90 protein-coding genes, 3 tRNA genes and 1 other RNA gene are annotated in these 115,343 nt (G+C 43.8%); 42 read left to right on the forward strand and 52 right to left on the reverse strand.

What is annotated here, in order from left to right; translation table 11 throughout:
• Window positions 1-912 precede the first annotated feature (912 nt).
• An RNA gene (ffs, locus tag FN961_RS09805) (signal recognition particle sRNA small type) lies at window positions 913-1,009 on the reverse strand.
• A 154-nt stretch (window positions 1,010-1,163) separates the two neighbouring features.
• Window positions 1,164-1,484 carry a ComEA family DNA-binding protein gene (locus FN961_RS09810; protein ID WP_144040008.1) on the reverse strand — a complete coding sequence of 107 codons (321 nt, stop codon included), beginning with the start codon at window positions 1,482-1,484 and terminating at the stop codon, window positions 1,164-1,166.
• Between the two features lie 389 nt (window positions 1,485-1,873).
• On the opposite strand from FN961_RS09810, the gene FN961_RS09815 reads away from it, so the two are divergent.
• Window positions 1,874-3,268: an SLC13 family permease gene (locus tag FN961_RS09815; RefSeq protein ID WP_144040009.1), complete on the forward strand. Its 1,395-nt coding sequence runs from the start codon at window positions 1,874-1,876 to the stop codon at window positions 3,266-3,268.
• A 69-nt stretch (window positions 3,269-3,337) separates the two neighbouring features.
• Here the strand turns inward: FN961_RS09815 and FN961_RS09820 are convergent, their stop codons facing one another.
• The 6 genes from FN961_RS09820 to pspA all read right to left on the reverse strand — a co-directional run bounded on the left by FN961_RS09820 (window position 3,338) and on the right by pspA (window position 8,662).
• On the reverse strand, window positions 3,338-4,516 hold the full coding sequence (locus FN961_RS09820) for a trans-sulfuration enzyme family protein (protein ID WP_144040010.1): 1,179 nt from the start codon (window positions 4,514-4,516) through the stop codon (window positions 3,338-3,340).
• A gap of 107 nt (window positions 4,517-4,623) precedes the next feature.
• The gene (locus FN961_RS09825; protein WP_144040011.1) at window positions 4,624-5,721 is read right to left on the reverse strand and encodes a TIGR01620 family protein; all 1,098 of its coding nucleotides are present in this window, start codon (window positions 5,719-5,721) and stop codon (window positions 4,624-4,626) included.
• Window positions 5,722-5,761: 40 nt separating this feature from the next.
• A complete protein-coding gene (locus tag FN961_RS09830; RefSeq protein WP_144040012.1) occupies window positions 5,762-7,216 on the reverse strand; it encodes a YcjX family GTP-binding protein in 1,455 nt (484 codons plus the stop codon).
• A 49-nt stretch (window positions 7,217-7,265) separates the two neighbouring features.
• Window positions 7,266-7,664, reverse strand: coding sequence for an envelope stress response membrane protein PspC (pspC, locus tag FN961_RS09835; protein WP_144040013.1), 399 nt, complete (start codon window positions 7,662-7,664; stop codon window positions 7,266-7,268).
• 54 nt (window positions 7,665-7,718) lie between these two features.
• Window positions 7,719-7,949: an envelope stress response membrane protein PspB gene (gene pspB / locus FN961_RS09840; RefSeq protein WP_185972768.1), complete on the reverse strand. Its 231-nt coding sequence runs from the start codon at window positions 7,947-7,949 to the stop codon at window positions 7,719-7,721.
• A gap of 20 nt (window positions 7,950-7,969) precedes the next feature.
• Window positions 7,970-8,662 (reverse strand): phage shock protein PspA, encoded by a 693-nt coding sequence (pspA, locus tag FN961_RS09845; RefSeq protein ID WP_144040014.1) that lies wholly within the window; start codon window positions 8,660-8,662, stop codon window positions 7,970-7,972.
• A 178-nt stretch (window positions 8,663-8,840) separates the two neighbouring features.
• Here pspA and pspF point away from each other — a divergent pair, with 178 nt between their 5' ends.
• The 8 genes from pspF to FN961_RS09885 all read left to right on the forward strand — a co-directional run bounded on the left by pspF (window position 8,841) and on the right by FN961_RS09885 (window position 17,016).
• The gene (gene pspF / locus FN961_RS09850; RefSeq protein WP_144040015.1) at window positions 8,841-9,920 is read left to right on the forward strand and encodes a phage shock protein operon transcriptional activator; all 1,080 of its coding nucleotides are present in this window, start codon (window positions 8,841-8,843) and stop codon (window positions 9,918-9,920) included.
• An 85-nt stretch (window positions 9,921-10,005) separates the two neighbouring features.
• Complete coding sequence (locus FN961_RS09855) at window positions 10,006-11,649, forward strand: ABC transporter substrate-binding protein (protein WP_144040016.1); 1,644 nt, start codon at window positions 10,006-10,008, stop codon at window positions 11,647-11,649.
• Entirely contained in the window at window positions 11,649-12,680 is a 1,032-nt protein-coding gene (locus FN961_RS09860) for an ABC transporter permease (RefSeq protein ID WP_144040017.1), read from the forward strand. The genes FN961_RS09855 and FN961_RS09860 overlap by 1 nt, the downstream gene beginning before the upstream one ends.
• Window positions 12,667-13,557 carry an ABC transporter permease subunit gene (locus tag FN961_RS09865; protein ID WP_144040018.1) on the forward strand — a complete coding sequence of 297 codons (891 nt, stop codon included), beginning with the start codon at window positions 12,667-12,669 and terminating at the stop codon, window positions 13,555-13,557. Before FN961_RS09860 ends, FN961_RS09865 begins: the two co-directional genes overlap by 14 nt.
• Window positions 13,558-13,573: 16 nt before the next feature.
• Window positions 13,574-14,587 carry a peptide ABC transporter ATP-binding protein gene (locus FN961_RS09870; protein WP_144040019.1) on the forward strand — a complete coding sequence of 338 codons (1,014 nt, stop codon included), beginning with the start codon at window positions 13,574-13,576 and terminating at the stop codon, window positions 14,585-14,587.
• Window positions 14,562-15,350: a peptide ABC transporter ATP-binding protein gene (locus FN961_RS09875; protein ID WP_144040020.1), complete on the forward strand. Its 789-nt coding sequence runs from the start codon at window positions 14,562-14,564 to the stop codon at window positions 15,348-15,350. Before FN961_RS09870 ends, FN961_RS09875 begins: the two co-directional genes overlap by 26 nt.
• Before the next feature lie 111 nt (window positions 15,351-15,461).
• Window positions 15,462-16,664 carry an enoyl-ACP reductase FabV gene (fabV, locus tag FN961_RS09880; RefSeq protein WP_144040021.1) on the forward strand — a complete coding sequence of 401 codons (1,203 nt, stop codon included), beginning with the start codon at window positions 15,462-15,464 and terminating at the stop codon, window positions 16,662-16,664.
• A 142-nt stretch (window positions 16,665-16,806) separates the two neighbouring features.
• A complete protein-coding gene (locus FN961_RS09885; protein WP_144040022.1) occupies window positions 16,807-17,016 on the forward strand; it encodes a TOBE domain-containing protein in 210 nt (69 codons plus the stop codon).
• A 380-nt stretch (window positions 17,017-17,396) separates the two neighbouring features.
• Here the strand turns inward: FN961_RS09885 and FN961_RS09890 are convergent, their stop codons facing one another.
• The 9 genes from FN961_RS09890 to FN961_RS09930 form a co-directional block, all read right to left on the reverse strand.
• Entirely contained in the window at window positions 17,397-19,256 is a 1,860-nt protein-coding gene (locus FN961_RS09890; RefSeq protein WP_144040023.1) for a SurA N-terminal domain-containing protein, read from the reverse strand.
• Window positions 19,257-19,470: 214 nt separating this feature from the next.
• Window positions 19,471-19,743 carry an HU family DNA-binding protein gene (locus FN961_RS09895; RefSeq protein WP_144040137.1) on the reverse strand — a complete coding sequence of 91 codons (273 nt, stop codon included), beginning with the start codon at window positions 19,741-19,743 and terminating at the stop codon, window positions 19,471-19,473.
• Window positions 19,744-20,001: 258 nt separating this feature from the next.
• Window positions 20,002-22,359, reverse strand: coding sequence for an endopeptidase La (gene lon / locus FN961_RS09900; RefSeq protein ID WP_144040024.1), 2,358 nt, complete (start codon window positions 22,357-22,359; stop codon window positions 20,002-20,004).
• Between the two features lie 146 nt (window positions 22,360-22,505).
• Window positions 22,506-23,786 (reverse strand): ATP-dependent protease ATP-binding subunit ClpX, encoded by a 1,281-nt coding sequence (gene clpX / locus FN961_RS09905; protein ID WP_144040025.1) that lies wholly within the window; start codon window positions 23,784-23,786, stop codon window positions 22,506-22,508.
• Window positions 23,787-23,868: 82 nt separating this feature from the next.
• Window positions 23,869-24,480 carry an ATP-dependent Clp endopeptidase proteolytic subunit ClpP gene (gene clpP, locus FN961_RS09910; protein WP_144040026.1) on the reverse strand — a complete coding sequence of 204 codons (612 nt, stop codon included), beginning with the start codon at window positions 24,478-24,480 and terminating at the stop codon, window positions 23,869-23,871.
• Window positions 24,481-24,570: 90 nt separating this feature from the next.
• Window positions 24,571-25,875: a trigger factor gene (gene tig / locus FN961_RS09915; RefSeq protein WP_144040027.1), complete on the reverse strand. Its 1,305-nt coding sequence runs from the start codon at window positions 25,873-25,875 to the stop codon at window positions 24,571-24,573.
• Between the two features lie 518 nt (window positions 25,876-26,393).
• A tRNA-His gene (locus FN961_RS09920) sits at window positions 26,394-26,469 on the reverse strand.
• 10 nt (window positions 26,470-26,479) lie between these two features.
• A tRNA-Arg gene (locus tag FN961_RS09925) sits at window positions 26,480-26,556 on the reverse strand.
• Window positions 26,557-26,647: 91 nt separating this feature from the next.
• Window positions 26,648-26,724 (reverse strand) — tRNA-Pro (locus FN961_RS09930).
• A 572-nt stretch (window positions 26,725-27,296) separates the two neighbouring features.
• On the opposite strand from FN961_RS09930, the gene folD reads away from it, so the two are divergent.
• Window positions 27,297-28,151: a bifunctional methylenetetrahydrofolate dehydrogenase/methenyltetrahydrofolate cyclohydrolase FolD gene (folD, locus tag FN961_RS09935; RefSeq protein ID WP_144040028.1), complete on the forward strand. Its 855-nt coding sequence runs from the start codon at window positions 27,297-27,299 to the stop codon at window positions 28,149-28,151.
• 239 nt (window positions 28,152-28,390) lie between these two features.
• Here the strand turns inward: folD and cysS are convergent, their stop codons facing one another.
• Entirely contained in the window at window positions 28,391-29,770 is a 1,380-nt protein-coding gene (gene cysS / locus FN961_RS09940) for a cysteine--tRNA ligase (RefSeq protein ID WP_144040029.1), read from the reverse strand.
• Window positions 29,771-30,023: 253 nt separating this feature from the next.
• Here cysS and FN961_RS09945 point away from each other — a divergent pair, with 253 nt between their 5' ends.
• Both FN961_RS09945 and FN961_RS09950 read left to right on the forward strand, forming a co-directional pair.
• Entirely contained in the window at window positions 30,024-30,524 is a 501-nt protein-coding gene (locus FN961_RS09945; protein ID WP_144040030.1) for a peptidylprolyl isomerase, read from the forward strand.
• Between the two features lie 9 nt (window positions 30,525-30,533).
• Complete coding sequence (locus FN961_RS09950; protein WP_144040031.1) at window positions 30,534-31,274, forward strand: UDP-2,3-diacylglucosamine diphosphatase; 741 nt, start codon at window positions 30,534-30,536, stop codon at window positions 31,272-31,274.
• A gap of 52 nt (window positions 31,275-31,326) precedes the next feature.
• Here the strand turns inward: FN961_RS09950 and miaE are convergent, their stop codons facing one another.
• Window positions 31,327-32,091, reverse strand: coding sequence for a tRNA isopentenyl-2-thiomethyl-A-37 hydroxylase MiaE (gene miaE, locus FN961_RS09955; protein WP_144040032.1), 765 nt, complete (start codon window positions 32,089-32,091; stop codon window positions 31,327-31,329).
• Window positions 32,092-32,491: 400 nt separating this feature from the next.
• Here miaE and FN961_RS09960 point away from each other — a divergent pair, with 400 nt between their 5' ends.
• A complete protein-coding gene (locus FN961_RS09960) occupies window positions 32,492-33,088 on the forward strand; it encodes a Yip1 family protein (protein WP_144040033.1) in 597 nt (198 codons plus the stop codon).
• Window positions 33,089-33,174: 86 nt separating this feature from the next.
• On the opposite strand, the gene glnS is transcribed toward FN961_RS09960, so the two are convergent.
• The 3 genes from glnS to FN961_RS09975 form a co-directional block, all read right to left on the reverse strand.
• Complete coding sequence (gene glnS / locus FN961_RS09965) at window positions 33,175-34,845, reverse strand: glutamine--tRNA ligase (RefSeq protein ID WP_144040034.1); 1,671 nt, start codon at window positions 34,843-34,845, stop codon at window positions 33,175-33,177.
• Window positions 34,846-35,001: 156 nt separating this feature from the next.
• A complete protein-coding gene (gene feoB / locus FN961_RS09970) occupies window positions 35,002-37,296 on the reverse strand; it encodes a Fe(2+) transporter permease subunit FeoB (RefSeq protein ID WP_144040035.1) in 2,295 nt (764 codons plus the stop codon).
• 1 nt (window position 37,297) lies between these two features.
• The gene (locus tag FN961_RS09975; protein WP_144040036.1) at window positions 37,298-37,558 is read right to left on the reverse strand and encodes a FeoA family protein; all 261 of its coding nucleotides are present in this window, start codon (window positions 37,556-37,558) and stop codon (window positions 37,298-37,300) included.
• Between the two features lie 721 nt (window positions 37,559-38,279).
• On the opposite strand from FN961_RS09975, the gene FN961_RS09980 reads away from it, so the two are divergent.
• From FN961_RS09980 to FN961_RS10010, 7 genes are all read left to right on the forward strand, one after another.
• The gene (locus FN961_RS09980; protein ID WP_144040037.1) at window positions 38,280-40,526 is read left to right on the forward strand and encodes an OmcA/MtrC family decaheme c-type cytochrome; all 2,247 of its coding nucleotides are present in this window, start codon (window positions 38,280-38,282) and stop codon (window positions 40,524-40,526) included.
• Between the two features lie 390 nt (window positions 40,527-40,916).
• On the forward strand, window positions 40,917-42,917 hold the full coding sequence (locus FN961_RS09985) for an OmcA/MtrC family decaheme c-type cytochrome (protein ID WP_144040038.1): 2,001 nt from the start codon (window positions 40,917-40,919) through the stop codon (window positions 42,915-42,917).
• 80 nt (window positions 42,918-42,997) lie between these two features.
• Window positions 42,998-43,999, forward strand: a complete 1,002-nt coding sequence (locus FN961_RS09990) for a DmsE family decaheme c-type cytochrome (protein ID WP_144040039.1) — start codon at window positions 42,998-43,000, stop codon at window positions 43,997-43,999.
• Between the two features lie 14 nt (window positions 44,000-44,013).
• Window positions 44,014-46,110, forward strand: coding sequence for an MtrB/PioB family decaheme-associated outer membrane protein (locus FN961_RS09995; RefSeq protein ID WP_144040040.1), 2,097 nt, complete (start codon window positions 44,014-44,016; stop codon window positions 46,108-46,110).
• Between the two features lie 215 nt (window positions 46,111-46,325).
• On the forward strand, window positions 46,326-46,964 hold the full coding sequence (locus FN961_RS10000) for a uracil-DNA glycosylase family protein (RefSeq protein ID WP_144040041.1): 639 nt from the start codon (window positions 46,326-46,328) through the stop codon (window positions 46,962-46,964).
• Between the two features lie 87 nt (window positions 46,965-47,051).
• The gene (locus tag FN961_RS10005; protein WP_144040042.1) at window positions 47,052-48,197 is read left to right on the forward strand and encodes a sugar diacid recognition domain-containing protein; all 1,146 of its coding nucleotides are present in this window, start codon (window positions 47,052-47,054) and stop codon (window positions 48,195-48,197) included.
• A 107-nt stretch (window positions 48,198-48,304) separates the two neighbouring features.
• Complete coding sequence (locus FN961_RS10010) at window positions 48,305-49,528, forward strand: glycosyltransferase family 4 protein (RefSeq protein ID WP_144040043.1); 1,224 nt, start codon at window positions 48,305-48,307, stop codon at window positions 49,526-49,528.
• A 70-nt stretch (window positions 49,529-49,598) separates the two neighbouring features.
• Here the strand turns inward: FN961_RS10010 and FN961_RS10015 are convergent, their stop codons facing one another.
• Window positions 49,599-50,663, reverse strand: coding sequence for a murein transglycosylase domain-containing protein (locus FN961_RS10015; RefSeq protein ID WP_144040044.1), 1,065 nt, complete (start codon window positions 50,661-50,663; stop codon window positions 49,599-49,601).
• A 432-nt stretch (window positions 50,664-51,095) separates the two neighbouring features.
• Between FN961_RS10015 and FN961_RS10020 the strand changes: the two genes are divergently transcribed.
• The 3 genes from FN961_RS10020 to panP all read left to right on the forward strand — a co-directional run bounded on the left by FN961_RS10020 (window position 51,096) and on the right by panP (window position 55,594).
• Window positions 51,096-52,454 (forward strand): GntP family permease, encoded by a 1,359-nt coding sequence (locus FN961_RS10020; RefSeq protein ID WP_144040045.1) that lies wholly within the window; start codon window positions 51,096-51,098, stop codon window positions 52,452-52,454.
• 105 nt (window positions 52,455-52,559) lie between these two features.
• Window positions 52,560-53,720, forward strand: a complete 1,161-nt coding sequence (locus FN961_RS10025) for a glycerate kinase (protein WP_144040046.1) — start codon at window positions 52,560-52,562, stop codon at window positions 53,718-53,720.
• Between the two features lie 227 nt (window positions 53,721-53,947).
• Complete coding sequence (gene panP / locus FN961_RS10030; protein WP_144040047.1) at window positions 53,948-55,594, forward strand: pyridoxal-dependent aspartate 1-decarboxylase PanP; 1,647 nt, start codon at window positions 53,948-53,950, stop codon at window positions 55,592-55,594.
• A 78-nt stretch (window positions 55,595-55,672) separates the two neighbouring features.
• Here the strand turns inward: panP and FN961_RS10035 are convergent, their stop codons facing one another.
• Complete coding sequence (locus FN961_RS10035; RefSeq protein WP_144040048.1) at window positions 55,673-56,275, reverse strand: GNAT family N-acetyltransferase; 603 nt, start codon at window positions 56,273-56,275, stop codon at window positions 55,673-55,675.
• 43 nt (window positions 56,276-56,318) lie between these two features.
• Entirely contained in the window at window positions 56,319-56,720 is a 402-nt protein-coding gene (locus FN961_RS10040) for a thiol-disulfide oxidoreductase DCC family protein (RefSeq protein WP_144040049.1), read from the reverse strand.
• Between the two features lie 214 nt (window positions 56,721-56,934).
• Here FN961_RS10040 and FN961_RS10045 point away from each other — a divergent pair, with 214 nt between their 5' ends.
• The 3 genes from FN961_RS10045 to FN961_RS10055 are packed head-to-tail and all read left to right on the forward strand — an operon-like array spanning window position 56,935 to window position 58,847.
• Window positions 56,935-57,783 (forward strand): AraC family transcriptional regulator, encoded by an 849-nt coding sequence (locus FN961_RS10045; protein ID WP_373293387.1) that lies wholly within the window; start codon window positions 56,935-56,937, stop codon window positions 57,781-57,783.
• 48 nt (window positions 57,784-57,831) lie between these two features.
• Window positions 57,832-58,548: an AzlC family ABC transporter permease gene (locus tag FN961_RS10050; protein ID WP_144040051.1), complete on the forward strand. Its 717-nt coding sequence runs from the start codon at window positions 57,832-57,834 to the stop codon at window positions 58,546-58,548.
• Window positions 58,545-58,847: an AzlD domain-containing protein gene (locus FN961_RS10055; protein WP_144040052.1), complete on the forward strand. Its 303-nt coding sequence runs from the start codon at window positions 58,545-58,547 to the stop codon at window positions 58,845-58,847. The genes FN961_RS10050 and FN961_RS10055 overlap by 4 nt, the downstream gene beginning before the upstream one ends.
• A 36-nt stretch (window positions 58,848-58,883) precedes the next feature.
• Here FN961_RS10055 and FN961_RS10060 read toward each other — a convergent pair whose 3' ends face one another.
• From FN961_RS10060 to hflX, 7 genes are all read right to left on the reverse strand, one after another.
• Window positions 58,884-59,570, reverse strand: coding sequence for a helix-turn-helix transcriptional regulator (locus FN961_RS10060; RefSeq protein WP_144040053.1), 687 nt, complete (start codon window positions 59,568-59,570; stop codon window positions 58,884-58,886).
• A gap of 93 nt (window positions 59,571-59,663) precedes the next feature.
• A complete protein-coding gene (locus FN961_RS10065; RefSeq protein ID WP_144040054.1) occupies window positions 59,664-60,134 on the reverse strand; it encodes a GyrI-like domain-containing protein in 471 nt (156 codons plus the stop codon).
• Window positions 60,135-60,266: 132 nt separating this feature from the next.
• Window positions 60,267-60,650: a VOC family protein gene (locus FN961_RS10070; RefSeq protein ID WP_144040055.1), complete on the reverse strand. Its 384-nt coding sequence runs from the start codon at window positions 60,648-60,650 to the stop codon at window positions 60,267-60,269.
• 159 nt (window positions 60,651-60,809) lie between these two features.
• Window positions 60,810-61,586 (reverse strand): DUF2927 domain-containing protein, encoded by a 777-nt coding sequence (locus FN961_RS10075; protein ID WP_144040056.1) that lies wholly within the window; start codon window positions 61,584-61,586, stop codon window positions 60,810-60,812.
• A 110-nt stretch (window positions 61,587-61,696) separates the two neighbouring features.
• Window positions 61,697-70,276, reverse strand: coding sequence for a BspA family leucine-rich repeat surface protein (locus tag FN961_RS10080; RefSeq protein ID WP_144040057.1), 8,580 nt, complete (start codon window positions 70,274-70,276; stop codon window positions 61,697-61,699).
• Window positions 70,277-70,456: 180 nt separating this feature from the next.
• Window positions 70,457-72,211 (reverse strand): phospho-sugar mutase, encoded by a 1,755-nt coding sequence (locus FN961_RS10085; RefSeq protein ID WP_144040058.1) that lies wholly within the window; start codon window positions 72,209-72,211, stop codon window positions 70,457-70,459.
• Between the two features lie 373 nt (window positions 72,212-72,584).
• Complete coding sequence (gene hflX, locus FN961_RS10095; protein ID WP_144040059.1) at window positions 72,585-73,919, reverse strand: GTPase HflX; 1,335 nt, start codon at window positions 73,917-73,919, stop codon at window positions 72,585-72,587.
• A gap of 376 nt (window positions 73,920-74,295) precedes the next feature.
• Here hflX and FN961_RS10100 point away from each other — a divergent pair, with 376 nt between their 5' ends.
• Window positions 74,296-76,266 (forward strand): methyl-accepting chemotaxis protein, encoded by a 1,971-nt coding sequence (locus FN961_RS10100; protein WP_144040060.1) that lies wholly within the window; start codon window positions 74,296-74,298, stop codon window positions 76,264-76,266.
• A 63-nt stretch (window positions 76,267-76,329) separates the two neighbouring features.
• Here FN961_RS10100 and FN961_RS10105 read toward each other — a convergent pair whose 3' ends face one another.
• From FN961_RS10105 to FN961_RS10115, 3 genes are all read right to left on the reverse strand, one after another.
• Window positions 76,330-76,695 (reverse strand): cupin domain-containing protein, encoded by a 366-nt coding sequence (locus tag FN961_RS10105; RefSeq protein ID WP_144040061.1) that lies wholly within the window; start codon window positions 76,693-76,695, stop codon window positions 76,330-76,332.
• Between the two features lie 22 nt (window positions 76,696-76,717).
• Complete coding sequence (locus tag FN961_RS10110) at window positions 76,718-77,266, reverse strand: DUF998 domain-containing protein (RefSeq protein WP_229814660.1); 549 nt, start codon at window positions 77,264-77,266, stop codon at window positions 76,718-76,720.
• Window positions 77,267-77,642: 376 nt separating this feature from the next.
• Complete coding sequence (locus tag FN961_RS10115) at window positions 77,643-78,029, reverse strand: class I SAM-dependent methyltransferase (RefSeq protein ID WP_221936113.1); 387 nt, start codon at window positions 78,027-78,029, stop codon at window positions 77,643-77,645.
• Between the two features lie 244 nt (window positions 78,030-78,273).
• On the opposite strand from FN961_RS10115, the gene FN961_RS10120 reads away from it, so the two are divergent.
• Window positions 78,274-79,146 carry an RluA family pseudouridine synthase gene (locus FN961_RS10120; protein ID WP_144040063.1) on the forward strand — a complete coding sequence of 291 codons (873 nt, stop codon included), beginning with the start codon at window positions 78,274-78,276 and terminating at the stop codon, window positions 79,144-79,146.
• Between the two features lie 83 nt (window positions 79,147-79,229).
• Here FN961_RS10120 and FN961_RS10125 read toward each other — a convergent pair whose 3' ends face one another.
• A complete protein-coding gene (locus tag FN961_RS10125; RefSeq protein ID WP_144040064.1) occupies window positions 79,230-80,036 on the reverse strand; it encodes an IclR family transcriptional regulator in 807 nt (268 codons plus the stop codon).
• 250 nt (window positions 80,037-80,286) lie between these two features.
• Here FN961_RS10125 and pta point away from each other — a divergent pair, with 250 nt between their 5' ends.
• Together pta and FN961_RS10135 are read left to right on the forward strand one after the other, a co-directional pair.
• Window positions 80,287-81,342: a phosphate acetyltransferase gene (gene pta / locus FN961_RS10130; protein ID WP_144040065.1), complete on the forward strand. Its 1,056-nt coding sequence runs from the start codon at window positions 80,287-80,289 to the stop codon at window positions 81,340-81,342.
• Window positions 81,343-81,357: 15 nt separating this feature from the next.
• On the forward strand, window positions 81,358-82,119 hold the full coding sequence (locus FN961_RS10135; protein ID WP_144040066.1) for a sulfite exporter TauE/SafE family protein: 762 nt from the start codon (window positions 81,358-81,360) through the stop codon (window positions 82,117-82,119).
• Window positions 82,120-82,134: 15 nt separating this feature from the next.
• Here FN961_RS10135 and FN961_RS10140 read toward each other — a convergent pair whose 3' ends face one another.
• The gene (locus FN961_RS10140) at window positions 82,135-83,913 is read right to left on the reverse strand and encodes a cobaltochelatase CobT-related protein (protein ID WP_144040067.1); all 1,779 of its coding nucleotides are present in this window, start codon (window positions 83,911-83,913) and stop codon (window positions 82,135-82,137) included.
• 8 nt (window positions 83,914-83,921) lie between these two features.
• On the reverse strand, window positions 83,922-84,893 hold the full coding sequence (locus FN961_RS10145; protein WP_144040068.1) for an AAA family ATPase: 972 nt from the start codon (window positions 84,891-84,893) through the stop codon (window positions 83,922-83,924).
• 266 nt (window positions 84,894-85,159) lie between these two features.
• Here FN961_RS10145 and xsc point away from each other — a divergent pair, with 266 nt between their 5' ends.
• The 9 genes from xsc to FN961_RS10190 all read left to right on the forward strand — a co-directional run bounded on the left by xsc (window position 85,160) and on the right by FN961_RS10190 (window position 95,455).
• Window positions 85,160-86,971, forward strand: coding sequence for a sulfoacetaldehyde acetyltransferase (gene xsc / locus FN961_RS10150; RefSeq protein ID WP_185972769.1), 1,812 nt, complete (start codon window positions 85,160-85,162; stop codon window positions 86,969-86,971).
• 66 nt (window positions 86,972-87,037) lie between these two features.
• A complete protein-coding gene (locus FN961_RS10155) occupies window positions 87,038-88,078 on the forward strand; it encodes a YeiH family protein (protein WP_144040069.1) in 1,041 nt (346 codons plus the stop codon).
• 221 nt (window positions 88,079-88,299) lie between these two features.
• On the forward strand, window positions 88,300-88,692 hold the full coding sequence (locus FN961_RS10160; RefSeq protein ID WP_144040070.1) for a nuclear transport factor 2 family protein: 393 nt from the start codon (window positions 88,300-88,302) through the stop codon (window positions 88,690-88,692).
• 39 nt (window positions 88,693-88,731) lie between these two features.
• Complete coding sequence (locus FN961_RS10165; RefSeq protein WP_144040071.1) at window positions 88,732-90,171, forward strand: NAD(P)/FAD-dependent oxidoreductase; 1,440 nt, start codon at window positions 88,732-88,734, stop codon at window positions 90,169-90,171.
• 59 nt (window positions 90,172-90,230) lie between these two features.
• Window positions 90,231-91,238, forward strand: a complete 1,008-nt coding sequence (locus FN961_RS10170; RefSeq protein ID WP_144040072.1) for a TRAP transporter substrate-binding protein — start codon at window positions 90,231-90,233, stop codon at window positions 91,236-91,238.
• A gap of 129 nt (window positions 91,239-91,367) precedes the next feature.
• A complete protein-coding gene (locus FN961_RS10175) occupies window positions 91,368-91,913 on the forward strand; it encodes a TRAP transporter small permease (protein ID WP_144040073.1) in 546 nt (181 codons plus the stop codon).
• 2 nt (window positions 91,914-91,915) lie between these two features.
• Window positions 91,916-93,256, forward strand: coding sequence for a TRAP transporter large permease (locus FN961_RS10180; RefSeq protein WP_144040074.1), 1,341 nt, complete (start codon window positions 91,916-91,918; stop codon window positions 93,254-93,256).
• 55 nt (window positions 93,257-93,311) lie between these two features.
• Complete coding sequence (locus FN961_RS10185) at window positions 93,312-94,193, forward strand: cache domain-containing protein (RefSeq protein ID WP_144040075.1); 882 nt, start codon at window positions 93,312-93,314, stop codon at window positions 94,191-94,193.
• Window positions 94,194-94,369: 176 nt separating this feature from the next.
• On the forward strand, window positions 94,370-95,455 hold the full coding sequence (locus FN961_RS10190; protein ID WP_342353807.1) for a porin: 1,086 nt from the start codon (window positions 94,370-94,372) through the stop codon (window positions 95,453-95,455).
• 82 nt (window positions 95,456-95,537) lie between these two features.
• On the opposite strand, the gene FN961_RS10195 is transcribed toward FN961_RS10190, so the two are convergent.
• From FN961_RS10195 to FN961_RS10230, 8 genes are all read right to left on the reverse strand, one after another.
• Window positions 95,538-95,900 carry a nuclear transport factor 2 family protein gene (locus FN961_RS10195; RefSeq protein ID WP_144040076.1) on the reverse strand — a complete coding sequence of 121 codons (363 nt, stop codon included), beginning with the start codon at window positions 95,898-95,900 and terminating at the stop codon, window positions 95,538-95,540.
• A gap of 95 nt (window positions 95,901-95,995) precedes the next feature.
• A complete protein-coding gene (locus FN961_RS10200) occupies window positions 95,996-96,565 on the reverse strand; it encodes a hypothetical protein (protein WP_229814657.1) in 570 nt (189 codons plus the stop codon).
• Window positions 96,566-96,621: 56 nt separating this feature from the next.
• Entirely contained in the window at window positions 96,622-97,701 is a 1,080-nt protein-coding gene (oleD, locus tag FN961_RS10205) for a 2-alkyl-3-oxoalkanoate reductase (protein WP_144040077.1), read from the reverse strand.
• Between the two features lie 6 nt (window positions 97,702-97,707).
• Window positions 97,708-99,444 carry an olefin beta-lactone synthetase gene (gene oleC / locus FN961_RS10210; RefSeq protein WP_144040078.1) on the reverse strand — a complete coding sequence of 579 codons (1,737 nt, stop codon included), beginning with the start codon at window positions 99,442-99,444 and terminating at the stop codon, window positions 97,708-97,710.
• Between the two features lie 74 nt (window positions 99,445-99,518).
• Complete coding sequence (locus tag FN961_RS10215) at window positions 99,519-100,412, reverse strand: alpha/beta fold hydrolase (RefSeq protein ID WP_144040079.1); 894 nt, start codon at window positions 100,410-100,412, stop codon at window positions 99,519-99,521.
• Between the two features lie 135 nt (window positions 100,413-100,547).
• Window positions 100,548-101,597 (reverse strand): 3-oxoacyl-ACP synthase III, encoded by a 1,050-nt coding sequence (locus tag FN961_RS10220; protein ID WP_144040080.1) that lies wholly within the window; start codon window positions 101,595-101,597, stop codon window positions 100,548-100,550.
• A gap of 257 nt (window positions 101,598-101,854) precedes the next feature.
• Entirely contained in the window at window positions 101,855-103,078 is a 1,224-nt protein-coding gene (locus tag FN961_RS10225) for a methyltransferase (RefSeq protein ID WP_144040081.1), read from the reverse strand.
• Window positions 103,079-104,260, reverse strand: coding sequence for a chemotaxis protein (locus FN961_RS10230; RefSeq protein ID WP_144040082.1), 1,182 nt, complete (start codon window positions 104,258-104,260; stop codon window positions 103,079-103,081). It lies immediately after the preceding gene.
• Window positions 104,261-104,506: 246 nt separating this feature from the next.
• On the opposite strand from FN961_RS10230, the gene FN961_RS10235 reads away from it, so the two are divergent.
• Window positions 104,507-104,752: a DUF1289 domain-containing protein gene (locus FN961_RS10235; RefSeq protein ID WP_144040083.1), complete on the forward strand. Its 246-nt coding sequence runs from the start codon at window positions 104,507-104,509 to the stop codon at window positions 104,750-104,752.
• A 52-nt stretch (window positions 104,753-104,804) separates the two neighbouring features.
• Here the strand turns inward: FN961_RS10235 and FN961_RS10240 are convergent, their stop codons facing one another.
• The 6 genes from FN961_RS10240 to FN961_RS10265 all read right to left on the reverse strand — a co-directional run bounded on the left by FN961_RS10240 (window position 104,805) and on the right by FN961_RS10265 (window position 113,559).
• A complete protein-coding gene (locus FN961_RS10240) occupies window positions 104,805-105,167 on the reverse strand; it encodes a YajD family HNH nuclease (RefSeq protein WP_144040084.1) in 363 nt (120 codons plus the stop codon).
• A 146-nt stretch (window positions 105,168-105,313) separates the two neighbouring features.
• Complete coding sequence (locus tag FN961_RS10245) at window positions 105,314-107,290, reverse strand: BCCT family transporter (protein WP_144040085.1); 1,977 nt, start codon at window positions 107,288-107,290, stop codon at window positions 105,314-105,316.
• 501 nt (window positions 107,291-107,791) lie between these two features.
• Window positions 107,792-108,502, reverse strand: a complete 711-nt coding sequence (gene phoU / locus FN961_RS10250) for a phosphate signaling complex protein PhoU (RefSeq protein WP_144040086.1) — start codon at window positions 108,500-108,502, stop codon at window positions 107,792-107,794.
• A 59-nt stretch (window positions 108,503-108,561) separates the two neighbouring features.
• Window positions 108,562-109,380 carry a phosphate ABC transporter ATP-binding protein PstB gene (gene pstB / locus FN961_RS10255; RefSeq protein ID WP_144040087.1) on the reverse strand — a complete coding sequence of 273 codons (819 nt, stop codon included), beginning with the start codon at window positions 109,378-109,380 and terminating at the stop codon, window positions 108,562-108,564.
• 129 nt (window positions 109,381-109,509) lie between these two features.
• A complete protein-coding gene (gene pstA, locus FN961_RS10260; protein ID WP_144040088.1) occupies window positions 109,510-111,168 on the reverse strand; it encodes a phosphate ABC transporter permease PstA in 1,659 nt (552 codons plus the stop codon).
• 132 nt (window positions 111,169-111,300) lie between these two features.
• The gene (locus tag FN961_RS10265; protein WP_144040089.1) at window positions 111,301-113,559 is read right to left on the reverse strand and encodes an ABC transporter permease subunit; all 2,259 of its coding nucleotides are present in this window, start codon (window positions 113,557-113,559) and stop codon (window positions 111,301-111,303) included.
• A 174-nt stretch (window positions 113,560-113,733) separates the two neighbouring features.
• Between FN961_RS10265 and FN961_RS10270 the strand changes: the two genes are divergently transcribed.
• Both FN961_RS10270 and FN961_RS10275 read left to right on the forward strand, forming a co-directional pair.
• Complete coding sequence (locus FN961_RS10270; RefSeq protein ID WP_144040090.1) at window positions 113,734-114,228, forward strand: glycine cleavage system transcriptional repressor; 495 nt, start codon at window positions 113,734-113,736, stop codon at window positions 114,226-114,228.
• Between the two features lie 244 nt (window positions 114,229-114,472).
• Window positions 114,473-115,288 (forward strand): DUF2797 domain-containing protein, encoded by an 816-nt coding sequence (locus FN961_RS10275; RefSeq protein ID WP_144040091.1) that lies wholly within the window; start codon window positions 114,473-114,475, stop codon window positions 115,286-115,288.
• Window positions 115,289-115,343: the final 55 nt, after the last annotated feature.

Consider the following 115,343-nt stretch of genomic DNA (forward strand, 5'->3'; position numbering starts at 1 on the left):
AGGTACAATATATCAATCAGTCACTCTACAATCAGAAATATCTGGGTAAGAGAAAAACTGAATACTAAGGTGTTACGGATCGAGCGTGCAGAGGGATTGGTGAAAACGCCGTAGTGAAAGTGATATGAATGGGCTAAACTCGATAATGCAAAACGACAAAGTCCCGCGGTAATTAACCCGTCAGTATCCCTCGGTAATCACAGCCCAAAACCTCAATCGAAGAGATAAACAACTAGGTGTGAACGCGGCTGTGACCTTCCGTGACATGGATGTCACGGCAGAGCCCACAGGGATTGTGCTTGCGGCGTGTCGCAGAAGTGTTTACACATTAAGCGAGCCGCAGGCTATAGATTAGAGATGAAGTCATGGTTGATCATAAGCCAACCAAACTGCAAACCTGTTCAATGAACCTAACCTAAAAGATATTTGAAATTTGCTATCAGGCAAGTCAGCAAACTTTTGTCCAAAAATAAGCAATAACCAAAATTTCAAATCGAAGAGATGAACAACAGGGTGTGAACACGGCTGTGACCTTCCGTGACATGGATGTCACGGCAGAGCCCACAGGGATTGTGCTCGAATGATATCCTATCTAAAGGCCAGTTCGACATCCGTGTCTCTCGTTCATTAAACTCAGAAACTGAAAGTTTCTATTCACCGTGTCACAGAAGTGTTTACACATTCAGCGAGCCGCAGGCTATAGACAACAATGAAATTATGCTTATTAGCAAAAAAATCAAATAACGAACCAGTCTAATGAAACCAACTTAAAGAATAGTAAGATGAATATATAAATTTGGGAATAGAGCAGAAGGTATTTAGCATATAACAGTGCAACCAAGTGTATCACTTGAGCTGATTTTGATTTAAATTGAGCTAATAAATTGGTGTGCTAGGAGGATTTTGGAGGTTCCCCTAGAGCCACACCCCGGCACATGAGTCGCCTGCTGCGGTTGCTCCCTTCCGGGTCTGGCCGAGTTCACAAGTTATCATTGCGGGGGGACCCTAAGGTCACCATTGCTTTCGCTAGGATTTCTCCTCTCGAACGCCGAGCATTATCTACTAAGCCCGCCCCGCAATCAAGTCCTTAAACGACCCATAGAGCAAGATAATGTTCAACTGCTGGTTCTATAAGCAAATTCATCTAATTATTGGCCTTTATCTTATAAAACAATGACTGACTTGTTTTTTTCAACCAACTTGGCACCAATGCCTTTGACCTGTTCCAGCTCAGTAATCGCCTTAAACTCACCATTCGCTTTCCTAAACTCCACAATGGCTTTTGCTTTCGACTCTCCAATGCCCTTTAAACGAGCAAGCTCTGACACACTTGCCGTATTAATATTCACACTGAGTAATTGTTGATTAAGTGACGATGTTGGCTGCTTAACTGCCTGCGAAACATCTTGCGGTTTCTGCCCCGCTTCAGCATTCAATGAGCAAACAGCTGTTAATAACAAACCGATAATGACGTGATATTTCATAGTGAAACTCCTTTATTAATCCATATGTATATAGCCGTTAATCCATTGATCCTTGGCTAAGTTACAAATGTAGACCAGAGTCTCAAATCCTGCCAATGTTTGAGCACAACCAATCAATAGCACCACGAACATTGACGAGTATCACGAATTTACACTTTGAGGTACTTTCATTTTTTTCAGTTAACGAGTCTAATGAGAGTGCTTTGAAATTTAATAAGATCGGTTTAAGACAACATTCCCGCACCAAGATCACAAAATTAAGATTTACGAGTAGTTAAGCGCGTTTTCGCCTTAAATTTTAGTCATTAATTCACCATCAAAAATATTTTATTGATGGTAAACATTCAGCTAATGTGACAAACATAATAATAACCACAAGGGACTGTTACATGTCGATTGAACAAACCGAAGGACCGTTAGCGACTCCTGCACCTGATAATACACAAAACAAGAAACGACTCATTCTACTCGCTGATATCGCACTGTTTTTACTGCTGTATAATTTTCTTCCATTCGAACAAGGGATCAATACTGGCTTTTCTGTATTGATTTTTATTGCAATTCTATGGCTCACAGAAGCGATCCACATCAGTATAACCGCCATACTGGTGCCAATTCTCGCGGTAACTTTAGGTATTTTTGAAACCAAATCGGCGATGAGCAATTTTGCTAACCCGATTATCTATCTCTTTTTTGGTGGATTTGTACTCGCTGCAGCACTCAATCATCAAGGCATCGACAGATTGATTGCCCAAAAGGTGTTAACGGCCTCAAAAGGGAAGCTCAGCCTAGCCTGTATGTTTCTATTCGGCATTACCGCTTTTCTCTCAATGTGGATAAGCAATACGGCAACAGCCGCGATGATGCTGCCACTTGCTTTGGGGATACTGAATCAACTCGACTTCAAGGAGCATAAGAATACCTACCTGTTTATGCTCTTAGGCATCGCTTATTCTGCCAATATAGGAGGAATAGGCACACTTGTCGGCAGTCCACCTAATGCGATTGCAGCTGCACAAGTAGGCCTGAGTTTCAGTGACTGGTTAGAGTTTGGATTAATTACGGTCGCCCTTATGCTACCCAGTATGTTAATCGCGCTTTACCTTTATCTAAAACCTGATTTAAGCGTTGTGTGTGAATTGACTCAGACACAAACCAAACTGAGTGGCCAGGCAAAGTTGACCCTATTTATTTTTACCGCAACCGTTTGTTGTTGGATATTTAGCAGGCCGCTTTCACAAGCGCTTGGCGGCATCGCACAATTCGACACGATTGTGGCTTTAGGAGCTGTCGTCTTACTGGCTGGCCTTGGACTCGTGGAGTGGAAAAAAATTGAACGTACCACGGATTGGGGAGTATTAATCTTATTTGGCGGCGGATTGACATTAAGTGCCATATTAAAGGCGACTGGAACCAGCGTTTTCTTAGCCCATTGGGTCACAGATATTTTTGGTAATACGCACATGGCGTTATTTATCTTCGCCGTCATCTTCTTTGTCATCATGCTAACTGAATTTGCCAGTAACACAGCAAGCGCGGCTCTTTTGGTTCCAGTTTTTGCAGCAATTGCCGAAGCCCTCGGTCTATCACCAGTGATGTTATCGGTATTAATCGGCATCGCAGCGTCGTGCGCCTTTATGCTGCCTGTAGCCACTCCGCCTAACGCCATTGTTTATGGTTCAGGGTTTATTAAACAATCGGAGATGATGCGTGCAGGTGTGATAATCAACTTTATCAGTATGATTGTGCTTTATATCATCGCCCATGTATTCTGGGAGTTCTGATACCAACCAGTATAAGATCTAAAAAATAAGGCTCAGTGCATTTAGTCACTGAGCCTTAAATTTAATTTGCTACACCAAACTTAGCGCTTTATCTAAATCAACAATCAAGTCTTCGACAGACTCAAGTCCTATCGATACACGTAGAAGGTTCTCGCTAATGCCCGCAAGCTCTCTTTCCTCCTCTGTATATGTCGCATGCGTCATCGAAGCTGGATGTTGTATCAGGGATTCTGCATCACCTAAGCTTACGGCAATCGAGAATAGCGTTAGACTGTTGATGAACGTCAGAGATTGATCCATTCCTCCTTGAAGTTCGAACGCTATCACCCCGCCAGCTCTTTTCATCTGTGTACCGAGTAAAGGATAACCGCTGTGTCCTTCAAGCCCTGGGTAATAAACCTTGGTCACCTTTTGATGCTTCAAAAGATAGTGAGCCACACGCTCAGCATTATCGCAATGACGCTCTAATCTAACATCTAAGGTTTTCAGACCTCTTAAAATCAACCAAGCATCATGGGGTGATAAAACGCCACCGAGATCTTTAAGAGTTTCATATTTAATCTTTTCTATTTGTTCGTGACTGCCACAAATAATGCCTGCAATAACATCGCCATGGCCATTGAGATATTTAGTCGCGCTGTGAACAACCAAATCGATTCCATGTGTTAACGGCTGCTGAAGCAACGGAGTCATAAAGGTATTATCGACAATACTGACCAAGTTATGATTTTTCGCTATGACCGCAATGGCGTCCAAGTCGAATACATCAAGATGAGGATTAACAGGAGTTTCACAGAACAGTACTTTTGTTGTCGGTTTGATTGCTGCCGAAATTGCAGACAGATCATTAAAGTCAACGAGAGAGACCTCAATGCCAAAGCGTAAGAATTGTGATGTCATTAGCGAAAACGTACAGCCATAAACGGCTTTGGAAGCAACAAGGTGATCGCCTTGTTGTAAATTAGCCAAAAGAGCAGATGAAACTGCAGCCATCCCCGACCCTGTCGCCGCGGCGGCTTCAGCGCCCTCCAGCTCTGCCATTTTACGTTCAAGCTCAGCCGTTGTCGGATTGCCTAAGCGGGTGTAAATATAGCCGGGTTGCTCTCCTGCAAACCTCTCTCCACCTTGCTCTGCAGTATCAAATACGAATGTGGCACTCTGGCATAAAGGGGATACAAGTGCGCCACAGCTGCTTCTGATATGTCCTGCGTGGATAACTTTTGTGGCTAACTTCCATTTATCTTGCATAAATCTCTCCGAGGTCAATCATTCACGGTTGGTTTTATAATTGATGTGAATGAATGACTAACCTTGAACCTTTATGACCTTCGGAGTAAACCAAACTGAAAAATTAATCAATCTCGACTTGTAAAATCTTTGTTACGAACAACTGTTTTTGTCATTATTTCTGATGAGAACTCCTTCAGCTCTAATAACAACTCTTTATGGATACCGGCAAGCTTTGGCCTTGTTCCCTCTTTAAATGAGATTGGCCGACAAAGCGCCATCGCTTGGTAACCCAACCTGGCCGTTAATAGACCTCCACCGAGTCCTTGACCTAACCTTGCAGATAACTTCCCGGTCATCTCTACTGACAGTAGTTGAGTCCCGAGATCCGTTGCGATTTCGCTGGCTCCAGCATAAACGATATTAACAATCACCCCTCTGATTAGCTTAACTCGACTCCAATAACCTAGCTCTATTCCATAACAATCGGCAATGTTATAAATCATGCGTTGATTGCGCCAAAGAATAATCGCCATGTCAACCACCGCCAGTGGACTTGCAGCTAATAATAACGCGGATTCCATAGCAAAACGCCGAACCATTTTCTTGGCTTTTAGATCTCTTTCAGACAAAACCAACTCATCAAATAATATGAGTTTTTCAGCATCATTTTGCTCATCTCTGACGACCGATAAGTAAGCTTCAAGTGGGACCTCACTTGGCAGTTTATTGATTATCTTATTGATAAACTTGTCCGCTTCCCCTGATTGCACACTTTGCGATAATCTATCGCCTATCTGCTGGCTCTCTTCTACTGATTTAAGCCTAACAAGCTTACGCCACTCACTGACACCAATACTCCCAGCCCATAACAACAGTGCCGAGATAACAAAGGAGTAGAGGCCAAATAACCATGGGCTTTCAACCCATGCATTTTTAAGGCCCAACAAGGTTTCTGTCGCTAAGAGTAAGCCTAATCCCAACACAGACAGTTTCGCTAATAAGGACCATTTTCTGCTGCGTTTAGATTTATGCTTCATCGACCCCATTTCAGCCTGTATAACGCGCGCGATCTCATCATCACTGACATGAGGTTCGGTGCTTACTTCTGGAATAAATCGCAGTTCATCCTCATCGAAATGCTGTGCACCACGCAATGGTGATTCAACCACATCTGGATCAGTATCAAAACGCTGTGATTGTCTTAAACGGGTATTATCTTCCATTTGCACTCTCAAATTTACGTAAACAGAACAGGTGTTCTGCTTACTTTAACTTATCGCCCAAAATATACTGTAGAAGGTGATCTAGGCGAATATGATCAAAGTTGGCCCCTTTGGATTCCGATCCCATTTGCGGAGGCGCGAACTGTGTAAAATCAAATCCTTGTGCATCCCAAAACTCATCTTTAGGTAAATGCTTTGGCACCTCTCCAGGATAAAGCGTCGCCATCTCACCGGTAGACAACTCCCGGCCATGAACCACTTCAATGTCGGCACTTCCAGATTTGACCATGGCATGCTTAGTCGCTTTGATGGCACTTATCGCCATAATTTCAACATCACAACCTTCAAATTTTGCTTGTTTCTGGCTCTGCTTTACCAATTGGGTCAGCAATGACAGTACATTGCCTTGTTGATCACGGGTGACATGATCCACTTTACTTGCCGCAAACAGTAACTTATCGATTCTTGGAGAAAACAAACGCTTTAACAAGTTAGATTGACCAAACTTGAAACTCTCCATAATGCCATTGAGTGCTTGAGTCATATCATCGAATTGCGCTTTACCTCTATTCAAAGGCGTAAAGCAGTCGACCAATAAAATTTGACGGTCAAACTTGGCAAAATATTCTTTATAAAAAGGGGTGATCACCCTAGATTTATATTCATTAAAGCGGGTTGTCAGTACATGGTATGCCGTGCCTGCATCATCTTTCTCACGCGCTGCTAATACTTCATCATTGATACCAAAAAGAGGAAAAAATGCCAGAACAGGTGCATCGACTAATTCACCCGGAAGTAACATCCGCCCAGGCTGAGCATAATAAAACCCATGTGTGTTAACGCTATCTAGCAATACTTGCTGATATAGAGCCGCCAGTTTCTTTAACTCAGCTTCATCCGCTTTGGCACTGAGATCTAGCGCCCCTAGGGCTTCAGAAAATGCGGGGTAGAATGTCGAACGCTTTAGTATTGATTCCCGTTGGCTTTGTACCATAGACCACTGCCGATAAGACTGTTTTAACATTGGCAGGTCTAGCAACCACTCACCAGGGTAATCCACGATATCGAGGTATAAAGTCGCGCTATCGGTTAATTTTGCCAAAATTCCCTTTTGGGGCTGATAACGGATGGCTAACCTAAGTTCACTGATACTTCGGGTGGACGCTGGCCACTGTGGTGGAGAAAGGCGCAATGCACTCATTGCTTGTTCGTAATCAAAACTCGCAACGGTTAAATCTGGCTGTAGATCTCGCTTCACACCGTATAAACGGTCTTCACGACTCACCTGCCACAGGGGTAATTTATTGTGTTCTCCTACCAGACCAGAATTGAGTAGTTGATCCACAAGCCCGGTAATAAAAGCCGTTTTACCCGCCCCTGAAAGTCCGGTGACAGCCAAACGTACATGTCTGTTTGAGGTGCGATGGGCAAGTGCTTTTGTGGTATGAGAGACTTGTTGAGTTAACTTAGATAAAGAGCGGTTTATACGACTCATAGACCATGCTTAAAAGTTATCTGGGCGGAGTGTCCGCCCATTGGAGTGATTAAAGATTATTGATTTCTTGTTTGAGATCGAAATTATCAGATGTGACGTGTCGTTCCAACTTTTGAAGTCTTGACTCAAGACCACTAAACTTTTCACTGACATCTCGAAGTGCCATCTTAGCAGACTCACCTGCTTGCCAAACTTTTTTCTTAACTTCAATATCTTTGTGTGCTTTAACATCCGACTTTTCAGTGCCAGGCTTCGCATCCAATATAACCCACAATAAGATGTAGATGAATAATACGGGTCCACCACCACCTAAAAGAAATATAGATGCAGCGGCAACACGCACCAGCCAAGTTTCAAAATTAAAGTAATCGGCTATTCCTGCACAGACACCGGCAACTTTACCTGACTGGGGGATACGATATAAAGTACGTCCATTTGCTTGACTCATATTAACTCCTCCAATATAAACGGGGCTTGCAATGATGTAATAACCAGATAATGGTTAATCATCACGCGTCCTCCACTGCGGTGCTTCTGTGTCTAAAATCGCTTCCAATGTATCGATACGCTGAGCCATTTTATCGGCTCTGGTAATGAGTTCATTTAGCTGTGCATACTCTTCTTCAGTAAGTCCCTGGCTCACTTGGCGCTTACTGCGGTAGTGAAGAATCAGCCATATGGGTGCAACGATTATTAGAAAAATAATAATTGGAGCCACTAAAATATCTATCATAACTCACCTCTGAATGGTTACTATTTTGTTGTTTTAGCTTTTGCCTTCGCCTTTTCAGCATTTAATTTAGATTTCAATGCTTCAAGTTCTGCTGACACTGAATCTTCAGCTTCTAGCGCTGCAAACTCATCACTCAAACTCTTCTGGTTACCTAAGTCATAGGCGTCTACCTGAGACTCTAAACCTTCAACACGACGCTCATATTGTTCAAACTTACTCATCGCGTTATCAATTTTGCTCGAATCTAACTGCTTCTTTACTTCTAAACGTGAACTTGCAGTCTGCTTGCGCATAATGATGGTCTTTTGACGAGCTTTGGCATCAGCCAATTTCTCTTGTAGCAGGTTCACTTCCTCTTTAAGGCGGGTGATTTGCTCTTCAACAACCACTAACTCTTGCGTTAACGTTGTGGCAAGTTCTGTTGCTTTCTGCTTTTCGATTAACGCTGCTTTAGCCAAGTCCTCACGATCTTTTGATAATGCTAACTCAGCTTTATTCTGCCAATCTTCAACCTGCTCCTGCACCTTAGCGATACGACGAAGTAGCTCTTTTTTCTCAGCGAGTACTTTAGCTGAAGTAGAACGAACCTCGACCAAAGTATCTTCCATTTCCTGAATAATCAGGCGTACCATTTTTTCTGGATCCTCAGCCTTATCAAGTAATGAACTGATATTTGAATTAATGATATCTGCAAAGCGAGAGAAAATTCCCATAATACTATCCTCAAAATTAATGTTGGTGTCGTAGAGTTTAATCCACTTTCCGTGCCAACTTTCAACAACTCATTAAATACAATAACTTAACCAATATATTAACTTTTTCTTTCTTTTATTAACAGAGGGGATTATTATAATTTTCACCAACTATTAGCGTTAAAGACTAAAACTTACTGTGGCAAATCAATTTCAGCAAGATAATCTTATCGGCCAGTCTAATGCCCTATTAGAAGTACTAGAGCATGTTTCTCAAATTGCGCCGCTTTCCAAGCCCGTACTTATCATCGGTGAGCGAGGAACCGGTAAAGAGCTGATCGCCGAACGACTTCACTTCTTATCAAAGCGTTGGGATCAAAACTTTATTAAGCTCAACTGCTCCTCATTAAGTGAGAACTTACTCGAAAGTGAACTATTTGGCCATGATGCTGGTGCATTTACTGGCGCAAATAAAAAACATGAAGGCCGTTTTGAGCGCGCTGATGGTGGCACACTTTTTCTCGATGAATTAGCCAATACTTCAGGTTTGATCCAAGAAAAACTGCTAAGAGTAATTGAATATGGTGAGTTTGAGCGTGTCGGGGGCAGTAAAACGGTTCAAACTAATGTCAGACTCGTCTGCGCCGCCAATGAAGATCTCCCCTCTTTAGCCGAAGCCGGAGAGTTTCGTGCTGATCTACTCGACCGTTTAGCTTTTGATGTGATCACCTTGCCTCCATTACGACACCGTAAAGAGGATATAAAGCCACTGGCAGAATACTTTGCCGTAGGCATGGCCAGACAATTGAAGATGGAATTGTTTGAAGGCTTCAGCCTTTCGGCTATGCAACAACTCATGGATCACCCTTGGCCAGGAAATATACGTGAGCTGAAAAACGTTGTAGAGCGCAGTGTCTACCGTAATGCTGAAAGTGAAGCAGCCATTGAAAACATCATTCTAGATCCATTTGCATCTCCATACCGTCCAACCACCAGAGTTAAAACGATTGAACGTCAACAATCACAAGCCAACGTTGAAACGAGTAGTGTACAAACATCAACCAATGCAGAGCCGACTCAAATGAGTAGCTCCTCTTCACTCCCACCTGCGTTCCCCATCGATTTTAAAGAGCATTGTGAAGGACTTGAAGTCATCTTACTCAAACAAGCGCTAGAGGCTGGCCAATACAATCAGAAGAAAACTGCGGAATTATTAGGACTAAGTTATCACCAACTACGAGGGATATTGAAAAAATACAACCTACTGGATAAAGCATGATTTGTTTTAATAACATAAGCACATTGCTCATCTGTCTGCTGCACTGTTAAAATGATTGCCTAAGTCCAGAAAAAATGAATATTTGATGAGCATGCTGATAAAGCGTCTATCTCGATACGCCATGGTCACTTGTCTAGGCGTGCTTGCTGTAGGGTGTGGTCCCCAACGCGTACCACCAGGTTTGGTGTATTGCTCTGAAGGGAATCCAGAATCTTTTAATCCCCAGTTAGTGACTTCCGGAACAACTGTCGATGCCACATCACAACAGCTCTATAATAGCTTGGTCGATTATGATGCTAAATCGGGAAGAATTACCCCATCTCTTGCCACTGATTGGCTGATTAGTGATGATGAACTCACCTATACATTTACCTTACGTAAAGGTGTCGACTTTCACCAATCCATTGATTTCACGCCGAGCAGACAGTTTAATGCTGATGACGTACTCTTTTCTTTTAATCGAGTCATCGATACAAATCACCCCTATCATTCCGTATCAAAGACAGGTTACCCCTTCTTTCAAAGTATCGGGTTTGACAAGCAGATCAACCTCATTGAAAAAATCTCAGATGATAAAGTCGCCTTCCATCTCAACGCTCGTGATGCTTCATTTCTCTCTAACCTAGCCTCAGGATTCGCCGTTATTCTATCCGAGGAATACGCAGATGGGTTGGCCATACGCGGTGAAAAAGAAAAAATCGATAGACTTCCCATTGGTACAGGTCCATTTCAACTCATTAAATATGTGAAAAACGAGTATATTCGTTACCACAGAAATGAGCATTATTGGCGCACTTTACCGAAATCTGAAATGCTGGTATTTGATATCACGCCAAAAAGTACTTCACGATTAGCAAAACTGATCACCGGAGATTGCAGTGTTTCTGCGCTTCCAAAAGCGGGTGAACTAGAGGTTATCTTGGCCCATGATGAGTTAGTCATAGACTCACAACCCGGGTTTAATGTCGCTTTTTGGGCTTTTAATACTCAAAAACCGCCTTTTGATGATGTCAGAGTAAGAAAAGCATTAGCCCATGCGGTCGATAGAGAAAACATACTCCGTGTGGTCTACCAAAAAACAGCCGTGAATGCGACGGGATTGTTACCGCCGATGTCATGGGCATATTCAGAAAATAAGCCGATTATCAATTATGATCCCGAGGAGGCTAAGCGTCTACTCAAAGAAGCAAATATCACCAAGTTAAGCATTGATATATGGGCCATGCCTGTTGCGCGCATTTACAATCCAAATGCCTTGAAAACCGCTGAATTGATCCAAGCTGATCTGGCTAATATCGACGTAAAAGTAAATATCGTCAGCTATGACTGGAGTGTGTTTAACCAAAAACTGAGTCAACATAGTTACGACTCGGTACTCATCGGTTGGACTGCAGATAATAGTGACCCAGATAATTTCTTTACCCCCATACTAAGCTGCTCATCAGTAACATCGAGCAGTAATCGCTCTCGTTGGTGTCACCCAGATTTGGATCTGATTTTAGCTCAAGCACGATCCACTACGAACATAGAGGAGCGGAAAAAATTCTATCAAGCAGCTGAGGCCATTTTTGCGTCACAGCTTCCTATGCTCCCACTCGCCCATGCAACAAAACTCGCATTTAAGCATAAGGGCGTCAGCGAAATGGAGTTAACACCCTTTGGGGGCATTTCATTCACGGGAACGGAAGAAAGTGCTAATCAGAATAAACCCAAAGAGGAGCTAAGATAATGGTCCGCTATCTGTTACGAAGGCTGAATCTGTTTTTAGCCACCTCATTAGTGCTATTTATTGTGTTATTTATTGTGACCAACCAGTTCCCTGTTGAACAACGATTCGCACTCACAGGCATACAGTCACCTAATGCCCAACAAATTGCCCAAATAGAGACTGATTTTAATTTAAATAGCGGCGTTTTTAATCAATTCATCGCCTATCTACAACAAAGACTCAGCGGTAACCTTGGTATTTCAGCCACCTCTCAGCGACCTGTCGCCGATGAGCTGGCGTCAGTGCTTCCAGCCACTTTTGAACTTGCTGCCGTATCAGGAACGCTCGCGCTAATGTTCGGTTTACCTCTCGGTATTCTCGCATCACTCAGTCGACATAAAGTGACCCAACACACCATCATGGCGATCACATTAACGGGTTACTCTATCCCAGTATTCTGGTTAGGATTAACCTTATCTCTTTGGTTCGGTGTTGAGCTGGGCTGGCTCCCCATCTCCGGACGACTCAATCTGCTCTATGAGATAGAACCCGTTACTGGTTTTATGTTAGTCGACACCTTATTATCCACATCGCCTTACAGTACCTCAGCATTTTTCGATGCAGTATTGCATATTATTTTGCCCGCTATCACTCTCGCTGTTTTACCTTTTACGGTTGTCGTCAGGATCACTCGTTCCGCGATGATGACCATCATGGATCAAACCTATATAAAGGCAGCTGAAGCAAGAGGTTTGCACACGTCCAGAATCGTATTGCGACATGCTTTACCAAACGCTGTGATCCCTGTGATAAAGAGTTTAGGCTTGATGTTAGGCTCGTTTGCGAGTTATGCCATGGTCGTGGAGGTCATTTTTGCTTGGCCAGGGATCGGGTCTTGGCTCGTCGCTGGAATATACCAGCGAGATTACACTGTTATTCAAGGTGGCGTACTCGCGGTAGCTCTGATCATCATCTTTCTCAGCATCATGATAGAAGTGTTACACACAAGCATTAACCCGCTTAGTAGGAAAGAACTTTATGCCTCAAATTAAGGTCTATCAGGGAGATGAAATTCCATCCCCAATGCGCAAAATCTGGCTCACCTTTGCTGACAATCCGTTTGCATTTGCAGGTTTATGGGCTGTTGCTGGATTTTTATTACTGGCAGTGTTTGGTCCTTTAATCGCCCCTTATAGCGCGGAACATCAAGATCCACAGGCGCTATTATTAGCACCATCTTGGGATCCGGCCGGCACGGTAGAACACTTTCTAGGAACTGATGATCTAGGAAGAGATATCTTTAGTCGACTACTCCATGGCGCCCATCTCACATTTGGCGTGGCATTAGGCATAGTATTAACCTCACTTGTACTTGGTTTTATCATTGGTTCAATTTCTGGCATGATGAAAGGGTTAAAGTCGAGTATTTTGAGCCATCTTCTTGATGCCTTGCTCTCTATTCCTTCCCTCTTGATGGCTATCTTAGTCGTCGCCGTAATGGGACCAGGACTGAATAATGTCTTTTGGGCCGTGGGCATTGCGCTCACTCCCCAATTCGTTCGTGCGATACATCAAGCTATACATGAAGAGCTGCAAAAAGAGTATGTCAAAGCGGCCAAGTTAGATGGCGCAAACCCAATACAAATATTCTGGTATGTGATCATGCCAAATGTGTGGGATACGGTTATTATTCAAACAACATTAGGGATCTCAGCAGCAATATTGGATATTGCAGCACTGGGGTTTCTGAACTTAGGGGCACAAGCACCGAGTCCGGAATGGGGTGCGATGGTCTCACAGGGAATGGATAACATTTTAACCGCCCCTTGGACAGTGACAATTCCTGGGGTTGCTATTTTGTGTAGTGTCCTCGCCATTAATTTAGTCGGTGACGGCTTAAGATCGGCGCTGTCGCCGATCAATAACTAAGTCTCTATTAGATATTATGCCTCTACTCGATATTCGTAATTTAACCATAGAGCTCGATACACCTCACGGGCGTGTCAAAGCACTCGAACGAGTCAGCCTGACCATTAATGCCGCTGAAATCCACGGACTAGTCGGTGAGTCTGGTTCTGGCCGTAGTTTGCTTGCTCGAGCCATACTGGGGATCCCTGGGCATAACTGGAGCATTACAGCTGATCGTATGATGTGGGATGGGCGTAACTTACTTGAGATGAGTTCAAAGCAACGGCGTAATTTGATGGGCAGCGAGATATCCATGATATTCCAAGACCCTTCAAGTAGCCTAGATCCTGTCATCAGTGTCGGCGCGCAGTTAATTGAATCAATGCCTGCACATAAGCAAACACCATTTTGGCGCAGAACCAAGAAGAAAAAACAAACCGCCGAAAAGTGGCTTCATAAAGTTGGGATTAAAAATACCGAACGAGTGATGTCGAGTTATGCGTGGGAATTGTCTGAAGGTGAATGTCAGAAAGTCATGATCGCAATGGCTGTTGCCAATCAACCTCGATTACTCATCGCCGATGAACCGACAAACTCCATGGAAATACAAACTCAAGCACAGATCTTCAGACTCTTGAGTAAACTGAACCAACTTCAAGGTGTATCAATACTGCTTATCAGCCATGAGTTAGAGACCTTGTCCATGTGGTGCGACCAACTGTCGGTTATGTACTGTGGCCAAATTATGGAGTCAGGACCAACGTCAGAGATCGTCGCTCAGCCCTATCACCCTTACACTAAAGCCTTACTAGATAACATTCCAAACTATTCAGGCGAGATGAACCATAAGAGTATCATGCCGACCTTGCGGGGATCTGCTCCAGCGTTGCAGCATCTTCCCATTGGTTGCCGATTAGGTCCCAGATGCCCCGAAGCGCAGAAAAAATGTGTGAATAAGCCCAACCTTTGCCACAAAAAGAATCGCTATTTCGCATGCCATTTTCCGTACCATGAAGAGCAATGTAATGACGAGTCCACTGCTTCAAGTTAATAAGTTAAGTAAACGTTTCGAGACGGGTTACAAGGGATTCAAGCGTACTTATAATCAAGCGCTACACCCGGTTTCATTTGTTTTGAACAGAGGTGAGACCTTAGCCATTGTCGGTGAAGCAGGCTCAGGTAAAAGTACGCTTGCCCGTATTTTGGTCGGCGCTGAAGTCAGAACAACCGGAGAAATCCTCTTTGAAGGTGAAGCCTTAGAGCTCAGAAACCTCAAACAAAGGTGTAGGTTGATTAGAATGATTTTCCAAGATCCTAATACCTCACTTAACCCCAGATTAACCATTGGGGAACTTCTCGATGAACCGTTAAAGTTCAATACTGATCTCGACGTTCAAGCACGAAAAGCACAAGTCATAGATACATTGAGAAAAGTTGGGTTATTACCTGAACATGCTGAGTTTTACCCTCACATGATTTCAGAAGGCATGAAACAGCGAGTCGCCGTTGCGCGTGCGTTAATGCTGAATCCAAAAATCATCATCGCAGATGAGGCCTTAACAGCACTCGATCTTTCGGTTCGTTCTCAAATTTTAAACCTGCTACTGAAATTGCAAAAAGAGATGGGACTTTCCTATATTTTTGTTTCCCACAACCTAAGTATTATTAGGCACTTCAGTGACAAAATAATGGTGTTACACAAGGGTGAAATGGTTGAAAAGGCCACAACAGAAAATCTGTTTAATTCACCTCAACATGAATACACACAAAGATTACTCCAACAACAAGACTTACTGAACCATAAGCGGGGATGATTGGTATCACTGCTCCAACCACTCACTATTTAGGGATATTTAATCAAAAAAAAGTGTCTTTTTCCCTTTGATTAATTATCCTATCGACACTTTTTAAAGAGAAGCAGAAAAATGATAATTAAACCTAAAACACGTGGCTTTATCTGTACCACCACTCATCCTGTCGGTTGTGAGGCCAATGTACTCGAACAAATCAATACAACTAAAGCTAAAGGTGCCATCAAAAATGGACCGAAAAAAGTATTAGTTATCGGTTCTTCTAGTGGCTATGGTCTATCTTCACGTATCGCTGCTGCATTTGGTAGTGGGGCTGCAACTCTAGGTGTCTTTTTTGAAAAGCCTGGAACAGGAAAAAAGCCAGGTACAGCAGGTTGGTATAACTCAGCAGCATTCGATAAGTTTGCAAAAGCTGAAGGTCTATATTCTAAAAGCATCAATGGTGATGCGTTTAGTCATGAAGCAAAACAGAAAGCGATAGACATCATCAAAGCTGATCTTGGTCAAATTGATATGGTGGTCTACTCACTCGCGTCTCCTGTGCGTAAACTGCCTGACTCTGGCGAGCTTATTCGCTCATCGCTTAAGCCTATCGGCACGACTTACACTGCAACGGCTGTTGACACCAATAAAGACTTAATCATCGCAACTAGCGTAGAGCCAGCAACAGAGCAAGAGATCCAAGATACTGTCACAGTGATGGGTGGAGAAGATTGGGAGCTTTGGTTAGCAGCCCTTTCCGACGCTGGTGTACTCGCTGATGGCTGTAAGACAGTGGCATACAGCTATATAGGCACTGAACTGACTTGGCCTATCTACTGGCATGGTGCTCTTGGCAAAGCCAAAATGGATTTAGACCGTGCAGCTAACGCATTAAATGACAAGCTATCTGTCACTGGCGGTAGTGCTAATGTTGCAGTGCTTAAAAGCGTTGTGACTCAGGCTAGCTCAGCCATTCCTGTCATGCCTCTTTACATCGCTATGGTCTTTAAAAAAATGCGCGAAGAGGGATTGCACGAAGGATGTATGGAACAGATTAATCGTATGTTTGCGGAACGTTTATACCGTGAAGACGGCCAAGCTCCAAAAGTCGACGATGCCAATCGCTTACGTTTAGATGACTGGGAACTGCGCGAAGAAATTCAGCAACATTGCCGCGACTTATGGCCATTAGTCACTACTGAGAACTTGAGTGAGTTAACTGATTATCGTGAATACAAAGATGAATTCTTAAAACTCTTCGGTTTTGGTATTGAATCTGTAGATTACGAAGTCGATGTTAACCCTGAAGTAAATTTTGATGTAGAACAGTTTTAAAAACAAACAGATACCTAGCTCAAAATAACGACTAAGATGCGTCACTTCAAAAAGTGGCGCATTTTTTTAAAAGTTAATTCCGTATTAACGCGTATTCCAATACAATTCTCGACTTAGGATTATATTAAGTAAGGTCAATAAAATGAGAATCAGCGCACGTAATTCTTTGAACGGTAAGATTATTTCAATCTCTGAAGGTTCAGTAAACAATGAAGTGGTTATCGAACTTGCACCTGGTGTTGAAATTACCTCTGTGGTAACAAAAGCATCATGTGAGAGTTTAGGTCTTGAAGTGGGTGGCAACGCTTATGCTATCATCAAGGCAAGTAATGTGATGGTTGCTGTAGATTAATAGCGACAACCAGATAGAACATTGTTCAATGCAATATACATAAAATATATTGCATTGTTTTTTCTCGTAGTACTCACACTCACTCCCCCCAAATATTAATCAGTATTTAAACCATCCCCCCTGAAAACACTCTTAACAATCTCTTCTTTAGCAATCTGAAATTAATTTAATAGCAGACATATACCTCACTATGTTGTCTCCCTCCCGACTTGTCGATCGCCTTCCCAGTGCTGGAGCGGGTTCATAGCTCTGACTGCAATGGATTGTGGAAATTTGCAATCAATATCAGGAATATCTGGCACCCTGCGATCACGGATAAATACATCGTATATAAAAAAGGCCAGCAAATGCTGGCCTTTAAATTCATACTTATTCAGATCTTATTGTATCGCTGAATAAACCACTTCACTGTTTGCTTTTAGTGTTGCTATTAGCGCACGATAGTTATCTTCACTGTACTGGGCGTTTAGCCTTTGCTTCAACGCACCTAGCATGTTGTCATCAACACCTTCGGCAGCATTCACTTTATCAAGTACAACAACAGCGTATCCAGAGGCAAGTGCAACAGTATCCACAATCGCGGTTCCATCAGGCTGCGCCATCTGGAATGCTTTGTTGATGATTGCGCCGTCAACATCTTGCTCAAAACGGCCTGCATTCACTTTAGTGATAAATTCAACATCTGTACTCGGGAATGCGGTCATGAGTGCCTGAGCTTTATCTCTGGCAACTTCATTGGCCTTTTCCTGTTGTAGGCGCTGAACGATGCTTGATTTAACCTTAGCAAAGTCAACGGTACCAGCAGCAGCGTGAGATTTGATACGAATAACCATTGCATGGTTAGCTTCAATATCAATCACATCACTGTTCATTCCGTCTAGTAAGACACTATTAGAAAATGCAGCTTTTAATACTTCAGGATTATCAAAAGGTGCAGGTGCATTGTTACGTGCAAAAACAGGCGTTGTTTTAACTTCAACACCAAGCTCTTTCGCCGCTTCGCTCAAAGTATCAGGCACTTCATAGCTGACATCAGCCAAAGTTTGTTGCAGACCAAAGTAAGTATCGATAGCCGCTTTTTCTTTTAAATCGGCAATGATTTTTGCTTTAACATCTTCAAAAGGTGCTTCTGAACCTGGCTGAACATCAATCAACTTGATGATGTGATAACCAAATGTAGTTTTAACAACAGCTGAATACTCACCATTCGACAGTGAATATAACACTTCGTCAAATGCAGGCTCCATTACACCTTGTTCAAACCAATCCAGCTGTCCACCTTGCTCACCGCTAAAGGTATCATCAGACTCTGTTTTAGCTAGTTCAGCAAAATCTTCACCCGCTTGAAGCTTGGCATAAATTGCATCAGCTTTTACTTTTGCAGCAGATTCATCATCACCTAAATTAACGAGAATATGTGCAGCTAAACGCTTTTCAGCTTTTAAATAATGCTGCTTGTTCTCATCATAGTAAGTTTTCGCATCTGCATCGCTGATAACAACATCTGTCGCCATGTCTTTAGCATTGAGTTCAATGTACTCAAGGCTAAGTGTTTCAGGGCTCATAAATTGTGCTAGGTTCGCATCGTAGAATGCTTTAGCTTCTTCATCGGTAACCACAGCTTCTGCGATAAATGGAGTCGCATCAACAGTATGGTAACGAATATCACGCGTTTGCCCCTGAATACCCGCAAGGTAATCAGCTTCTCCAGCGAGTACAAACTCAGAACCCACTAATGAAGCAACGAGTTGACGACGAGTCATATCGGTACGCATCATGTTTCTGAATGAATTTGCTTGGTAACCTAACTGACGCAAAATAGATTGATATCTGTCGTTATCAAACTGACCATCAGTTTGAAATGCAGGCTCAGTCATTATCGCTGTCTTAATCTGTTCGTCAGAAACACGTAAGCCAAGCTCTGTCGCGCTCTGATCTAATAATTTTTCAGCAACAAGACGTTCTAATACGCTTTGCTTAACACTGGCTAAGTAGGTGTCATCAGCCGCAAGTGCACCATACATCTCGCCAAGTTGTTGCTCTAAACGAGCACGTTCACTTTGATAGGCCTGTTCCAAAGCAGACTCACTGATCTCTTCACCATTAACAGTGGCTGCAGCAACCTCTGTCGATGAACCTAAATAGCTACTCACGCCAGTAAATGCAAAGGAAAGTATCACTAGAACCAGAATGCTTTTTGCAATCACGCCCTGTGAGCCTTCGCGAATCTTCTCTAACATTGGATATCTCGCTCGTTGCGATAAAAAATAAAAAGGCGCATCGCGGTGATCGAGATGCGCCTTATCGTAAACATTAGGGTCAGTAGAAATTAAAATCTAAAGCGCCCTATCATACTTAACTATTTATAAAAGCACTGTAGTAAACTGTGCTTTTGTCTCTATTTAAAAGCTCATTAAGAAAGTATGAAGCCTTACAAAAAAGGCTAAACTAATTTTAGTTTACAGCGTCTTTAAGAGCTTTACCTGCTTTGAATGCAGGAATGTTAGCTGCTGCAATCTTGATCTCAGCACCCGTTTGTGGGTTGCGACCAGTGCGCTCTGCACGTTGACGTACTTCAAAAGTACCAAAACCAACAAGAGAAATCTTCTCGCCATCTTTTAAGCCATCAGTTACAGCTTCAATGAAAGAATCCAATGCACGGCCAGCAGCGGCTTTAGAAATGTCAGCACCAGAAGCGATTTTCTCGATTAGTTCAGATTTGTTCATGTCATCCCCTTGAATGTAATTTTTGTTACGCATCCATTTCCTTCAGTGGAACGGTCTGCGGAGGCTTTTATAACAAGCTTGAAACTAAAGTTCAAGCTCTACAGAAAAAGCTAAGAAATATAATTAAAAATAGCTCAAAACCAGTTGCCCCAAGGGCTTGCGAGGTGTGAGCTTACCACAGACCTAGGCTACCACAGCTAGCGACTTTAAAAAGCCCCTTTTTGCACTTTTTTTGCAGCATTTCGCCATTTTCATGCGTTAACCCAAGTTTTTCACGATTTCAAAGCCTTCAATCGGACGTTCTAAAGCCAATTTCAGAACTTCGTCAACCCAACGTACCGGATAAATTTTAAGATCGGCAACAACATTTGCCGGAATTTCTTCCAAATCACGCTCATTTTCTTTTGGAATCAACACAATTTTAGTGCCACCACGATGAGCAGCAAGCAATTTTTCCTTCAATCCACCTATTGGTAGTACTTCACCACGTAGGGTAATTTCACCTGTCATGGCAACATCCGCTCGTACCGGGTTACCTGTCAAACTAGACACTAAAGCCGTACACATAGCAGCACCTGCAGATGGACCATCTTTCGGTGTTGCGCCTTCAGGTACGTGAACATGAATATCACGCTTTTCATAAAAGTCGGGGTTAATCCCTAATTGCTCAGCACGAGCACGAACCACTGTCATTGCAGCTTGAATCGACTCTTGCATCACATCACCCAGTGAACCGGTATAGCTAAGCTTGCCTTTACCTGGTACTGATGTCGCCTCAATGGTCAGCAGATCTCCACCCACTTCAGTCCAGGCAAGCCCTGTCACTTGACCGATTTGGTTGTTTGATTCAGCCTTGCCGTAATCGCAACGTTGTACACCCAAGAATGACTTAAGGTTATCTTGTGTCACTTCGATGTGCTTCACGCTCTTATCAAGCAAAATTTTCTTAACCACTTTACGACAGATTTTAGACAGTTCACGTTCAAGTGCACGCACACCGGCTTCACGAGTGTAATAACGAATAATGCCGATAATCGCACTATCGTGAACAGTCACCTCTTTCGGCTTTAGTCCATTACGCTCAATCTGTTTTTGCAGTAAATGCTGTTTAGCAATGTTTAACTTCTCATCTTCTGTGTAACCAGCAAGACGGATAACTTCCATACGATCCAACAATGGGCCCGGAATATTCATCGAGTTAGACGTAGCAACAAACATCACATCAGACAGATCGTAATCCACTTCTAAGTAGTGGTCACTGAATGTTGAATTCTGTTCTGGATCAAGGACTTCTAACAATGCTGATGCTGGGTCGCCGCGCATATCAGAACTCATCTTATCGATCTCATCGAGTAAGAAGAGTGGGTTCTTAACCCCAACTTTGGCCATCTTTTGAATGACCTTACCCGGCATAGAACCAATATATGTACGACGATGGCCACGGATCTCCGCTTCATCACGCACGCCACCTAAGGCAACACGTACATACTTACGGCCAGTAGCTTTAGCAATAGACTGACCTAGAGAGGTTTTACCCACACCCGGTGGTCCAACTAAACACAAAATAGGACCTTTAAGCTGTTTAACACGACTCTGAACTGCTAGATATTCTAAGATGCGCTCTTTGACTTTCTCAAGTCCAAAGTGGTCAGTATCAAGCACATCTTGTGCTTTAGCTAAGTCACGCTTGATTTTAGAACGCTGGTACCAAGGTACTGAAACCATCCAATCAACGTAACTGCGCACAACTGTTGCTTCCGCTGACATCGGCGACATCATTTTTAATTTGTTCAGCTCAGCAGTGGCTTTATCTTTAGCCTCTTCTGGCATTTTAGCGTCTTCGATCTTACGCGCTAAAGATTCAAATTCATCATGAGACTCGTCTATATCACCAAGTTCTTTTTGAATCGCCTTCATCTGCTCGTTAAGATAATACTCGCGCTGGCTCTTTTCCATCTGCTTCTTAACGCGTGAACGGATCCGTTTCTCAACCTGAAGTAGGTCAATTTCAGACTCCATCATCGCCATCAAGTATTCAAGACGCTCAGCAACATCCACCATCTCAAGTACAGCTTGCTTATCCTCAAGCTTAAGTGGCATGTGCGCAGCCATCGTATCAGCTAAACGAGGCGCTTCATCTATGCCAGATAGTGAAGTTAAGACTTCTGGTGGGATCTTCTTATTAAGCTTTATGTAGCCTTCAAATTGCCCGACAGCAGAACGTACAAGTACCTCCTCCTCTTTCTCAGCCATAGGCTCAGACTCGAGGTAGTGCGCAGTTGCAACGAAGAAAGATTCTTCATCGGTATACTTCTCGATACGCGCACGCTTGCCGCCTTCTACCAAGACCTTGACAGTCCCGTCAGGCAGTTTCAGTAATTGCAAAATTGAGGCGACTGTACCGACCTCAAAAATGTCATCGGTACTTGGGTCGTCGAGCTCAGCATCACGCTGGGCTACTAAAATGATCTGTTTATCTTGCTCCATCGCCGTTTCTAGGCAACGAATAGACTTTTCCCGTCCAACGAATAACGGAATTACCATATGGGGATAAACCACCACATCTCTTAGTGGTAGTACGGGTAGTTCGATTCGCGCTTCACTCTCTTGTGTCATAGCTCGATTCCGTTTGATGATAATACTTATCAGTATATTGGGATGAATTCATTAATTTCAATAGCTAATAGCTATTTAATAAGCTGAGAGTATAAAAAAGGAGCCATATAGGCTCCTGTTTTTCTGCTTGCGGTTGATCCGCTGAATTATTGTTCAGCGCCAGCAGCTTGAGACTCGCTATTTTCATAAATGAGTATAGGAGTTGATTCGCCCTTTACGACAGATTCATCTATGACAACTTTTGCCACATTATCCGCAGAAGGTAAATCATACATAATATCGAGTAAAATACCTTCAACGATAGAACGTAGACCACGAGCACCTGTTTTACGTGTTTTTGCTTTTATCGCAATAGCTCTAAGTGCATCTTCACGAAATTCAAGCTCAACCTCTTCCATTTCGAACAAGGCTGCAAATTGCTTTGTCAGTGCGTTCTTAGGCTCAGATAAAATCTGTACTAAGGCGTCATCGTCAAGCTCTGCAAGCGTTGCAAGTACTGGTAGTCGTCCGATAAATTCTGGTATCAAACCATATTTTACCAAATCTTCTGGTTCAACTTGCATCAAGGTTTCTGAAATCGTCGCCTTGTCATCCTCACCTTTGACTTGAGCACTGAAACCAATGCCTGTACCAGTGTGAGCACGCTGTTGAATCACTTTCTCTAATCCAGAGAATGCGCCACCACAGATAAAGAGGATCTTAGAGGTATCAACCTGTAAAAACTCTTGCTGTGGATGCTTACGTCCACCTTGTGGAGGTACAGCAGCAACAGTGCCTTCAATCAGCTTAAGCAATGCTTGCTGAACGCCTTCACCAGAAACATCACGTGTAATTGATGGATTGTCAGACTTACGGCTGATTTTATCGATTTCATCAATATAAACGATACCGCGCTGTGCCTTTTCAACATCATAGTCACACTTTTGCAGTAGCTTCTGAATGATATTTTCAACATCTTCACCCACATAACCCGCTTCAGTAAGCGTGGTTGCATCGGCCATGGTGAAAGGGACATTCAAGAATCGCGCAAGTGTCTCTGCTAGTAAAGTTTTACCGCTACCAGTAGGACCGATAAGTAAGATGTTACTCTTACCAAGCTCGACACCGTCTTTCGGAGTGGCATTCTTTAAACGCTTATAATGATTATATACTGCAACTGAAAGGACCTTTTTAGCCTTCTCTTGTCCAATAACATAATCATCTAGATGCGCTCGTAACTCATGTGGAGTCGGCAGCTTATCTTGATCTTGTTTAGGTAAGATCTCTTTAATCTCTTCCCTGATGATATCGTTGCAGAGCTCTACGCACTCATCGCAAACATATACTGAAGGGCCAGCAATGAGTTTTCTTACCTCATGTTGGCTCTTTCCACAAAAAGAGCAGTAGAGTAGTTTCCCACTATCACCTGTACTTTTGTTATCGCTCATTACTCTACCTCTTGAACAGTCTGCACTACGTGTCTAAATCACCTACAGCTTAAACTCATAATAGCTCAGCCGTAGACAAAAATCAGCCCCGTTGATTAAACACTGTGTCGACCAAGCCATATTCAGCAGCTTGAGTTGCACTCATGAAGTTATCGCGGTCTGTATCACGTTCGATAATTTCCAAAGGTTGACCAGTATGCTCTGCCAACATTTGGTTTAATTTATTTTTAATGCCAAGGATCTCTTGCGCATGGATTGCGATATCAGAAGCCTGCCCCTGAAAACCACCGAGTGGCTGATGGATCATGACGCGTGAATTAGGTAGACAATGACGCTTACCTTTAGCGCCACCGGCGAGAAGAAATGCACCCATGCTAGCAGCCTGACCGATACAAACAGTGCTGACATTTGGCTTGATAAACTGCATCGTATCGTAAATCGCCATACCTGCAGTCACAGAACCACCTGGTGAATTGATATAAAGAGAGATCTCTTGATCTGGGTTCTCTGACTCCAAAAACAGTAACTGAGCCACGATGAGGTTAGCCATATGCTCTTCAACTTGGCCAACTAAGAAGATAACGCGCTCTTTAAGAAGACGAGAATAGATATCATATGAACGTTCACCTTTAGCGGTTTGTTCAACCACCATAGGAACGAGTGCGTTTAGTACTGATTCTGGTGCATTTTGCATTATTTATAATCCCTAAATAAAAACGGCTCGAATGAGGAACCTCATACGAGCCATTATAAATGGTGAACAACCATTTAAGTCAAGCGAAGCTTAACCTTGTTGAGTAGCTTTGTTCATAAATTCTTCAAAATTGACGGCTTTCTCTGTCACTTTTGCAGTTTTAAGCAATGCTTCAACAGCTTGTTCTTCAAGAGCAACGTTACGCATGTTCTGCATCATCTCTTGATTGCCGTTGTAATATTCAACAACTTCACTTGGGTCTTCGTATGCAGAAGCCATAGAAGCGATAAGTCCTTGAACTCGTTCGTCTTCAGCTTTCAGCTCATTAGTCTTAATGACTTCACCCAATAATAGACCAACTTTCACGCGACGTTCAGCTTGTTCAGTAAATAAATCAGCTGGAAGCTCAGGCATGTTTGCAGCTTGATCACCGAAACGCTGCATTGCTTGCTTACGCAACACTTCAACTTCGCCAGCAACAAGAGCAGATGGAAGATCAAGTTCGTTCTGCTCTAGCAGACCATTAAGCACTTGCTCTTTAACATTCGCTTTAAGCGCCTGTTCAAGTTCACGGCTCATGTTCTTGCTGATTTCAGCTTTAAGTGCGTCTAGACCACCTTCAGCGACACCGAAAAGTGTAGCGAATTCGTCATTCACTTCAGGCAAGTTAGCTGCTTGTACTTCATTCAAAGTAATAGCGAACTTAGCAACTTTACCTTTTAGGTTTTCAGCGTGGTAATCTTCAGGGAAAGTCACGTCAATCTCAAACTCTTCACCAGCTTTATGACCTTCAACACCTGATTCAAAACCAGGAATCATACGGCCAGAACCTAGTTGAAGTTCGAAATCTTCAGCTTTTCCACCTTCAAACTCTTCACCGTCGATAGAGCCAACGAAATTAATCTTAGCTTTGTCACCATCGCCTGCAGCACGTTCAACAGCTTCATATGTAGCGTGTTGCTTACGTAGTGTTTCGATCATTGTGTCAACGTCAGCATCTGTAACGACTGAAGTTGGTTGCTCAACAGCGATAGCGTCAAGTCCTTTCAACTCTACTTCTGGGTAGATTTCGAAAGTTGCAACAAACTGGAAGTTTTCTGCATCTGATTCACCAGGAATAAATGTTGGTGCGCCAGCTGGGTTTAATTTCTCTGCGATAATCGCTTCAACGAAATTACGCTGCATGACTTCGCCAGTGATATCTTGACGAATAGCATTGCCATAACGCTTGTTGATGACACTTACAGGTACTTTTCCTGGACGGAAACCTGGGATACGAGCGCGCTTAGCTTCGCTTTTTAGACTATCGTTTACAGCTTTCTCAATCTGGTCGGCAGGAACAGAAATTGTCAAACGGCGCTCTAGGCCTTGTGTTGTTTCAACAGAAACTTGCATTTTTTTACCTCAAAATAAGTCTAACGTTCTTTGTTTATACCCAAACTATTTCAAAATGCTCGTTTCAGAGCTCCCGTAGGATAGCTGAACAAGACGGTGATTGAGAGAATGGCTATTCCCTTTTTGATATCACCAACACAGTACAGATATTCTACGGGAACTCCCAAAGGGCAAGGCGAGAAGTAACATTTTTCTGTGTTATGAAAAATTGAATTAGAACAACTAGTCCAGCAATTTCATGCCTTGAACTCTGTCACTTCTCGACATGCTGAATCCTGCATTTCGATGTAGTTTGGGTATATAGTCGAGTTATCAACTATTAAAGTATTCGTTTCTTGATCTTAAAATTTGACTAGACAGCCCGTAATAACTCAGTTGCAGTGCTAGTCATTCATAATTGATGTTTATCAAGACGCGACATTATAGCCACGCTTTTCAGCAGAGTCGACCACAAAACGTGAATTTCAGATGTAAAAAAAGCGACCTTAGGTCGCTTTTTTTACATTCTTACAAAGAAATGGGGTGACTGATGGGGTTCGAACCCACGACAACCGGAATCACAATCCGGGACTCTACCAACTGAGCTACAATCACCACTGATACTTGGTGCGCCCGGCAGGATTCGAACCTGCGGCCACCCGCTTAGAAGGCGGGTGCTCTATCCAACTGAGCTACGGGCGCTTCGAAAATGAGTTAATTCACAACTCACATCCTAAACTGGCGTGAAATATATTTTCACTTTACTCGCTCTTTCAAGCAAATAAATATCAAGTGGTCGGTGATAGAGGATTCGAACCTCTGACCCTCTGGTCCCAAACCAGATGCGCTACCGGGCTGCGCTAATCACCGAGTGTTATTTTTTTGATATTCTGTTAATACCAGAGCTTACCCCTGCTTAACTTTCAATTCATAAACTGATATGAAAGTAATGTATTAACTATTAATGTCAAATTGTTGAGACCTTTAAATGCAATTCAATTTTGGGATGAATAACAAGTCTCATCTCAAGCGAAGCTAGTTAGCCTTCTCGTTGAGAACGGAGCGCATCTTATCCCCTCACCTCACAGTCGTCAACGCTTTTTTATAAAGAAAAGTTTGCCTGCTCATTTTACAGACTATCGCATTTTAGATCAGTTAAAAATCCAACAAGATGGCTAGATTTACTTCGCAATACACCTCGTAACCTGCTGAGGTCTGCTCGATTTTATGTTACCAATACCGTAAGTCAGTACTTATATTTAGTTCATCATGGCTCACTATGAGCATTTTCGCTTTTTAAAATTAACACTCTCGTCTAAAGGACAAATTATCCGTATATAAGAACGGTTTGTTATTTAGGTTATTAAATGACACCAAGTCTAACGCCTGTTAAAATGTCGGCGATTTTTATTATCGCGCCTTATTAAGGAAATCCCCCCCAGATGACAGCTCAAAGAATCGATGGAAAAGCCATTGCCCAATCCATTCGAACACAGCTCAAAGAAAAAGTAACCGCCCGTAAAGAAGCTGGTAAAAGAGCACCAGGTTTAGCGGTTATTTTAGTTGGTGCAGATCCAGCATCACAAGTTTATGTTGGCAGTAAGCGACGCGCTTGTGAAGAGGTCGGGTTCTTGTCTCGCTCATACGATCTGGAAACCAGTACAACTGAAGAGCAACTACTTTCACTCATCGATGAGTGCAATGAAGATCCTAGCATCGATGGTATTTTGATTCAGTTACCCCTGCCAGCTCATATTGCTGAATCTAACGTTATTGAACGTATTCGTCCCGATAAAGATGTTGATGGTTTTCACCCTTATAACGTAGGGCGACTGGCACAACGTATGCCAGTGTTACGTTCATGTACTCCGATGGGGATTATGACACTTATTAAATCAACTGGGGTTGATACGTATGGCTTAGATGCCATCGTAGTTGGTGCATCAAACATCGTAGGCCGTCCAATGAGCTTAGAGCTCTTACTTGCTGGTTGTACCACGACCATATGCCACCGATTTACCCGTAACCTAGAGCAAAAAGTCAGACAAGCTGATTTGGTTGTTGTCGCGGTAGGCAAACCAGGCTTTATTCCTGGTGAATGGATTAAACCAGGTGCCTTAGTTATTGATGTGGGGATTAATCGTCTTGAAGATGGCAGTCTTGTGGGTGATGTTCAATATGATGTCGCGGCGCAAAATGCCAGCTTTATTACACCCGTTCCTGGCGGCGTGGGCCCCATGACCATTGCAAGCCTATTAGAAAATACTCTTTATGCGGCAGAGCAGTTTCACGACTAACACTTAAACCGTCAAAGTTACATGTTTCAAACATAAATCCCCTCAATCGCTTTGACCTACATGGATGTAGGGAATGCCAATAAATGCAGGGAGCATTGCAGGTACCCTGCGATCGGGGATAAGTACATCTGACCTCCACGGATGGAGGAAATGCAGAGTAATGTCTGGAACATTTTCTGCCTTGTACAAAAAAGCCTGCAGCTGCAGGCTTTTTTATGCGTTAATGGTGACTGTACAAGTTACTTTTTACGCCAAGTCGTACCGCTAGGTCCATCTTCGAGAATCACACCTAAGGCATTTAAGCCATCACGTGCAACATCAGCAGCTGGCCAATCTTTCTCGACTCTTGCTCGATTACGTTCGGCAATCAGCGCTTCAACTTGAGCCACTTCATCGTCATTGGTCTCACCTTTAAAGAAGGTATCAACGTCTTGATCTAATATTCCAAGTACGTCTGCCAACTCTTTTAAGCGCACAGCAAGCGCGGACGCTTGAGCAATATCCGTCAATTTAAGGCGGTTAATCTCACGCACCATATCAAACAAGACTGAATAAGCTTCAGGGGTATTAAAATCATCATCCATCGCCTGCTTAAACTTAGCAACAAAGTTTTCAGCCGCTGCAGGATCAACGGTTAAATCCAGATCTTTAAGTGCCGTATACAAGCGCTCTAACGCAGATTTAGCCTGCTTAAGGTTATCTTCTGAATAGTTAAGTTGACTACGGTAATGGCCGGACAATAAGAAATAACGAATTGTCGCAGCATCATAGTGAGCCAACACGTCTCTGATGGTGAAAAAGTTATTAAGAGACTTAGACATCTTCTCTTTATCAACCATGACCATACCGGTATGCATCCAGTAGTTCACATACGGTGTGTTATGGGCACAGCAAGATTGTGCAATTTCATTCTCATGATGTGGAAACTGAAGATCGCTGCCGCCACCATGTATGTCGAAATGTTGACCAAGATGTTTGCTGTTCATCGCTGAACATTCAATATGCCATCCTGGTCTACCTGGTCCCCAAGGTGACTCCCATGTAGGTTCACCCGGCTTAGACATTTTCCATAAAACAAAGTCCATCGGATCGCGTTTAGTGTCTTCTACTTCAACGCGAGCGCCTGCTTGGAGTTGTTCTAAGTTTTGCCCTGATAAACGACCATACTCAGGAAATGATGAAACACTAAACAACACATCACCATTGCTCGACACATAGGCATGCTCTTTTTCGATAAGTGTTTCGACCATCTCGATAATTTCAGGCATGTGCAATGTTGCTTTAGGCTCAAAATCAGGACGTTTCATATTTAATGAATCGAAATCTCTGTGCATCTCACCAATCAAACGTTCTGTCAGCGAGTCACAGCTTTCATTATTTTCTGCCGCACGCTTAATGATCTTGTCATCAACATCGGTAATATTGCGCAGGAAATTAACGTCGTAACCAGAATAACGTAAATATCTCACGATCATGTCGAAAGCAACAAAAGTACGCCCGTGACCAATATGACAGAGGTCATAGATGGTTATCCCACACACATACATGCCCACTTTACCGGGCTGTATTGGTTTGAATTCCTCTTTTTGGCGGCTCAGACTGTTGTATAGCTTCAACATCGACATTCTCTTCTACAAAAACAAATAAAATAGTGGGTTTAGTCTATCATTGGCAAACAGGTGCTTCCATTAGTTTTAAGCGATTGTGAGGCTAGGGTAAACACATTTTTAATCTTTAAGAGTGTTTTAGCCATCAAAGCAGATAAATGCACTTCTTTAGCGGCAATTATAGGCACTAGCTCTTTATGCTCTAACGCATTTACGTTAGAATCCTGCCACTATTTATATTGTTCAATTTAATGAGAATCAAATCATGATCACTCTTCATACCAATCACGGTGACATCGTTTTAGAACTAGACGCAGAAAAAGCGCCTATCACTGCAGAAAACTTCACCAAGTACGTTAAAGATGGTTTCTTTGACGGAACTATTTTTCACCGTGTTATTGACGGTTTCATGGTTCAAGGTGGCGGTTTCACAGAAGATATGGTTCAAAAAGACAATGGTGAAACCATTAAGAATGAAGCTAACAATGGTTTATCGAACCTTGTTGGTACTATTGCAATGGCAAGAACCTCTGATCCTCATTCAGCAACGGCTCAGTTCTTTATCAACATCAACGACAACACTTTCCTTGATTTTAAGTCTGAGACTTCTCAAGGTTGGGGTTACTGTGTATTTGGCAAAGTGTCTGCCGGTATGGATGTCGTCAATAAGATCAAAGCGGTTAGCACCGGTAACCGTGGCATGCATCAAGATGTCCCTCTTGAAGCTGTTGTTATCGAAAAAGTAACCATTGCTGACGCTGAATAAGTCAGTTTAATGCGCACACTTTTTATTGGCGATCTGCACTTATGTGCTGATCGCCCTGATATCACCGCAGCCTTTAATCTCTTCCTCGATAACGAACTCAATGATGTCGAAGCACTCTATATTTTAGGCGACCTGTTTGAAGTGTGGATAGGTGATGACATTGCAGAACCTTTTGCGCTTGCTCTAGCCGCAAAATTAAAAACGATTTCAGCCCGTCTTCCTATCTATTACATCCATGGCAATCGTGACTTTTTGATCGGCAAAAAATTCGCCCAAATGTCTGGCATGATTTTGCTACCAGAAGTGTACAAACTCGATCTCTACGGTGTACCGACAGTCATTCTTCACGGCGATAGCCTATGTACTTTAGACAAGTCATACCAGAGATTTAGATGCTTTAGAAACCTAACGGCCGTCAAATGGCTCTATGGGCAGCTGCCGAAGAAAAAGCGCATCAGCATCGCCCAAAAAATTCGTAATAAAAGCGCACAAAGCAACCAGTATAAAAGTATGATGATCATGGATGTAGAGGCTGAAGCCGTTGATGCACTCATGGAACAAACAAACACCTTACAGATGATCCATGGCCACACTCATCGCCCTAATATCCATGATATAACCACTACATCTGGCATTTCAAAAAAACGAATTGTGGTGGGTGATTGGTACGATCAAACGAGCATTTTGAGCATCAGCGCCAATAACACAGAGCTATCAAGCAGCCCGCTAAATTCAGATCTCGATCTTTAATCTAATAGTAAAGACGTAATACCAAATCCCCTACCCTCAATTCCAATAATGCCTATTGGGGAGCACCGCTATGGAAGTTAAATTCAGGATCTATTGAGCTAATAAGTTCAGCTTCACGTTCAGCAATAACAGCAATGCGATCACTGATATCACCACCTGCAATATCCTCAGCCAACAGTAAGTAATCTTGATAGTGCCTAGCCTCAGAACGCAGTAAGGAAACATAAAACTTATTAAGCACATCATCAAGAAAGGGAGCAAGCTTCGCGAAACGCTCGCAAGATCTCGCTTCAATAAACGCACCAATAATAAGTTTATCGATCATTGCAGCAGGCTCATGAGTCCGCACCATTTTCATCATCCCTTTTGCGTATCGACCTGCTCGGCGATTCTCATAAGGAATGTCCCGCTCTTGCATAATTTCTAGCACTTGCTCGAAATGATGAAACTCCTCTTTAATCAATCTCACCATTTTGCTGATCAAAGCTTGTCCCTGTTCAAAACCTGGCTTGGCAATAAGATTGATCGCGGTATCATTCTTTTTACTGTTCCTTGCTAAGAAAGCATCTACATCCCTATCTTTACGGTACACAAACTCCTCATAAGGCTTAGCCCAATCCAGCAAAATCTGACCACTGTCCTTATCAATTGCGTATTTTCTCACCAAAAACATCGCAGTTTGCGCAGCCTTTAGCTCACAATTACAGTGATCGATCAGTAATGTGGCTAGGTTTTCAGGTTTAACTGCGGTTTGGATCCAGCTATCGGGTGTTTCACATTTAAGAAAAGCATGTATCGGCGCTAACAAGTCTTGCATGTTGTCTTTAATCTCTCATTGAAAAAGCGACACGTATTTATCAATATTATACCAGCTACTTAAACTGAAATACCCTGCTAATTTTGCCCCTTCTAATCAATCAATAGACTTAATAATTCCGTCAATCAAATCAAAAAAAACTGTGTTTAAGAATCGAAAAACGGATAAAGATCAACAAATCAATAACAAAGTTAACTTGACTCCCACTCGTTTTTGTTCAATAAATAAACTTATACCATACCTTTTTATCTATACATTATTAGGATAGGTATCGTGAGCCGCATGGTCTTTGGGAGCAGACCAATGGCTAATACTCGAAATGTTCATTTATAGAATTAGGGTATAGAGGGTTCGTCTGCAGTTTGGCGAGCAAAAGTTAAGCTAAACAAGGATAATTATAATGATATTGAACCACTTAATGGGGCTATACACTCATCCAAAAGAAGAGTGGCACACAATTGAACAGAATCATGAGGCGCTGAAAAGCAGCCTAAGTCATGTGGTTTTAGTCGCACTCATTCCAGTATTTTGCACCTTTATCGCATCCACCCAAATTGGCTGGAATTTAGGCGTTGGTGATCCACTGTTCCTCACTCAAGATAGTGCAATGTTAATGTCTGTCGGCATGTATTTTGGCTTAATCGCCGGTGTTTTCGGCTTAGCTTATCTGGCATTTTGGATGGCTAAAACTTTCGATGCAGACCCAAGCTTTACTCAAGCATTAGAACTCGCCTCTTACACGGCGACGCCGCTGTTCATGGTAGGTTTAGCTGCACTTTATCCTGCGGTATGGTTTGTGATGGTCATTGGACTACTTGGATTAGCATACTCAGTATACCTGCTCTATACCGGCGTACCGATTATTATGAATATCCCAGAAGAGAAAGGGTTCATTTACGCAAGTTCCGTGGTTACTGCAGGGCTCGTTCTGTTAGTCGGTTTAATGGCTTCAAGCGTTATTTTATGGAGTATGGGTTTCGGTCCAATGGCGGTGTAAATAGATTTAAATAGAAATCCTAAGATAACAAAAAGGCTTTAGGGATAACCCTAAAGCCTTTTTAGTGCAGTAACTTCAACAATTAATTACTGAGACGAATCTCTTAACGCAACAGTTAAGTTAAACACAAGTTTTTCCGGCGTTGAATCCTTGCTATCAGCGCAGAAGTAACCTTCACGCTCAAACTGGTAAGCTTTTTCAGCTTCAGCATTAACAAGATTCGCTTCAACTAAACCATGAGCGACGACCAGTGAATTAGGGTTAAGCACCTCATCAACAGTCTCTGCAGCTGCAGGGTTAGCATCCGTAAATAAACGCTCATAAAGACGGAACTCGGCAGGTTTAGCAGTCGTTGCTTCAACCCAGTGAATAACCCCTTTTACTTTGCGTCCATCAGATGGGTTCTTACCTAATGTTTCGTCATCATAGCTACAGTAAATCGTCGTGACTTTACCATCAGCATCTTTATCACAACGCTCAGCTTTAATCACATAAGCGTTACGTAAACGTACCTCTTTGCCTTGCACTAAACGCTTGTACTTTTTGTTAGCTTCTTCACGGAAATCATCAGCATCGATGTAAAGTTCGCGACCAAACGTTAGCTCTCGCGTTCCCATCTCTTCATTGCTCGGATGTATTGGAGCATTCAAAGTCTCAAGCTGACCTTCAGGGTAGTTCTCAATAATCACTTTAACCGGATTAATAACGGCCATCGCACGAGGCGCTGATTCATTCAGTTCTTCACGAATACAGGCGTCTAACATTGCCACTTCGACCATGTTATCTTGCTTAGTCACGCCAATACGCAAACAGAATTCGCGAATTGAAGCCGCGGTATAACCACGACGACGCAGACCTGCAATCGTTGGCATACGAGGGTCATCCCAACCTTGAACAAGCTCACGCACCACAAGATCGTTAAGCTTTCGCTTAGACATCAAGGTGTATTCAAGATTTAAGCGAGAGAACTCATACTGATGAGTACGGTTAGGCGCCTGAAAATCATCTAAATGATCCAGTACCCAATCATACAAACGGCGGTTATCCTGAAACTCTAACGTACACAAAGAGTGACTGATATTCTCAATCGCATCAGAGATACAGTGAGTAAAGTCGTACATTGGATAAATGCACCACTTATCACCCGTTTGATGATGATGAGCGAAACGGACACGATAGATAATCGGATCACGCATACACATAAATGATGATGCCATATCGATTTTAGCGCGCAGCGAACATTCACCCTCTTTAAATTCACCTTTACGCATCTTTTCGAATAGCTCAAGGTTCTCTTCAACAGAGGTGTCACGGTAAGGACTGTTCTTGCCAGGCTCTTTCAATGTTCCGCGGTATTCACGGGTCTGCTCACCATTAAGAAAGCAAACATAGGCTAAGCCTTTATTGATCAACTCAATGGCATATTGGTGCAACTGGTCAAAATAGTTTGATGAATAACGAATATCACCATCCCATGTAAACCCAAGCCACTTCACATCGTCCTGAATCGAATGAACGTAATCGATATCTTCTTTCTCAGGATTTGTGTCATCAAAACGTAAGTTACATTGACCTTTATAATCTTTCGCTATACCAAAATTGAGGCAGATAGATTTTGCATGGCCAATATGAAGAAAGCCATTAGGCTCCGGCGGAAAACGAGTATGCACACTGGTGTGCTTACCGCTTTCAAGATCTTCATCTATGATGCTACGAATGAAGTTACTAGGACGAACTTCGCTGTCCAGATGACTCATGATATTCCTCTTAAAGAACGATATATTTTGATGTAATTAAAAATATGATCCTATATCTCAGACAGAGATACAACGCCTGATTCAGAATTATTTAAAACTAAGCTTGATAAAACAAAAAAGCAGCGATAAACGCTGCTTTTTAACACTGAAATGTAATTATTCAGTAATGATTTTGATACCTGGGATGATTGTCTGACTGCGTTTTGCTTTACGCTTTAACCAAAGGTAAAAGAAGATCAAAGCCGAGACGAAGAATCCAATCCATAAACCTGATTGTAGAGGATGCGCACTGAACGTTGCCGCCTGATAAAATACCGTTGCCGTGCCGTAAGCCAAAGCAAACGTCCACATCCCAGCAAAGGCAGCCCAACGTCCACCAAACTCACCAACTAACGCTCCCATTGCTGCAACACAAGGCGTGTAAAGCAAAATGAAGAGTAGATAAGCAAATGCAGCGGTCACTCCAGAGAAACCAGCTTGAAGTGCTGTAAAGGTCGAAGTATCAACCTCAAGCTCTTCTGAAGCAGCTTGAAGCGAAGAGACATCTCCAACATTTAATGAAAGTGGATCATCGAGCTGAATACCGAATAAGTTTTCAGGAATTGTCGCAATAGCTTCATTTAACGATTCAATGAAAGGCGTTAACTCCTCATCTCCATCATTAGGCGTGCTGTATAGACTGTTCAAAGTCCCCACAACCGCTTCCTTAGCGAAAATACCTGTAATAATACCAACTGTGGCTGGCCAGTTATCCTGCTCAACTCCCATAGGGGCGAAGAATGGGGTTACTTTTTGGCTGGCAACACTCAAGACAGATTCAGAGCTGTCTTCATGCCCAAATGTGCCATCTATGCCTATCGCATTAACGAAGTTGAGTAACGTCACCACAATAACAATGGTTTTACCCGCACCAAAAATAAAGCTCTTAGTACGTTTAGCGGTACGATTGAGTACCGTTTTTAATTTAGGCTTTTCGTAGCTTGGAAGCTCCATCACAACAGCACTGCTTGAGCCTGGTAATAGTGTTGAACGAAGTAATAACCCCGTCCCTACAGCTGCTAGCACGCCGATAATATAGAGAAGAAAAACTAAGTTTTGCCCAGACTCAGGAAAGAACGCTGCAGCAAAAAGTGCATATACCGGTAATCGAGCACCACATGACATAAACGGCGCCATCATGCCCGTGACAATACGTTCACGCTCACTGCCTAACGTACGCGTTGCCATAATCGCCGGCACTGAACAACCAAAGCCGACTATCATGGGCACAAATGCTTTTCCAGGCAGGCCAATTCGACGCATTAAGCCATCAACAACAAAGGCTGCACGAGCCATATATCCAGAGCCTTCCAATACTGAAAGTGCCAAGAACAAAGCGGCAATAACGGGAATAAACGTCGCGACGGTTTGAATACCTTGACCGACACCACCCGCAATAATGGTCACTAACCAAGCAGGAGATCCCATGCTTGCCATGAATGCGCCAAGATGATCGACAAATAATGCGCCCGCTGTAATATCAAAAAAGTCGATAAACGAACTGCCCACATTAATACTGAACATGAACATCAAATACATGACAAACAGAAAAACAGGCACACCAGCAATCGGGTGTAAAATAACTTTATCTAGCTTATCACTGATGGTTTCAGCGCCATTCGCTTTCACCGAAGAATCATACACACTTTGAACAAAATCAAAGCGCGTAGTCGCAATCATGATCTCGATATCTTTGCCTTGGTTAGACAACACATCTGAACATTGACTCACTTCTTCTTCCAACACGCTATTTTTAGACGGACTACAGCATTGGCCATTAGCCAGCATGGCGAGTGCACGTCCACGACTTAGCTCTTCTTCGCCAGATAACAGAGTGGCAATTCCCGTTTCAATTTCAGAACCGTACTCCAGAACTAAAGGGGCTTCAGACACTTTACCTTCAAGAAGGCCAACTACTTGAGCTTTAACTTTTTCAATATCACCTTGCGCACGAGAACACACACTGACCACTGGACAGCCTAATGTTTCGCTCATTTCAGCGGTGTTGATCTCGATACCATGCTTTTTAGCAGCATCGATTTTATTCAACACCACAACCATAGGGATACCGAGTTCACGCAGTTGCACCGTAAGGTAAAGGTGCCTTTCAATATTCGTCGCATCAACTAAGTTGATAATGCCATCAACACGCTGCTCGGCAAGGTATTGCTGCGCTATCTGCTCGTCAAGAGAGCAATCACAACTATTGCCTGCGGGTAACAAGTCGTAGATACCGGGAAGATCTGTTAGATAAACATCAGCCCCGCTCAGCGTAAACAAACCGGTTTTCTTCTCTACCGTGACGCCAGACCAGTTACCTACCTGTTGATTCGCCCCAGTTAGCGCATTAAAAAGTGTCGATTTACCCGCATTTGGATTGCCCACTGTGACACAATGAAACTGCTTAGACATTCTATTCTACCGCCTCAATTTTTACTGCTTCAATTTTTACAACTTCTATAATGTTGGCCAAATCACAACGCATACAGAGCCTGCTACCACGGATATCGAGTTCAAGACCTGAGCCTAGTGGCGCTTTACGAAGCAGTTGGAAACGGGTATTTGGCGTGATCCCCATTGATAGCAATTTACGTTTTACCACTGCCGGCAGTTCTAACTGACCAACAGCTGCTATGGTGGCGTGTTCGCCAGGATTTAAATCGCTTAATTTCATTATGCTTTATACCTAGGTCTCAATAATTCTTAAACTTGTTCTAATTTTAACTAAGGTAAATGAGGAATAACTTTACCTAGATCAATTTTTGGTACTCGAAACGATAATAGTTTTCAATTGTATTCTCTATTATGTGACAAAAGTCACAACTAATAAACGTCCGAACAAAATTAATTCCAAGGCCAGCCTTACTTGAGAACGATTATCACTACGGCGTGAATTATGACGAAGCCCTCTCAACCTTGACGTGACAAGCATCACACTTTCGTCTTACTCCTCTAAATCAGAGCACTTTCTTCCTTAGTCCGACTCAAAAATCAACCATAAGCAATAAGGAGGTTAGTTAGCTTACAATCCTTGAACAACCGGAGAATCACGACCACATAAAACAGGACTAAATTAACGTTTTCATGCAAATTTAGACATCACATTCGGCGGGGATTCAACTTAACAGAATCCGATAACACTCGAGCAAAAATACAAAACAGCCCTGAAATACCTTTCAACCATCTACCTCTAAAGAAATAGTCAGACCTAACTCACATAAAGCGGCTAAAACACCTGCTAAAAAGCTCATGCTTAGTTAGCCTATAGGTGGAAATTAATTCCGCACACTAATCTCTTGATTAACAAGAGCTTGATAATAAGAATCACTCTTATCTCAAGTTAAGCTAAATTAGCAAACGATTAGTGATGATTAAAACTATTGCAGGGAATAATCATGATGAAACAGTTCAATTTTAATGCGGCGACCAAAGCTGTATTAGGTGCAGGACTTCTCTCTTTTGCTCTTATCGGTTGCGGCAGCGACGGAAAAGATGGCACTAACGGAGAAGATGGTGTAATCGGTGTTAACATCGATAATGCAAAAAGTATTAATGCTATTTTGACTGATGCAGCTGTTGATGCTGGTTCAGTTACAGTCAACTTTAAGCTTGAAAATGATAATGGTGTCGCCATTCTTGATCTGGATTTAGCTAAAAAAGGTCTTGAGCTAAATTTTGGTATTGCTCAGTTATCTCACGAAACCCGTATTTTCGGTGAAGGTGGCGAAGCTGTGGAATTTGACCGTGGCTTCCAGTGGCAGGCGTATATCAACACACCAAAAACGCCTAACGAAGACTGGATCCCTGAAGACGAAACCAACATCAATCCTTCTAATCAGGTCCAAGCTGGTGTAGAGAGTGCTGCAAGTTGTGAAACTTGCTTCGTTGATAACGGTGACGGCTCTTACAGCTATACATATAAGCAAAATATCGCCGATGTAACCACACCAGTAGCCGTGGTTTATAATGCAGAAAACACCCAGCGTGCAACACTAGAACTAGAGCTTGTACGTGGTAGTGAAAAGATTGCCGCTAATGCCCATTTCGATTGGCAACCGTCTTCAGGCATGACTGATGGTATTCAAACTCGTGATGTTGTTGCGATTGAAACTTGTTATACCTGTCACCAACCAGAAAGCCTTGCTTTCCATGGTGGTAAGCGCATCGACCTAGAAAACTGTGCCTCTTGTCATACAGCAACTTCTGGCGATCCAGAATCAGGCAACAGTGTCGACTTTACCTATATGATCCACGCGATCCATAAAGGTGATGCACGCACGACTTATGCTCCTGATTCTCCAGATGCAGATGAAAAAGGTAATATTCCAGCACCGTATAAAGTGATCGGTTATGGTGGTGGCGTTCACGATTACGGTAAGGTGATGTATCCGCAAACCCCTGCTGCTGATTGTACCGCTTGTCACGTAACAGGTGAGAATGCGCCTGCTGATGCAGAACTATTCCTTGCAAACCAAAGTAATACAGCTTGTATCGCCTGTCATACCACTATGCCAAAAGCATATCATGACCCAAGCGATGAAAACTGTATCTCTTGTCATATTGAAGAAGGTTACGCAAGAAGTGGTGCTGAAGCTCATGGCGATGCGACTAAGCGTTACAAGGCTAGCCAAGGTTATTCAGCTAAATATAGCAATATCAAAGTTACAGGCGATGTGCTGACTTTCGATCTGCAAATTTTAGATGAAAAAGGCGAGCCAGTAACTAAAGAGTTTATCGCTAACCCAAGCAAGTACACTAAATCAAGTATCTACTTCTCATGGGATACCGACAAGGACTATCCAGCATACACTGATGGCACTAAATACAGTGCACGAGGTTTTGCACTGTTAAATCCTGACGTGTCTACCTATGATGAAGCCACACAGACTTTCACCATCAACAGCAGTAAAAGTGTACTTGAACTTCCTGCTGATTTGAAAGGCAAAAGTGTTGAGTTATTTGCTGGTGTGGCGACTTGCTTCAAAGCTGGTGGTTACGGCCGTCCAACAGTTGAGCCTACCGCTTGTCAATATGATGAAACGGATCCAACTAAGCTACTCACCAATGCTGCTTATATCCAAGATGCGCCTTTAGGCTTTACTTGGAATGATACAGACACAAGTGAGCCTGCAAAAGCGCGTCGTGATATTATCGATACTACTAAATGTATGGGTTGTCACAACCAAGAGATAGTTCACTACGACAACGGCGTAAACTGTCAAACTTGTCACACTCCTGACAAAGGGCTTAATAAGTGGGGCGGCAATGTACCAACAAGCTTCGCTTATAAAGCTCACCATGCAGAAGGCCACTACCTGAAGTATGCAGGTGTTGGTTCAAGCACTGTGGTCAAAACAGACTGTAAAACATGTCACACTAACAATGGTATTGAGCTAGGACGCTCTCCTGATCGTGCATGGCGTTACGGTGATGCTAACGGTAATGATATCTGGGTATCTTCTGATGCGGGTGCTTGTTTAAGCTGCCACCAGAAGTACTTAAGTGATTCAGGAAAATCTCACATCACCACTAATGGCGGTATTTTAGATGGTGTTGATGCTGCAGATGTACAGCACCGTGCTAAAGAAACCTGTTCTACTTGTCACTCAGCAGAAAAAGTGATTGAACTACACGGGTACTAAACAACAATAGAGACCCTAGTATTACGTTAATCCATTAATATTCGACTCTACTAAAAGGGAGGCATTGCCTCCCTTTTCTTTCTCCTCAAAACCATGATTAGTGCTATATAACTTCAATGGTTTACCTGCCAAGCAGTCAGATAATATCACTGCGTTTTTTACACTCTCCGCCTTCAACGACCTACCCCTTTATAAATAGACGGATCTTGGTCACACATTAGCACCCGCCTTGCAGATTTTATCATCTCATTACGTTAGCCTTTACTTGGGGATTTTTGTTTCCAGCATTGACTTAAGTAGCACATTTATAATGAAAAACATGCGAATGATAATCAGTATCGTTTTTCGCCCAGAGCACATAAGTCGATGTCAAACCTATGCAGGGAAAAAATGATGAACGTAAAAAATAATAATATTGCGCTGCTTCTCGCAGCAAGCGCCGTTTCAATGGCCTTAACAGGCTGTGGCGGCAGTGATGGCAATGAGGGGAATCCTGGTAAGCCAGGTGGCCCAGCAGCCGAAGTCGTCAACGACCTCAATCTCAACGTGACCAAAGTGACTTACCAAAATGGTTTGCCAACTGTCACTGTTTTTGCGACCAATGAAGAAGACTTGCCAGTGGTAGGTCTAAAATTGCTTGAGGTTAAAGCTGTAGCACAACTGATCCCTCAAGGAGCTACGGGTGCAGGCAATAGCGCACAATGGCAAAAGATAGGTTCAGAGAAAGTCTTTACCGATCATAAGAACGGTCATTACACCTTCGATGTCACGCTTGATGGATATAACTCAGAGCTGACTCAACGGTACAATGTCATTGCCAGTGCCTCTACCCTACAAGATGGCGTAACCACAGTGCCGCGCACTGAGCTATCACAAGATTTCTCTGGTGATGGTTACCAGGCGCTTTACAGCAAAGATATTGTCGCAACCGCAACCTGTAACTCATGTCACGCAGAAGACGAAAAAATCTATCACGGCTACACCTCAGCAGAGACCTGTGCTTCTTGTCACACTCAAGAGTGGGCAGAAGAACGCGGCAAGCCTGAAGTTGCTTTCACGCATATGGTTCACAACGTCCATAACTCAGCGAAAGGCTATAAAGCAGACAGAACCACAGGTGAATTCACCCAAGATGCAGAAAAAGCACATGCTTTACTGCAAGACAACTGTAAAACCTGTCACGTCGCACCAGAAGAAGACAGCGATGAGTTGAGTGAATGGGGCAATTGGTCTCGTGTACCAACCATGGAAACCTGTACTAGCTGCCACGTAAATATCGACTTTAAAGCGGGTCAAGGTCACTCTCAGCAAGATGACAACTCAAATTGTATCGCATGTCACAAAGCAAGTTGGACTGAAGAGCTACACACTGACGGCTTTGCTCAAAAGAAAGCGTTTGTTGAACAGTATGGAATGGAAGCAAGCTTAACGGCCGTCACAACAGATGCTGGTAGCGATACAACACTAAGCGTCACCATCACCAATGCACAAGGCGTAGCCATCGATGCAAACACATTGGTTGCCAACATTCAGCAGTTAGAAACCATCACTAACGTTGGGCCTAACTTCCCGATTATGGGATACAACCCTAATCCTGCAGGACTAAAGAAGGTGGCGATTGATTTCGTTAAAGCCGGTGTTTTAGACGATAAAGTAGACATTGTGGATGGTAAGTTTGTCACCGTCATCAAAGATCTACCTTATGGCACAGGCGATACTGATACCGCCTTTAGCTTTGTTGGTTTAGCACTGTGTAACGACGACACTGGCTTAGTTGCTTGTGGAGAAGGCGTTGAAAGCACAGGCATGAAAGCTGAACTTGCTCATGGCACTTTGTCTGGCGAAACACCCAGTGTACGCCATACAGATTCAGTAAACTTCACCGCGTGTGAAAGCTGTCATGGTACTGAGTTTGAGATACACAAAGGTTACCACCCAGGTTTTGTAATGACAGATCAGCTTGGCCGAGTCAACGAAGCGGGCGACATGGTTGTTGGCATCGATGGTTGTGCTTCTTGTCATACTCCTGATGGCACTTACGCTTCTGGCGGTAACTTAGGTGCTCTTGAAATGAAACTGCACAAGGTACACAGCCAAGGCGATTATGCTGCCATTCCAGGCATGAACTGTAGTCAGTGTCACTCAGATTTCAACACTGATGCATTCAAGGTAAAAGGCGCAATGGCCACTGACGGTGGTTACACCACACCTATCGCAGCGACCTGTTACTCATGCCATAGCTACAGCGGTGATAAGTTTAAAAATCACGTTGAAGGTCAAGGCGCTAAGGTTAATGCTGACTACAATGTTGCTAACGATGCAGCCCAGTTAGAGACCTGCTTGTTGTGCCACAATCCAAGCATCAATGATCACACTTCGGTGAAAATGTAATTTGCACACGTTGAGATGAAAACAGGGGGAGTGCTCTCCCCCGCTTTCTGTTCAATATTATGCAAATTTAGGAACCTATTATGAAGATCATAAAAACAATGAAAAAATTCTCTACTGGTGTATTACCAGCACTGATGGTGTCAGCTATTTTATCGCTTGGCTTTGCCACCACAGCAACAGCTTCAAAGTGGGATGCTAAGATGAGCCCCGATGAAGTCGAGGCCACGCTGGATAAGAAGTTTGCTGAAGGTAAGTACTCACCAAAAGGGGCTGACTCTTGCTTAATGTGTCACCGTAAATCAGAAAAAGTGATGGATATCTTTAAAGGTGTTCATGGCTCAGTCGATTCAAGCAAGAGCCCAATGGCGGGTCTTCAATGTGAAGCTTGCCATGGTCCACAAGGCAGTCACAACCGTGGTGGTAATGAGCCGATGATTGCTTTCGGCCCTGATTCAACCTTGTCTGCTGAAAAGCAAAATAGCGTCTGTATGAGTTGTCACCAAGATGATAAACGCATGGCTTGGAATGGTGGACACCATGACAATGCTGATGTTGCGTGCGCCTCTTGCCACTCAGTCCACACAGACAAAGACCCAGTCCTGTCTAAAAACACTGAGATGGAAGTCTGTACTAGCTGTCACACTAAGCAAAAAGCAGACATGAATAAGCGCTCTAGCCACCCAATGAAATGGAACCAAATGGTCTGTAGCGATTGCCACAATCCACATGGCACCATGTCAGATTCTGATTTAGTTAAGCCTAGCGTTAATGAAACCTGCTACTCCTGTCACGCCGAGAAGCGTGGCCCAAAGCTGTGGGAGCATGCACCCGTCACTGAAGATTGTGTGACTTGTCATAATCCACATGGCAGCGTCAATGATGCCATGCTGAAAACGCGCGCTCCTCAACTATGCCAGCAGTGCCATGCAAGCGATGGTCATGCCAGCAATGCTTATCTTGGTAACACAGATCAAGGTTCAAGCGTCGGCGGCAATGCTTTCACTGGCGGTCGTAGTTGTTTGAATTGCCATAATCAGATCCATGGTTCTAACCATCCATCAGGCAAGCTATTCCAACGCTAACAGGAGTCGAGAAAATGAAATTCAAATTAAATTTAGTGACCCTCGCCCTACTTGCTAATGCAGGGATAGCCACAACAGCTATGGCAGCTGGAGGCTACGGCCTGCAAAATGCGAATACCGACAAGGTAAAGTTCGACAAGTGGGATTGTAAGCGTTGTGTGGTTGAAACTGGCGTAAAAGGCACCGTTGGTGTGGGCATGGGTTACAACAGCAGCGATGATATTCGCTCTGCCAATGCTTTTGCAGCAGAAAATGAGTTTGCAGGCAAGGTCGATGCCGATCTGACTTATGTGGGCAAAAGCGGCTACCGTGCAACGGTTGAAGCTGATAATTTGGGCATGGAAAGTAGCCGTTTAGATATTGATGCAGGTAAAGTCGGTCAATACAACTTAAACCTCAATTACCGCCAAATTGCGACCTACAAAACCGACAGCGCCATGACACCATATTTAGGGGTGGGTGGGGATGATCTTACCTTGCCAGACAATTGGCAAACTGCCGGTTCAACTCAAGATATGAGTCAACTCTACAACAGTTTAAGCCCAATCGAACTATCGCTGAAACGTAAGCGCACTGGTCTAGGTTTTGACTACCAAGGCGAAGAGTTATGGAGCACTTACGTTAGTTACCTGCGTGAAGATAAAACCGGACTCAAGCAAGCTTCTGGAAGCTTCTTCAACCAGTCAATGATGTTAGCAGAACCCGTCGACTACACCACTGACACCGTTGAAGCTGGCGTTAAACTTAAGGGCGATAACTGGTTTACCGCAATACACTATAGTGGCTCAATATTTAAGAACGCCTATAGCCAACTAGGTTTTGATAACGCCTTTAATCCGACGTTTGGCGCGGCAACGCATGGCTATATGTCACTAGACCCCGATAACGAAGCCCATACGGTTTCGCTAATAGGACAGATGAACATTGAGCAAACCATCATGAGCGCACGTGTTCATTATGGCCAGATGACACAAGATCAAGCCTTTGTTACCTCAGGTTACGGTTATCAAGTGCCAACTGAATCTCTCGATGGTCAGGTTGACATGACTGGGGTTAACTTGAAGTTAGTCTCGCGTATTAATCGCAGCGTGCGTGTTAAAGCAAGTTACGATTATTCAGACCGTGACAACAAGACCAACATTGAAGAGTGGACGCAGATCAGCATCGACTCAACAACAGGTCAAGCAGCCTATAACACGCCATATGATATCACTACTCAGCGCGCTAAATTGAGTGTTGATTACCGTATCAACCGTGGAATGAAGCTTGAAACAGGCTACGATTACCGCACTGATGACCGTACATACCAAGACCGCGAAACCACTAACGAAAATACGCTTTGGACTCAATTCCGACTAAGCAGTTTCGAAAACTGGGACATGTGGATTAAAGGAAGTTACGGCCAGCGTGATGGTTCGCAGTATCAAGCCTCTGAATGGACCTCATCTGAGTCAAATGATCTGCTGCGTAAATATAACTTAGCCGACCGTAAGCGCACCATGATTGAGGCTCGAGTCACCCACAGTCCAATCGAAACTTTAACCTTAGACTTTGGTACGCGCTACGCCATCGATGACTACAATGACACCCAGATTGGCTTAACGGAATCGACCGACTTAAGCTATGACGCCAGTGCCAGTTATATGCTAACCGATGACATGACGTTAACGGCTTTCTACAACCGTCAAATCATTGAATCGGATCAAGCTGGCAGCAGTACTTTTAGCGCGCCAACCTGGACAAGCAAGGTTGAAGATCAGGTCGATGTGATCGGCGCAAGCTTTAGCTACAGCAATCTGATGGAGAAGAAACTTCGTCTGGGCGTAGATTACACCTATGCCGATTCAAACAGTAACACTCAGGTTACCCAAGGTATTACCGGGGATTATGGGGATTACTTCGCTAAAGTTCACAACGTCAATATCTATGGTCAGTACCAAGCCACTGAACAGATGGCGCTTCGCTTAGATTATAAGATGGAGAAATACCAAGATAATGATGCAGGTAACGATATTGCACCTGATGGGATCTGGAACGTGCTCAGTTTTGGCAGCAACAGCCACGACTATAACGCGCACCTTATCATGTTAAGCATGAGCTACCGCTTGTAAGCTTTGAAAAGAGGCGAGTGTCCAGAGATGAACACTCGCCTTTTTGATAAAATCACTCACCGCTCACCTACTTTTACTGCCTTCTAAGTGACTGTCAGTCATTACGCTACAGCTCAACAACAGATTGCACCTCTAATCTTGTTGGTATTGATGATAAGCTATTCAACCTTGATATACTGCTTCTATAAAACGATTGAGGTTTTTGCTTCAAAATAATGAGCACAGATAATCTACTTGACTTAATTACGCAAATTTCAGCTTGCCAGCTTTGCCAAGCTGACCTTCCTTTGCCTGCTAAACCTATCATTCAAGTCTCAGCTGAATCTAAGATTTTGATCGTAGGGCAAGCACCAGGAATACGAGCCCATAACCATGGACGCGCCTTTAGCGATCCCAGTGGCGACAGATTAAGACAGTGGCTAGGTGTCAGTGAAGCACAGTTTTACAATCCTAAACTGTTTACCATCTTACCAATGGGATTTTGTTTCCCTGGTACGATAATCACTAACGGTAAAAAAAGTGGTGATAAGCCACCGCTAAAAAGGTGTGCTACAACCTGGCGACAAGCCCTGCTCAATCAACTCCCTAATGTTGAATTAACCATCATTCTTGGCCAATACGCCATTGACTACCATCTGGGAAAAGCCACCACAGGCGGTAAACTCACGGTGACGCAAGCCATTACCCAATGGCAAGATTACTGGCCTAGTCACATGGTATTGCCACATCCAAGTCCCAGAAATAATCTCTTCTTGAAGAAACACCCTGAGTGCGAACAAATACTGCTCCCCGCACTGAAATCTCGCGTCGCTGAGCTTACTCGCACCACCAATAGCGCTATCAACTCAGAATAAATTCTGTCTTCAAAATCCTGTGTTGCCTCTTATTAGTGGCGGCATCTAAAATCCATTACGCTAAACAAAACCTTTAGGGAGATGACGGTGTACTTTCTTGATACCACTTTGGCACAACAGATTGTAGAGCGTACGATGAAAATCATCGTGCATAACATTAACGTGATGAACGCTCAAGGCGTGATCTTAGGCTCTGGTGATCCTCATCGAGTAGGCTCGACTCACGAAGGTGCTCTACTCGCCATTAGTCAAAATAGAACCGTCGAAATAAATGCTGCTAGCGCAAATACCCTCCATGGCGTGAAAGCGGGCATTAACTTACCGCTACACTATAAAGGTGAGATTATTGGTGTTATCGGTATTACAGGAGAGCCCGACACACTAAACAATTATGGCGAACTACTCAAAATGACCGCTGAGTTAATTGTCGAGCAAGCTAACTCCCTCGAACTTGCCCAATGGCAATACCGTCAAAAAGAGGAGTTCATTCTCCAATTAATAAAATCCAAGGGGGTGTTTAACTGCCACCTCAGAGATTGGTCTTCACAATTGGGCATTGATATTGATGCTCCTCGCGTGGCCGCCGTTATTCAAGTACAGGGAGATAAAGATCAGATATCCGCTAACTCTATCTTGAAAATGGTACTCAACCTACTTGAAAACCCTTCTCGTGGTAACTTAGTCGCCATGACTTCAATGACAGAACTCGTCATTTTAAAACCCGCTTTCCTTAACGGTAAACAGTGGGAACCACATCCAGAAAGCGAACGCATCGATCAACTGCTCTCTCGTTTGCCTAAAGAGATGACCGCAAGACTCAAAATATCACTTGGGCATTTTTTCACTAAACCTACCAATATCTCTCGTTCATACCAAACAGCCAAAGAGACCTTAGCTTTAGGTATACAACTGCACCCTGAACAAAACAAATATCTCTACGACGACTATTCACTTAGGGTACTGTTGTCTGCGCTCAAAGATGACTGGCGCGGGGAAGAGCTAATAACACCCTATCAAGCGTTATTACAGGCTGATAAAAAGGGCCAGCTTAATAAAACACTAGCAGCTTATCTCGCCCACTTTGGTGATCAGCAGATGTGTGCCAATGCGCTATTTATTCACCGCAACACATTAAGATATCGACTCGATAAGATCCAAAAGATCACTGGAGTCAATGTCCAACAACTGGATGGGGTATTACAGCTCTATATTGGCCAGATGTTAACCAGTTAAACACCATCACTCAGCGCGATTTAAATTTGTGTGAAGTTCACTTTTATACTCCATTCAGGTATAAGATGACCCTCTTTAAGAGTGCGTTATCTAGTGTGGAAGAAGTAATGATAAAAGTATTAGTGATCGGGTATGTGTGGCCAGAGCCCAATTCATCAGCAGCAGGTACGCACATGATGTCACTTCTTAGACTCTACAAGCAGCAAGGTTGGCAGGTAGAGTTTGCCACTCCAGCAGCACCATCGGATCACATGATAGATCTGACCAGCGAAGGCATCACCAGTAAGCAAATTACCCTTAACTGTGACAGTTTCGACTCGTATCTCTTAGAGTTTCAGCCTGACATCGTGATGTTCGATCGCTTTATGATGGAGGAACAGTTTGGCTGGCGCGTTGAAAAAAACTGCCCGGATGCACTAAAGGTTCTCGATACCGAAGATTTGCAGTTTTTACGTAATGCCCGCCACCAAGCCCATAAAAGTGAGCGTGCGGTAACTCAAACGGATCTTTACAGCGATCTGGCCAAGCGCGAAATAGCCGCCATTCTGCGCTGTGATATCTCACTCATCATCTCCACTTTCGAGATGGAGCTATTAACAACTCGCTTCAACATAGATCCAAGTCTGTTGCATCACCTCCCTTTCATGGTGAACTTGAATCAATGCCCTACTGAAACTAAAGATTATTCGCAACGTCAGCACTTTATGACCATAGGCAATTTCCGACATGCGCCAAACTGGGACACGGTATTGTACTTGCAAAAAATTTGGCCTCTGATTAGAAAACAACTCCCCCAAGCTGAACTGCATATTTATGGATCCTATCCGCCACCTAAAGCCACCGCCCTCAATAACACGAAGACTGGTTTTTTAATCAAAGGTTGGGCTGAAGATGCTTATCAGGTCATGGAGCAGTCTCGAATCTGTTTGGCCCCGATTCGATTTGGCGCAGGTATTAAAGGCAAGCTGCTCGATGCCATGATCATGCAAACCCCCAGCGTGACCACATCAGTAGGCAGTGAAGGCATGCATCAAGATGAGGTCTGGCCAGGGTACGTTACTGATAATATTGATAATTTTGTTCAAGCAGCTGTGGATCTTTACACTCAAGAGTCACTCTGGTTTGAGGCTCAACAGCACGCATCTACGTTATTGAATGCGCGTTATGATGGTGAGGTGTTAGGTCAACAATGGTTAGATAAACTCAATCATACCTTAGTAAATATGGCAGAGCACAGACTGAATAACTTTACCGGTGCCATGCTTAAGCATCATTCAATGGCAAGTACTAAGTACATGTCGCAATGGATAGCCGCTAAAAATGCCAAATAGTTAACCGATATGTGGTTACGTTTAAACTTAGCCACATCATCTCAATAGTTGAAGAGCAACTAGTGACCCTTTATAAATGGGTATATTTTTTCTGTTTATTGCTGACCTTAGTTAAATAATGTCGCGTTTCCCCTCTGATGTGCCGATTGGTGAGAAACCAGTAAAACTCACTGACGGTCATCTTGTTGATACGCGCAATCGCTTTGGTGCGGTTAGCCTTAGGATCTAAACTCTTCCACAAATTGCCGCTGCCACCGTTATAGCTGGAGATCATGGCATACTCCAGCTTTTTAGGATGGGTAATTCCCGCTAAGTAACGCGTAGATAATATCTGTAGATAACCCGTCCCAAGATCGATGTTTTTCTGCGGGTCATAAAGGTATGCTGAAGTCGGCGTGTGCTTATAACCCTTAATGAGAGAGAAATAGTCTCTTCCTGCGGTGTTGGCTTTTACCTGCATCAAGCCCAATGCATTGGAGCGAGATCTTGCCATAGGATTAAAGGAACTCTCTGTTTCCATAATGGCCATAATCAGCTCAGGAGCAATGCCATAAAGCCTGCCTGCTGCTTGAGCATATTGAATATATTTCCCGCCCGTGATCTTGGTGTGATCGGCGACCATTTTAATGGCGATACGTACCCGAGTATCTTGGGTGACATTTTTAGCGATAAGGTGATCGGCAAAACGCTCCGCACGCCAACGATATTCGATAGGCTTACCTTCATGATCAAGAATTTGCCCCCAGAAAAAAGGCCGTTTCCCCTTATTAATTAAACCAAAGTCCTGCGCCGTCTTAGCATCAACCAAGTTTGGGTCTACTTGCGTCAACAACACCTGCACGATGGCCTGTTTGAGCTGATGTTTATTCGCGGTCTCGATTAGGACTAATCCACGCTCAAAATCAACAAAGGTACTGGATTCATTTTCATCAATAATGGTCAGCACTGAAGGTCTATCAAGGGCTGAATGACCAGCACTCCCCTGATATTCTCGAAGCAGAGCCGCCACATCCCCATCGCCTTGATATTCAAGTAGCAAAGCTGCAACATCAACATCATAAGAAGTCAGGTCGACAGCGTGACTAGTAAAAGGAGAGATCAATATTAAAGAGCAGAGTAGAAAAATTAGTTTCATCTTTTTATAACAGGTATTTATCACTTAATCTGCTGGAATGATACGCTAGAGTAATTAAGAGAAACAAGCTTGTTTTAGAAGGAGTTGCTTTAAATTCATCTCACTTTTATTGATAAAGGGCGTATCGTTTTCGGCATTTTAGTGAAGTTAGTATGAGTGTTTGAGTCTTTAACTGGGTTACGGCATTAATATCCCCACGCTTGTATCAAACAACTCCCTAAGTCTCTCGTGTAATGAAAGAGCGTCACAATCAATATTTTTGTGCACTTGCACAAATTATCGCTCGATAAAATCAATAGATTCGTCACTCGTCACGATGCTTGATGAAACTTGGGACAGGATAATAGTCACAGCCTGAAATACCTTAGTGACACGACTAACAAACCGGGTTAACCCAAAAAATAACCAATAATACCCAAACAGGGACCCCCTATGAGCCAAGTACTTATCTTGTTGGCAGTGATATTTTTCATTGTTATTGCCACCTCTAAATTTAAACTCCACCCGTTTCTAACCTTAATTATCGCTTCATTTATTACTGCATTTTCCTATGGTTTACCGAGCGCTGATATCGCCGGTATCATCACCTCAGGATTTGGCGGGATTCTAGGCTACATCGGCTTAGTTATCGTTTTGGGTACCATAATCGGTACCATACTTGAGAAAAGTGGCGCAGCCATCACCATGGCAGATGTGGTCATTAAGGTGCTTGGCAAGCGTTTCCCAACCCTAACCATGTCGATTATCGGTTACTTGGTTTCTATCCCGGTCTTTTGTGACTCAGGTTTCGTGATCTTAAACTCATTGAAACAATCGATGGCAAATCGCATGAAGGTCTCTAGTGTTTCCATGAGTGTGGCACTAGCAACTGGTTTGTACGCCACCCATACCTTCGTGCCACCAACACCGGGTCCCATTGCCGCTGCGGGAAACTTAGGTCTAGGCTCTAACTTAGGTTTAGTTATATTTGTTGGTATATTTGTTGCCGCGGTTGCAGCGCTTGCTGGCACGCTTTGGGCAAACCGCTTTGCTAACGTTGAACCAGACGGTGAAGGGGCTGAAGAGCTTAAAAACAACGTAGATGATTTTGAACAACTCAAAGAAACCTACGGTGTTTTACCGAGTGCCTCGCGCGCCTTTGCTCCCATTTTTGTGCCTATTTTACTCATCTGTTTTGGCTCTATCGCTAACTTTCCCTCAGCGCCGTTGGGTAATGGCTTTTTATTCGATCTACTGATCTTTCTAGGCCAGCCCGTCAACGCGCTAATGATTGGTCTATTTCTCTCAATTTCATTATTGAAAAGCGATAATAAAATCAAAGAGTTTAGCGAACGTATTAGCCAAGGTTTAGTGGTCGCAGCACCTATCTTGTTGATCACGGGCGCTGGTGGTGCATTTGGTGCAGTCCTTAAAGCGACGGAAATTGGTACCTTTATTGGCACCTCACTGTCAGCGCTTGGGATCGGCATATTCATGCCATTTATCGTTGCTGCAGCACTGAAATCAGCTCAAGGCTCATCGACGGTTGCTCTTGTTGCTACATCTGCTCTCGTTGCGCCTATGCTAGGTGATATTGGTCTTGCCAGTGACATGGGACGCGTGCTCACCGTCATGGCCATCGGTGCTGGCGCGATGACCGTCTCTCATGCGAACGACAGTTTCTTCTGGGTCGTGACTCAATTTAGCCGCATGAGTGTTAAGCAAGCTTATAAAGCGCAAACCATGGCAACGTTAGTACAAGGGATCACCGCCATGACCTTGGTCTTTATCTTAAGTTTAGTGCTACTTTAAGCGCTAGTATTTCAGTGGATTAGTCTCAATGAATCAGGTGTCTGAACAAAACTATATATGTTCAGACACTGTGATAGAGAACGACACTCTCCGATAGGAACACCAATGAAAATAGTTATCGCCCCAGATTCATTTAAAGAGAGCTTAAGCGCGATGGAAGTCGCCAATGAGATTGAATCTGGCTTCAAAACGATATTGCCAGATGCTGAGTTCATTAAAGTCCCCGTGGCCGATGGCGGAGAAGGCACGGTTCAATCTATGGTTGATGCCACTCAAGGAATAATCATCGAGCTTGAGGTCACCGGCCCTTTAGGCCAGCGCGTCGCTGCCCATTACGGCATATTGGGTAATGGACTCAATGGCGATAACAAGATCAAAACAGCCATCATAGAGATGGCTGCAGCTTCAGGCCTTCACCACGTGCCTGCAAATAAACGAGATCCGCTTATCACCACCAGCTATGGCACTGGAGAGTTAATTTGTGATGCCCTCAACCGTGGTATTAAGCGTATTTTAATCGGCCTAGGTGGCAGTGCAACCAATGACGGTGGCGCAGGAATGGCCCAAGCATTGGGCATTCATCTGCTCGATAACGAGGGCAAAGCGCTATCGGTTGGCGGCAGTTCGCTCGCTAAACTTGTAGGTATTGAACTGCACGATGTTCATCCATTAATTGCCGCGTGTGAATTTGAAGTCGCGTGCGATGTCGATAACCCCCTATGCGGTGACAAAGGGGCATCGGCCATATTTGGCCCTCAAAAAGGCGCAACAGCTGAAATGGTATCAATGCTCGATACTGCCCTATCCCATTATGCCGATATCATTGAGCAAGCTGGTATTCAGGATAGACGCCATCAGGCAGGCGCAGGCGCCGCTGGCGGCATGGGACTTGGCGTGATGGCTTTTCTAAACGCCAAACTCAGACCCGGCATCGATATTGTGATGGAAACCGTCAAACTCAGTGAGAAGTTAGTTGGTGCAGATTTAGTGATCACAGGCGAAGGCAGATTAGACAGCCAAACCCTACATGGCAAAACCCCAATGGGAGTCACTCGTTTGGCTAAAGCTCAACAGATCCCGGTGATCGCTATTGCTGGCTGCGTCAGTGACGACGCCAATGTGCTGCTTGACCACGGTATTGACGCGATGTTTTCTATCACCCCCAGATCCCTTCCTCTTGAAGAGGTACTGGCCAACGCGAAGCATAACTTATTTACCACCTCCCAGAACATCGCCGCGCTCTATGCCATGAACCACAAGAAGTAATTCTTGCCATATATAGACGAAAACCACTTACTTTCTCCTCTGCATTAGCAAAAATCAATAATGCAGAGGTATAAAAGCCTGTCGATTTAACTTTTTCTTCTTGATGGGTTATCTTTTTCTTCTTGATGCCTTATAAAGCATAAAGTAAAGTGACAATCCATTTTGGACATAGTGCTTTCGATGGACAATATCATCGATTAAGCAACAAGGTAACAACGGATATTTCGATGACACCGAGACAAGCGACAGCTTCAGAAGAGGCGCTACTGCGGATTTTTACCGTACCGGAAGCCCCAGATTCAACCTTAAGCGTCATTGAGAAGAACATTTCGCAAAACCTTATGGGTTTTCTGCAAGAGAGCGTGGTTGCGGTTGAGAAACCCTTATCTGAAATTGAGCTGGATTTTCAACAACACCGGATCCCATCTGCGCCCCAGTTTGTCTCCGATTACGCCGATGACATGATGAAGACTTTAGTGGCGCATTCGGTGCACACCTCAGCACCGAGTTTTATCGGTCACATGACGTCTGCGCTACCTTACTTTGTATTACCTCTATCTAAGATGATGGTTGGCCTCAATCAAAATCTGGTCAAAATTGAAACTTCAAAAGCCTTCACTCCATTAGAGCGTCAAGTCCTCGGTATGATGCACCACCTTGTTTATGCTGAAGATGACAGTTTTTACCAGGACTGGATGCATAGCGCAAACGTCTCACTCGGCGCTTTTTGCTCAGGTGGCACCGTCGCAAACATCACCGCATTATGGACTGCTCGCAATCAGCTATTAAAAGCCGATGGAGAGTTTAAAGGGGTAGCTACTCAAGGCTTAATAAAAGGGCTACGCCATTACGGTTATGACGATCTCGCGATACTCGTCTCCGAACGTGGCCATTACTCGCTGGCTAAGACCGCGGATCTCTTGGGCATAGGCCGTGACAATATCATTCAGATCCCCACCTCTAATGATAATAAAGTCGATGTTGCCCAAATGCGGATGGCAGCTGAAGCGCTTGCCCGTGACAACATCAAGGTGTTTGCCATTGTTGGTGTTGCTGGCACCACTGAGACAGGAAATATCGACCCATTAGATGAATTGGCAGATTTAGCCACAGAGCTTAATTGCCATTTCCATGTTGATGCAGCTTGGGGCGGCGCCTCTTTGCTATCAAACAAATATCGACATCTGCTCAAAGGAATAGAGAGAGCGGACTCCGTCACCATCGATGCCCACAAACAGATGTACGTGCCTATGGGCGCAGGCATGGTGATCTTTAAAGATCCCACTTTTGCCAATGCCATTAAGCACCACGCTGAATATATTCTGCGTAAAGGCTCTAAAGACTTAGGCAGTCAAACGTTAGAAGGTTCTCGCCCTGGCATGGCCATGTTAGTTCATGCCTGTCTACAGGTCATCGGCCGTGATGGTTATGAAATATTGATCAACAGCAGCTTAGAAAAAGCCCGCTATTTTGCTCAATTGATCAAGGATCAGGACAATTTTGAACTCGTTTCAGAACCTGAACTGTGTCTGCTGACCTATCGTTATGTTCCCAAACAGGTTCAAATCGCAATGGAGCAAGCTCGCGCCTCCAATGACCTTCAACGTCTGACAGAATTTAACCATCTGTTAGACGGTTTGACTAAATTTGTCCAAAAACGTCAACGTGAGCGAGGCACTTCGTTTGTCTCCCGTACTAGAATCAATCCAGAAGCTGGCATACTCGATATAAAGTCGGTGGTATTTCGCGTAGTACTTGCCAATCCGTTGACGACTCGTGAGATATTAGCGCAGGTATTATGTGAGCAAACCAAGATAGCGGATCAAGAGACTGAGTTTTTACCGAAACTGCTGAATTTAGCCAGTAGGACTTGAGTTGTTGTTAGTCAGATTCGAGAAGTGAAATGAAGCGGAGAAAAGAGTGATATTCTCCGCATAGAAAAGGTTAATCAACTAGTTATATTTACTTCTGTTCAGATCTGGCTTATCGAGTTCTAACTGCATAAACAGTGTGTTACTCGTGCCTTCTGACTGGTGAAAAGTAAAACCGTTTTTCTCCATTACCATGATAGAAGCTGTATTGTCGATATCGACGCCGCCAACAAATGACTTGATATCTCCCGATGCTTTTGCCCATTCGACTAATCCGGCAATAAGCTCACTGGCAAAACCTTTTCCCCAGTAATTTTCGGCTAACAGATAGCCTAAATGCAACTCACTTTTGGCGCTAATGTCCTCTGATCTTAATGATAAGTCCTCTAGTTCTTGAATTAATTCATGCAGGAAAACAAAACCAATAACCTGATCACCTGAGCTTTCCTGTACCACCAAAAAACGGCTCTCCTTAGCTCTGTCATTCATCCAATTTAGGGCATCTTCAATATGCTTAATATCTTGCCAACCCACAGGAAGTGACGCTGTGACTTTAGGTGTTAGGGTATCTAATACCGTTTGGGCCAGTTTGATCTCTGACTCACTATTACTGACCAAGTTCCACCAACTCGATACTGTTAATCTAGACGTTGTGAAGCGACATAACTCTTCAAATTCATTCATATTCGGCCTCTTTATTCTACTGATAAAGTATTACTAAATGGCATTAATCGATAAAACGACTCAGTACAGCATCCGTTGGCAAGATACAGGTATCTCGACGACCAAACAGTGCATAACGGTTTCGCCCCAGCAATCGGTAGAAGAAATCTCTTATCCTCCTTGGTATGAATCTTAATATTGCTAATGCAGGCCAGAAACCTGAGAGAGATTTGGTGATCTCTAGGGCCGCATCAGTTCTCATATAACATTGATCATCTTTGATAAGAAAAAAAGTCTCTGAATACTCCCCTTCAACATCGTAATGGGCAATCAAAGACTTTGCTGTATCACTTTGCATTGGTGTAAACACAAAATGATGATGAGGGTCTCGCTCAATAATGAAATTGACCGAACCATGACATAAGTTACATACACCATCGAAGATGATGATATCTTTATCTTTCATCTCTCTCCTGTTAAGAAAATGGCGATAAGTCATACCTTTAATATAGCCCTAATTCTTTGCAGGAAGCCAGTCGTGAGACCTGCAAAACTTTCTTCTTGCGTCATATTTCTCAATTCAGGCACGATTCATTAGGAATTTGCACAATTTTGTACAAAAACATTGCCACTTTATACGCTATGATGATTCGATGAAGAGCATTGAGACACGCCCCCAAATTAAACGAGAAGTTGCCGAATTCACCCATGCAAAAGAATTGGGGGGAATAGAATTGCTCAACGCGAGCTATCACAAACAGAACTTCTCTCGGCACAGTCACGAAGGTTATACCGTCGGGGTGATTGAATCTGGAGCTCAGCGCTTCTATCGTACTGGTGGCAACCATATCGCCCCCGAAAACAGTATCATTTTAGTCAATGCCGATGAAGTACACAGTGGCAGTTCGGCCGCAGAAGGCGGCTGGTCTTATCGCGCAATGTACCCTCTTCCTGAACAATTTACCTTGCTCAATGAGGAGCTAGACTTACCGGCAAACGGTGCCCCCTACTTCCCAGAACCAGTGGTTCACGACAGGGTCATGGCTGATACGCTGCGCATGATGTTTCACACACTGGACACCTCTGAAAATCGGCTATTACGCGAAAGCGTCGTTTACTCCACCATGATAAAACTCATGTCACGCCATAGCCGCAGTAAAATTGATATCCCTCGGCATGCTGCCGCCCAAACTCAACTTGAGCTGGTAAAACAGTTTCTGGATGATCATCCAAGCGTTGATATTTCATTGGAAGAGTTAGCCAAATTGGCTGGTCTCAGTCCTTTTTATTTAATTAAGCAGTTTCAGATAAAATGTGGCCTACCGCCTCACGCTTATCAAATTCAATCTCGAGTTCGATTAGCAAAACAGAAAATAAAGCAAGGCTATAAGCTTCTCGATGTCGCGCAAGAATGTGGTTTTCATGATCAAAGCCATCTTAATCGACACTTTAAACGCACCATGGGCGTCACACCCGGACAATATGCCAAGGAATTCAATAGCAAATTTGTACAAGCTAACGAAACTTAAATGCGCTAATTTATCACTCACGCCTTAACAATTGTGGTCGCCAGACGAATGGAAGCTCAATCAGAACAAACAGTCACCAGCAGTAAACTTGATGCCTTTTTCAAAGGATCTTTAATGATACTGCCCCTCACTATCGCGGTGATCCCTTGGGGGATTCTCGCAGGCTCCTTTGCCCTTGATGCTGGATTATCCCCACTTGAAAGCCAAGCGATGTCAGCGATAGTGTTTGCAGGTGCTGCCCAGCTCGTGGCCGTTGGTATGATTAAATCGGGAATAGGCTTAACCAGCATTTTGATCACCACCTTGCTTATTACCTCAAGGCACTTTCTCTATGGAATGGCCATGCGCGAACAGATAAGCCCTATGCCACTCAAATGGCGACTCACCTTAGGCTTTTTACTCACTGATGAGCTTTTTGCCATTGCCAATCAAGGTAAACAACATAAGCTGGATCCTTGGTTCGCATTCGGCGGCGGGTTTAGTTTTTATGTGGGTTGGAATATCGCGACAGCTGCAGGAATTATAGCAGGCCAGAGTTTACCTAATTTAGACAGTTGGGGCTTGGATTTTGCTATCGCAGCCACTTTTATTGCCATCGTCATTCCATCAGTCAAAAAGCCATCTATCCTGCTCTGCGTATTGGTCTCATTAGTGAGTAGTTTAATGTGCGTACTTCTGGATATTCAGGGCGGGTTATTAATCGCAGCACTGCTTGGAATGGCTAGCGGCACTCTATATGCAAAACTCACGGGAGAAAAAACATGATTTGGTTAACCATCATCTCTATGGCGGCATTAGTCTTCGCGAGCCGATATCTTTTTCTTGAGCCTAAGCTTCCTGTGCGATTAAGTAAGAATACCTTAACCTTTCTCAGCTATTCGGCGCCGGCCGTTCTGACTGCCATTTTCGCCCCAATTGTCTTTATACAAGAGGGAAAACTCGATTTAAGCTTGGATAATAGTTATTTAATATGTGCCATTGTCGCCACAATACTCGCTTACACCACGCGTAATGTCTTACTGACCACCTTGGTGAGCATGGGCTTGTTTTTTATCATTCACTAACGAATGCTCCATGTCGAACTAGCTTAGGCAAAACGATTAACAATCACCATACTGAGCTTCCATCAGTGCAATGTAATCTGGCATCTCTTCACCTGGCGTCACTACAAAGTGTCGCCCTAAACCACTCAAACCAATAATCCTATCGACTCGGAAATTACGAAAATCATTTCTTAGCTCACACCACGCCAATAAGGTCCACGTGCCTTTCCAGAAGTAGATAGCAAGAGGACGCACCTCTCTTTGACTGCTGTCATCTTTTACATCTCGATAATCCATCAATAGGTACTCTCTCAATCGTGATGCTTTTCTTAACTGATCGAGAAACTGAAATTCATCGCTATCGATATAAAAATCAGGGGCGAACATCAAGGATTGATACTCTCTCAGTCGAGCGGGCAATACCGCTTCCACTTTTATCATCGCCTGTTTCGCTGCGCTTGATAGCTCTTTGCCTCCCCATGCTTGCACCATACGCATGCCCACCTGAATGGCCTCTAGTTCAGCTTCGTTAAACATCAAGGGTGGCACATTCACCTCTTGACGCAGTAGATACCCTACACCGGCTTCACCCTCAATCGGAATACCATTTAAACAGAGGTCTTGCACATCGCGGTAAACAGTACGCGTCGAGACTTCTAACCTTTCAGCCAGCTCTTTGGCCGTGGTTAAACGGCGGTGACGCAATATCTGAACCAGTTGAAATAATCTATCGGCGCGGCGCATCTAAATCCTTATACCAGCTGACAAAAAAGAGAACCTAATTCAATCTAACATCAAACTTGGTTCTCATTATCAAATTTAAAAATAGTCGGAGACTTAAAGCTTTATACCAATATAGATCTCAATGGAATCGCCACCAGAATAGACTTCATAATCAGTGAGGTAGCAGCGTTGATATTGACACTCGGGTGAAGTGAAATAGCGCCACACCTCAGCCCAAAGAGCAATGACGCTTTGGGGCATCTCACCGCGACCACTAAATTTAAGATAGTCTCCGGCGATCAAATTCACATCACTTAAACCAGCTTGAGGTGCCTGACTTCCGGCTAATACAGAAAACTCACCATCCATGTCTGACTGATAATCATAATAAACGCCATACATGAACTCACCGTCAGTTAACTTATGTGCTCGTTCGGCAAAAAACTGTTGCCAAAGTGGACCAATTTTCTGGGTTTTTATATCCTGCTCTGCAAGATTATTTGTTCTTGTTGTTAACCCAACAAGTTCAATAGCAGCTTGTTTTACCAATGTAGGAGATGTTGAATCCACCTGTATTTCACTCATACCTTTCTCCATTCCATGAGGATTTAGTCTTTTACTTCCAATGCATCGATTAAGTTGGCGAAACAAAGAGCCAACATGCCATCATGCCAACTCATCTCTTCTTACCTCTGCAAAGATAGCAAACAGCTTACCTTACTTATCTTTAGACCAAAGACCGACGGTATTACCTTCACTGTCTTGGAACAAAGCGATAAACCCGCACTCTCCATCTTTGATAGGCATAATAGGAAGCAGAATTTTCACACCAGCTTGAGCAATCTTGTCTACCAATCCAGAAAGCTGTTCACTCAAGTTCAGATAGAGCACACTGCCATTAGCTGAAGGTTGCATCATCTCATGTTTTACTAAACCAATACTTGCCGCTTCCTTGTCCTCAGTTTCTAGAATAGCCATCTCCATGTCGTTCATCACTTCACGAGTGAAACTGACACCAAAATGTTTGCCATAAAACTCTACAGCCCTGTCCATATTCTCAACAGGGATTTCACCCCAGACTAACGGTGCATTATGTAGCATATTGAACTCCTTGAAAGACCGAGTTAACACCCAATACAGATGTCTATTTCTCGAGACAAATCAAGAATAGAACAGGCCTACTGACAGCTTGGTGTCAGTAGGCCTAAAAAATAGGTTGTTTTATACTAAAATAGAACGACTCTACGGCCATTTTACAGACTAATAACCAAGCAAGGGATACAGCTTTCCACGCCGTATTTCCTTGTCAGCATTCGTTATAGTGCCATTTTTTTTCCAGCTATCAAGTAATGGCGTCAATACTCGTTTAACCTTGTCTTCGCTCATTCCTGGAGTCACCTCTGAGTAATAAAGCATCTTTAATAAGAGTCCGTCGAGTCCTGACAATAAGTTCTGTGGGATTTTATCGTTGAAAATAGAGGGGAACACTTTATCTGAATCGTTGGGTAACCCCATGATTTGGGTCAACTCTTCAACCACACAGGCCACCAGCTTGCCGTGCATCTGTGCTTGATCGACGGGGATCACTACCCAAGCCTTCATGATTTCTCCCACTGAATTGACCTTAACGCTGGCGATGCACACTGCAGAATGTAAGTTTTTAACCGCTCCTGCTCCCAGTAGATCTGCAACTTCCTGAGTCCATCGGCTTTGTCTGGTGAAGACGAGGTGCACATTCGATTGATTCAAACTAGTGGCAAGCTGCAACTCATGGCCTGTGATCGCCGCAAGATGCTCAATGTGCATGGTTGCAAGCCGTGTGTGCTTTTGCTCATCACCCACACGGTGATCGAGCCAAATACGCAAAGGCTGCTGCCATTTTCGTATTTGGTGCTTGCCGGAATCATATTCATTTCTCATGGCCACTTCGATAAACGCCTCTTGCAGATATTCGGGCGTTTTCCTATCAAGGGCTAAGGTATTAACAGATGAGAATAAGCAACAAAGAGCTAAGGCTGTTAGGAGTCTATTTTTCAAAGTGAGATCCATAAAGGTTAATAAGATTAAAAGTGAACAAAAATCACAATAAGCAATCTAGGCTTCTCTATCCTATGTTACTTCAGCCAACTTTATTCGACATTTTCTAGTTAATAGTGAGAGCGTTCATTTACTGATGTAATAAAAAGATATCGCTGGGTGAAAATGAGTAATAGCAAAAACAAAGATAAACTCATCACTCCACCAGAGTTATTCTCAACGCTAACCTTCTCGCCTTCTTTTACCGTTACCGTCACTTTTGCTGTTGCCATCGCACCTGATGGGTCGATAACAAAGTACGAGATATGGATTTCACCAACAAATGCTTTATCCGGTGTCACGATAAGACGATCCCCCCTCACTTCGACTTGTCCTGAATCTGTACTCGCTTTATGGAGCGACAAAGGATCACCATCGGGATCACTGTCGTTACTCAATACATCAATACTGCTTTGAGAGTTCGCTAACATGGTCAATGTATCATTCACTGCCACTGGCAGTGAATTTCCGATTATCACATCAAGGGATGCCACTGCTTTATCAACACCACCCATGTCATCAGAGATCACATAGGTAATGACATCGGTGCCAAAGAAATCAACCGATGCAGGGTGATACCAGATAACGCCATCCACAATATCGGCAAAACCAAGATCTGCCGACGCCTCGATCACCACAAGCTGATCACCGTCACTATCGCTGTCATTATCTAACACATCCAACTCTATTTGCTCAGCATTGATAAGCTGATAGAAATCATCCTTGGCAACCGGATCATGATTGTCACTCACTATGGGACCGGATAGACTGGCCAAACCACTAGGGTCAACAACCATGCCATTCGCGATACCATCTACATCGTTAGGGCCACCATCTTTAATGATTAACTTTAAACACCAATCTCCAGCAGTTAACCCTTCGACCCAACGAGCATCATTAGGCTCTGGACATCGACCTTGATCCGAGTGCGTACTAAAAAGCTGATCTTCCGCTGTGATCACAAAATCAAACCACTCATGCAATTGCGTTGAGAACTTTAAATAAACGGCTTCTTCGGGGATCGGTTTACGCTGCGGAAACACAATTTGATAAGTGCTTGCCTCCGGCTTACCAAAAACCACAAAGTCGAACACGCCTCCCGCGATTGTTTGGCTTGTTTCCATTAACGTTATCAACTCATCCTCTAAGATCTGAATTCCGCCCGAACGACTTTTTAAAGCAAGTTCGCCCCTCATAATGCACGTTTGAGGCTCTGCTTCCACCATGAATAAAAAGCCATCGCTTTCTTGTTCATTGATAACGGAACAATCGATGGTCTGACTAGGCTGCAGTGCTTCTGATGTAATTAACAGATTGACGCTGGCTGCTGTACTCAGACCAGCCGCAGTGCGGAGATCCAGATTGACCACTAGATTTCCTGTTGAAACCAGCTCAGGGTCAAAGATAAATTGAGATGTTTCATTTGAAAGATTAACCACCTCTTTACTGGCATCCCACGTATAGGAAAAATCGTCTTCACTCCCAGTATCAAGGTACATATATATGGTGACGAGGCCTTCGGTATCCAGTATCGAGTATCTTTCCATGCCAGCTTGAAAGGGTTTAAGCCTGATATCTGGGGCAAATGGCTTCTCTGTGATAATCAATGAATGGGTAAACTTCCCTCCTATATTGACCGTATCTGAAAGTTGAATATCTAAGGTTTCATCTCCCTCAATAACATCATCACTAAGAGTACTAAAGTTAATTCTACCTAGCCGTCCCTTAGCGAATGTAATGCTATCTGAGGTCAGGTCATGATCATTCTCATCTGCACTGCCGCTTAACGTATAATCAATGACAACGGGATAGATAGGAGAATCACCATTGAGATAAACACCGATACTAACTGCTCCTCCCTCCTCCACCTGAGTATCGCTACCGATAGAGATTAATGGATGAACCCAAACACTCTGACTTGCGCTGGTTGTGCGTCCCCTTGAATCTTCAGCTGTCCATACAACTTGATGCGCCCCAGGTTGAAAATAGCTGTCCGATGACTTACTCACACTAATGGTGTTATTAAGACTGTCAGTTGCTGTTGCAAACCCAAGCGCAACCTTGGTCAGTAAACCTGTGGCATCAACCACGACATCATCAGGTAACACTAAAGTAGGTGGCAATCCAAGTTCTGGATCATAGGTGATTGAAACAACTACCTCCGCTGTAGCCGTCAATCCACCACTATCAACAATGATGTAGCTGATAATATCATCCCCGACAAAATCAATGGGGGCCTCATACTCCAGCATATCGCCTACAATAGTCACGTCTCCCAAAACCGAACTTACACCTTCTATGGTTATAAGATCGCCTTCATCAGGATCTGAATCATTAGCGAGAACATTAATGGCCCTTTTTCCACCTTCTACAAGTGTAAATACATCATCTTCTGCAATAGGGGCATCATTGACATCAATAACCCTAAGTTCAAATGCAACACTTTTTGCCGCTCTTTCTTCAGAGTCTGTGATATGAAAAACGATATCGGAATAAGTATTAATATCCGTAGCCCCCGGCGTCCCTTTTATTTGGCCAGTCCCAGGATCAAGAACCAGCCACTCAGGTAAGTTATCACCCCTAAATTCAAAAGGCGCTTTACCACCAATTACGCTTTGCGTCACTAACAGATGCTCATCTTGTAAAAGAGTACTGGGCAGGTGTGTTTCTAAACTAAGCAGTAACCTATCAACCTCAAAAGAACTGACTAGCAATAGATTGGACATATTTCCCGCCACATCAGTCACTGTGATGCCACAATCACTGTAACTGCCGTCACTGAGTGCATTGAACGTGATGGTGCTCGTACCGCTTACAGCGTTTGAAGTTGATGAGCTGCAACTACCTGAATAGGCAATGCTGCCAGCTTCTGTGCTGCTGAAACTGTAACTTGGCGTGCTGTCAGCAGACGGAGTGATTACTGGAGTGGTTTCTGTTAACGTCGCCCCTGCACTGTCTATCTCAAAAGCACTGACGCTGAGCAGGTTGGAAAGGTTACCCGCAGCATCCGTCACTCTAATGCGACAATCACTGTAACTTCCGTCACTGAGTGCATTAAACGTAATCGTATTCGTACCGCTTACCGCTACTGAAGTTGATGAGCTGCAACTGCCTGAATAGGTAATACTGCCCACCTCGGAGCTACTGAAACTGTAACTTGGCGTACTGTCAGCAGTGGGCGTGGTTATTGGCGTGGTCTCAGTTAACGTCGCCCCAACGCTGTCTATCGCAAAAGCACTGATACTGAGCAAGTTAGATAAATTACCCGCAGCATCCGCCACTCTAATACGACAATCACTGTAACTGCCGTCACTGAGTGTATTAAACGTAATTGTGTTCGCACCGCTTACCGCTACTGAAGTTGATGAGCTGCAACTGCCTGAATAGGCAACGCTGCCAGCTTCTGTGCTGCTGAAACTGTAACTTGGCGTACTGTCAGCCGATGGAGTTGAAACCGACGTAGTTTCTGTTAACGTCGCCCCTGCACTGTCTATCTCAAAAGCACTGACAATAAGTAGGTTAGATAAATTACCCGCAGCATCCGCCACTCTAATACGACAATCACTGTAACTTCCGTCATTGAGTGCATTAAACGTAATAGTGTTCACACCGCTTACCGCTACTGAAGTTGATGAGCTGCAACTACCTGAATAGGCAATGCTGCCAGCTTCTGTGCTGCTGAAACTGTAACTTGGCGTACTGTCAATTGTGGGTGTCACTATTGCATTACTTTGGGCTACAGCAGGAGCAGTATTGTCGATCAGTAAACCAGTTGTCGCAGCAGTTTCATTATTTCCCGCAAGATCTGTCACAGAAACAGTGTCATTACTTACCGATATATCTCCACCACCAACCCCAGTCGTTCCGCTACATGAAACAGTACTACTGGCTGTCGCATAAGTAGGTGAGCAGATCATATTGGCAATCGACACTCTTGCATCGGTTTCTACCCCATTACAAGTCGTCGAAATACTGGTGGAATTGTTTGCTGATGTAGGGGTACTACTACAACTTGGTATTGCAGGATTAGTAGTATCAACTTTCACTAGTAAACTGGGAGAGTAAGCCGATTCATCACCCGAATCAGTGTCGGTATAACTCATATTGTGTATGCCATCAGCCAATGTGCTGGCGGTAAGCACCTCTGTTCCAATAGTGGTACACACTTGTGAAGCAACACTGGTGCCGGAAGTGGGGTTATCTGAATACAAAGTGATGGTGTTGCCAATATTGCTACAAGGGTTATCAAAACTGGGCGTGTTATCTGAGGTCACGTTATCAGTACTGGTATTCCCAGAGTCAGAGCCTACTTGCAGATCTGGCGTAGTGGTTGGCGTCACAGGTATACAGTTTTGTCCGCCATCGGTAATAACCCAAGAGTCGGATGCTATCATGTTTGCTCTTGCTGTTTTTCCGCTACAATACTGAGAGTTACCGCCACTAAAAAGCACACCCGTTTTTAAGATTTGAGCATCGAAACTGTTTAAAATCGCATCATAATTTACTTTCGATAAGGTAACCCCTGAAAACATCAAACTCATATTGGTGACACTTGAGACATCCCAACTATTCAGGTTTTGATCAAAATCGGTAGCATTCTGAAACATGGATACCATCACGCTGACCATACCCGTATCCCAACCACTGATATCACGGTTAAAACTGGAAGCACCTTCAAAGAGAAAAGACATATTAGTAACGTCTGCCGTATCCCAGCTGCCGATAGCTTGATTAAAACTTGTGGCGCCCTGAAACATAGACAGCATATTGATGAGCGCTTCCGTGTTCCAAGTGATGTTCTGATTGAAAGCACTGGCATTGTTAAACATGCCCTGCATCGTAAACACTTTCGACGTATCCCAAGCACTGATGTCCTGATTAAATGCGCTAGCACCATTAAACATATCAAGCATATTGGTCACGTTTGAGGTATTCCAATGCCCTATCGATTGATTCATCGTACTGGCATCACGAAACATTCCCCTTAAACTGGTCACACTCGTCAAAACAGGTGCATCAATGGCAGGAACCATTAGGTTAATTGCGCCATAAAAAGCATCTTGCATGCTAGTCCAATTACCCGTTCCCCACTGGTCGACGGACAGTATTTTCTCTTTGTCATCAACATTATTAATATAGATACGAGGAAAATCCCCCCTGATACGTAGGGTGTAAGTACCAGTTGAGGCAAAATCATGGGTAACTGACCCCGTTAACCCAAATTCATCGAAGTTACCGTCGTTATCCCAATCAACATCGTAAAGGTAGCCAGTTCCTGTTGTAGGAATAGTAATTGACGTGCTGTTTGATGAACCACTATTGTCTGTTTTCCAGGTCGTCACGAAATGCATATCAGGGCAACTTTTGCCCCCATCTGTTATCGTCCAACTGTCACTGGCAACCATATCTCCTCTGTCTGACTCGCCATTACAGTACCTAGAATTACCACCATCAAAACTGGTCCCATTTTGTAGACTTTGCGCATTCCAGCTAGAAAGTAGAGCATCGTAATTTGCAGTCGTGAGTGTCACACCTGAAAACATATTATCCATACTGGTGACACCGGATATGTCCCAACCACTAACAACTGGATTAGCCGATGTCGCCCCACTAAACATATCCTCCATACTTGTCACTAAACTAGTATCCCAGCTGCTAGTATCAGGCTTTGCTGACGTAGCACCAGAAAACATCGAATTCATTTCAGTCACCGCAGATGTATTCCAACTACTGGTATCTGGATTTGCCGAGGTCGCGTTATAAAACATAAACTTCATCGACTCAACAGCAGAGGTCACCCACCCACTCGTATTTGGGTTTGCAACCGTTGCTCCACTAAACATGGATCGCATTGTCGTCACCGCAGATGTATTCCAACTGCTGGTATCTGGCGTCGCCGATGTTGCACCAAAGAACATCGCGTACATACTGGTCACAGATGATGTATTCCAACTGCTGACATCTGGATTTGCCGATGTAGCCCCATTAAAAATCGACCTCATATTCGTCACTAAAGAGGTATTCCAGCCGCTGGTGTCTGGGTTTGCAGAAGTCGCATTCAAAAACATCGAATGCATATTCGTCACTGCTGACGTATCCCAATTGCTAGTGTTGGGGGTTGCGAGTGTGGCCCCTGCAAACATTGACTCCATCGTGGTGACAGCAGACACATCCCAACTGCTAACATCTGGGTTAGCAGATATTGCACCACCAAATATGGCATTCATTTGCACTGTTTTAGAAACGTTCCAATTACTGACATTGGGAACCGCAGAGGTTGCATTATTGAACATCGCATTCATATACACGACGTTTGATACATCCCAACTACTCACATCAGGGGTTGCTGCATAAGCTGTTAAAAACAGGTTGTTCATATGGGTAACAGTGGAAACATCCCAACCACTGACATCAGGATTTACCAATACCGCATCCCAAAACATGCTGATCATACTTGTTACGTTAGAAAGGTCTGGTACATCTGTAGCGGGGACAGTTAAATTCGAAGCACCTGAGAAGGCAGCTTCCATGCTGGTCCAACTGCCAGTACCCCATTGATCGACAGACAATATTTTCAGTTTGTCACCTGTTCTGTTAAAGAAGATCCGCGGGAAGGTACCTACGATTCGAATAGTATAGGTACCTGATGACCCAAAATCGTGCGTAACATTGCCAGTATGTACAGTGGCCTCACTTGCATCGAGTAAATCGCCATCATTATTCCAGTCGACCTGATAGCTGTAACCACCACCTGTGGTTGGAATGGTAATAGAAGTGCTATTAGAAGTACCTACATTGTCGGTTTTCCAAGTGGTAACAAAATGTTGGAACAAGCAGCTTTTACCACCATCAGTGATGACCCAGCTGTCTGACGCGATCATATTGGTTCTTGCGGCTTCTCCTAGGCAATAAACAGAATTCCCGCCATGAAAATTAACTGCACTTTGCAAGGATTTTCCATTCCAAGCGGCTAGTAGGGCATCATAAGTTGCGAGAGGTAGAGTGACTCCTGAAAACATATTGGTCATATTGGTAACATTAGATACATCCCAAGCTGTGGTGTCAGGACTTGCGTTTGAAGCGCCTGAAAACATATACCACATTTGTATAACTGAAGAAGTATCCCAGTTACTCGTGTCTGGGTTTGCTGAGATAGCATCCCTGAACATTAAGCCCATATCGGTTACATTTGAAACATTCCAGCTACTGGTATTCGGATTCGCAGCCGATGCGCCATCAAACATTCCCAACATAGATAATACGGCTGAAGTATCCCAACTACTGGTATCAGGGGTGGCAACAGTAGCACCGCTAAACATATTTTTTGTACTCTTCACCAAAGCAGTGTTCCATGCACTCGTATCCGGGTTAGCTGATGACGCACCTTGAAACATCGATTCCATTGAGGTAACCGAACTGGTATTCCATGAGCTGGTATCTGGGATAGCTGAAATGGCACCAGCAAACAAATACCACATTTGATTAACTGAAGATGTGACCCAGTTACTCGTGTTTGGGTTTGCTGAAACAGCATCTCTGAACATCAAGCCCATATCGGTAACATTTGAAACATTCCAGCTACTGGTATTAGGATTGGCAGCCAATGCGCCATCAAACATTCCCAACATAGTTAATACGGCTGAAGTATCCCAGCTACTGGTGTCTGGGGTCGCAACAGTAGCACCACTAAACATACTTTTTGTACTCTTCACCAACGCTGTGTTCCATGCACTCGTATCCGGCTTGGCAGATGACGCACCTTGAAACATCGATTCCATTGAGGTAACCAAACCAGTATTCCATGAACTGGTATCTGGGGTCGCTGAAATGGCACCAGCAAACATATACCACATTTGATTAACTGAAGATGTATCCCAGCTACTCGTATCTGGATTCGCTGAGACAGCATCTCTGAATAAAGAACTCATATCGGAAACGTTTGAAACGTCCCAGTTACTGGTATTCGGGTTTGCAGCAACGGCTCCTCTAAACATAGCTGCCATACTTATAACGTTGCTAGTATTCCAGCTACTAGTATCTGGACTAGCACTTGTGGCGCCACTGAACATATTGGACATATTTGTAACTGAACTTGTATCCCATGCACTTGTGTTCGGATTGACTAAAGCAGCATTGAGGAACATACCGGAAACATCACTCAACCCAGAAAAACTTGGCACATCGACAGCCGTTACTGTCATATTTTCCGCACCAAAAAAAGCATTTAGCATGCTTGTCCAACTACCAGTTCCCCATTGAGAAATATCGATAATTTTAAGCTTGTCACCGCCATTGTTGAAGAATATTCGAGAAAAACCAGTCCTTACACCTGAATTATCTTCGATTCTGACAGTGTAAGTACCTGCACCTCCTAACGAAGTATAATCACACGTGTAATCAGCAGTTTGAGCAGTGGCTTCATCCGTACCATCGTTATTACAATCTATGTTGTAATTGTATCCGGAGCCAGTGGTAGGAAGGGTGAACTGAACATCGGAGGAGGAGCCAGTATTATCTGACTTTATCGTGATCACAACATCATCGAGCCCTGCGGATAAAACCGTTGAACTGAATAGAAATGAACTTAATACTAATCCTCTTAATGCAAAACGTAAGAGGATCGCGACTAAAGAGGAAAGCCAAACTGTCATACCATCAAGCCTGATTAAAAAATTTAGATGAGTCTTTTAGTCTAGCTCTATATTAGTATGTTGATTTTATTTTCCTCTTCGTTAACTGTCACTTTTAATTAACAAAAATGGTTGTGACAGGGCAGTCACAACCATTTAAGCAAAATATGCAGGTTTATCGACAGTTCTCTGTCACCAAGCCTATTTAGGCAATGAAGCTTGGTGAGCGTGAATAAACTCATCCATCTGCGTTTGAGCCCGCAGCTGAGCACTCGCTAAGGTGTCATCAACCCCCATGGTTTCTACGACTTCGTAATAGCACTTTATCTTAGGCTCAGTCCCAGAAGGTCGCACGATCACTCTTGCTCCGCCATCAAGCCTGTAGATAAGCACATCGCTGCTAGGTAAATCGATATTCTCAACACGCCCATCGGCAAGACGGCGCTCACTACAACTAATATCATCAACAGAAACAATAGCACGCCCCGCAATAGTGACGGGCGGATGCTCACGTAAATGAGCCCCTATATTGGGAGTACCTGGTTGAAGAGCAATACTCACCTGCGCATTAAGATGAAAGCCATGTTCTTTATAGATATCGCCTAATCGATCCCAAATCGTCTCGCTTTTGCTCGCAAGCTCAGCAGTGAGTTGGGCGAATGCCACCAGTGCTGATAACCCATCTTTGTCCCACACCATGTCGCCACATGTGTAACCAAGCGCTTCTTCGTAAGCGAAAAGGAAACGATTCTCTGGAGTTTGCTCAGTCAAAGCCACATTCATGAGCCACTTAAAGCCCGTTAACGTGGTGATGCAAGTGGCGCCCAGACTAGCGGCAACTTTGGATAATAAACTCGACGACACTATCGTCGTGCAAGTTAAGCGCTGGTCTTTCGGCGCATGACTTAACAGATAATGGCCGAATAACACCCCAACTTGATCGCCAGTCAACATCTGATATTCAGCATTAGATTGAGTAGCGCCATCATCAGATTTACGCACTGCCACAGCAAATCGGTCGGCATCGGGATCGTTCGCACACGCCAACATGGCATTGTGCTTTTTCGCCTCAGCGACCACTAAATCCATCGCCCCCTTTTCTTCGGGATTAGGAAAGTTAACTGTTGGAAAGTCGCCATCGGGTTCACGTTGTGCCATCACAGAATGAACTTGTGTGAAACCTGCATCCTTAAGTACAGTTTCGGCCATCTCAGCGCCAACACCATGCATCGCCGTATAAGCAAGACTCACTAATTCTGGACGTGTGTGATTTTGTAACACCTCGGCGCTTTTGATCCCTTGACGATAGGTTTGATAAAAATCATCTTCGAGCATAATTAAACTGCCTAACGCCTTGGCTTTATGCAGTTCCATTAACTTGATAGGTTGGCTGAGTGACTCATCTGCCGCCTTATTCACACAGGCAGCAATACCTGAGTCATGGGGCGGAATGATCTGTGCGCCATTGCCCCAATAGACTTTATAACCATTGTATTGTGGTGGGTTATGGCTCGCTGTCACCACAATCCCTGCCGCGGCGCCAAAATGCAGAACACCAAAAGCGACAAGGGGTGTCGCGGCAACTTGACTGGTCAAATAAACTTTAATGCCCATAGCGGTCAATACACCCGCTGCGTCATCGGCAAATTGTTTTGAATCATGGCGACCATCATAACCAATCACGACACCGCGAGCATCGAGATCGCTTACCTGAGCTTTTAAATAACTCCCGAGGCCAGATGTGGTTTGCTGCACCACAAACCGATTCATTCCCATAGGGCCTGCGCCCACAACGCCTCTTAATCCAGCGGTACCAAAAGCAAGCCTGCCAGCAAAACGCTTAGCGAGCTCAGACTCATCCTTATTATCGATTAGGCTCAAAAGTTCCTGCTTTGAACGGGGATCGGGATCAGCTTCAATCCAATTGTTCACTCTAAACTGTAATGATGTGTCCATGCGCTACTCCAATGCGGCCTAATACCAATCAGTATAAAGATGTGATCGCTCAGCGAGAATTTAGCGATTCTGAGGTAAGGCAACGAGTGTAGAGCATAGTTATTCTACGTTTAAGCTCGTTAACACAGCATCAGAACCGCTAAAGCTCGCCTGTTAGGAGTGTTTTTGGCTGCCTACTTCTGTGTTAAATGAACTCATAAGGGAATAACCATTATGTCATCCATTCGCCTTGAATTAGTTTGCCAAAAAACACTCTGAGTAGATCACTTTCTTATACTGATTGGTATAACACCCTAAAAGTCGGTGTTAGGCGAGTTAAAATCACTACCAATGACATTAATCCCAGCACTTCAATAGAACAAGTAAATTTGCACTATTTTTGCAGCATCTTATTTAATCGCTCCAACGCCACAGGACTGGCTTTGAGGGTCAATCTCATACCATTTTCATGGTATTCCTCTTCTATGACCTGCATTTTACTGTGAATTTCCCCCATGATGCCGCTCGCGGTGTAAGGGATATTAAAACAAGCTGTACACATCTGCTTTGCGATAAAATCTTGTATCGCTTGATGCACTAAACTGACGTCATCAGCATTGCGGGTGGATATTTGCAACGCATTGGGAAACTCACTGCTTAATGTTTGTCGCTCGACTTGAGTTAAGCAATCCACTTTATTGAGTAGCAATAAACGATTGTTGGTATCAAGATTTAACTGCTGTAGTGCGCCATTAACCACACTAAGCTGGGTTCTAAAATCTTTATCGCTGGCATCGACCACATACAAAAGTAAGATTGCATCTTTTGCCTCCTCTAATGTTGAGTGAAATGAAGCGATTAAATCGTGTGGCAGTTTGTTAATAAACCCAACCGTATCCGAAATAAGAATCCGAGGCTGAGTCAGCGGTGATAAGGCGCGCACAGTGGTGTCTAAAGTGGCAAACAGCTTGTCTTCAACCAGGACATCTGAACCGGTTAACCCGCGCATTAAGGAAGATTTCCCAGCATTGGTGTAGCCAACCAACGCCACACAAGGTGTTTCGACTCGGCTACTACGCTGCTCTAACATCACCTCTTGCGCTTTTTTGAGTTCACGTTTGAGCTCGGCTTTCTTATCGCGAATACTACGACGCTCAACGGCCAAAAGACTTTCACCTTCACCTCGTGCACTTTGGCGTTCGCGATCCCCACTATGCTCACTGCGCAACCTAGGCGTTAGGTAACTTAATCGTGCCAGTTCAACCTGTAATCGCGCCGTTCTAGTGCTCGCATGGCGACTGAAAATCTCAATGATAATGCCAGTGCGGTCAAACACCTCAACACCCAATACATCTTCAACATTACGCAGCTGCATTGGACTCAGTTCACAATCAAACACCACAACATTGGCATGCCGCTTAGATTGAGATGCACTTAAAAACTCATTCAAACCTTGCTCATCAATGTTCGCCAGAGAATCTTTTTGCTCCGCATCATCAAGTTCGCCTGTCATTCTCGCCAACTCTTCAAGCTTACCCTCACCGAGCACCGACAAACGTTTAGTCGAATTTTGCTTCTGAGTTTGAGTGGCAAAAACAGTAAAACCAAGCGTACTAACTAAACGCCCCAATTCGGCCAACGAGCCGTTAATCTCCTCTATTTTTGCATTTGGAGTACGAATTGAGATTAATAACGCGCGAGTATCTGCTTGCTCAATGATCGTTGACATAGTGACTCAATAGTTAGAAAGGTGGGATTCACGTTTTAGATCCTACGCTTTTGTCACTTTCTTTTATACGAAATAAAACCAAGGTATGCATTTAATCGCACATACACCAATTAGTTTAGGTAACCCAAACAAACCCCACATATACAAAGGTTAATATTTCCCATATATTTAACTATAACTTTCAGCTAGTTATATTTAATAACAATTAACACAGAGCCTTCTCTCAAATTCCCCCTTAAAACATAGGTATCACATTTAAATTTACCAAACTTATCAATGCCGCCGAGAATGCCCCATTCCTTTTACAGCATGTTTGAAATAGCTTATTAACATGGTCTAATATTGGTTAACAATTACTCAAGATGGATCTTCGATTATGTCAGTGCTCTTTTCTTTCGGTATAAAGGTTGCGAATAAACTCAATTTCAAGAAGAAGTTCAGTTTATTGGCCACAGCAACTTTATTACCACTCTCTCTTGCCGCTGCATATTTGATTCAACTTCAGTATTTACAAGTAGAGAGAGTCGCAAATGAGCTAGTCGGGTTAGCTTCAGTGCATGCCTTAGCCCCCATTGATTTAGGTTTACAACAAGCGAGAACATCCCTAATTAACGATCCCTCATCAACAGCAGCTTTCTCAGATCTGTCAGCTCAACTAACAAATAGCATCCAAATTAATCAGAACGGTGAGGCTGTAGCACTATTAACTAAGCTTTCTGGGCAATTTAAGAATCAACCCAGTGATTCAACCCTAAATTTAGTGAATGAGAGTGCCGAGCTTATTGCAGAACTAAAAGAGAACATAGGCGCGAGTTCAGGTTTATCATTAGATCATGATCCAAAAGGGTTTTACCTTGTTGAACTTTATCTTAATCGAATTTCAGCCTTAAGCGACTACAGCTCGCGTGTGAGTCATACCGCGATTCAAGTACTCGCAAATGACGGATTTTCACCCGAGAGTTACACACAACTAGTCGCACTCAATATTCGCTTATCTGAACTGTTACAAAACAGCCAAAAAACCTTATTGAGATTAACCAATCAAGCTAACAGTGAAGCAGTATCCCCCTTTGTCAATTCTGTTGAAATGCTACATAAAAATGTAGAGAAGTTTATCAATGAGATTGATGCAAACATGATCAATCCGGATAACTTTGGCATTAGCCTAGATGCCTTTACTAATGAAGCGAATGCACTCTCTTTATCAATTAATGCAATACTGACTAAAAATCATCACACACTCGAAACCTTACTCAATGAGCGAGAAGCCGCTCAGTCTAGAACCATGTTTTGGTTAATCGTCATTATAATCACCGTTGTCATTGGCTCACTCTATGCTTTAATAGCGATCTACAAAGCAATTATTGCCAATGTACGCCAAATTGAATCTATCGCCAGTCAAGTATCAAATGGTGATTTGAGTCAGAATATACGAATTGATGGTGAGGATGAGTTTTCTCAAATAGCGCTAGCATTTAATAATATGTTGGTCAGTATTCGAAGCTTAATAAGCGAAGTTCAAGTGTTGAGTACAGATGTGGTTCAAGCCAGTAGCAAGATGCAACAGGTCACCGACAGCGTCGAGCACACGTTAACCGAACAACAAGCTCAAACCCATGAGATTGCCAGTGCTATAGGGCAAATGGTCGTATCGGTTAATAGTGTTGAGACAAGTACTGATGAGGCGACGACTATTACCAGTGCTGCAAATAGTGCCGTAGAGCACGGACAAACGGTTATCACAGAGACGGTGGCGGGCATAAATTCGATCGCCGAAGAGGTGGCTAAAGGGTCAAAAGTGATAAATCAACTTGCCGCGCATAGTTCAGAGATAGGTAATGTAGTTGATGTCATTCGAGGAATTGCGGACCAAACGAATTTACTTGCGTTAAATGCAGCAATTGAAGCCGCAAGAGCTGGAGAGCAAGGACGTGGTTTTGCTGTGGTTGCCGATGAAGTAAGAACCTTAGCCAGTCGTACTCAAGCATCAACCCAAGAGATCCAAATTATGATCGAGCAGATCCAGCTTGGTGCCAAAGAAGCGGTTTCTGCCATGGAAACCGGTACCCAGCAAGCTGATAATGGTGTACTGCAAGCAAATGCGGTGAGCGAGAGTATTAGCGTGCTAACCAGCAGTGTTCAAGAGATCGTTATCGTGATGCAAGACATTGCAAGTGCTGTGGCTGAGCAGCGTCAGGTCAGCACTCAAATAGACAGTAAGACCTCTGCCATAGGTGAAGGCGCTGATAGTGCCTTGCTATCAGCTCAAGGCGCTTCACAAATAGGTCTATCGTTGGCCAAAGATGCCAACAAACTAGCAGCGCAAATAGAAGGTTTTAAGTTGTAAACTCTTCATGAGCAATTAACAGTTTACCTATTAAGCTGTTAATTGCAGTAAGCTAATGGAGCTTTAAATCCAAACATCACTTTTAGCCGTTAACTCTCCACCAGCATCACCCGTATTGGTCACCCCGCGCGGTTCGATAAACATGATTTTACATTCATCTTTTGCATACGGCTTATGCTCAACCCCTTTTGGCACAACAAACATTTCACCCGCTTTAAGGTCAACTTTCCCGTCTCTAAATTCAATGGTCATCGATCCTTCGATGACAAAAAAAACTTCATCGGTATCTTTGTGATCATGCCAAGTAAATTCATTCTGAATTTTAGCTAACTTAAACTGATAATCGTTCATTTCAGCCACCACTCTTGGGGACCAATGTTCAGAAAATTGAGTGAATTTTTCGAGTAAGTTTATCGAACTTCTAGACATGAAACTCCCCTAAAGATAAAAACTAGACTAAATTGAGTGAAAACACGCTTAACCATATTAACTGAAAACCATATGAAATACGTTGATATGTCCCGACATGACGTTGAGTCTTAATTGCTTTGGCCATGGCAAAAAGGAAATATACCGCAGCGATAACTGACACCATTGAGAATACACGGAAAGACATTGGAATCATCTCAGTCGTTGGGCTTATCGCAATTAATATCGGCGCGATAACTAACGAAAGCAGCATGAAAAAACCAGCCCAAGAATGTACCTTACAACTAAACGTTGGATTCTTTGTCAATGGGTCAGCATCCATTGGAAAATACCCTGCAACCCAAGTGCCAACTCCATGAACAATGACCAACCAGCCAGTGATATTAACTAAGATGGAGACATTGGAGAGTTGAGCTAAATACCAGCCAAAAAAACAAAATAGAAAACCTAAAGGGTAATTATTAATTAAAGGGGATAATTTCTCTGTTGGACTACCCACAGCACCTAATTCACTGCAGAACTGCTTATCATGATCGTAACCAGCATAAAACCGACCTGCGATGATACCCAAGCCACTTGGAAATGCAGGATTCAGTGGGAATTTAAAGCACTTTAGTCAAGACATTGATTGTAAGTAATGGTTATTCCCTTGGTAAAATCAATAACGCAGAATAAAGTACTTTTAAACCCATCGTAGAAGGCTTTTGCGCAAGCCCACTTCGTTGTTGCATTAGCTTAAAAGGGAGTCACCATTCCTACGCAAATGCGTCTAGAATTGAACTCGCGCAATGCTCTGAAACGAGCATTTCCAGGTCGTTTGGGTATAGACACCAACAAAAATCCAGACTGTCGCAATGAGTCCTGAATAGACCGCAATACTTTCAAACACTAATAAATGCCTCCATCAAATAACAGAATAATCGCTCCCTTAAACTCAGGGCTTAAACTCAGAGCTTGGTAGCGATAGTATAAACATGTCTTTCTGGGTACTGATCCAACTCTAGATGCAGGATAGACAAACCACTACTTATAAGTAATTGTATATTTTCATTAATACCAATAGAGCTGTAATAGAAGGTGTTATTGTGCCATTGATCTGTATGTTCACCCTGAGCATTACCAAAGGTGTATATCAATACTCCACCTTTCGCTAACAGTCTGCACAACTTAGTGATGACAGGCTGTTGCATAGCCAGCGGTAAGTGAAAAAGACTATCCCAAGCGAGAATAAAATCAAACCGTTCTTCTGTTTCCCATGAACAAATATCTTGCTGTATAAAATGATGTTCTGGATGATTACTGCACCCCATAGGAAGACTCATGGTGTTGGTCATGCCACCACTGAGCTATTTTATCGCCAAGTTCGGATGGTTCCATTCAAGAGCCTTAACACCTTATTAGTTAGCAATCTGAGAACATTTCTGATGACTGTTTATTGTCTACTAAGTCACCTGAATGACTTTATTACCACACGTTTAACGTAAAGTCTTATTTTGAGTCTCTTCTAGTAAAAATCTAGCAAGAAATAGTGTAAACTTGCGCTTCTCAATAATGTCGCCAGAACACTTTTATTTGTCTATGAGCCAAACACTTCCACCCCATAAAATAGAATGTCATGTCACGATTACCTCAAGTGAGGACAATGCCGCTTCGATACTGTCTAATGAAAGTCAGTTATCTAAACAACTGATCAAGCAGGCCATGACAAAAGGGGCTGTTTGGCACACTCGTGGGCAGAATACATCACGTCTTCGACGCGGCAAAAAATCACTTAAAATCGGCGATGAATTACACCTCTATTACAACCAAGAGGTGCTTGAACATCAAGTCGATGACGCGGAGTTGATCGCCGACTTGGATCAATACAGTTTGTGGTACAAACCTTATGGCATGCTATGTCAGGGCTCTAAGTGGGGTGATCACACCACCATCAATCGCTATGCAGAAACCCGCCTTACTCCGGACAGGCCCGCTTTTATCATTCACCGTTTAGACAGAGCTGCAACAGGACTTGTGCTGATCGGGCACAGTAAAGGAATGACAGCAGCATTAGCGAAACTATTCGAAGTCAGAGCATTAGATAAATATTATCAAGTGATTGTAGAAGGCAACTTTGCAACTCTAGCTACTGATAACGAGTCTAATCAATCAGTGACTATCGCAACAGATGTCGATGGAAAGTCAGCGTGCTCGCATGCAACGTTGATTAGCTATGACGCCAAGCAAAACCGCTCATTGGTGCAAGTTAACATCGAGTCGGGTCGTAAACACCAAATCCGCATTCATATGGCTTCTATCGGCTTCCCGGTTGTCGGCGACCGCCAACATGGCATTGCAACAGAAGATGAAATTAATCTGCAGCTCACCTCCTGTTACCTTAAATTCCCTTGTCCGATAACAGGCGAGATTAAAGAGTTTGAACTGCCAGAGCGCTTACGGCCTAAGTTGTGATAATTAGAGTAAATCCTAAACACTTCATACAAAAACGCCTTCATCAGAAGGCGTTTTCAATCTCATTCTAAACCGTCCAGCCTTTATGAAGCGGGCCAACTCTCAGCTTCTATGGCAGCTAGCGCTCTAGCTGCACGTTGCAGTGCAGGCAAAAAGTGCAGCGCACTTTCAGGCTTTAAACGCATAATGGGTGCTTGTATTGCGAGGCCTAAATTAGAACGGCCCGAAGGTGTCGGAACCAGTACAGCAACACATAATAACCCAGGTAAAAATTCTTCATTGTCGATGGCGTAACCCGCATGTTTTACATTATCAATCTCAGTTTCCAACGCATTGATATCGACAATGGTTTTCTCTGTATATTGAGTCAATGTTGCGTGTGCCAATAATCTTTTTCGCTGAGAGGGACTCATCTCAGACAAAAACAATTTGCCGCTCGCTGAGCAATGAACAGGTACTCTGGAGCCAGAGTGTAGATAAAACCTCAATGGAGCCGCGGTTTCAATCCTGTCGAGGTAAACAATTTCGCCACCAGACAAAGCGGTGATATTACAACTCTCACCCACATCGTCCACCAGCTGACGTAAGACGGCTCGTCTCGCACTGTGGGTGGTGTTATTCAGTAGCAACTGCTCTGCCAATCGACGAAGTCTACCACCAGTGCTGTAATGTCGCTCATCACCATCACGTTGAATAATGCCAGCAGCTTCAAGTTGTTGCAGCATTCTATGTACAGTGGGTTTAGGCAAGCCAGTCTCTTCGACTAACCCCTGTAACGAAAAAAACTCATCTCTTTGCGCAATAACTTCAAGCAATGAAAAAAGACGCAGCGTCGGCGTATCGCCATTGACTCGAACAGCGTTAGGTTGATCACTTTGAGAGTCTTTCATATATCCCCATTATTATTTGTCACAGATGAGAGCCTTAGATTATAACGATTTTTTTTGAGAATTCATTGACGTTAATGACATATAACGCATATTATCACAAATAAATTACAATTATTGGAACTTTACGTCTCGTTTATTTCAAAGCATCTATTGTATTTGATATCTTATGCAAAAACACTAAATGCCTATTTTAAAAATACGTTCAAAGCAAGGATTGTCATCTCACCGCAACCACAAGAAGAAAATGAATATGAAAGTGATCAGCCGAATAATAGAGCAAGCACGTCAATCTCCACGCACCATCGTCCTATGCGAGAGTGATGATCTGCGCATTGTTCAAGCCGCCTTACGCGCCAGTCAGGAAGGGATCGCTAACATTATCCTAGTGGGTCAACTCGCTAAAATTATTGAGCTTATCAATGATGATAACACCACGAACGTACTCGATGGGATCGCTATCATCGACCCAGAGTACTCTTCGCTTATAGATGAATTTAGCCAGGCATTATTGGAAAAAAGAAAACACAAAGGCATGAGCTTAGAAGCGGCAATACTGGAAGTTAACAAGCCCCTTTGCTTCGCTAATCTGCTGGTAGATCTCGGCTATGCCCATGGTTCTGTTGCCGGTGCCGTCAACAACACCGCCGATGTGGTTCGCAGTGCGATTCACGTGATTGGTGTCAGCCCTGAAGCTAAGCTGGTTTCGAGCTTTTTCCTGATGATCATGTGCCAGCCATTTCATCAACTCAAAGGTGGCATGATCTTTTCAGATTGTGGTTTGGTGATCGACCCAAGCGCAGAGGAGTTGGCTGGCATCGCCATTGCTGCAGCCCATAATGCGCAAGCCCTGCTCGGTGAAGAGCCCAAAGTGGCCATGCTTTCATTCTCAACCAATGGCAGTGCTAAACACTCGTCTGTCGACAAGGTGGTTGATGCCTCAAATTTAATCAAAGCCGCAATGCCTGACTTAGCCATCGATGCAGATGTTCAACTCGATGCGGCGATTGTCGCCGATATTGCTGAGAAAAAAGGACCTAACTCTAAAGTAAAAGGCCAATCCAATGTGCTTATTTTCCCTAACTTAGAGGCTGGAAATATCGGCTATAAATTGGCAGAGAGAATGGCTCAGGCCACGGCTATTGGCCCTTTACTTCAGGGGTTAGCAAAACCTGCCAATGATCTCTCTCGAGGTTGCAATGCCAACGACATCTTTCTAGTCATCGCAGTGACAGTGGTTCAATCTCAAGCATTGGACAATACAAGCCTAGAGCAGAACAGTCAGCTCACTCCTATCCCTGAGCGATAAATCGCGGAGCGCACTATGACAAGCACCCTCATTTTGCTGTTACTGATCATCGTAATTGGCACCTATTTTCAAACCTCTACAGGTTTTGGCCTCGGGATCATTGTCACTGGCGCAGCAACGGCATTAGGACTTGCCGACCTTAGTTTTATCGCCGCCGTAGTCAGCTTGATAACATTAGTCAATTGCGCCTTTTCTCTGCCTGGCAGTATTAAGCAACTCGATTGGCGCGCAGTCTACGTGACAGGGATCGCCGTGATACCAGGGGTTATTATCGGGGTGGTCATACTCGCTTACTTAAGTGATTTCGCGACTCATGTTTTACAGCTACTGCTAGGGCTAATGATCATCATCAGTGGCATAAGTTCTATTCTCGGCGCAAAAAATAGCGAACTAAAAACGCGCAGCAATGATGTCAGCTTCTTTATCAGTGGTCTTGCCTCTGGTTTTACCGGTGGTTTATTTGGTATGGCTGGCCCGCCACTGGTGTTTCATTTCTATCGCCAACCCTTTCCAATGATGACAATTCGCAACATGCTACTGCTGTTGTTCGCCTGCACTTCTGCCACCCGCAGCGGTTTCCTCGCTTACCAAGGCCTGCTTACTTCAGAGATATTAATGCTATCCGCATTGGCTCTGCCTTTAGTCTCAGCAACCACCTTACTGGCCCGACGTTATCCGCCACCTTTAAGCCCCGATGCGATGCGCTATCTAGTATTTGCGCTTTTAATGTTACTTGGAGGGTATCTATCAATCACAGCAGTATTCGATTTGCTATAACGAGCTCAATCACTGTCATCGCTTAGTTTTAGCAATCGCCTCTATCAGCCTATTAAACAAAGCAACATCAAGTTCTTGCTCAAGATCGATTGCCAGGTTGTTTGGATAATATGCGCTGAGATCAATCCCCCCCCCCAAACCTATCACCTCAACTCCCAACCTTTGTTGAGCCGATACGACATCCTTGAGGTGATTATCAAGATAACAAGGAGTATTGGCCTGATTGGTTGCTGTATCCATAGGGCTACCATCGGAGATAACCACCAAGATTTTTCGACTCGCTTCTTGAGCCAAGAGCCGCTGACTTGCCCATTGCACCGCTTCGCCATCTATTCCTTCACGAAAGAGATCCAGTTTTAGCATGGACGCTAAACCGAGCCTTGCGCGTCGCCAGCTTTGATCACAATGTTTAAATATCAAATGCGACACCGGATTCAAGCGACCGGGATTGGGTGGGCAAGCCTGCCTGCGCCACTGTTTAAGCGCCAATCCACCATTCCAAGCCCCTGTCGTAAACCCCAGAACTTCGGTTGCGGCACCAGCCATATCTAATGCGCGCACTAGAATATCCAGCATGGTTGCGATCTGATTGACATGGGTCTTCATGGAACCTGAACAATCGACTAATAAACTGACATGACAATCAATAACAGGTGTGAGATGAGGTTGATAGAATAGATCCGTTTCACTCGGAGAACTGATTAATAGAGGCAAACGTCCTCCATCGATATAACCTTCATCTTTGGATGATTGCCAACCATTCACTTCAGGACGACTCAACTTTATCGAGAACTGACGTGCTAGCCGACTTAGATTAATCCTTTGCTGCGACACAAGTTTATCTAAATGATGTCGATATTCTTGTAACAGCTCAGCGCGAACCAAATTTGCAGGAAAAATAACCTTATCAAACTGTGTAGTGAAGACTTTATAGGTCTGTTTCGCCTCAACAAGCCCAGCACTAAGCTGGCTATCCGCCTTTGCCACCCCTCCCACATCAGCACTTGCCACATCGAGCAGTATGGTAAAGCCATTAGTGACTTCATACCTATTCGCCGCTTGTTCTTCGGAAGGTAATACACTCTCTTCAGCTGCTATCATCCCCTCGATAATGACGGCAAGTTCCAGCGCATAATCCCCATACCGATTTTGCGCTAGCCTGTGGCGACGCAGACCTGATAACTGAACACCGATAACAGGGGCCAGACCCGCTCGCGTGTGCTCGATTAGGCTTTCTGTTTCGGGTAACACTGCTGCTGCCATCAATCTTGCCCGCGTCACCTGAGCTAAGGTGTAGAGTAAAACCCCAACGGCAGTATCGGTTAACCCTGAGTGATAAAAAGTCCGAGACCAATGAGTAAATAAGCCATCAATATTCATTTTCATCCCCGGCCACTGCTGTGGCAGCAGGCTTTCGACCCTTAACTGCTCTAGCATCTCAAACACCAATGCCGCTATTTGAGAGTCTGGTTTTCGGCTTTGATGCAACTCAAGATCAGAATAGAGAAGCCGCAATGACAAGGCATCAATGCGCCCTCTATGATTGGAGTTTGTTGCAGAGTATGCCAACTCCACTTGCTCCTTTTCTTGATCCGAATGTTGGCAATAAGCTTGCAGATGAGGCGCATAAAACGGCATCACGTATGTGTTTCGATACAGGGTGAAATCACGATAAATAAAGCGCTGTGACGCACTCGCTTGATCAACAAGTTGACTGTTAAAAGTGTTTACTAGCGAGGTCGCTACCGCATCAACACTTTTATCTGCCGTGTTAAATCTATCCATCAGCTTCATGATATTGCCTACTCAGTTAACATCAGTTCTTGTCCGAAACAGCGCTGAAAATATTCGGCAACCAGCTCTCTCTCCTGCTCGTCACATTTATTTAAAAATGAAAGCTTAAAAGCGAGACTAAGATCATCGAATATCAAGGTATTTTCAGCCCAAGTGATCACCGTTCGAGGTGACATTAAGGTCGAGAGTTCTCCCGCAACAAAGCCTTTTCGCGTCAAGCTGGCTACTGACACCATTGCATCCACTTTACTTCGATATTCACGAGTTAAATTAGCCACTTGATCTAACACCATGCTGACCTCCTCTTCTTGAGGAAGGTAGTTGAGTGATGCCAAAATATTCCAGCGATCAATCTGAGCATGGTTCAGCACTTGAACGCCCCGATACATGCCGGAAAAATCCCCCTGACCTATGGTATTCGCCGTGGCAAATAAGCGAAAATCAACATGGGGAGAGATCACTCTATTCTTATCAAGTAAGGTCAGTTTTCCACCTCGCTCCAAAATACGTTGGATCACAAACATCACATCCGGTCGCCCTGCATCATATTCATCAAAAATAAGCGCAATAGGACGCTGAATAGACCAAGGTAAAATGCCCTCTTGAAACTCCGTCACCTGCTTGCCCTCTTTGATGACGATAGTGTCCTTACCCACCAGATCTAATCGACTAATGTTCCCATCTAGATTTACCCGTAAACAGGGCCAGTTCAGCCTAGCTGCAACTTGCTCTATGTGAGTCGATTTACCCGTGCCGTGCATCCCTTGAAGCATCACACGCCGGTTATGTTCAAATCCTGCCAATATGGCCAGTGTCACCTCTTTGTTGAAGTGATACCCCTTATCGATCTCAGGCACATAAACACCGGGTTCCCGAAAACCTGTGACGATTAAGTCTGAATCGATATTAAACACCTCACGTACGTTCACTTCGACCTTAGCCGTAGATTCAAGATGCTCGTTTACCCGTTCATTAGTCATATTTAGTCCACTCAACATTTTGTTTTAAAAACAATTCCAATCCATTTATTTAGAAAATCCAGCTTGAGAAACCAAGTTCAACCTCCCTTTGCTTTCCATGAAATTAACATGTAAATACAAAAATCAGAACAAAAAGTACCATTTTTTATAATTAGTGTTTGACAGGATGTTTTATAGCCAATAGTGTAGATGACGATCAATTAGTGGAACCTTTCATTCCATAAAACAATTTATTTGATAAGTATTCATTCAAGGAATTACTCGTTATGCGCAAACAAAATGACCGAGCAGTGGTTGAAGGTCCGACTAAGATGACACCATCAGAGGCCTTCGTAGAGACTATGGTTGCCAATGACGTGACAAATATATTCGGCATTATGGGATCTGCATTTATGGATGCCATGGATATATTCGCTCCAGCAGGTATCCGTCTAATTCCAGTGGTTCACGAGCAAGGCGCTGGCCATATGGCTGATGGGTTCTCTCGTGTATCTGGTACTCATGGTGTGGTAATAGGTCAAAATGGACCTGGGATCAGCAACTGTGTCACCGCCATTGCAGCCGCTTATTGGGCACATAGCCCGGTTGTCATTATCACTCCTGAAACAGGCACCATGACTCAAGGGTTAGGTGGGTTTCAGGAATGTAACCAGTTACCCATGTTTCAAGAATTCACAAAGTATCAAGGTCACGTCACGCATCCTCATCGCATGGCTGAATACACCGGCCGCTGTTTTGACCGTGCATTAAGCGAAATGGGGCCAACCCAGCTTAATATCCCTCGTGATTATTTCTACGGTGAGAGCACCTATGACATCCCTAAGCCTTCACGTCTTGATCGAGGTGCGGGTGGCGAACAAAGCTTAAATGAAGCTGCTGACTTATTGGCAACAGCTAAATTTCCGGTGATCATTTCCGGTGGTGGCGTGGTCATGGGAGATGCCGTCGAAGAGTGTAAAGCATTAGCTGAACGCTTAGGTGCCCCAGTCGTAAACAGTTACCTGCACAATGACTCTTTTCCAGCAAGTCACGAACTTTGGTGTGGCCCACTAGGCTATCAAGGTTCAAAAGCGGCCATGAAGTTAATCGCACAAGCCGATGTCGTCATAGCACTCGGTTCACGCTTAGGCCCATTTGGAACCTTGCCGCAACACGGCATGGATTACTGGCCAAAAGAGGCCAAGATTATTCAGATCGATGCAGACAACAAGATGCTAGGTCTAGTGAAGAAAATTTCTGTTGGTATTTGTGGCGATGCTAAAGCCGCTGCCATCGCCCTCACTGAGCGTCTTGCAGGACGAACCTTAGATTGTGACGCCACGATTGCAGAGCGTAAAGATAAAATCTGCGCCGAGAAGATGTCTTGGGAAAAAGAGCTAGATGAATGGACCCATGAAACCGATGCATTCAGCTTAGACATGATCAAAGAAAATGCCGAGGAAACCCCTTTCTCAGGTGGTGAATACCTGCATCCACGTCAGGTACTTCGTGAGCTTGAAAAAGCCATGCCTGAAGATGTCATGGTTTCTACCGACATCGGTAATATCAACTCCATCGCCAACAGTTATCTGCGTTTTGAAAAGCCACGAAGCTTCTTTGCTGCCATGAGCTTTGGTAATTGTGGTTACGCTTTCCCGACCATCATAGGCGCTAAAGTGGCTGCACCTGAACGTCCAGCGGTTTCCTATGCAGGTGACGGAGCGTGGGGCATGAGCTTAATGGAAACCATGACCTGTGTACGTCATGACATTCCTGTTACGGCAGTGGTCTTCCATAACCGCCAATGGGGTGCTGAGAAGAAGAACCAGGTTGATTTCTATGACCGCCGCTTTGTTGCTGGTGAGCTAGACAACCAAAGCTTTGCCGAAATAGCGCGCGCTATGGGCGCTGAAGGTATCACTGTCGACCGTCTTGAAGATGTCGGCCCTGCGCTTAAGAAAGCCATCGATATGCAGATGAATGAAGGTAAAACCACCATCATCGAAATCATGTGTACTCGTGAGCTGGGCGATCCATTCCGCCGTGATGCGCTTTCAACCCCAGTACGCCATTTAGAAAAGTATAAAGATTACGTCTAACGCTTGTCGAAGTAAGCCTGGCTCGTCTTTGAGTCAGGTACTTTTTTCAACTAGGACCATCAGATCATGAGCACAGAACAATTAACAAAACCGCTGAATAGCTTCAGCAACGTGCAAACGATTTTACCCGGATTCATGTTATGTGGGGTGATTGCCGCCGCCGCTTCATTTATCTCGGAGCACTATGGCGGGCCTAAATTTCTCTATGCATTGTTGCTTGGGATCTCATTTCACTTCTTGGTGGATAACCCAAGATGCATTTTAGGCATTGAGACCTGTGCAAAAAAATTAGTGCGTGTGGGTGTTGCCTTACTCGGCGTTCGCATCGCCGTAAGTGACATCAGCGATCTGGGCGCTTTAGGGATTATCGCACTCGCAGCGGGCGTCGCCTTGACCATAGGTTTTAGCTTATTGCTAGCACGACTATTAAAGCTACCTTACATGTTAGGCCTGCTTGCTGGCGGCGCGACGGGAATTTGTGGCATATCTGCCGCGATGGCAATCTCATCGACCTTGCCACAAAACGAAGAAAATGAACATTACACCTTATTGACTGCCATTGGCATTGCCACCTTCTCAACCGTTGCCATGGTGATGTACCCGCTTATCGTGAGCTCTTTGGGTCTAACGACCGCAGAAGCAGGGTTGTTTTTAGGTGGCTCGATACACGATGTCGCTCAGGTTGTTGGTGCTGGATACATGTTATCTCCTGAGGTCGGTGACGCAGCGACGTTAGCCAAGATGTTTAGAGTCGCCATGTTAATGCCAGTGATCATGATACTTGTCTTTGCCCTCAGATCTGAACGAGAGAAATTCAATGGCAAAGAGGGGAAAAGACAACCTCTAGTGCCGCTATTTCTGTTGGTGTTTATCGGCCTGATTGTACTCAATCAATTTGGCTGGATATCTAAAGAGGTGAGCACACTGTTCTCAACAATATCTACTTGGTGCTTAGTGATATCAATCGCGGCACTTGGGGTGAAAACCTCCTTTGAGAAACTCATCGGATTGGGCTGGAAACCCATTTTACTCCTGTTGAGCAACACGGTATTCATTGCACTCTATATGCTCGCCATTATCTATTTAGGCCAGATCATATCGAGTTAATGATAATGAATACAAACGCAGTTTTATCGACAAAAGCAAAAGACTGCACAGGATGAAAAAGTTGTCAGCGAGGAGTTTTTCAGACGTTTACACTGCGCAAACACAGCTTAGATTGATAAAAAGCAGTAAACGCGATACAAAACATTTCATTATTTGGAATGACGATTAAAAAATTATGATGTGAGCAGTAAATAAATATAACTAATCAGGGATCCATTTAAATGAATAATCAAACAACCATGAGTTTTCTAGACACCTTTTCTCAAGCATGGAATGACCATGATATTGATGCGCTGATGAACTGCATGACCCAAGACTGTGAGTTCCATGCCACAGCAGGATCAACGATTTTAGGCACCAGCTTTTATGGCTTCGAAGAGGTAAAAGCGGCATTTCAACTCGCATGGAAAAACTTCCCTGACGCCCAGTGGTTAGATGCTGAACATTTTATCTGTGGTGACCGTGCTGTCACTGAGTCTACTTTTTGTGGCACTAAGGCTGACGGCAGCCGAATCGAAGCTCGGATGGTGGATATTTTCACCCTACGTAATGGCAAGATTCAGGTTAAAAATGCCTTCCGTAAAGATCGTCCCTCACTGGCTGTGTCCGCTTAATCGCGCACTATTATTCTGCACAACGCATTAAGGATGACCATGAGCATAAACCTCGAAACCGCAGGCTTAACCCTAAAAGCTGGGATGAGTGCACAAAAGCCATATGATCCACAATATGATCCTTTAGTGCATGCCAATCCAGGCCAGGGTCAAGATTATGCCCCAACCTATTGGATTGGCACTGCTGGAGAGGCACCTGAAGATGATGGCCCTATTATTGGCGATACTTCTGCCGATGTGGTGATTGTCGGCTCTGGTTACACAGGGCTGTGTGCAGCCATCTACCTAGCAGAACATTACGGCATTAAAGCCACAGTATTAGAGGCCAATCGAACCAGTTGGGGTTGCAGTACCCGTAATGGTGGGCAAGCTCAATGTGCATCCGGACGCTTAAAACGCTCACAATGGATTGAACGCTGGGGCGTCGACACTGCACTGCGTATGCATCAAGAATGTCTTGATGGTATGCAAACCTTTAAGGATCTGATTAAAGATATTGATTGTGAGCCACAAGCTGGCGGGCACCTCTATATCGCTCATCGCGACAAGATAATGCCGACATTGGAGAAAGAGGCCTCATTACTGCGTAAAACCTTTAATTACGATGCCCAAATTTTAGATGCGGCGACGCTCAAGAACCAGTTTGTTGGTGATAATGAAGCAGCAGGTGCCATGCATGAACCTGAAGGTATAGGTATTCATGCGGGGAAACTGGCCTTCGGTTATCTGAAAAAAGCCCGTGCATTAGGGGTGAAAGTTCACCCTGGCAGCCCAGTAATCGGTTGGGAAACCCGTAATGGCGAGCATTATCTAAGAACTCCTGGTGGGGTTGTCAGAGCTGGTGCTGTGGGCTTGGCAACGGGGGGCTACACCTCACAGGGATTACACTCCAGTACCAAGAATCGTCTCTTGCCAATTTTATCTAACTCCATCGTCACCCGACCGTTAACCAAGGCTGAACTCGAGGCTTGCAACTTTAAGACACATCAGGTGCTCACAGATACCCGAGTCTTAAGACATTACTACCGTCTTTTACCTGACAACCGCGTTCAAATTGGCAGCCGAAGTGCCATTAGCGGACACAATGCGCCTCAGCAAAAATATCAACAATTTCTAGAAAACGATTTAGCCAAAAAATTTCCCGCACTCAAGGGAATACAAATAGATTACTCCTGGTGGGGATGGGTTGATGTCAGCCATGACATGATGCCGCGCATCTGCCGCCCTGACCCTAAAGAGACCATCTACTACGCCTTGGGCTACGGTGGTAACGGGGTCATGTATTCAGCTCAAGCAGGTAAACGACTCGCCCAATGGATTGCCGGAGAGGAGACTCAGATAGATCTGCCTATATTTCAATCTAAACTGCCCTTCCCTAATATCCGTGAAGCGATTGAATCTGAGGCATTTGCCCCCTTTAGAAGGATGGGTCAAAGGTTTTTGTACAACTGGTATCACCTTAAAGATGAAGTTCTTTAAGGTGATGCAAACCTACTATTTTTAATTCGAATCTTATAACAATATAACAGGATAGAACTATGAAATTTGTTAAAAGCATTATTGTGCCACTCATCACCAGTGTTAGCATGATCGCAGCAGTACCCTTAGTTTCGGCCGACACCTTCAAGATGGCATTAGGGGACGCCGCTGGAGGAACTCAGTGGGAGTTGGGACAGAAGTTTCAAACGCTACTGAGTGAGAAGACTGGCGGAAAAACCACTGTCGATCTCTTTCCCAATGGCCAGTTAGGCAATGAGCAAGATACTGTTAATAATGCCTCCATGGGCATATTGGATTTCTCAGTCCTCGCCATTAACAACGTCACCCCTTTCTCACCGAGTGTCGGTTTGCTCACAATGCCTTACGTTATCTTAAGCCCAGAAGAGGCTAAAACCTTAACCCAAGGAAAGATAGGTCAGCAACTGGTTCAAAACACCATTAACGATGCTGGAGTACGCATTGTTGGCTGGGCATACTCAGGTTTTCGAGTGCTCACAAACTCTAAACGTCCGATTGAGTCTCTGTCAGATCTTAAAGGTCTGGTGATCCGCGTTCCACGCAATGAGATCATGATGTCCACCTATCAAGCATGGGGCGTCAATCCAACACCAATGGCTTGGTCTGAAACCTTTACTGGCCTGCAATTAGGCGTCGTTGATGGACAAGACAACCCTTACATCACTATCGATGCGATGAAATTCAATGAAGTTCAAAAATATGTCACCAACATTCGTTACATCTTCTCCATCGAGCCTCTTATTATCAGTGAATCAGTGTTTCAGGCGCAAAAGCCTGCGATGCAAGCCATCATCTTAGAAGCCGGTAAAGAAGCGACTGAACACAGTTACGCTTTCTTATTAGAGTCAGAAGACAAGATTAAGAAGTCTTTAGTGGCCAAAGGCATGGTTATTTCAACCCCAAGTAATGGTGAAAAAGAGTGGATAGATGTCGCCACTAAAACCGTTTGGCCTAAGTTTTATGACAGCATAGGTGGCAAAGTTAAATTGGATGAAGCTTTAGCCACATTAGGACGCACCACTAATTAATTCTAAGCAAGATGAGCATTATTAATGCTGAGGTTTATACACGTTCAAAGTAATAATCGAAATGGCGAGTGCGAATATTAACAATAGTGTTGTTCGCTTTAATCAGAGTTGTTTATTGAGGACAAGAATATGTCTGCTAAGCATTTTTTTATAAAACACATTAATAATATTGAAGAGTATTTATGTGCTTTATTATTAGCCGCCTTTGTTATGTTGTTGTTTGCACAAATTGTATTACGCCAACTTTTTCAATACTCCATCCCATGGGGAGATGAAGTCGCCACTTATATGTTTGTTTGGTTTGCTTATCTTGGCGCAGTTGTCGCCGCGAAGATGTCTGCACATAACCGAGTGACATTTCATTTTAAATGGTTTCCTCCCATCGTCAAAACAGTGAGTGAGACTGTAGCCGATCTTTTATGGGTCGGATTCAACGCCTTTTTTGTTTATTTAAGCTATGACTTTGTCTTCAATAAAATGAACCTATTTTGGAAGTCGCAAACGACGGGAATTCCAATGAAGTACTTTTATCTTATTTTACCCATCGCATTCACACTCATGTCGGTAAGAATACTGTGGAATCTGTATTTAAAACTGTTTAAAGGGGTTGAGATTCTTGACCCTGAAGCTGAAGAGCTGAAGAAAATCAGTCAGTCGACTCAAGGCGAGGTATAACGATGGAACAGTATCTCACGCTTATTCTGTTTGGTGGTTTCTTGATTATGCTCATTCTGGGCGCGCCTATCACAGTCTCTCTGGCTGGCGCTGCAATGGCCGCCTATTTGATACTGGATAAGAATCCCATTGCACTGGTTCAGATAGCCTTTACCTCTGTGGGCAACTTCCCGTTAATGGCCCTGCCCGCTTTCGTTCTTGCTGGCGCACTAATGGAGGCGGCTGGGATATCGAGGCGACTGGTGGACATCGCCGAACATTTGGCAGGACCAATTACCGGTGGCTTAGGAGCTGCAACCATTGTCGCTTGTGTCTTTTTTGGTTCTATATCGGGCTCTGGCCCAGCGACAACCGCAGCGGTTGGCATGCTGATGATCCCCGCGATGGTCAAACGTAACTACGATAGAAGCTACGCATCAGCCGTCACTGCGGCCTCAGGCGGATTGGGCATTATCATTCCTCCCTCTATTCCGTTAGTTATTTTCGGGATCTCCTCCATGGGGCTCAAGCCTCCAGCAGAAGCCGTTGCTCTGCATGGTCAATTTGCCAGCGTCTCTATCCCTAAGCTATTTATTGCAGGGGTGATTCCTGGGCTAATTATCGCCGGTACCTTAATTGCGATGAACTACGTCATCTCCAAACGCAAAGGCTATAAGGGATTAACTGACACTTGGTCTGTTGCCGAAATCGCCGTGGTGTTTCGCCGTGGGATCTGGTCGCTACTCGCCCCAGTGTTGATTCTTGGCGGCATCTATTCCGGTATATTTACCCCGACAGAGTCGGCAATTATCGCCGTGGTATATTCTCTTTTTGTCGGTTTCTTTATTCATAAAGAGATGAAGATTAGCAATGTATTTAAATCACTATCGACCACCACTTGGATCACTGGCCGAGTCTTATTAATTCTGTTTGCTGCCACGGTGTTTGGTCGTCTGTTAGTGGAACAAAGAATTCCAGCCATTATTGCTGAAAACTTACTTCACATGACTGACAACATGTACCTGATCTGGATCTTAATGATTGGCTTTTTGCTATTTGTTGGCATGTTTATGGAAACGCTGGCAGCCATCATGATCATCGTGCCTGTAATGCTGCCTATCATGTACATGCTTGGGGCTGATCCCACCCATGTTGGCATCGTTGTGGTGTGTGTTCTCTCCATTGGATTTGCCACGCCTCCCTTAGGTGAAAACATCTTTGTGGCCTCGGGAATAGGCGGTTCTAGCGTCGAGCAGATCACCGCCCGTATCCACCCCTTTGTGTTGGCATCAATCATTGGCGTCATGCTTATCGCCTTCTTCCCGCAATTAACACTTTGGCTTCCCTCCCTCGTGGGGTACTAATGAATCCATTTATAAAACAAACTTTTAATTAATTTTACGCATTTAGGAATGTCCTATGAATACTAAATTAAAAAATAGCTTACTCGCCGCAAGCTTAGTGATAAGCAGTTCAGTATCAGCAGGCATGACTGCCGCTGATGGCGACATGACGGTCACTCACATAGAAACTAAAGAGGAAGTGAAAGCCAAGGTTCTATTAGCCAAAGCCATTGAGCATATACAGAAAAATGGCAGTGAAGCGGTCACTGATTTCAACCAGAAACAGGAGTTTTTCGATGGTAGCTTATATGTTTTCGCACTCGATATTGACGGTCGATTTTTAGCGAGTGGCGGTTCATCTTCGGTATTGGTTGGCGAAACTGTATTAGATACCTTTGATATGTATGGAAAATATTTCTTTCGCGAGATGATCCAAAAAGCCGTTAAAGATGGCAGCGGGGCCGTGGAATATCACTGGAAAAATCCAACCGATAGATCTGCTTCACCTAAAAGAACCTTATTTCAACGTGTAGGAGACACCATCATTGCCGTGGGTTACTACCCAGTCAGGGCCAATGCTTTTCAAGCTAAGGAACTCTTGGGGCTTGCCACTGTAGAAATGAATGAGAATAAAAAGTCAGCACTCTATAAATTTAATAATCTAGATGGCCAATATGTGAATGGCGATCTTTATCTCTTTGTTATCGATGCTAAGACTAAGTTATTTTTGGCTCACGGTGTGAGTCGTGGATTTATAGGTCAATCAATCGATACGGTATTGGATGATATTGGTAAAGAGGCGACGAATAAGATGCTAGAAATGGTGAAGCATAAAGATTCAGGTGAAATAAGTTATGTATGGACAAATCCAATCACGAATGAAAAAGAGGTGAAACATACCTTCTTTAAATTAGTTGACGGCAACTTATTAGGCGTTGGTTTTTACACGCCAAATTAAAAACAAAAGTAACTGGCAAATTTAAATACGGAGTATTTATTCGTTATTAATATAAATATAAACATTAACGTTTAATCAAAAACCAATTAAAGACGCTTATTCTAATTATACTCAATAGTATTATTATAGTAGCTGTGTGTCTGAATTATAAAATCAAGATAAATAGGGATAAGATAATGATGAAACTAATGACGGCACTGCCTTTTGGTTTATGTGTTTTAAGCATGAGTGTTAGTGCAGCAGAAACACCTACACTTGAACAACAAGTTGATGCATTAAATAAACGAATTGAACAGTTAGAGGGAAGTTCAATTAGCCCTTCACAATTTGAAAATAGCCAAGTCAGCCTCTATGGCTCCTTCAGACCAACCTTAGTCTATAACGCTGAGAAAAGTAACGACAAAGATGACTGGGATATTGGTGATGCACTCTCTAGAATTGGCATCAAGGCTAGCACTGAATTTGCCGATGGCTGGAGCGCGATAGCTCAAGGAGAGTGGAGTGTTGATATCGCGAACAACGGTAACTTGGGCAATGCACGCTTAGCATACCTAGGTATTGCCTCCCCTTATGGCCAAGTCGCCTTCGGTAAGCAAAGACCTGCGCAGTACACTTTAGTTGAAGAGTACCTCGACATCTTCAACCATGCATCTAGCCCTTTTGCCTTCGACAGTAACGGTCCATTTTTTGTTAACAATTTTGCGACCTACAAACTCAACCTAAATGAGTTTACTTTTATGGCTGCAGCACAAGTGAATGGCGACAAAGACACTCATCTGTATAACTCGGGACTGGCGTTTGACAAAGATAACTTGCACATAGGCATCGCTTACCTAGATCAAAACACAAGCGATGTGTTTGGTGGTACTGACGTCGATGGCGATAAGGATACATGGGCAGGTTCCGTTGCCTACAGCTTCGACAACGGCCTTTACTTAGCTGCAGCCTATGCTGATGTCGATTACAGTTATGATATTGCGGGGCTGAGTAAGAGTGGTAGTACGTTAGACACCGCACTGGCCTATCCCATCGCTGAACATTATAAAGTTAAACTCGGTTATTTTGATTATGACGACGGTAAAAATGCACTGCTAACCCAAAGTTACGATGGTTATAACACCACATTAGAGTGGACCCCTGTGGATAATATTCGTCTTCATTTAGAATATTTAGTGCGTAACTATGATCAGAAAAATGATGATCAAACCATCACTATCGGTTTTAGATATGACTTTAACCTTGTATGGGGTAACGGTAATTAAGCACTGCTAAATTAAAACCGGAATAGGGTACGAAGACCCTATTCCGGTTTTGTTAATACAGATACAGCACTGAGCTTAGCAACTAATGGCGATGCTTCATAAATGTGCTTTTCACTTTTATTTTACCCTTGTGAAAAGTAAAAAGATCACACCCCTCTAGCGCTATTTTTGTGCCATCAGGTTTAGTGGCTGAAAATACCCACTCAGAGCAACCTCTGTTGCCTTTAACGAAGTGTTTCGCATTATCAAAACGGACATCAGGCATGGTTTCCAACACTGACATGAACCGTGACTTAACCGTTTCATGCCCTGAATAGCGGGTGCCATGTACCTCTGTCCCACCACCAGTCTCATAAATACAGTCTGTCGACATAAAAGACATAATTTCATCTATATCATGCTTATTCCAAGCATCAACGTATGCTTGAAGATCATCTATTTTCATAATGCTATCCGCTTAATAACAATTCAGCTTTGAGTATAGCAACTAGAAAGAGAGTGTGATTTTATCCATATAACACCAATCAGTATAAGGCCGTATTAATCTAACTTTTGCCACACTTCAGCTTCTTTAAGCTTTCCCGCTTCAATCCGTTTAGTGTGTAACTCATTGCCTTTAAGCTCGTAAGCAAAACTAAATGAAGCTCCCTTACCTGCGCCAAAGGAGTTAAGCGTGGGGTACTCAATATAGTGAGAGTCGGTAAATTCATAACGCCCTGTACCTGCCGCCCAAAAATCCTTTATATCGTCCCCTTGTTCGCCACTTTCTTTGACCGTGGTAAAGCTAAAATAAGCAGCGGAGATCACCTTAATCGCGCGAAGGTTTAAGCTTTCATAGTTAACCCATAGGTCGTTCTCATCCAGATATCGACCCGACATCAACTTCCAGCTACCGATAAATGGATTAGATACGCTATCTGAGTGATATGAATTCACCTCCTGCGAGGAGATATTGTGGGACGAGCCGGTATCAACAAGATCAAGATCGGCAAATAAAGCTAAACTCATGGGGCTCAAACTCGCCGCCATTAAGACAGGTGATACAGTGGCAAAACAAAAGCTAAGTACTGTAACTGATAAGGTGTTAATTCTCGATTTAATCTTGGTCACATTTTCATCCTTGAAGTGGTTATCCTTAACGCTATCTATTAAAATCCTGAATGGCTTTATTGATTAAGATACTCTTTCAATCTCACCATCCCTTGGTCAATGCTCACAACAGGCGAATAACCGAAATCAGTTTTTGCGGCTGTAATGTTAAAATAGTGACTGGTCGATAACTGCCTAGCGACAAAACGAGTCATCATGGGCTCTTCTTGTTTATTCATCAAAACATATAGCGTTTCAAGTACTGCACCGACCCCAAAAGCAAGCGATGCTGGCACGCGCTTAGTCACTTTTGGCATATCAACGCAGGCTAAGATTTTATTGAGCATATCAGCCATGGTGATAGGTTCATCGTTGCTAAGGTAATACGCTTTACCCGCTGAAACTGAATCTGATTCAAACAAGTTTAACGCTGCAAGAATATGAGCAAAAGCCGCATTATCCACATAAATGGTATCGACCAGCTTGTCCTTTGTGCCTACCAGTTTAAGCCTGCCAGCTTTCGCACGCTCTATCACTCGAGGCACAAGATGAGGATCTTCAGGCCCCCAAATTAGATGAGGTCTCAAGGCGATGGTTTTCAATGACTCTGTATTGGCCTCTAACACCATTTTTTCGGCTACCGCTTTCGATTCACCGTAATAGTTCAGATATGTATCTGCATAAGGCGCACTTTCATCGATGCCAGACTCATCCTTTCCAGCAAAAGTGACACTTGGCGTACTCGTGTACACTAGGTTTGTGATCGCTAACTTCTGACATGCCAGAATAATATTCGCAGCACCAGCCACATTAGGAGAGAAGTAGCTCATCTTACTGCCCCAGACTCCCGCTTTTGATGCCACATGAAACACCAGATCACAGCCTTTCATGGCTGCAGTGACACAAGCCTGATCGGCAATATCTCCACGAACCATATTGACCCCCATCGCACTGAGTTCAGGATAATCACCGCGAGCAAAACCGGTCACACTGATGCCAGCTGCTAGTAAGCGTTTACAAATAGCTTTACCGAGAAAGCCGCCAGCGCCAGTCACGAAGGCTTGATTGGCCTTAGCCTTAAGCTTGGTTAACGCAGCTTGCTCTAAAGGGTCAAAATCAGACAATTCTGGTGTAGGTTGCTCGAAAGTTACCGACATATAACGCTATTCCTTATGTTGATGTTGTGCCCACACCGCAAGCTTTTCACGGAATATTTTGGCGTTATGACGGATATCGACAGGAAAATCAGGGTGAATAAGAAAACGGCTAATGCCCTTAGTTTGACCATGCTGCTGGGCTATTTCATTGAGATCAGCATAAAGACTTGCGCCTCGCGAACAGGCCAAAGAAGAATCAAGTTCAATGCACAGAAGTGGCACCGTATCCCCTTTAACGACAACGCCAACCAGCGCTGAGCGTTTCACTTGAGGATGGGTATTAAATATTCGCTCACATGGGATGGAAAAATAGCGTTGAGGCTGATTATCCACATGAATACTCGCATCGACTCGGTGAGCTTTACGACCGCACATCCATAACAGCCCATCACTATCAAGATACCCTAAGTCGCCCATACGATGACGCACCGCATCACCATCGGCAATTTTAGCCTGCTCTGTGGCGCTGTTTCGTTGGTAATAACTGCGGCTGACCATCGCCCCTTTTACCACTATCTCACCGATCTCTCCGGTTGGTAAGCGCAAAGCATTATCCCAGTTGTGAATCGGGGCTTCATCTATCTCGATGATCGCAATATCGACACCATCTATCGCATGCCCGACACAGATCCCGCCGCCATTATCAGTGACACTCGTGGTGTCAAACAATGCTTCACTGGCCATCTTACTCAAAGGTAAAGACTCCGTCGCCCCGTAGGAGTTAAGCACTTCAACTTCCTCACTCAGCATATGGCTAAAATGTTTAATGGAAGCGATAGTCGCGGGCGCGCCAGCTGAAATAACCCGCTTAATACTCGGTAATTTATGACAATGACTCTCAGACACACCAGCCTGTCCTAGCCGCTCAATCAAGGCAGGATTAACGAACATATTGGTGCATTGGTACTTATCAATAGCAGCAAAAAGATAATCAGGGTTAGCAGTAATGGGCTTGCTCGCATCCATCTCTGGAATGATAGAAGCCATGCCTAACGCAGGACCAAAGAGTGAAAACAAGGGGAACGTCGCTAAATCACGTTCACCTGGTTCGATATCATAATCATGTCTAAGTGCAGTGATCTGCGCTTCAAACATCTTATGTGAATACACCACCCCTTTTGGGGTTCCAGTGCTGCCACTGGTAAAGAGAATCGCCGCCATCTCATCATCTTCGAGCCAAGCCATGTCATAAGGCTCATCAGAAGTATGTTGTTGCAACTCAGCTAACGTCACCCCACCCCAGCAACTTTTGCCGTTAATGCTCACGCCGCCCACGGTTATGAGAGACTTAACACTCTCTTTACCCCACCCAAATAGCTTTCTGGCTAAATGTGCTTTAGGAATACCAATAAACGCATCGGGCTTTGACTCGATAAAGCACTGCTTTAAGTTTTTCACCCCCATACCAGGATCGACCAAAATAGGCACTATTCCCGCTTTAAACAGAGCAAACGTCAGGGTGAAAAAATCCAGGCTCGGAGTCACCATCAACACCGCTTTCATGCCACGGGTGATCCCGTAAGCATTCAAGCCATAGGCCAACTTATCACTTTGACGGTTTAGTTCTGCAAAGTTGAGTTCTTGATATGAGAGTGTCTTAGTTGAGAAAAATGAACCTGAGGCGCGTTGTACTGCAACGGCGAGCTGTTCTGGGAAGGCGTGTGATGCTTGCGTTAAATGGCGACAAAGGTTCGCGCCACTCGCACTGTTCTTTAGTGAGAAATCTTGTGAAGAGAGAGTCATATTGTGACCTTACTCGTTTCTTTAAATGAAAAAGCGGATCATGGGATCCGCTAATACCAGTTCAAACGGTCAAGCTAGCTGTTCGCGGCAAGTGACTTGTCTGAGACAAAATCACGAATATGCCCTACAACCTCTTCGCTAGCATCTTCAAGAATATAGTGACCACAATCAGCAAATTCATGCACGCTTGCGTGTGGCATCTCGACTTTCCATTGGGCTAAGAAATGTTTATCGAAAACGAAATCTTTAAGACCCCAACAGATAAGCGTTGGTACATTGGCAAACTTAGGCAAACTTGCCTCTATCTCAGACACAAGCTCATAATTTCTATCACCTGGCTTAAGCGGGATATCTTGCACAAATCTCAAAGTAGAGATGCGATTCGCCCATGAGTTAAATGGTGCGACATAAGCATTTCTGATCTCAGCAGGCATAGGCTTACGCTTAACACCTACATATGAGGCGATAGATGAGAAAGCATTAAACCCGCGTACTAAGGCTGTGCCCAATAAGGTATTACGACAGATCCACAATGGCCAAGGGAAAGGTTTTGACTCTGGAAGATGAAAAGCACCAGTGTTCAAAATCACAAGACGTTTTATGCGTTCTGGGTAACGGGCCGCGTAACCCATGCCAATCATTCCGCCCCAATCATGAACCACTAAGGTGATGTTCTCTTTCACATCAAGGTGGTCAAGCAGTGCTTCAAGGTCGTCAATACGATTTTTTAGCGTGTAATCATAACCGCTATCATCTGGCTTATCTGACAAGCCACAACCAATATGATCCGGCACGATACATTGATGATCACCGCTAAGCGCTGTCACCACATTGCGATAATAGAATGACCAGCTCGGGTTACCATGAACCATAACAACTGGCTCACCTTGCCCTTCGTTGACATACTGCAGCTTATGGCCATTTCTATCGAGATAATTACGCTTGAAGGGAAACAGAGTGTCTAACATGACGCTTCCTAATATTCTTATTAACAAAGCCTCGGTTAAGAGGCCCTGTTTTTATATATTTGATAGAGTGTATACCCACAGTTCACCGCCGCTCTCGGCATCCGAACTGAATTCACCCTTTAAATGCAGTATTGCTTACCACTTAATCCCTAACATCATGCAGTTTAAACCACTGCCGATTCCGAGAAAGCTCACCTGATCGCCCTTTTTAAGGAAACCTTGATCATGCGCCATGGCAGCCGTAACAGGTAAAGATACCGTGCCCATATTGCCGAGCAACTGATATGTGGGAAACTCTTTCTCTTGAGGTATGTTCAAGGCATTCAGCACCAAACGACGATTAGACGATCCCACCTGATGGCAGATAACCTTATCGACCTGTTCAACCACCCAGTCACGTTGTTCAAGGAAATGACTCCAAGTATGACGAGCAAGCTCAACCCCCTCTTTAAGTAAGGCCACACCATCGGTGCGCATAAACTCACGATAAAGATGTAAGCCTGCTTCCTGTAAGCCCCACTGGCAAAGATTGTGATGCTCAGGTGCAGAAAGGTGGCTAGCCCCTAAAAGCTGATGCTCACGATCGCCTCTTAACGGTAAACTACCGTCGGTGAGTAATACCGCCACAGCGCCAGACCCACCGGTTAATGTCGCCAGTGACTGAGCATAATTCTGCATCGTTTGATCCGCCAACATGTTATCGATTGTAATATCGACAATATGACGGGCTGATTCACACGAAACCACTAGACCCGCTTTGATTTGCCCTAACTCGATACGGTTAGCGATATCCAAAATACCAGATAAAACACCTAAACAGGCGTTACTGATATCATAAATAGCGGTATCTTTAGATACGCCAAGCTCAGCAGCAATACGACATGCGGTAGCAGGTTCATGTTGATCTCGACAAACTCCGGTATACACCACAGCGCCCAGATCACCGACTTTTATGCCAGTTTCATCAATTGCCTTATGTGCAGCCGCCAAGGCACCATCGGATAACCGATGACCTTTAGGCCACCATCGGCGCTCCTGAATACCAGTCAATGCGGCAAGTTGCCCCATTGGAATGCGAAATTTCTTGTATAGCGGTGCCAATCTAGATTCTAAATCGGAAGTGGACACGACTTCAGGTGCCAGTTCATATGCCAGGCTATTAATAAATACTCGGGAATATTTCATGCAACAGTAATATTTCGCTCACTATATTGATTGAAAAACAACCAATAAATATTGTTTTTAGTGTTAACCCGACATTTGAACAAGAAAAGACTAATGATTCAATAGAAAACCGTCTTAGGTTCACTTTATTTGCTCATTTAACCTTAACTGGGATCCAGTTGCCGAGAGTTTGAATTCATAATCAAACACAGTAAGATACAAATTCTTATTATAAATAGTTACTTATGTACCAATTAATACTATAAACGTAAACTTGTCTACCTTTTAGCCTTAATCAGTGAATTTCTTGGTGTTATCGCATTATCACAAAACACTTCTAAGCTGACTTGATAACCTTGCTCCTCCAAAAAACAGACTCTATCGAGCAGTAACCAATGCTCGAACACAGCGCGAAATAGGTGAGCGACAAGATCAACCCTGCGGGTCAATTTTTGCCGTTCAATCCCTAAATGAAGAAAATGCTCAAAATCGACTACTTTAGGAAGAGTCACTGCTTTTTGCTCTGCCGCCCAAACACAGAAAGCAGCAAACTCTCCGCTCAGCTGACTTTGCTTTATTGAAGGAATAGGTAAGTACTGACTTACCTCTCTGACGTCACGCTGCAGACAATCAAAACCTAAGCGCCAAGCTATCTCTTTATGCCTTAAGCTCAACTGTTTTTCATTCGCTATTGTACTTTGCTGTAAAGGCAACTGAAGATCATGACGCGTTAATCTTAACTCACTTTTAATACCAAGCCGCGACATAGCTTGATATTCCTGAGCTTGGATCAAATGGTAACAACACGGTGAGATGGCAATATCTCGCGTTCCCGCCTTCGTCGCTAGATGTAGCAAACGCACATGGAGGTCACCACAAGCATGCAGGGCAACGGCTTGCTGTTCAACTTTAAGTTCACTTTGCTGTGCATCAAAAGCATCAGCGCAGATAAACCGTTGTGGCAATTGCCACTGCTTAGCAAACACTTCACCGGCTTCACAAAGCCCTTGTTGCCACTCTAAGCTGACGACCTGCCTATCGTATGCCTTTGCGATTAATCGTCCAAGGTGCCCTTTACCTGCGCACCATTCAAGCACTTCACTCTGCCCATTGTCTATCTGCTGAGTAAATGCGTTTATCTGAGCCCATTTTCGCCCCTTAATCCCTGCGCTGAAATGGCCAGCATCTTGTTGGCCAATCACTTCAGACTGATGTGTTTGGGTGCTAGGTGCCTTGATATCGAGTAGTTCTAAGCGCCACTCCAAACCCAAATCAGCGAGATCGGCCTTAAGTGCGGGCAATAAGTAAGCCAGTAAATCAGCTTGTACTTTATCAATGTTATCAAGCTCACAGTCATCAAGCGACCAAACACACTCGGCAAGATGAGGAAACCTCTCCTGCCAAGGCAGAGCATCGCAATTAAATGCTTTCACTTGCCACAGTTCACGGCTTTGAACTAATAGCGTATCCAACTGAGATAACAAGGCATTGTGGGCTATCATTTATGCGCTTTTAGCCTGCTTGTTAACACGCTTACTTTCCATGCGTTTACCCAGCCAAACTCCTAAACCTAATGGTGCAAAAAAGACCACACCAAGGAAGAGTACAAAGTACAGGATCAAACTCTTCAGTGTGTTTGTCAGTTCTTGAAACACCACTTCAACAGTGTGCTTAGAGATCTCATCTAAATTAGCGGCAGCTGCCACACGCTCTCGCGTGATCATATTTTCTAAGGCTATACGTTCATTCTTTACCATTAGCTCTAACGCCTGACGTTCTACAGACAGCTGAGCTAACTTGTCATCAGTTGACTCACTCAACTGTTGAAGTAACGGGCTTAGTTCACTGCGCATATCCACCGCCAGCGCTTCCATCATCTCAGGGCTCTGAGCCATCAGCTCACGAAACTTAGCCGAGGTGTCGCTAATATTAGTTAGCGTACTCTGGATCTCAGCCACATTAAGATTAGAATGAAGCGCGTATAACTCCGCTTTCCAAGCGATGACTTTTGGCATCTGTTCGGCAATCATCGCCATGCGATCTGAAATATCACTCATCACTTCAGGAACTGAACCAAAGGTCGTTACCGCTTCAAACTCATTTAATCCTCTGAAAGCGAGCCAATCGTTAAAGGCTGAGTGACGGCTGAAGGTCATCTCTGTCAGTGGATTTTTTTGTATATATTGCTCAATAAACGCTTGGTTCTTGGCAAAATCACCCGGCTTAACGAAACCTTTGATGGTATTTTCAAATTCGAGTAGTAAGGCTCTGCTTGTCTTAACCGCTAATGTTTGCTGTGAACCAAATAAGGCTTTGCCTGCCCCTCTCTCATAAAAGTCTGTCATCTGCGCCGTCAATGCCCAAGTATCGACCATCGCAGCCACTGGTGAGGCTTGAAAAATGGTGCGTTGCAGCGCTTGTTCAGAAAAAATCTTCCACATGAGCGTATTTGATTGAATGAAAACAGCATCTGCTTCATCCTGACTGCGAAAAGCAATTTGATCGGCAGTCTGCTCCACTTTGCTGTAAAAAGAGCTGCTAAAATCACGGCTAAAAACACGCATATTTAATTGCTCTTGAGGCAGAGGTTGGATACCACTTTCTAACTTCACCTCCAACAAAGAGCATGCGGTAGTTAACAAGCCCACCAATGTCATAAAACTTAACCGTAACAACGCTTTCATAACGCCCCCAATCACTCTTCGTCTTTAACTGAAAAGTGGGTAAAAATAGGAAAAAAATTCCGCTGAAGTTTACCAAATTAATGGTTATTTACCTATAGTAGAATACGCTCATGATATTTATCCAACACAGTCTCTCCCCAACTCACATAAGACTGTGTAAACTCTGGCCACACTTGAATTGTGTGACGAAGATCATTAATATCCCCTCTTCAAAATGACAGTCTAAAAACGTGAAGTAGGCATAGAATGATTCATTCCCCTTGTGTAGCAAAATGTGGACTCAATGACGAAGATATCTGCATGGGTTGTTATCGCAACATCGATGAAATCGTCGAATGGGGCAACGCTGATGACGCTTTTAAAACGAAGGTACTGGAATTAATCCCAGCAAGAAAAATCGCGTTGGGTAAAGGTGAGAATTGCCTAAAACTCACAAGAGACAAATGGATTGAAACAGAAGCTCGTCTGCAGGGTGACACGGAAGAAGTGTAAGACTAAAAAAGAGATATGCGCACTGCATATCTCTTCCTTTTAAAGCCAAATGCTATTTCTTCATCATACCTTTGAGGTTAGCAAACGGATTGTAGGTCGCGCCATCAACGGCAGCTTCCTTGGTCGCGCCGTATTGGATTAACTCTTCAAATTTAGAATGCTCATTATCATGGCAATATAAACACAAGAGTTCCCAGTTAGAGCCATCTGATGGATTATTATCGTGATTATGATCCACATGATGCACTGTTAACTCTCGTAAGTTGGCATTGGTAAATTCACGAGTACAACGTCCACAAATCCATGGGTAGAGTTTTAACGCTTGCTCACGGTAACCTGTCTCACGTTTGGCTTTATACTCTCTGGCTTCGGCCAACACTTTATCTAATTTACTTTGCCCTTGGCTTGCTGACATAAAGTTCATCTCTACTTATTTATACAAAGTCACACTAAAACGAATAGTACCAAAAAACGATTTTATCGCAAAATGGGGATAATTGATAAAGAAACAGCCCTTAAAAGGGCTGTTTGAGTCTACTTTAATGCACCTAGATAATGAAACTAACTTTCATTACCCACATACTCAGAGTTTGTCAGGTGCAAATAATGCAGATATTTTTCATACTGCGTCACAACATCTGCCAAGATCTGATCTTGATTAAAGCCCATCACATCATAATGCTGACCACCATGCTCAAGGAATACCTCAACACGGTAGTACTCAGTATCACCACCATCAACCTCACTCTCAATTGGGTTAATGATGGTGAAAGCACGGACACGTAGACCATAGGCGAAATCGTCATATTCTTCATTAGCGATAACGAAACGAATGCGGTTTTCAAAATGTAGCAATTCCGCAGGGATCTCTTTACTAATAAAGCTTTCACATACCTTAGTCAGTGCCGGAGTCGCCACGTTATCGAGGAAGTCTTGTGCATTCTTCTGGCTAGGATGAGAGACCAGAACATCAATGTGATCTTCCCAGTTCACATCAGTTTTAGTGAACTGTACGCTGGTATTATGTAACTGCACACTATTGATTTTAAGCCAGTCATCTTTCAATGCCTTGTATAAACCAATACACATTAAGAACATAATCAACAAGAACGGCAACGCACTGGCGATAGCGACAGTTTGCAATGCCTGCAGACCACCAGCAAGCAAGAGTACTGATGCCACAACACCTTGTAACAGAGCCCAGAAGACACGCTGCCAAACAGGTGCGTTTTGATCGCCACCTGAGGTCAGGTTATCGATAACCAGCGAACCAGAATCCGACGATGTAACAAAGAACGTCACAACCAAACACAGCGCGATCGTCGATAACAAGGTTGAGAACGGCATATGTTCGAAAAACACAAACAAAGCAACAGATACATCTGAAGAAACCGCGTCAGATAAATACGTTGCTCCATGATTCATAATCGCATCAATGGCTGTGTTACCGAATACTGTCATCCACAAAAACGTAAATGCGGTCGGCACAAATAACACACCGATAAGGAACTCTCTAATGGTTCGGCCACGTGATACGCGGGCAATAAAGGTGCCAACGAAAGGAGACCATGAGATCCACCAGCCCCAATAAAGTAATGTCCAACCACCTAACCAGTCATTTTTCTGCTCATAGGCATATAAGTTAAATGTTTTGCCTACAATATCACTAAGATAACTTCCGGTGTTTTGCACAAACGCTTGCAGTAGCTCAACTGTCGGACCAAAAATCATCACGAAAAGAAGCAGTAATGCAGCTAAGCCAAGGTTGAGTTCACTGAGTCGTCTCACCCCGTTATCTAAACCAGAGAAAACAGACAAGGTGGCAATTAAAGAGATACCAATAATTAACCCAACTTGTACGTACGCATTAACAGGAACATCAAGTAGGTAATTCAGACCTGAGTTGACCTGTAATACCCCGAAACCTAGCGATGTTGCGACACCAAACATGGTACCGAGTACCGCAAACGTATCCACTGCATGGCCGATAGGGCCATATATACGTTCACCAATTAAAGGGTAAAGCGCACTTCGAGGAAGTAGCGGTAACTTATGGCGATAGGAGAAATAAGCCAAACTTAGCGCAACGACGGCATAGATAGCCCACGCATGGATCCCCCAATGGAAGAAGGTGATCTTCATGGCATCTTTAGCGGCTTGAATCGACTCAGGAGTCGCATCGGGCGGTGCTAAATAATGCATAACAGGCTCTGCAACCCCGAAAAACATCAAACCAATGCCCATTCCAGCGGAAAAGAGCATGGCTATCCAGCTTTTATAGCTGTAGTCAGGTTCAGCATGATCTGGGCCTAATTTGATATCACCAAAGCGACTCATCATCACAAAGATGATAAAGATCAAAAAAACGGCAACACCTAAGATGTACAGCCACCCAGCTTTGAGTTCGAACCAGGATTGAACAGACTTAAATATGAGTTGTACTTGTGAAGGCCATATAGCCCCAACAAATACCATTAACGCAATCAGGAAAACAGAGGAAAAGAAAACAGGAGGATTTATACTGGATTTGATCGACATACCACTCTCGCAAATTAGCACATAGTTGATATACCTAAACCTGTTGTTAGATGCTCAATAAAGCATCTTAAGTGGGTTTAAGTAAGGCTCACTCAACTACAAGATATCCCGATCACATTAAATGGTGAGACATCATACAATGCGTAACGTTATGGTTATGCCTGTATCTGTGCCGGAAATCATAATTTGTGCACGCCTGTTAAGGCTATATACCCAGATAAAACTGAGGTTTAATACTCGAGCTTAAGTTATATTTTTATTTTTAAATTAATAACTTAAAATCAAGAAACAACAGACTCATTTAATAACTGCCACATACCTAAGCCAAAAAGTGGTAAACACAGCGCTATTGCATACAATCTGCTTATACACAAAGATTTGAATACTATACAGGATTTTAATCGTTAATTCTGAGCTAACGCTCCCTTTACCTCTCATATAAGACAAAAAGCAGCCTAATGCTGCTTTTTAACAAAAGAGCAACAACATAAGTCGCTAAATTTAAAACTTAAGATCTTTCTCCATCTCTTCGTAAGAGACATGACGCACATCTTTACCTTTTACGTAGTAGATGATGTATTCACAGATGTTTTGACAACGATCACCCACCCGCTCTACAGCACGTGCAGCCCAAAGCACATCCAGCACCTCAGGAATAGACCTAGGGTCGGCCATCATATAAGTCATCAGTTGACGAATGATCCCTTCATACTCCTTGTCTATTTTAACGTCTTCTTTGTGCAGCTGTAGCGCCTTTTCCGCATCCATACGAGCCAAGGCATCCAAAGTATCATGCAGTAAGCGCGTCGCATGACGGCCCATGTTTTCAATACTCACCAAGAGTGGCTGTTGATTTTTAGAACGCTTATCCAGCGCTGCTTTTGCAATTTTTGCGCAAGCATCGCCGATACGTTCCAAATCTGTGATTGTTTTTGAAATCGCCAGCACTAAACGCAGATCACTCGCCGCTGGCTGACGTTTAGCGATTATGCGGGTGCACTCTTCATCGATAGCAACCTCCATATCATTGACCATACGATCGCCATCAATAACTCTCTGCGCTAAATCAGCATCCAACGCGCCTAGCGCATCAAGAGACTGCTCAAGTTGACGCTCAACAAGTCCGCCCATCGCTAGGACACGATTGCGAATATCGTCGAGTTCAGCATTAAATTGGCCTGAAATATGTTTACTTAAGTTCATATTTTCCATTGTGCTTAAACCTTTTAATTCTTTATAAAATGGACACTGAAAGCCACAAATTAACGTATTTAGCCGTAACGCCCGGTAATGTAATCTTCCGTTTTACGTTTTCTGGGCGTCGTAAATATCGTGTTGGTATCGGCATACTCAACCAACTCTCCCATATACATAAAAGCAGTTTGATCTGACACACGTGCAGCCTGCTGCATATTATGCGTCACGATGACAACGGTGTACTTAGATTTTAACTCAGTGATTAGCTCTTCAATGGTCAATGTCGAAATAGGATCAAGCGCTGAAGTGGGCTCATCGAGCAGCAAGACTTCAGGTTCGATCGCAATCGCACGTGCAATCACCAGACGTTGCTGTTGACCACCTGAAAGACCAAACGCATTGTCATGTAATCTGTCTTTCACTTCATCCCAAATAGCCGCACCACGAAGTGAACGCTCAGCCGCGTCATCAAGGTCCCGTCGATTGTTGACCCCTTGCAGACGCAAGCCGTACACCACATTCTCATAGATAGATTTAGGAAATGGGTTAGGACGCTGAAACACCATCCCCACATTGCGCCTCAATGCCGCTACATCAACCTTTTTGTCATAGATGTTTTGCCCATTCAGTAAAATCTCACCACTGATATGGCATTTTTCCACGAGATCGTTCATGCGATTAATACAACGAAGTAAAGTCGACTTACCACAACCACTGGGACCAATAAATGCGGTCACTTGTTTTTCAGGTATTTTCATCGACACATCAAATAGAGCCTGTTTGTCTCCATACTTAAGATCTAAGTTTCGGATCTCCAAAGCAGTGTCTTCTTGACTCAAATTGTTAAGGTCTATTTGGTTTGTGCTCATGGCAGACTTATCTATCGAAATCATGTTATGTCCTATCACTTAATAGATCTGCTTCGCATCTCTATTGATACCACTCTCGTGGCGATGTTTTTGTCAACAGCACTCCCAAGAACTTCCACACTATGGGGAGCTTGAGAAAATTAATCTGTGTCTTTAATGCTCTAACGAACGGTACTTTTCTCGTAGATGGTTTCGAACAGCAATCGCAGTCAAATTTAATGACACGATGACAGAAACCAGTAGAAAAGAGGTCGCATACACTAGCGGCCTTGCCGCCTCAACATTAGGACTCTGAAAGCCCACATCATATATATGGAAGCCTAAGTGCATAAACTTTCGTTCCAGATGCACAAAGGGAAAATTCATGTCTATCGGCAAATTAGGGGCGAGTTTTACCACACCAACCAGCATTAAGGGAGCCACTTCTCCAGCCGCTCGCGCTACCGCGAGAATAAGCCCCGTCATGATTGCCGGACTTGCCATCGGGATCACGATACGCCATAGAGTCTCCGCTTTCGTTGCGCCCAACGCTAAGCTGCCTTGGCGAACCGCACTTGGAATACGACTCAGCCCCTCTTCAGTCGATACAATAACCACTGGCAGCGTTAATATTGCTAAGGTCAGCGCAGACCAAATCACACCGGGAGAGCCAAATGTCGGTGTTGGCAGCGCTTCTGGATAAAAGAGCTGATCTAAGGTGCCGCCAAACATATACACAAAGAAGCCTAATCCGAATACACCGTAAACAATAGAGGGCACACCCGCTAAGTTGATCACCGCAATGCGGATCATCTTAGTTACCGGTCCTTTTTTTGCATATTCATGCAGATAGATAGCAGCAACCACACCAAATGGCGTCACAATAACCGCCATCAACATCACCATAAAGACAGTACCAAAAATGGCTGGAAACACTCCACCTTCGGTATTCGCTTCACGCGGGTCATCACTAACAAAGCGGCCTATTCCAACAAACCAGTGACCGACTTTACTGATCAATCCCATACGATTGGCATAGGTGACATCAAGAATAGAATCTAACCTTAAGGTGACTTCCATGCCTCGCATGTCTTTAATGACAACAGAATCTCGACCCGCCTCTTCTCTGAGCGCAAAAAATTGCTTTTCTAAAAGCAGATACTCAGCTTGCAACTCAGCTCGTTGAGTTGCAAGGGCAAGTTTACGCTTATCAGTTAACTGCTCATCTAATTCATAACCACGCTCTTTTAACCTTAGTTTTTCAAGTGCATAATTGATTGAGCCGATCTCGCTTTTTTGCAGCTTAACCGCATCATTATTTAGCGCTACTGCACGTTCAATATGAGACTCAAACGAGCTCTCAACATCATCAAGAGGTAGACGTTGACCGTTTTCAATCACGGCAATAGGGTAACCAAAAAAGTCACCATTTTTACTGCGCTCTATTACCGCTACGTTTTCAGGCTTACTACGTGAAATGATATCTGTCGCTAAAACCCAACGAAAATCTAAACCGACAAACTCACGGTTACCAGTCTTGACTAGGTAACGTTTTACGGTATCACCCGGCAGCGACTCAAAGTCATGTCCTGCAGCAATTAATCGTTCAGTCGGCACCTCTTCACTGTCGTAAATCTCACCAATTAAGGTGTATGGCTGCCCGTTAGGATCATTCAATTCCCACTGGTAAATTTCAGCAGGCCAAAAGTAGCTTAGACCTCGCCAAGCAATCATCAACAGTAAACCTAAAACGGCAATCAAACTGATGCTGACGGCGCCGCCGGTCATCCAGATCCATGGAGAGCCAGATTTAAACCACTTACCAGTGCTCATGACTCCGCTCCCAAAAATTCACACGTCCAAGGAGAGCAGGCTACAATCCACTTACCCATAACATCACTCTCTAGATGTAGCTTTAAAATATTCATATTCAAGTTCATATGCCTAATCATCATGTTCTGATATTTAAAGAGAGCTATAACGTTCACGAAGACGCTGCCTGACAACTTCTGCAATGGTGTTAAAGAAGAAGGTAAATACAAAGAGTACAAACGCAGCTAAGAAGAGCACACGATAATGAGAACTGCCTATTGCCGACTCTGGCATCTCAACCGCAATATTTGCAGCTAACGTTCTCATCCCTTCAAACACACTCCACTCCATAATGGCCGTGTTACCTGTCGCCATTAACACAATCATGGTTTCACCCACTGCGCGGCCGAGTCCCATCATCACAGCAGAGAAAATACCAGGGCTTGCGGTGAGTAACACCACACGAGTCAAGGTTTGCCAATTAGTCGCTCCCAGTGCCAAGCTGCCATTTGAGAGATGGCGAGGCACAGAGAAAACCGCGTCTTCTGCAATAGAGAATATGGTCGGTATGACAGCAAACCCCATTGCGATGCCGACAACCAGAGCATTTCGTTGATCGAAGGTTATGCCTAATTCGTTAGTGATAAACATACGAGAATCACCATCAAACAGTGCGATTTCAATCGCAGGGCTTATGGCAAAAGAGAACCAACCAATAAAGAGAATCACTGGAATTAACATCAACTCTTGGTATGTCTCAGGTAATCTTTGCTTCCACTTGCCCGGTAAATGGTGCCAGCCAAAGGCACTGGATAGAATTGAAACCGGCAGCAAGATCATCAAGACTAAGATCCCCGGCAGGTTATCTTCGATTAATGGCGCAAGCCAAAGCCCAGCTAAGAACCCCAAAATGACGGTGGGTAAGGCTTCCATAATTTCAATGGTTGGCTTAACAATCGCGCGCACCTTAGGTGACATGAAATAAGCGGTATAAACCGCCCCCGCTAGTGCTAATGGTGTGGCAAATAGCATGGCATAAAGTGCAGCTTTCATGGTTCCGAATGCCAGCGGCATTAAGCTTAGCTTTGCTTCAAAATCATCAGAACCTGAAGTGGACTGCCACACATACTTAGGCTCAGGGTAGCCCTCATACCAGACCTTACTCCACATGGCACTCCAGGACACTTCGGGGTGCTCATTTTTGACGCTAAATAGATGTAATTGATTACCCGCTTCGACAACAACCGCATTAGAACGCGGGCTAAACCCTATAGTCTTTGGGTTACTGATATTGAATGTTTCAGAAAATAACTTACGTTGACTGGTGGTGTAGAGCAGAGACAACTCACCTTGCTCACTAACGGTGATAAAACTTTTTCGATAAAATTCACTGGCAATACTGGCAATCGGCCCCAGTTTGTCAAAACTTCTTATCTCTTGATATTGACGCCCTTTCTCACCATTGACTTGAAAATATTGAGCCACTAAACCTGATTCATAACTAACCAGCAGTGAACTAGCGCCAGCAAGTAAACTCACCTCTTTAACTTGAGTACTCGCGAGTTCAAGCTCTATCACCTGTATTAATTGCAAGTCTTCGACGTCACGAATATCGTAAACAAATAATTTATCAGCGCTTCTCAAAATAAGTTGGCGCTGATCTGGTGTCATCAATTGCTGCTGAACAGAGAAAGGTGTTTCCTGGATAATGCCCGTCGAGGAGACCCATTCAACCTCTTCAGTCATCATGTTCTCTTCGCCTTCTTGACGCGCCAAACGCCAGACCTTGGCATCATCTTGATAAACAAAGCTCATCATCTCACTGTTATAACCAAAAGCGAGGTTATGCAGTGCAGAGCCATTAGCATCAATGGTTAACGCATCTTGACCTGCAGGAAATTTAATATCAGGCGTAATAAGACGATGATTGTTTGGGTAGGTTACCCCAAAATTCACTTCCGCCAGCAGGAGCTGACCATTGTCTAAGCCAAGTGCAAATCGCTGTTCGCTCGGTGCGGAGACTGCGCCACTGGATACTTGAACGCCAGCAGGCAAAACCAATTGTTCGCGCTCAAGGAGTTGACCCGTTTTAACCGTGTAAAAATCGACCTGACCGGTGTCAGATGCACGGTAAATGATCTCATTTTGTTCATCGCTGCCGACCATCAATGCAGGAGTCGCATCGCTGAACAACTCTACATTAATAACAGGCTTAACTTCAGCGCCATCAAATATGGGTTTAACGATGTATAGGAGATAGAAGAAAATCAACAGTAGCGCCACAAACACCATAGTTCCACCGATGGTCACCCCCACTTGAGTCAACTTGTCTGTTATCGCTCTACGACGTGAGCCCTTACCCATAAGGAGGTTTTTGGCCTTAGGTTCAGGTTTTATCGCTTGAGTGTCCATTAAAACCTCGTTAATTAATAATCAGTTGACTTTTCACTGGGATTGTTTTGATTGCTATGCTAAAAAGAGTCAAGCCCTTCATTCAGATGCTTAGTATTATATGACGCAAAGATGACACTAGTGTTACAGTGCATCAAGCCAGAGAGAATAATAAACCATAGGAGATATATCAACATGTTACGTTACCTAGTCACCCTTCAAGTGCCGGATAAAAATGGTTTAGTTGAGCAAATCTCTCATGCTGTTAGTCGACATGGAGGAAACTGGTTAGATTCTGAGCTTCGCCATATTGATGGCATTTTTGCAGCCATCCTATTATTGGAGGTTCCGGCATCAAATTGGGATACCTTAGTAGACAATCTAGAATGCATTGAAGGCTTAAGCTTAACCTTTGCTAAAACCAGTAAAGAACCCCAGCAACCTACCCATAAAAGCTATTCGTTAGTCGCCTACGATAGACCCGGTTTAGTACACGATATATCAAATAAAATCAGTGCTCTTGGGATCAACATTGAACACTTTAGCACCCGTTACGAAAGCGCAGGACATACCGGAGTTGCCCTCTTTCGAGCAAACTTTGATCTAGGCATGAATTGTGATGATCAAGAAGAGCAACTTAGCCAAGCACTGTACGCCATAGGTGACGATGTCGTTTTGGACGAAATCTAGCTAAGACTAAGTATAAGGGAGGAGAACCTCCCTTAAAGTGTTTCAACCTAAACCACCTTAAGATCACGCTCTACTGAATCTAGACTTCCATTCAAACAATCGAAAAAATCAATCAAGAAGCACATCAACAATCTGATAGACTATCCAAAAACAAACACTGTCTCATACAGAAATGGAGCGGGAACAACCCTCCCCTTGCAAAGCAGTGAACGCACTTGCCAACAAATTAGGCTAGGAATACCCAATGTTAGGACTTATAAGAAAAATGCGTGCCACGCTGGATGATAACCAGCAGGTACAATACCAACTGCCAATCAGCGAGCAGTTACTCGACTTGAACCCACTGATAGGCACAACTGTCACCTTGACTCATACCGGTAAAATTTGTTGCAGTAACTGCGGTAAAAAAACCAAGAAGAGTTACTCTCAAGGCCATTGCTTTGTCTGTATGAGGAAGCTCGCCAGTTGTGACATGTGCATCATGAAGCCTGAGACGTGTCATTTCGCCGAAGGAACCTGTCGTGAGCCTGAATGGGGAGAAGCTAACTGTTTCGTGCCACATTATGTCTACCTTTCAAATACATCAGGGCTTAAGGTAGGGATCACTCGTCATACTCAACTGCCAACTCGATGGATAGATCAAGGCGCAACTCAAGGCCTGCCTATTTTGAAGGTGTCGACAAGACAAATTTCAGGTCTTGTCGAAGTTGAATTGGCCAAAATGATTGCCGATAAAACTAACTGGCGCACGATGCTCAAAGGCAATGCTGAAGATATTGACCTAAAAGCTAAAGCTGCAGAATTGTTGCCTGAAGTTGAAAATAAGATACATGAAATTTGTATGGCTCATGGCGAATATGCGATTGAAAAGTTAGATGAAGATATACAAGACATTCGTTTCCCCGTGACTGAATTCCCAACCAAAATCAGCTCACATAACTTCGATAAAGACCCCGTCGTCAGTGGTGTACTGCTCGGAATTAAAGGGCAGTATTTACTCTTTAATACTGGTGTCATTAACCTTCGAAAGTTCACCTCTTACGAAATCAGTGTTAGCTAAATAATTGCGCATAGGGCTATTTATTAGCCCTTTTCCCTTCTACTTTCCACTTTTT

This window comes from Shewanella hanedai (assembly GCF_007197645.1).
GTDB lineage: Bacteria > Pseudomonadota > Gammaproteobacteria > Enterobacterales > Shewanellaceae > Shewanella > Shewanella hanedai.

Bases quoted from the DNA above. Each gene is read 5' to 3' on its own strand.
- tig (WP_144040027.1), bottom strand. From the start codon at position 25,875: ATGCAAGTTTCTGTTGAAACAACACAAGGCCTAGAGCGCCGTTTGACA.
- FN961_RS10145 (WP_144040068.1), bottom strand. From the start codon at position 84,893: ATGACTAATGAACGGGTAAACGAGCATCTTGAATCTACGGCTAAGGTC.
- hflX (WP_144040059.1), bottom strand. From the start codon at position 73,919: ATGTCAACGATCATTGAGCAAGCAGATACTCGCGCGTTATTAATCTCA.
- oleC (WP_144040078.1), bottom strand. From the start codon at position 99,444: ATGACTCTCTCTTCACAAGATTTCTCACTAAAGAACAGTGCGAGTGGC.
- FN961_RS10010 (WP_144040043.1), top strand. From the start codon at position 48,305: ATGATAAAAGTATTAGTGATCGGGTATGTGTGGCCAGAGCCCAATTCA.
- FN961_RS09860 (WP_144040017.1), top strand. From the start codon at position 11,649: ATGGTCCGCTATCTGTTACGAAGGCTGAATCTGTTTTTAGCCACCTCA.
- FN961_RS10220 (WP_144040080.1), bottom strand. From the start codon at position 101,597: ATGAAATATTCCCGAGTATTTATTAATAGCCTGGCATATGAACTGGCA.
- FN961_RS09975 (WP_144040036.1), bottom strand. From the start codon at position 37,558: ATGAAATTAAGCGATTTAAATCCTGGCGAACACGCCACCATAGCAGCT.
- FN961_RS10085 (WP_144040058.1), bottom strand. From the start codon at position 72,211: ATGGACACATCATTACAGTTTAGAGTGAACAATTGGATTGAAGCTGAT.
- FN961_RS10240 (WP_144040084.1), bottom strand. From the start codon at position 105,167: ATGTCAGCAAGCCAAGGGCAAAGTAAATTAGATAAAGTGTTGGCCGAA.
- clpP (WP_144040026.1), bottom strand. From the start codon at position 24,480: ATGCAAAATGCACCAGAATCAGTACTAAACGCACTCGTTCCTATGGTG.
- FN961_RS10135 (WP_144040066.1), top strand. From the start codon at position 81,358: ATGACAAGCACCCTCATTTTGCTGTTACTGATCATCGTAATTGGCACC.
- FN961_RS09960 (WP_144040033.1), top strand. From the start codon at position 32,492: ATGATATTGAACCACTTAATGGGGCTATACACTCATCCAAAAGAAGAG.
- FN961_RS09990 (WP_144040039.1), top strand. From the start codon at position 42,998: ATGAAGATCATAAAAACAATGAAAAAATTCTCTACTGGTGTATTACCA.
- feoB (WP_144040035.1), bottom strand. From the start codon at position 37,296: ATGTCTAAGCAGTTTCATTGTGTCACAGTGGGCAATCCAAATGCGGGT.
- miaE (WP_144040032.1), bottom strand. From the start codon at position 32,091: ATGCAAGACTTGTTAGCGCCGATACATGCTTTTCTTAAATGTGAAACA.
- FN961_RS10015 (WP_144040044.1), bottom strand. From the start codon at position 50,663: ATGAAACTAATTTTTCTACTCTGCTCTTTAATATTGATCTCTCCTTTT.
- FN961_RS10000 (WP_144040041.1), top strand. From the start codon at position 46,326: ATGAGCACAGATAATCTACTTGACTTAATTACGCAAATTTCAGCTTGC.
- glnS (WP_144040034.1), bottom strand. From the start codon at position 34,845: ATGAGTCATCTGGACAGCGAAGTTCGTCCTAGTAACTTCATTCGTAGC.
- FN961_RS10055 (WP_144040052.1), top strand. From the start codon at position 58,545: ATGATTTGGTTAACCATCATCTCTATGGCGGCATTAGTCTTCGCGAGC.
- FN961_RS10050 (WP_144040051.1), top strand. From the start codon at position 57,832: ATGGAAGCTCAATCAGAACAAACAGTCACCAGCAGTAAACTTGATGCC.
- panP (WP_144040047.1), top strand. From the start codon at position 53,948: ATGACACCGAGACAAGCGACAGCTTCAGAAGAGGCGCTACTGCGGATT.
- fabV (WP_144040021.1), top strand. From the start codon at position 15,462: ATGATAATTAAACCTAAAACACGTGGCTTTATCTGTACCACCACTCAT.
- FN961_RS10180 (WP_144040074.1), top strand. From the start codon at position 91,916: ATGGAACAGTATCTCACGCTTATTCTGTTTGGTGGTTTCTTGATTATG.
- FN961_RS10115 (WP_221936113.1), bottom strand. From the start codon at position 78,029: ATGACCAACACCATGAGTCTTCCTATGGGGTGCAGTAATCATCCAGAA.
- FN961_RS09985 (WP_144040038.1), top strand. From the start codon at position 40,917: ATGATGAACGTAAAAAATAATAATATTGCGCTGCTTCTCGCAGCAAGC.
- FN961_RS10230 (WP_144040082.1), bottom strand. From the start codon at position 104,260: ATGAAAGCGTTGTTACGGTTAAGTTTTATGACATTGGTGGGCTTGTTA.
- FN961_RS09875 (WP_144040020.1), top strand. From the start codon at position 14,562: ATGACGAGTCCACTGCTTCAAGTTAATAAGTTAAGTAAACGTTTCGAG.
- FN961_RS10235 (WP_144040083.1), top strand. From the start codon at position 104,507: ATGATTCATTCCCCTTGTGTAGCAAAATGTGGACTCAATGACGAAGAT.
- FN961_RS10080 (WP_144040057.1), bottom strand. From the start codon at position 70,276: ATGACAGTTTGGCTTTCCTCTTTAGTCGCGATCCTCTTACGTTTTGCA.
- FN961_RS09980 (WP_144040037.1), top strand. From the start codon at position 38,280: ATGATGAAACAGTTCAATTTTAATGCGGCGACCAAAGCTGTATTAGGT.
- FN961_RS09830 (WP_144040012.1), bottom strand. From the start codon at position 7,216: ATGAGTCGTATAAACCGCTCTTTATCTAAGTTAACTCAACAAGTCTCT.
- FN961_RS10225 (WP_144040081.1), bottom strand. From the start codon at position 103,078: ATGATAGCCCACAATGCCTTGTTATCTCAGTTGGATACGCTATTAGTT.
- FN961_RS09870 (WP_144040019.1), top strand. From the start codon at position 13,574: ATGCCTCTACTCGATATTCGTAATTTAACCATAGAGCTCGATACACCT.
- FN961_RS09855 (WP_144040016.1), top strand. From the start codon at position 10,006: ATGAGCATGCTGATAAAGCGTCTATCTCGATACGCCATGGTCACTTGT.
- FN961_RS09945 (WP_144040030.1), top strand. From the start codon at position 30,024: ATGATCACTCTTCATACCAATCACGGTGACATCGTTTTAGAACTAGAC.
- FN961_RS10165 (WP_144040071.1), top strand. From the start codon at position 88,732: ATGAGCATAAACCTCGAAACCGCAGGCTTAACCCTAAAAGCTGGGATG.
- pspC (WP_144040013.1), bottom strand. From the start codon at position 7,664: ATGAGTCAAGCAAATGGACGTACTTTATATCGTATCCCCCAGTCAGGT.
- FN961_RS09995 (WP_144040040.1), top strand. From the start codon at position 44,014: ATGAAATTCAAATTAAATTTAGTGACCCTCGCCCTACTTGCTAATGCA.
- pta (WP_144040065.1), top strand. From the start codon at position 80,287: ATGAAAGTGATCAGCCGAATAATAGAGCAAGCACGTCAATCTCCACGC.
- FN961_RS10040 (WP_144040049.1), bottom strand. From the start codon at position 56,720: ATGAAAGATAAAGATATCATCATCTTCGATGGTGTATGTAACTTATGT.
- FN961_RS10105 (WP_144040061.1), bottom strand. From the start codon at position 76,695: ATGTCTAGAAGTTCGATAAACTTACTCGAAAAATTCACTCAATTTTCT.
- FN961_RS10265 (WP_144040089.1), bottom strand. From the start codon at position 113,559: ATGGACACTCAAGCGATAAAACCTGAACCTAAGGCCAAAAACCTCCTT.
- FN961_RS09810 (WP_144040008.1), bottom strand. From the start codon at position 1,484: ATGAAATATCACGTCATTATCGGTTTGTTATTAACAGCTGTTTGCTCA.
- FN961_RS10125 (WP_144040064.1), bottom strand. From the start codon at position 80,036: ATGAAAGACTCTCAAAGTGATCAACCTAACGCTGTTCGAGTCAATGGC.
- clpX (WP_144040025.1), bottom strand. From the start codon at position 23,786: ATGAGCGATAACAAAAGTACAGGTGATAGTGGGAAACTACTCTACTGC.
- lon (WP_144040024.1), bottom strand. From the start codon at position 22,359: ATGACACAAGAGAGTGAAGCGCGAATCGAACTACCCGTACTACCACTA.
- folD (WP_144040028.1), top strand. From the start codon at position 27,297: ATGACAGCTCAAAGAATCGATGGAAAAGCCATTGCCCAATCCATTCGA.
- FN961_RS10120 (WP_144040063.1), top strand. From the start codon at position 78,274: ATGAGCCAAACACTTCCACCCCATAAAATAGAATGTCATGTCACGATT.
- FN961_RS10170 (WP_144040072.1), top strand. From the start codon at position 90,231: ATGAAATTTGTTAAAAGCATTATTGTGCCACTCATCACCAGTGTTAGC.
- FN961_RS10100 (WP_144040060.1), top strand. From the start codon at position 74,296: ATGTCAGTGCTCTTTTCTTTCGGTATAAAGGTTGCGAATAAACTCAAT.
- FN961_RS10060 (WP_144040053.1), bottom strand. From the start codon at position 59,570: ATGCGCCGCGCCGATAGATTATTTCAACTGGTTCAGATATTGCGTCAC.
- cysS (WP_144040029.1), bottom strand. From the start codon at position 29,770: ATGTTGAAGCTATACAACAGTCTGAGCCGCCAAAAAGAGGAATTCAAA.
- FN961_RS10160 (WP_144040070.1), top strand. From the start codon at position 88,300: ATGAATAATCAAACAACCATGAGTTTTCTAGACACCTTTTCTCAAGCA.
- FN961_RS09825 (WP_144040011.1), bottom strand. From the start codon at position 5,721: ATGGAAGATAATACCCGTTTAAGACAATCACAGCGTTTTGATACTGAT.
- FN961_RS09950 (WP_144040031.1), top strand. From the start codon at position 30,534: ATGCGCACACTTTTTATTGGCGATCTGCACTTATGTGCTGATCGCCCT.
- FN961_RS10175 (WP_144040073.1), top strand. From the start codon at position 91,368: ATGTCTGCTAAGCATTTTTTTATAAAACACATTAATAATATTGAAGAG.
- FN961_RS10070 (WP_144040055.1), bottom strand. From the start codon at position 60,650: ATGCTACATAATGCACCGTTAGTCTGGGGTGAAATCCCTGTTGAGAAT.
- FN961_RS10275 (WP_144040091.1), top strand. From the start codon at position 114,473: ATGTTAGGACTTATAAGAAAAATGCGTGCCACGCTGGATGATAACCAG.
- pspA (WP_144040014.1), bottom strand. From the start codon at position 8,662: ATGGGAATTTTCTCTCGCTTTGCAGATATCATTAATTCAAATATCAGT.
- FN961_RS09865 (WP_144040018.1), top strand. From the start codon at position 12,667: ATGCCTCAAATTAAGGTCTATCAGGGAGATGAAATTCCATCCCCAATG.
- FN961_RS10270 (WP_144040090.1), top strand. From the start codon at position 113,734: ATGTTACGTTACCTAGTCACCCTTCAAGTGCCGGATAAAAATGGTTTA.
- FN961_RS10215 (WP_144040079.1), bottom strand. From the start codon at position 100,412: ATGTTAGACACTCTGTTTCCCTTCAAGCGTAATTATCTCGATAGAAAT.
- FN961_RS10245 (WP_144040085.1), bottom strand. From the start codon at position 107,290: ATGTCGATCAAATCCAGTATAAATCCTCCTGTTTTCTTTTCCTCTGTT.
- FN961_RS10035 (WP_144040048.1), bottom strand. From the start codon at position 56,275: ATGAATGAATTTGAAGAGTTATGTCGCTTCACAACGTCTAGATTAACA.
- FN961_RS10025 (WP_144040046.1), top strand. From the start codon at position 52,560: ATGAAAATAGTTATCGCCCCAGATTCATTTAAAGAGAGCTTAAGCGCG.
- FN961_RS09815 (WP_144040009.1), top strand. From the start codon at position 1,874: ATGTCGATTGAACAAACCGAAGGACCGTTAGCGACTCCTGCACCTGAT.
- FN961_RS10185 (WP_144040075.1), top strand. From the start codon at position 93,312: ATGAATACTAAATTAAAAAATAGCTTACTCGCCGCAAGCTTAGTGATA.
- FN961_RS10190 (WP_342353807.1), top strand. From the start codon at position 94,370: ATGATGAAACTAATGACGGCACTGCCTTTTGGTTTATGTGTTTTAAGC.
- FN961_RS09885 (WP_144040022.1), top strand. From the start codon at position 16,807: ATGAGAATCAGCGCACGTAATTCTTTGAACGGTAAGATTATTTCAATC.
- pstB (WP_144040087.1), bottom strand. From the start codon at position 109,380: ATGATTTCGATAGATAAGTCTGCCATGAGCACAAACCAAATAGACCTT.
- FN961_RS10140 (WP_144040067.1), bottom strand. From the start codon at position 83,913: ATGAAGCTGATGGATAGATTTAACACGGCAGATAAAAGTGTTGATGCG.
- FN961_RS10065 (WP_144040054.1), bottom strand. From the start codon at position 60,134: ATGAGTGAAATACAGGTGGATTCAACATCTCCTACATTGGTAAAACAA.
- FN961_RS09890 (WP_144040023.1), bottom strand. From the start codon at position 19,256: ATGTTAGAGAAGATTCGCGAAGGCTCACAGGGCGTGATTGCAAAAAGC.
- pspB (WP_185972768.1), bottom strand. From the start codon at position 7,949: ATGATAGATATTTTAGTGGCTCCAATTATTATTTTTCTAATAATCGTT.
- FN961_RS10020 (WP_144040045.1), top strand. From the start codon at position 51,096: ATGAGCCAAGTACTTATCTTGTTGGCAGTGATATTTTTCATTGTTATT.
- pstA (WP_144040088.1), bottom strand. From the start codon at position 111,168: ATGAGCACTGGTAAGTGGTTTAAATCTGGCTCTCCATGGATCTGGATG.
- xsc (WP_185972769.1), top strand. From the start codon at position 85,160: ATGCGCAAACAAAATGACCGAGCAGTGGTTGAAGGTCCGACTAAGATG.
- FN961_RS10155 (WP_144040069.1), top strand. From the start codon at position 87,038: ATGAGCACAGAACAATTAACAAAACCGCTGAATAGCTTCAGCAACGTG.
- FN961_RS09820 (WP_144040010.1), bottom strand. From the start codon at position 4,516: ATGCAAGATAAATGGAAGTTAGCCACAAAAGTTATCCACGCAGGACAT.
- FN961_RS10195 (WP_144040076.1), bottom strand. From the start codon at position 95,900: ATGAAAATAGATGATCTTCAAGCATACGTTGATGCTTGGAATAAGCAT.
- oleD (WP_144040077.1), bottom strand. From the start codon at position 97,701: ATGTCGGTAACTTTCGAGCAACCTACACCAGAATTGTCTGATTTTGAC.
- phoU (WP_144040086.1), bottom strand. From the start codon at position 108,502: ATGGAAAATATGAACTTAAGTAAACATATTTCAGGCCAATTTAATGCT.
- FN961_RS09895 (WP_144040137.1), bottom strand. From the start codon at position 19,743: ATGAACAAATCTGAACTAATCGAGAAAATCGCTTCTGGTGCTGACATT.